Source organism: Streptomyces angustmyceticus (genome assembly GCF_019933235.1).
GTDB classification, from domain to species: Bacteria; Actinomycetota; Actinomycetes; order Streptomycetales; family Streptomycetaceae; genus Streptomyces; species Streptomyces angustmyceticus.
Map to the genome: position 1 here is coordinate 1,933,632 of NZ_CP082945.1, position 115,343 is coordinate 2,048,974.

97 protein-coding genes, 3 rRNA genes and 1 pseudogene (2 of these 101 cut by a window edge) are annotated in these 115,343 nt (G+C 71.1%); 38 read left to right on the forward strand and 63 right to left on the reverse strand.

Going from position 1 to position 115,343, the window contains the following annotated elements; all coding sequences use genetic code 11:
- Positions 1-1,546, forward strand: partial view of a UvrD-helicase domain-containing protein gene (locus tag K7396_RS08860; protein WP_086718611.1) — the 3' portion only. It extends 788 nt beyond the left edge of the window; 1,546 of the gene's 2,334 nt are visible here — the last part of the coding sequence; its start codon lies off the left edge, out of view; it ends in the stop codon at positions 1,544-1,546.
- A 149-nt stretch (positions 1,547-1,695) separates the two neighbouring features.
- On the opposite strand, the gene K7396_RS08865 is transcribed toward K7396_RS08860, so the two are convergent.
- Positions 1,696-2,607 (reverse strand): MerR family DNA-binding transcriptional regulator, encoded by a 912-nt coding sequence (locus K7396_RS08865; RefSeq protein ID WP_158101135.1) that lies wholly within the window; start codon positions 2,605-2,607, stop codon positions 1,696-1,698.
- Positions 2,608-2,740: 133 nt separating this feature from the next.
- Between K7396_RS08865 and K7396_RS08870 the strand changes: the two genes are divergently transcribed.
- The 3 genes from K7396_RS08870 to K7396_RS08880 all read left to right on the forward strand — a co-directional run bounded on the left by K7396_RS08870 (position 2,741) and on the right by K7396_RS08880 (position 4,155).
- A complete protein-coding gene (locus K7396_RS08870; RefSeq protein ID WP_086718613.1) occupies positions 2,741-3,160 on the forward strand; it encodes a peptidase inhibitor family I36 protein in 420 nt (139 codons plus the stop codon).
- 122 nt (positions 3,161-3,282) lie between these two features.
- A complete protein-coding gene (locus tag K7396_RS08875; protein WP_223659793.1) occupies positions 3,283-3,867 on the forward strand; it encodes a hypothetical protein in 585 nt (194 codons plus the stop codon).
- A gap of 9 nt (positions 3,868-3,876) precedes the next feature.
- Positions 3,877-4,155 carry a hypothetical protein gene (locus K7396_RS08880; RefSeq protein WP_223659795.1) on the forward strand — a complete coding sequence of 93 codons (279 nt, stop codon included), beginning with the start codon at positions 3,877-3,879 and terminating at the stop codon, positions 4,153-4,155.
- 179 nt (positions 4,156-4,334) lie between these two features.
- Here K7396_RS08880 and K7396_RS08885 read toward each other — a convergent pair whose 3' ends face one another.
- Both K7396_RS08885 and K7396_RS08890 read right to left on the reverse strand, forming a co-directional pair.
- Positions 4,335-5,135: a VOC family protein gene (locus tag K7396_RS08885; RefSeq protein WP_086718614.1), complete on the reverse strand. Its 801-nt coding sequence runs from the start codon at positions 5,133-5,135 to the stop codon at positions 4,335-4,337.
- A 281-nt stretch (positions 5,136-5,416) separates the two neighbouring features.
- Positions 5,417-6,550 carry an acyl-CoA dehydrogenase family protein gene (locus tag K7396_RS08890; RefSeq protein ID WP_152104281.1) on the reverse strand — a complete coding sequence of 378 codons (1,134 nt, stop codon included), beginning with the start codon at positions 6,548-6,550 and terminating at the stop codon, positions 5,417-5,419.
- A gap of 225 nt (positions 6,551-6,775) precedes the next feature.
- Here K7396_RS08890 and K7396_RS08895 point away from each other — a divergent pair, with 225 nt between their 5' ends.
- Positions 6,776-8,383, forward strand: a complete 1,608-nt coding sequence (locus K7396_RS08895; RefSeq protein WP_152104280.1) for an AMP-binding protein — start codon at positions 6,776-6,778, stop codon at positions 8,381-8,383.
- 4 nt (positions 8,384-8,387) lie between these two features.
- Positions 8,388-9,239, forward strand: coding sequence for a PaaX family transcriptional regulator (locus K7396_RS08900; protein WP_086720184.1), 852 nt, complete (start codon positions 8,388-8,390; stop codon positions 9,237-9,239).
- A gap of 89 nt (positions 9,240-9,328) precedes the next feature.
- Here K7396_RS08900 and K7396_RS08905 read toward each other — a convergent pair whose 3' ends face one another.
- The gene (locus K7396_RS08905; RefSeq protein WP_223659797.1) at positions 9,329-10,063 is read right to left on the reverse strand and encodes an HAD family hydrolase; all 735 of its coding nucleotides are present in this window, start codon (positions 10,061-10,063) and stop codon (positions 9,329-9,331) included.
- Between the two features lie 479 nt (positions 10,064-10,542).
- Between K7396_RS08905 and K7396_RS08910 the strand changes: the two genes are divergently transcribed.
- Positions 10,543-11,178, forward strand: coding sequence for a TetR/AcrR family transcriptional regulator (locus K7396_RS08910; RefSeq protein ID WP_086720186.1), 636 nt, complete (start codon positions 10,543-10,545; stop codon positions 11,176-11,178).
- Positions 11,179-11,225: 47 nt separating this feature from the next.
- On the opposite strand, the gene K7396_RS08915 is transcribed toward K7396_RS08910, so the two are convergent.
- Positions 11,226-12,254 (reverse strand): MDR family NADP-dependent oxidoreductase, encoded by a 1,029-nt coding sequence (locus tag K7396_RS08915; RefSeq protein ID WP_086720187.1) that lies wholly within the window; start codon positions 12,252-12,254, stop codon positions 11,226-11,228.
- Positions 12,255-12,480: 226 nt separating this feature from the next.
- Between K7396_RS08915 and K7396_RS08920 the strand changes: the two genes are divergently transcribed.
- Both K7396_RS08920 and K7396_RS08925 read left to right on the forward strand, forming a co-directional pair.
- Positions 12,481-13,077: a ScbR family autoregulator-binding transcription factor gene (locus tag K7396_RS08920; protein ID WP_223659799.1), complete on the forward strand. Its 597-nt coding sequence runs from the start codon at positions 12,481-12,483 to the stop codon at positions 13,075-13,077.
- Between the two features lie 139 nt (positions 13,078-13,216).
- The gene (locus K7396_RS08925; protein WP_086720189.1) at positions 13,217-14,191 is read left to right on the forward strand and encodes a ScbA/BarX family gamma-butyrolactone biosynthesis protein; all 975 of its coding nucleotides are present in this window, start codon (positions 13,217-13,219) and stop codon (positions 14,189-14,191) included.
- Between the two features lie 216 nt (positions 14,192-14,407).
- Here K7396_RS08925 and K7396_RS08930 read toward each other — a convergent pair whose 3' ends face one another.
- Together K7396_RS08930 and K7396_RS08935 are read right to left on the reverse strand one after the other, a co-directional pair.
- A complete protein-coding gene (locus tag K7396_RS08930; RefSeq protein ID WP_152104279.1) occupies positions 14,408-16,753 on the reverse strand; it encodes an oxidoreductase in 2,346 nt (781 codons plus the stop codon).
- Between the two features lie 2 nt (positions 16,754-16,755).
- Positions 16,756-17,583, reverse strand: a complete 828-nt coding sequence (locus K7396_RS08935) for an enoyl-CoA hydratase family protein (protein WP_086716515.1) — start codon at positions 17,581-17,583, stop codon at positions 16,756-16,758.
- Positions 17,584-18,613: 1,030 nt separating this feature from the next.
- Here K7396_RS08935 and K7396_RS36105 point away from each other — a divergent pair.
- Positions 18,614-18,730: pseudogene (locus K7396_RS36105) on the forward strand (ATP-binding protein); the annotation flags it as partial.
- 18 nt (positions 18,731-18,748) lie between these two features.
- On the opposite strand, the gene argF reads toward K7396_RS36105, so the two are convergent.
- From argF to K7396_RS08990, 9 genes are all read right to left on the reverse strand, one after another.
- Positions 18,749-19,753: an ornithine carbamoyltransferase gene (gene argF / locus K7396_RS08950; RefSeq protein ID WP_086716215.1), complete on the reverse strand. Its 1,005-nt coding sequence runs from the start codon at positions 19,751-19,753 to the stop codon at positions 18,749-18,751.
- A 267-nt stretch (positions 19,754-20,020) separates the two neighbouring features.
- The gene (locus tag K7396_RS08955; RefSeq protein ID WP_086716213.1) at positions 20,021-21,256 is read right to left on the reverse strand and encodes an arginine deiminase; all 1,236 of its coding nucleotides are present in this window, start codon (positions 21,254-21,256) and stop codon (positions 20,021-20,023) included.
- A gap of 123 nt (positions 21,257-21,379) precedes the next feature.
- The gene (locus K7396_RS08960) at positions 21,380-24,445 is read right to left on the reverse strand and encodes a polynucleotide kinase-phosphatase (RefSeq protein WP_223659801.1); all 3,066 of its coding nucleotides are present in this window, start codon (positions 24,443-24,445) and stop codon (positions 21,380-21,382) included.
- Positions 24,442-26,028, reverse strand: coding sequence for a 3' terminal RNA ribose 2'-O-methyltransferase Hen1 (locus tag K7396_RS08965; protein ID WP_086716211.1), 1,587 nt, complete (start codon positions 26,026-26,028; stop codon positions 24,442-24,444). Before K7396_RS08965 ends, K7396_RS08960 begins: the two co-directional genes overlap by 4 nt.
- Positions 26,029-26,244: 216 nt before the next feature.
- Positions 26,245-27,168 carry an LLM class F420-dependent oxidoreductase gene (locus K7396_RS08970; protein WP_086716209.1) on the reverse strand — a complete coding sequence of 308 codons (924 nt, stop codon included), beginning with the start codon at positions 27,166-27,168 and terminating at the stop codon, positions 26,245-26,247.
- Between the two features lie 429 nt (positions 27,169-27,597).
- Entirely contained in the window at positions 27,598-28,053 is a 456-nt protein-coding gene (locus tag K7396_RS08975; protein ID WP_086716207.1) for a DUF6099 family protein, read from the reverse strand.
- A 534-nt stretch (positions 28,054-28,587) separates the two neighbouring features.
- Complete coding sequence (locus K7396_RS08980; protein WP_152104278.1) at positions 28,588-28,947, reverse strand: nucleotide pyrophosphohydrolase; 360 nt, start codon at positions 28,945-28,947, stop codon at positions 28,588-28,590.
- Entirely contained in the window at positions 28,944-30,413 is a 1,470-nt protein-coding gene (locus K7396_RS08985; protein WP_152104277.1) for an AAA family ATPase, read from the reverse strand. The genes K7396_RS08980 and K7396_RS08985 overlap by 4 nt, the downstream gene beginning before the upstream one ends.
- A 58-nt stretch (positions 30,414-30,471) precedes the next feature.
- Entirely contained in the window at positions 30,472-30,858 is a 387-nt protein-coding gene (locus K7396_RS08990; RefSeq protein ID WP_086717831.1) for a cell division protein SepF, read from the reverse strand.
- A gap of 213 nt (positions 30,859-31,071) precedes the next feature.
- Between K7396_RS08990 and K7396_RS08995 the strand changes: the two genes are divergently transcribed.
- The 3 genes from K7396_RS08995 (at position 31,072) to K7396_RS09005 (ending at position 34,184) form a co-directional block, all read left to right on the forward strand.
- A complete protein-coding gene (locus tag K7396_RS08995) occupies positions 31,072-32,229 on the forward strand; it encodes a magnesium and cobalt transport protein CorA (RefSeq protein ID WP_086717833.1) in 1,158 nt (385 codons plus the stop codon).
- 204 nt (positions 32,230-32,433) lie between these two features.
- On the forward strand, positions 32,434-32,598 hold the full coding sequence (locus K7396_RS09000; protein WP_086717836.1) for a hypothetical protein: 165 nt from the start codon (positions 32,434-32,436) through the stop codon (positions 32,596-32,598).
- 89 nt (positions 32,599-32,687) lie between these two features.
- Positions 32,688-34,184, forward strand: coding sequence for an amino acid permease (locus tag K7396_RS09005; RefSeq protein WP_086717837.1), 1,497 nt, complete (start codon positions 32,688-32,690; stop codon positions 34,182-34,184).
- A gap of 208 nt (positions 34,185-34,392) precedes the next feature.
- On the opposite strand, the gene K7396_RS09010 is transcribed toward K7396_RS09005, so the two are convergent.
- Positions 34,393-35,424 (reverse strand): hypothetical protein, encoded by a 1,032-nt coding sequence (locus K7396_RS09010; RefSeq protein ID WP_223659803.1) that lies wholly within the window; start codon positions 35,422-35,424, stop codon positions 34,393-34,395.
- Positions 35,425-35,538: 114 nt separating this feature from the next.
- Positions 35,539-36,426, reverse strand: a complete 888-nt coding sequence (locus tag K7396_RS09015; RefSeq protein WP_086717839.1) for an NmrA family NAD(P)-binding protein — start codon at positions 36,424-36,426, stop codon at positions 35,539-35,541.
- A 271-nt stretch (positions 36,427-36,697) separates the two neighbouring features.
- Here K7396_RS09015 and K7396_RS09020 point away from each other — a divergent pair, with 271 nt between their 5' ends.
- Positions 36,698-37,132, forward strand: coding sequence for a hypothetical protein (locus tag K7396_RS09020; RefSeq protein WP_086717840.1), 435 nt, complete (start codon positions 36,698-36,700; stop codon positions 37,130-37,132).
- 90 nt (positions 37,133-37,222) lie between these two features.
- On the opposite strand, the gene K7396_RS09025 is transcribed toward K7396_RS09020, so the two are convergent.
- The gene (locus K7396_RS09025; protein ID WP_086717842.1) at positions 37,223-37,528 is read right to left on the reverse strand and encodes a hypothetical protein; all 306 of its coding nucleotides are present in this window, start codon (positions 37,526-37,528) and stop codon (positions 37,223-37,225) included.
- A gap of 584 nt (positions 37,529-38,112) precedes the next feature.
- Here K7396_RS09025 and K7396_RS09030 point away from each other — a divergent pair.
- Positions 38,113-38,502 (forward strand): VOC family protein, encoded by a 390-nt coding sequence (locus K7396_RS09030; RefSeq protein WP_086717844.1) that lies wholly within the window; start codon positions 38,113-38,115, stop codon positions 38,500-38,502.
- Positions 38,503-38,522: 20 nt separating this feature from the next.
- Here the strand turns inward: K7396_RS09030 and K7396_RS09035 are convergent, their stop codons facing one another.
- The 5 genes from K7396_RS09035 to K7396_RS09055 form a co-directional block, all read right to left on the reverse strand.
- Positions 38,523-39,953: a DUF2079 domain-containing protein gene (locus tag K7396_RS09035; protein WP_223659805.1), complete on the reverse strand. Its 1,431-nt coding sequence runs from the start codon at positions 39,951-39,953 to the stop codon at positions 38,523-38,525.
- A gap of 348 nt (positions 39,954-40,301) precedes the next feature.
- Positions 40,302-41,165 carry an ABC transporter permease gene (locus tag K7396_RS09040; protein WP_086721868.1) on the reverse strand — a complete coding sequence of 288 codons (864 nt, stop codon included), beginning with the start codon at positions 41,163-41,165 and terminating at the stop codon, positions 40,302-40,304.
- Entirely contained in the window at positions 41,125-42,156 is a 1,032-nt protein-coding gene (locus K7396_RS09045) for an ABC transporter ATP-binding protein (RefSeq protein WP_152104367.1), read from the reverse strand. Before K7396_RS09045 ends, K7396_RS09040 begins: the two co-directional genes overlap by 41 nt.
- A gap of 534 nt (positions 42,157-42,690) precedes the next feature.
- Positions 42,691-44,265, reverse strand: coding sequence for a PTS ascorbate transporter subunit IIC (locus K7396_RS09050; RefSeq protein WP_086716832.1), 1,575 nt, complete (start codon positions 44,263-44,265; stop codon positions 42,691-42,693).
- A gap of 107 nt (positions 44,266-44,372) precedes the next feature.
- Positions 44,373-45,260, reverse strand: a complete 888-nt coding sequence (locus tag K7396_RS09055; RefSeq protein ID WP_086716831.1) for a PTS sugar transporter subunit IIA — start codon at positions 45,258-45,260, stop codon at positions 44,373-44,375.
- Positions 45,261-45,482: 222 nt separating this feature from the next.
- Between K7396_RS09055 and K7396_RS09060 the strand changes: the two genes are divergently transcribed.
- Together K7396_RS09060 and K7396_RS09065 are read left to right on the forward strand one after the other, a co-directional pair.
- Complete coding sequence (locus K7396_RS09060) at positions 45,483-46,601, forward strand: hypothetical protein (RefSeq protein ID WP_086716830.1); 1,119 nt, start codon at positions 45,483-45,485, stop codon at positions 46,599-46,601.
- A gap of 48 nt (positions 46,602-46,649) precedes the next feature.
- The gene (locus K7396_RS09065) at positions 46,650-47,183 is read left to right on the forward strand and encodes a hypothetical protein (protein WP_086716829.1); all 534 of its coding nucleotides are present in this window, start codon (positions 46,650-46,652) and stop codon (positions 47,181-47,183) included.
- A gap of 73 nt (positions 47,184-47,256) precedes the next feature.
- Here K7396_RS09065 and K7396_RS09070 read toward each other — a convergent pair whose 3' ends face one another.
- The 4 genes from K7396_RS09070 to K7396_RS09085 all read right to left on the reverse strand — a co-directional run bounded on the left by K7396_RS09070 (position 47,257) and on the right by K7396_RS09085 (position 50,946).
- On the reverse strand, positions 47,257-48,381 hold the full coding sequence (locus K7396_RS09070; protein WP_223659806.1) for a PP2C family protein-serine/threonine phosphatase: 1,125 nt from the start codon (positions 48,379-48,381) through the stop codon (positions 47,257-47,259).
- Positions 48,382-48,612: 231 nt separating this feature from the next.
- Positions 48,613-49,368 (reverse strand): guanitoxin biosynthesis heme-dependent pre-guanitoxin N-hydroxylase GntA, encoded by a 756-nt coding sequence (gene gntA / locus K7396_RS09075; protein WP_086716827.1) that lies wholly within the window; start codon positions 49,366-49,368, stop codon positions 48,613-48,615.
- 154 nt (positions 49,369-49,522) lie between these two features.
- Positions 49,523-50,161: an HAD family hydrolase gene (locus K7396_RS09080; protein WP_086716826.1), complete on the reverse strand. Its 639-nt coding sequence runs from the start codon at positions 50,159-50,161 to the stop codon at positions 49,523-49,525.
- An 83-nt stretch (positions 50,162-50,244) separates the two neighbouring features.
- Complete coding sequence (locus K7396_RS09085; RefSeq protein ID WP_208629102.1) at positions 50,245-50,946, reverse strand: class I SAM-dependent methyltransferase; 702 nt, start codon at positions 50,944-50,946, stop codon at positions 50,245-50,247.
- 347 nt (positions 50,947-51,293) lie between these two features.
- Between K7396_RS09085 and K7396_RS09090 the strand changes: the two genes are divergently transcribed.
- Complete coding sequence (locus tag K7396_RS09090; RefSeq protein ID WP_223659808.1) at positions 51,294-52,616, forward strand: sensor histidine kinase; 1,323 nt, start codon at positions 51,294-51,296, stop codon at positions 52,614-52,616.
- Positions 52,617-52,671: 55 nt separating this feature from the next.
- On the opposite strand, the gene K7396_RS09095 is transcribed toward K7396_RS09090, so the two are convergent.
- A complete protein-coding gene (locus K7396_RS09095) occupies positions 52,672-52,899 on the reverse strand; it encodes a DUF5133 domain-containing protein (RefSeq protein WP_086720062.1) in 228 nt (75 codons plus the stop codon).
- A 229-nt stretch (positions 52,900-53,128) separates the two neighbouring features.
- Entirely contained in the window at positions 53,129-53,989 is an 861-nt protein-coding gene (locus K7396_RS09100) for an RNA polymerase sigma factor SigF (RefSeq protein ID WP_086720064.1), read from the reverse strand.
- A gap of 315 nt (positions 53,990-54,304) precedes the next feature.
- Between K7396_RS09100 and K7396_RS09105 the strand changes: the two genes are divergently transcribed.
- Positions 54,305-54,478: a CsbD family protein gene (locus K7396_RS09105; RefSeq protein WP_086720066.1), complete on the forward strand. Its 174-nt coding sequence runs from the start codon at positions 54,305-54,307 to the stop codon at positions 54,476-54,478.
- Positions 54,479-54,588: 110 nt separating this feature from the next.
- Here the strand turns inward: K7396_RS09105 and K7396_RS09110 are convergent, their stop codons facing one another.
- Positions 54,589-55,482 (reverse strand): SigB/SigF/SigG family RNA polymerase sigma factor, encoded by an 894-nt coding sequence (locus K7396_RS09110; protein ID WP_086720068.1) that lies wholly within the window; start codon positions 55,480-55,482, stop codon positions 54,589-54,591.
- A 373-nt stretch (positions 55,483-55,855) separates the two neighbouring features.
- On the opposite strand from K7396_RS09110, the gene K7396_RS09115 reads away from it, so the two are divergent.
- Positions 55,856-56,185 (forward strand): STAS domain-containing protein, encoded by a 330-nt coding sequence (locus K7396_RS09115; protein ID WP_223659810.1) that lies wholly within the window; start codon positions 55,856-55,858, stop codon positions 56,183-56,185.
- A gap of 106 nt (positions 56,186-56,291) precedes the next feature.
- On the opposite strand, the gene K7396_RS09120 is transcribed toward K7396_RS09115, so the two are convergent.
- From K7396_RS09120 to K7396_RS09160, 9 genes are all read right to left on the reverse strand, one after another.
- Positions 56,292-56,840 carry a ferritin-like domain-containing protein gene (locus K7396_RS09120; protein ID WP_086720072.1) on the reverse strand — a complete coding sequence of 183 codons (549 nt, stop codon included), beginning with the start codon at positions 56,838-56,840 and terminating at the stop codon, positions 56,292-56,294.
- Positions 56,841-57,185: 345 nt separating this feature from the next.
- Positions 57,186-59,078, reverse strand: a complete 1,893-nt coding sequence (locus K7396_RS09125; RefSeq protein WP_086720074.1) for a glycoside hydrolase family 15 protein — start codon at positions 59,076-59,078, stop codon at positions 57,186-57,188.
- Positions 59,079-59,225: 147 nt separating this feature from the next.
- Positions 59,226-59,453: a DUF6458 family protein gene (locus tag K7396_RS09130; protein WP_086720076.1), complete on the reverse strand. Its 228-nt coding sequence runs from the start codon at positions 59,451-59,453 to the stop codon at positions 59,226-59,228.
- 182 nt (positions 59,454-59,635) lie between these two features.
- Positions 59,636-59,998 carry an STAS domain-containing protein gene (locus tag K7396_RS09135; protein WP_086720077.1) on the reverse strand — a complete coding sequence of 121 codons (363 nt, stop codon included), beginning with the start codon at positions 59,996-59,998 and terminating at the stop codon, positions 59,636-59,638.
- A complete protein-coding gene (locus tag K7396_RS09140) occupies positions 59,995-61,089 on the reverse strand; it encodes a cobalamin B12-binding domain-containing protein (RefSeq protein WP_086720079.1) in 1,095 nt (364 codons plus the stop codon). Before K7396_RS09140 ends, K7396_RS09135 begins: the two co-directional genes overlap by 4 nt.
- The gene (locus K7396_RS09145) at positions 61,086-62,741 is read right to left on the reverse strand and encodes a PP2C family protein-serine/threonine phosphatase (protein WP_086720080.1); all 1,656 of its coding nucleotides are present in this window, start codon (positions 62,739-62,741) and stop codon (positions 61,086-61,088) included. The genes K7396_RS09140 and K7396_RS09145 overlap by 4 nt, the downstream gene beginning before the upstream one ends.
- Before the next feature lie 136 nt (positions 62,742-62,877).
- Entirely contained in the window at positions 62,878-63,237 is a 360-nt protein-coding gene (locus K7396_RS09150; protein WP_086720081.1) for an ATP-binding protein, read from the reverse strand.
- Positions 63,238-63,584: 347 nt separating this feature from the next.
- The gene (locus K7396_RS09155) at positions 63,585-63,977 is read right to left on the reverse strand and encodes an ATP-binding protein (RefSeq protein WP_223659813.1); all 393 of its coding nucleotides are present in this window, start codon (positions 63,975-63,977) and stop codon (positions 63,585-63,587) included.
- Between the two features lie 231 nt (positions 63,978-64,208).
- A complete protein-coding gene (locus tag K7396_RS09160; protein ID WP_086720082.1) occupies positions 64,209-64,562 on the reverse strand; it encodes a PRC domain containing protein in 354 nt (117 codons plus the stop codon).
- A 1,096-nt stretch (positions 64,563-65,658) separates the two neighbouring features.
- Between K7396_RS09160 and K7396_RS09165 the strand changes: the two genes are divergently transcribed.
- From K7396_RS09165 to K7396_RS09220, 12 genes are all read left to right on the forward strand, one after another.
- On the forward strand, positions 65,659-66,501 hold the full coding sequence (locus K7396_RS09165; protein ID WP_223659814.1) for an SAM-dependent methyltransferase: 843 nt from the start codon (positions 65,659-65,661) through the stop codon (positions 66,499-66,501).
- A gap of 234 nt (positions 66,502-66,735) precedes the next feature.
- A complete protein-coding gene (locus K7396_RS09170) occupies positions 66,736-68,274 on the forward strand; it encodes an aldehyde dehydrogenase family protein (RefSeq protein WP_223659819.1) in 1,539 nt (512 codons plus the stop codon).
- Entirely contained in the window at positions 68,271-69,404 is a 1,134-nt protein-coding gene (locus K7396_RS09175; protein ID WP_152104274.1) for an acyl-CoA dehydrogenase family protein, read from the forward strand. The genes K7396_RS09170 and K7396_RS09175 overlap by 4 nt, the downstream gene beginning before the upstream one ends.
- 52 nt (positions 69,405-69,456) lie before the next feature.
- Positions 69,457-70,845: an aspartate aminotransferase family protein gene (locus K7396_RS09180; RefSeq protein WP_152104273.1), complete on the forward strand. Its 1,389-nt coding sequence runs from the start codon at positions 69,457-69,459 to the stop codon at positions 70,843-70,845.
- Positions 70,842-71,300 carry a type II toxin-antitoxin system RatA family toxin gene (locus tag K7396_RS09185; protein ID WP_170314255.1) on the forward strand — a complete coding sequence of 153 codons (459 nt, stop codon included), beginning with the start codon at positions 70,842-70,844 and terminating at the stop codon, positions 71,298-71,300. The genes K7396_RS09180 and K7396_RS09185 overlap by 4 nt, the downstream gene beginning before the upstream one ends.
- 3 nt (positions 71,301-71,303) lie before the next feature.
- A complete protein-coding gene (locus tag K7396_RS09190) occupies positions 71,304-71,855 on the forward strand; it encodes a hypothetical protein (protein WP_223659821.1) in 552 nt (183 codons plus the stop codon).
- Entirely contained in the window at positions 71,852-72,868 is a 1,017-nt protein-coding gene (locus K7396_RS09195; protein ID WP_223659823.1) for a DUF2156 domain-containing protein, read from the forward strand. The genes K7396_RS09190 and K7396_RS09195 overlap by 4 nt, the downstream gene beginning before the upstream one ends.
- A 165-nt stretch (positions 72,869-73,033) precedes the next feature.
- Complete coding sequence (locus K7396_RS09200; protein WP_086717659.1) at positions 73,034-73,996, forward strand: ferritin family protein; 963 nt, start codon at positions 73,034-73,036, stop codon at positions 73,994-73,996.
- Positions 73,993-75,114 (forward strand): acyl-CoA desaturase, encoded by a 1,122-nt coding sequence (locus K7396_RS09205; protein WP_086717661.1) that lies wholly within the window; start codon positions 73,993-73,995, stop codon positions 75,112-75,114. Before K7396_RS09200 ends, K7396_RS09205 begins: the two co-directional genes overlap by 4 nt.
- Before the next feature lie 42 nt (positions 75,115-75,156).
- Positions 75,157-75,675: a flavin reductase family protein gene (locus K7396_RS09210; protein ID WP_086717663.1), complete on the forward strand. Its 519-nt coding sequence runs from the start codon at positions 75,157-75,159 to the stop codon at positions 75,673-75,675.
- A 93-nt stretch (positions 75,676-75,768) separates the two neighbouring features.
- Complete coding sequence (locus K7396_RS09215; RefSeq protein ID WP_086717665.1) at positions 75,769-76,326, forward strand: hypothetical protein; 558 nt, start codon at positions 75,769-75,771, stop codon at positions 76,324-76,326.
- A gap of 250 nt (positions 76,327-76,576) precedes the next feature.
- Positions 76,577-78,088, forward strand: a complete 1,512-nt coding sequence (locus tag K7396_RS09220; protein ID WP_086717668.1) for an ABC1 kinase family protein — start codon at positions 76,577-76,579, stop codon at positions 78,086-78,088.
- 51 nt (positions 78,089-78,139) lie between these two features.
- On the opposite strand, the gene K7396_RS09225 is transcribed toward K7396_RS09220, so the two are convergent.
- The 3 genes from K7396_RS09225 to K7396_RS09235 form a co-directional block, all read right to left on the reverse strand.
- Complete coding sequence (locus K7396_RS09225; protein ID WP_086717669.1) at positions 78,140-78,910, reverse strand: thioesterase II family protein; 771 nt, start codon at positions 78,908-78,910, stop codon at positions 78,140-78,142.
- A 276-nt stretch (positions 78,911-79,186) separates the two neighbouring features.
- Complete coding sequence (locus tag K7396_RS09230) at positions 79,187-80,491, reverse strand: acyltransferase family protein (protein ID WP_223659831.1); 1,305 nt, start codon at positions 80,489-80,491, stop codon at positions 79,187-79,189.
- A gap of 163 nt (positions 80,492-80,654) precedes the next feature.
- Positions 80,655-81,578 (reverse strand): alpha/beta hydrolase, encoded by a 924-nt coding sequence (locus tag K7396_RS09235; protein WP_223659833.1) that lies wholly within the window; start codon positions 81,576-81,578, stop codon positions 80,655-80,657.
- A gap of 645 nt (positions 81,579-82,223) precedes the next feature.
- Here K7396_RS09235 and K7396_RS09240 point away from each other — a divergent pair.
- Together K7396_RS09240 and K7396_RS09245 are read left to right on the forward strand one after the other, a co-directional pair.
- Positions 82,224-82,886 carry a response regulator gene (locus K7396_RS09240; RefSeq protein ID WP_086721009.1) on the forward strand — a complete coding sequence of 221 codons (663 nt, stop codon included), beginning with the start codon at positions 82,224-82,226 and terminating at the stop codon, positions 82,884-82,886.
- 530 nt (positions 82,887-83,416) lie between these two features.
- Positions 83,417-85,285: a DUF2075 domain-containing protein gene (locus K7396_RS09245; protein ID WP_086721010.1), complete on the forward strand. Its 1,869-nt coding sequence runs from the start codon at positions 83,417-83,419 to the stop codon at positions 85,283-85,285.
- A gap of 189 nt (positions 85,286-85,474) precedes the next feature.
- On the opposite strand, the gene rrf is transcribed toward K7396_RS09245, so the two are convergent.
- The 6 genes from rrf to K7396_RS09275 all read right to left on the reverse strand — a co-directional run bounded on the left by rrf (position 85,475) and on the right by K7396_RS09275 (position 97,731).
- A 5S ribosomal RNA gene (gene rrf / locus K7396_RS09250) occupies positions 85,475-85,591 on the reverse strand.
- A gap of 73 nt (positions 85,592-85,664) precedes the next feature.
- A 23S ribosomal RNA gene (locus K7396_RS09255) occupies positions 85,665-88,784 on the reverse strand.
- Between the two features lie 305 nt (positions 88,785-89,089).
- A 16S ribosomal RNA gene (locus K7396_RS09260) occupies positions 89,090-90,618 on the reverse strand.
- Together the 16S, 23S and 5S rRNA genes form the textbook arrangement of a ribosomal RNA operon.
- 985 nt (positions 90,619-91,603) lie before the next feature.
- Positions 91,604-92,932: a class I SAM-dependent RNA methyltransferase gene (locus K7396_RS09265; RefSeq protein WP_152105086.1), complete on the reverse strand. Its 1,329-nt coding sequence runs from the start codon at positions 92,930-92,932 to the stop codon at positions 91,604-91,606.
- A gap of 205 nt (positions 92,933-93,137) precedes the next feature.
- Complete coding sequence (locus tag K7396_RS09270; RefSeq protein ID WP_152105085.1) at positions 93,138-95,189, reverse strand: APC family permease; 2,052 nt, start codon at positions 95,187-95,189, stop codon at positions 93,138-93,140.
- 532 nt (positions 95,190-95,721) lie between these two features.
- Positions 95,722-97,731, reverse strand: a complete 2,010-nt coding sequence (locus K7396_RS09275) for a potassium channel protein (protein ID WP_152105087.1) — start codon at positions 97,729-97,731, stop codon at positions 95,722-95,724.
- Positions 97,732-98,060: 329 nt separating this feature from the next.
- Between K7396_RS09275 and K7396_RS09280 the strand changes: the two genes are divergently transcribed.
- Complete coding sequence (locus tag K7396_RS09280) at positions 98,061-98,729, forward strand: potassium channel family protein (RefSeq protein WP_086721044.1); 669 nt, start codon at positions 98,061-98,063, stop codon at positions 98,727-98,729.
- Positions 98,726-99,397 (forward strand): potassium channel family protein, encoded by a 672-nt coding sequence (locus tag K7396_RS09285; RefSeq protein ID WP_026170356.1) that lies wholly within the window; start codon positions 98,726-98,728, stop codon positions 99,395-99,397. Before K7396_RS09280 ends, K7396_RS09285 begins: the two co-directional genes overlap by 4 nt.
- A 140-nt stretch (positions 99,398-99,537) precedes the next feature.
- Here the strand turns inward: K7396_RS09285 and K7396_RS09290 are convergent, their stop codons facing one another.
- From K7396_RS09290 to K7396_RS09305, 4 genes are all read right to left on the reverse strand, one after another.
- Positions 99,538-100,386 (reverse strand): DUF3159 domain-containing protein, encoded by an 849-nt coding sequence (locus K7396_RS09290; protein ID WP_152105084.1) that lies wholly within the window; start codon positions 100,384-100,386, stop codon positions 99,538-99,540.
- Between the two features lie 3 nt (positions 100,387-100,389).
- A complete protein-coding gene (locus tag K7396_RS09295) occupies positions 100,390-100,788 on the reverse strand; it encodes an OB-fold nucleic acid binding domain-containing protein (protein ID WP_030088861.1) in 399 nt (132 codons plus the stop codon).
- A gap of 117 nt (positions 100,789-100,905) precedes the next feature.
- On the reverse strand, positions 100,906-101,589 hold the full coding sequence (locus K7396_RS09300) for a response regulator (RefSeq protein ID WP_030993540.1): 684 nt from the start codon (positions 101,587-101,589) through the stop codon (positions 100,906-100,908).
- 79 nt (positions 101,590-101,668) lie between these two features.
- On the reverse strand, positions 101,669-104,221 hold the full coding sequence (locus K7396_RS09305; RefSeq protein WP_086718397.1) for a sensor histidine kinase: 2,553 nt from the start codon (positions 104,219-104,221) through the stop codon (positions 101,669-101,671).
- Between the two features lie 269 nt (positions 104,222-104,490).
- On the opposite strand from K7396_RS09305, the gene K7396_RS09310 reads away from it, so the two are divergent.
- Positions 104,491-105,063: a GNAT family N-acetyltransferase gene (locus tag K7396_RS09310; protein WP_373866969.1), complete on the forward strand. Its 573-nt coding sequence runs from the start codon at positions 104,491-104,493 to the stop codon at positions 105,061-105,063.
- Positions 105,064-105,199: 136 nt separating this feature from the next.
- Here the strand turns inward: K7396_RS09310 and kdpC are convergent, their stop codons facing one another.
- The 7 genes from kdpC to K7396_RS09345 form a co-directional block, all read right to left on the reverse strand.
- Positions 105,200-105,868, reverse strand: a complete 669-nt coding sequence (kdpC, locus tag K7396_RS09315; protein ID WP_373866968.1) for a potassium-transporting ATPase subunit KdpC — start codon at positions 105,866-105,868, stop codon at positions 105,200-105,202.
- 5 nt (positions 105,869-105,873) lie between these two features.
- Positions 105,874-107,973 carry a potassium-transporting ATPase subunit KdpB gene (gene kdpB, locus K7396_RS09320; RefSeq protein WP_086718400.1) on the reverse strand — a complete coding sequence of 700 codons (2,100 nt, stop codon included), beginning with the start codon at positions 107,971-107,973 and terminating at the stop codon, positions 105,874-105,876.
- 32 nt (positions 107,974-108,005) lie between these two features.
- A complete protein-coding gene (gene kdpA / locus K7396_RS09325) occupies positions 108,006-109,682 on the reverse strand; it encodes a potassium-transporting ATPase subunit KdpA (protein ID WP_086718401.1) in 1,677 nt (558 codons plus the stop codon).
- A 31-nt stretch (positions 109,683-109,713) separates the two neighbouring features.
- Positions 109,714-109,803 (reverse strand): K(+)-transporting ATPase subunit F, encoded by a 90-nt coding sequence (gene kdpF, locus K7396_RS09330; protein WP_018543380.1) that lies wholly within the window; start codon positions 109,801-109,803, stop codon positions 109,714-109,716.
- 325 nt (positions 109,804-110,128) lie between these two features.
- On the reverse strand, positions 110,129-110,893 hold the full coding sequence (locus tag K7396_RS09335) for a DUF3710 domain-containing protein (RefSeq protein ID WP_086718402.1): 765 nt from the start codon (positions 110,891-110,893) through the stop codon (positions 110,129-110,131).
- Between the two features lies 1 nt (position 110,894).
- The gene (gene dut / locus K7396_RS09340) at positions 110,895-111,416 is read right to left on the reverse strand and encodes a dUTP diphosphatase (protein ID WP_086718403.1); all 522 of its coding nucleotides are present in this window, start codon (positions 111,414-111,416) and stop codon (positions 110,895-110,897) included.
- Positions 111,413-112,006 carry a PaaI family thioesterase gene (locus tag K7396_RS09345; RefSeq protein WP_086718404.1) on the reverse strand — a complete coding sequence of 198 codons (594 nt, stop codon included), beginning with the start codon at positions 112,004-112,006 and terminating at the stop codon, positions 111,413-111,415. The genes dut and K7396_RS09345 overlap by 4 nt, the downstream gene beginning before the upstream one ends.
- Positions 112,007-112,064: 58 nt before the next feature.
- Here K7396_RS09345 and K7396_RS09350 point away from each other — a divergent pair, with 58 nt between their 5' ends.
- Positions 112,065-112,508: a DUF3093 domain-containing protein gene (locus tag K7396_RS09350; protein WP_086718405.1), complete on the forward strand. Its 444-nt coding sequence runs from the start codon at positions 112,065-112,067 to the stop codon at positions 112,506-112,508.
- Between the two features lie 18 nt (positions 112,509-112,526).
- On the opposite strand, the gene K7396_RS09355 is transcribed toward K7396_RS09350, so the two are convergent.
- The 3 genes from K7396_RS09355 to K7396_RS09365 all read right to left on the reverse strand — a co-directional run.
- The gene (locus K7396_RS09355) at positions 112,527-113,372 is read right to left on the reverse strand and encodes a hypothetical protein (RefSeq protein WP_373866967.1); all 846 of its coding nucleotides are present in this window, start codon (positions 113,370-113,372) and stop codon (positions 112,527-112,529) included.
- Between the two features lie 14 nt (positions 113,373-113,386).
- Entirely contained in the window at positions 113,387-113,689 is a 303-nt protein-coding gene (locus K7396_RS09360) for a DUF4193 domain-containing protein (protein ID WP_003982531.1), read from the reverse strand.
- 525 nt (positions 113,690-114,214) lie between these two features.
- Positions 114,215-115,343, reverse strand: the 3' portion of a protein-coding gene (locus tag K7396_RS09365; protein WP_152105083.1) for a sensor histidine kinase. 134 nt of this gene lie beyond the right edge of the window; the window shows 1,129 of its 1,263 coding nt (coding positions 135-1,263); its start codon lies beyond the right edge, outside the window; it ends in the stop codon at positions 114,215-114,217.

A 115,343-nucleotide genomic window follows, 5' to 3' on the forward strand; every position in this document is an offset into this window, starting at 1 on the left:
GGGCGACTTCCGCGCCTGGAAGGTCTACCTCCACCCCACCCAGCGCAGGACCGTCGAACGGAACTACAGCGGCCCCGCCCGGGTCAGCGGCGGCCCCGGCACCGGCAAGACCATCGTCGCCCTGCACCGCGTCGCCCGCCTCGCCACCGCCCTGCCGCCCGGCCACGGCAAGCCGATCCTGCTGACCACGTACACCAAGAACCTCACCGCCGATCTGCGCTCCCGGCTCACCTCGCTCATGGATCCGGCGCTGCTCGGTCGCATCGACATCAAGCACATCGACCAGCTCGCCCAGAACGTCCTGAACGAGAACACCGCGCCCGGCGCGCAGCGCGGCCTGACCAGCGACGACCGGGCACTGGACGTGCTGCGCGAGGTCCTCTTCGAGTACGACGAGCAGCGCTGGGACGCCGAGTTCCTCTTCGACGAATGGGAGCAGATCGTCCTCGGACAGTCCCTCGCCACCCGCCAGGACTACTTCAAGGCCCGCCGTGCCGGTATGGGCCGTGCCCTCAACCGCCCCGAACGCGCCGCGGTCTGGAAGCTGCTCGACCAGTTCACCCTGCGCCTGGGGGGCATGGGCCGTGAGACCTGGGCGCAGGCCGCCGAACGCGCGGCGCGCTACGAGATGGAGCGCGCGCGAAAGATCCATCATCGGGCCGAACACAAGGCCGGGATCGGCGGCGGCGACCTGGCCCACCTCGACGACAACAGCTCCGCGATGCGCTACCTGCGCCACCGCTACCGCCATGTCGTCGTCGACGAGGCCCAGGACCTCAGCCCCGCCCACTGGAAGATGCTGCGCGCCATGGTCGCGTCGGGCCCGAATGACCTGTTCATCGCCAGTGACACGCACCAGCGGATCTACGACCGGCAGGTCACCCTCTCCACCGTCGGCGTCAACATCCGCGGGAGGTCCTCAAAGCTGACGCTCAGCTATCGCACCACGCAGGAGATTCTCGACCAGGCCGCCAGGGTCGTCCGCGGGGCCACCTACGACGACCTCGACGACGGCACCGACACCCTCGACGGCTATCACTCCCTGCTGCGTGGCCCGGCGCCGGAGTACGTCGCCTGTGCCGACTGGACCGACGAGATCACTCAGCTCGCCGAGGCCCTCAAGCAGTGGCGCGAGGACATCGCCCAGCCCGCCGAGGACGGCACTGTTCGCGACCCGAGCGGCACCATGGCCGTATGCGTCACCGACGGAGAGATGGCCGGCCGTGTCGCCACCGACCTGGAGATGAAACACGGCATCACGACGGCGACCCTCAGCAAGGACGGCCCGCAGGGGGGCGGAGAGGTCCACATCGGCACGATGCACCGCTTCAAAGGCCTCGAATACCAGAAGCTTGCGGTCGTCGGCGCGAGCGACGGCATCCTTCCGCGCACCGCCCTCATCGACAAGTACGCGACCACCGACCCCAAGCGCTACGAACGCGAACTCAAGAAGAGCCGCAATCAGCTCTTTGTCGCCGCAACGCGAGCCCGCGACACGCTGCGGATTTCCTGGCACGGCAGGCCCAGCCCCTTCCTGCCCCTGTAGGCCCGATCGAACTCGCCGGCACAGGCCGCGGGAATTCGCGCTTCCGGGGCGGCTCCCTCCCCGGAAGCGCGCGGCCTGCGCCGGGCTCACCGCCCGCGATCCGCCGGGGCCGCGATCTCATCCCGTCGGGGCCCGCAGAAGGGGCGCCGCTATCGCGTCGGCGCCGGCGCGGCCTCCTGTCGCGTGGCGAGGGCTTCGACCAGCCAGCAGTGGGTGATTCCCAGGTTGGGGCGCGGCGCGGCGGTGATCGTGGCGACGTGTTGCCAGTAGCGGCGGAAGAGGGGGATGGTGCTGTGCAGTTGCGCGCCGATGAAGGCGCGGAATCCGGGGGTGTCGTCCTCGCCGCGGGAGCGGGCGCAGGCCCGGGAGAAGTGGTCCAGGGCCTCTCCGGGCTGGGGTGGCAGGCCGTCGGCGACGGTGCCGGCGGCGAGCTCGGAGGTATCGAGGAGTTCTGAGTACAGCGATGCCTTGTCGCGCACGTGGGGGCAGGCCCAGTAGAGGGGGAAGTCCGGGTGCCTGGTGAGGGTGTGCAGTTCGGCGTAGGCCAGGACCACTTCCGCGGTGGGGTTCTCCGGAGGCTCCGGAACGGCCTGGGCGGTGATGGCATCGGCGAGGCGCGCCGTCACGGACGCGGGAATCGTCCGCCTCCATGCCTCTGCGAGCCGGTCCTGGGCTTCGGGCAGCCGCTGCACCCGGGACAGCACTTCCAGGCGGCGGAGCCGTTCCTGTGCGGAGCAGTTGTCCAGTGCCTCCAGGGTGGCCTGGCGCCAGTGGAGTTCGGTTAATCGGCTCCGCACTTGACCCATCTCGTCGGTGATGAGGTCGCCGAGGCTGCGTTCGCCGGAGGCCAGCTGGGTGAGGGTGGAGATCGGGGTGTTCAGCGCGCGCAGCCGCTGGACCAGGAGCAGTTGGTCCAGCGCCTCCGGCCGGTAGCGGCGGTGGCCCCCGGCGCTTCGCTCAGCGACGGGCAGCAGGCCGACGTCGGAGTAGTACCGGACCGTCTTCACCGGCAGCCCGGTGCGGGCCGCCAGCTGCCCAATGGTCCATGTGACCTCACTCACAGCTGCTTGAACCTCCAGCGCACGGGAGCTCTTAGCGTACGAAGTGCCGGTCGAGCACGAGCCACAAGAAACCGGCCAACACGGCTTCCGTCTCGCGTAGTTCACGTGAGAGCCGACCAGAGGGGAACATCTCATGCGTATGCGTCACATCGTCGCTGCCGGTGCCGCCGCGACCGCACTCTCGCTCGGTGCCGCGCTGCCGGCCTTCGCCGGCGACACCCAGCCGTCCGCCGAGCGGTCCCGCACGGCGACCGCCCACGACGCCTCCGACCTCGGGGCGCTCGCGGCCAAGCGAAAGGTCAGGATCTACCAGGACGCCAACTACACGAATCGGAACACGATCTTCACCGAGAACATGCAGAACCTGAAGAAGGACGGCTGGAACGACACCATCAGCTCCGCCCAGAACCTGGGCACGTGCAGGGTCACGTTCTACCAGCACAAGAACTACGTGGGCGCCCGCTTCTCCCTGGAAAAGGGCGAGAAGGAGCCCCACTTCGGCGACCACCCCCACATGAGCGACGCGACGAGCTCCATCAAGTTCCACTGCTGACAGCGGACTGGATCAGCACGGCACCGCTGACGGGCGGGGTGCGGCGAACGGGGGGCGCCGCACCCCGCCCCGCCCTGCCAGCCCCTCCACGCGCACCGCGCGCCGCACGACGAGAGGCCACCATGCCGCCCTCCCGCGCCCGCACCACCACCGTGCTCGCTCTGCTGCTTCTGGCCGCCACCGGCTGCACCGCCGCCGAGCACGAACCCGCGCCCGCCCCGCACTCCCTGCCGGTGTCCCGGCAGGCCCGGCAGCTCCGGCTTCCCCTGGACGCCTACGCCTCGGCCCTGGCCGAGACCCACCTCGTGGAAGACGCCCAGGAGATCCTCATGCGCCGGTGCATGAAAGACCGGGGCATGGAGTGGAAGACCCTGCCGCGGGTGGCGGCCCAGGACACCGAGCCGCCGAACCTCCGGCGATACGGCGCCGACGAGGCGGAGGCCCTCCGCCACGGCTACCACCCGCGTCCCGACCCGCCGTCGGTGGTTCGGCGCAGCCGCGCCTGGGAGGCACGCGAGACGCTCCCGGCCGAGGTGCGGCGCGCGGCCTACGGACCCTCCGGCAAGGGCGGATGCCTGAAGGCCACCGACCGCCAACTCGTCGGCGCCACCGCCCCCCTCGACGACCACGCCTTCAACCAGCTGACCGGCACCGCCCTGGAAACCTCCCGGCGCACCCCCGAAGTACGCGACGCCCTGCGCGACTGACACACCTGCATGGCCAAGGCGGGCTTCGACTACCCGGACCCCTACGCCGCCGCCGGCAGCGAGCGCTGGAAGACGGCCGAGCCCACACCGGCCGAACTCGCCACCGCCCGAGCCGACGTGACCTGCCAGCAGTCCGCGAAGCTGGTGACGGTGTGGGCAGCGGCCGAGACCCGGGTCCAGCACCGCCTGATCCGGCAGAACGCCGACCGCCTGCACGAGGCGAAGGCCCGCAAGGACCGTTGGCTGGCCGCCGCCCGCCGCGTCCTGAAGCGGGCAGCGGGCGGCTGAGGCAGGGAGAAGGCCGCCGGCACGTCAAGGCTCCGCGAGGCGAAGGTCCAGGTCGGTGAACAGCCCGAGTTCAAGGGCGGGTAGGCAGGTACGCGGTCTCGCGGAAGGGCTGCGGCGGGTGGGGTGGTTGGTGCCGGTGGTGGCGGTGGTGCCGGTCCCGCTTGCGTACTCGTCCGCCGTCAGAGCGTGCCCTCCGGGGTGAGGACCACGAATTCGGCGCCGAACGGGTCCGTGCAGACGGCGAGGCGGCCGACGCCCTCGGCGGTTTCCGGGCCCATGGAGAGGGTGCCGCCGTTGCCGGTCACCATGCCGACGGTGGCATCGCAGTCGCGGGAGGCGAACACCGGGTGCCAGTACGGCTTTCCGTCGGGTCCGAGCAGGTCGGCCGGGACTTCCATGAGACCGCCGTGCATCCGTTCCTCGCCGCAGCCGGCGGGGGTGAGCAGGGTGTAGATGCCGCCCCCGCCGGGGAGCGGCATGTCCTGGGTGCTCCAGCCGAAGACCGTCCGGTAGAAGGTCCGGGCGGCGGACGCGTCGGTGGTGTACAGCTCGGTCCAGCACAGGTTTCCCGGACCGTCCGCGGCTTCGACGCCGGGGTAGCGCACCGGCTGCCAGACGGCGAACTCCGCGCCCTGCGGGTCCGTGAGCCGGGCGAACCGGCCGTCGTCCGCGCCGACCAGGGCGGGGGCGGAGCGGACCGCGCCGCCGGCCTGCCGCACCGCCGCGGCCGTCGCGTCCGCGTCGGGGGTGTGGAAGTAGAGCGTCCAGGCCGGGCGGGCGCCGTCCCCGGGGAGCGGGCCGACCGCGCCGACGGCCTTCCCGTCGAGCCGGAAGAGCGTGTATCCACCCGCGCCCTGGTCACCGTACGGTTCGGCCCGCCAGCCGAATACGGCCCGGCAGAAGGCCGCCGCGACCTCGACATCGGGGGAGCCGAGGTCGAGCCAGCACGGGGAGCCGGGGACGAAGTCAGTAGTGATCATGACGACTCCCTTCGCGGGTCCTCTCGCCTCAGCGTGCCATCCGGCACCGATCACCGCCCGTCGGCCGGGATGCGGGCGGCTGCCCCTGGGCCTGCCGCCTTGCCCGCTGGTCCCGGGACCCAGCCGCGAACGCCGCACGCGCACGAAGGACGGCGGACGCAGACGGCAGACGGCAGACGGCAGACGGCAGACGGCACGGCTTACCGGGAGGGGGCGCATCGCCAATCGGCTGCTCGTATGGATATGGGGTGCGCGTGCGCGGCGTCAGGGCCGCGCCCCGCTCAGGACCTCCCCCGGTACAGCTCCTTGGCGATGATCGAGCGCTGTACCTCCGTGGCGCCCTCGTAGATGCGGGGGGCGCGGACCTCGCGGTAGAGGTGTTCCAGCAGGTGGCCGCGCTGGAGTGCGCGGGCGCCGTGGATCTGGACGGCGGCGTCGACGACGTACTGGGCGGTCTCGGTCGCCAGCAGCTTGGCCATCGCCGAGCGGCGGGCGATGTCGGGGGCCCCGGTGTCGTACGCGGAGGCGGCCGCGTAGACCAGGAGGCGGGCCGCCTCGACGCGGGTGGCCATCTCGGCGAGCTGGTGGCCGACGGACTGCAGGTCCTTGAGGGGGCCGCCGAACGCGGTGCGGGCGCCGGCGTGGGTCAGTGCCGCGTCGAGTGCGGCCTGGGCCATGCCGACCGCGAAGGCGCCGACGCTCGGCCGGAAGAGGTTCAGGGTGGCCATCGCGACGGCGAAGCCGCCGTCCACCTTGCCCAGGACATCCGCCCTGGTCACGGGCGTGCCGTCGCACTCCAGCGTCCCGATCGGATGCGGGCTGAGCAGCTCCAGGCGGGTGCCGGTCAGGCCCGGCCGGTCGGCGGGCACGAGGAAGGCCGTCACGCCGCGCGCGCCCGCCCCGTCCGTGGTACGGGCGAAGACGGTGGCGAAGTCCGCCTCGGGGGCGTTGGAGATCCAGCACTTCTCGCCGGTGAGCCGCCAGCCGTCCGGGCCGTCCGGTTCGGCGGCCAGGGACAGCGCGGCGGCGTCCGAGCCCGCGCCCGGCTCGCTCAGCGCGAACGACGCGACCGCGCGCCCCGCGGCCACCTCCGGCAGCCAGCGGGCGCGCTGGGCCTCGGTCCCCGACTGCAGGATCGGATAACTGCCCAGGCCCTGGAGCGCCAGCGCGGTCTCCGCCTCCGTGCACTCCTGGGCGAGGGATTCGCGCAACAGGCACAGATCCAGGGCGCGCAGGGCGCCGCCGTCGGGGAACAGGCGCCGCAGCAGGCCGAGTTCGCCGAGCGCGGCGACCAGCGGGCGGTTGACCCGGCCCTCCGTTCCCTTCTCGGCCAGCGGGCTCAGCCGTTCGGCCGTCAGCGCGCGCAGTTCGGCGCACCATTCCTGCTCGTCCGGCCCCAGTACGCATACGGTCACGAAGCGGCTCCCCTGGTAGCGGTGCTCTATCGCGGTCTGTTGACTGCCGTCACGAACACGTTACGCTGACGGCGGATCCGAACGGCAGTACCCGGCCCGTCGCACGAGCCGCCCACCGCGCCCTCCCGACCGGTCACCGCACCGCCCGCCCCGCCCGGCCGCTCCTCGGCCACCCCCACGCGAGCCCGCCATGATCCGTACATCACGCCCTAGGGGGCATACGCCATGGAGCTACGGCCCTCGGCACACGCCGACACCTTCGCGCGCGACCACCTGCCGCCCCCCGACCAGTGGCCGCACCTCACCGACCTGGACTGTCCCGACCGGCTGAACTGCGGCGCCGAGCTGCTGGACGGCACCATCGCGCGGTTCGGCGCCGACCGGCCCGCCGTCCGCGACGCGAGCGGCCCGGTCTGGACGTACGGGGAGCTGCGGGCGCAGGTCGACGCGATCGCCCACGCGCTCACCGGCCCGCTGGGGGTGGTGCCGGGCAACCGCGTCCTGCTGCGCGGGCCCACCACGCCCTGGCTGGCGGCCTGCTGGCTCGCCGTCATGAAGGCGGGGGCGGTCGCGGTGACCGTGCTGGCCGCGCAGCGCCCCGACGAGCTGGCCACGATCGCGGGGATCGCGCGGGTGCGCCATGCGCTGTGCGACGTCCGCTCGGTCGACGACCTCGTCAAGGCCGAGATCCCGGAGCTGCGGATCACCACGTTCGGCGGGGACGGGCCCGGCGATCTGCGGCAACTGGCCCCGCCGTGCGGCGCGCCGTACCCGGCCGTGGAGACCTCCGCCGACGATGTCGCGCTGATCGCCTTCACCTCCGGCACCACCGGCCGCCCCAAGGGCTGTATGCACTTCCACCGTGATGTGCTGGCCATCGCGGACACCTTCTCGGCGCAGGTGCTGCGCCCGGAGCCGGACGACGTGTTCGCCGGCAGCCCGCCGCTCGGCTTCACCTTCGGTCTCGGCGGGCTGGTGATCTTCCCACTGCGGGCCGGCGCCTCGACCTACCTCGCCGACTGGGGCGGCCCCGAGCAGTTGCTCGGCGACATCGCGGCACACCGCATCTCGGTGCTGTTCACCGCGCCGACCGCCTACCGCGCGATGCTGCCCAAGCTCCCCGGGCACGACGTCTCCTCGCTGCGCCGGTGCGTGTCGGCCGGTGAGAACCTGCCCGCCGCGACCTGGCAGTCCTGGCACGAGGCGACCGGCCTGCGGATCATCAACGGCATCGGTGCCACGGAGCTGCTGCACATCTTCATCTCGGCCGCCGACGACGCCGTCCGCCCCGGTACGACGGGGCTGCCGGTGCCCGGCTTCGAGGCGCGGGTGGTGGGCGCGGACGGCACCCCGCTGCCGGACGGCGAGCCGGGGCTGCTGGCCGTCCGCGGCCCGACCGGCTGCCGCTACCTCGCCGACCCCCGGCAGACGGAGTACGTACGGGACGGGTGGAACCTCACCGGCGACGCCTACGTCCGCGAACCGGACGGCTACTTCCGCTATGTGGCCCGCGCGGACGACATGATCATCTCGGCCGGCTACAACATCGCGGGCCCCGAGGTGGAGGACGCGCTGCTGCGGCATCCCGACGTGTCCGAGGCGGCGGTGGTCGGACGGGCCGACGAGGACCGCGGGCAGGTGGTCGTCGCCCATGTCGTGCTGCGGCCGGGCGTCGCGGGCGGCGAGGACACCGTCGCCGCGCTCCGCGCCTTCACCAAGACCCGGATCGCGCCCTACAAATGCCCGCGTGAGATCGTCTTCCACACCTCTTTGCCACGCACCCCGACCGGGAAGCTGCAGCGCTTCCGGCTGCGGGGACCCCATCTAGAGTGACCCGGTGAACGACCAGCAAACGCAGCGCACCCCACGGTCCCTGATCGTCACGTTCTACGGCGCCTACGGACGCGACGGGACCGGCCCGGCGGGCGGTACCGCGGAGCCGGTGCCGGTCGCCGCCCTGATCCGGCTGCTCGGTGCGCTCGGCGTGGACCCGCCGTCGGTGCGCTCCGCGGTCTCCCGGCTCAAGCGGCGCGGGCTGCTGGTCGCCGCGCGCACCGCCACGGGCGCGGCCGCGTACGGCCTGTCCGACGCGGCCCGCCAGCTCCTGGAGGACGGCGACCGGCGGATCTTCGGCCGCCCGGCGGCCCGGCTGTCCGACGGCTGGGTGCTGGCCGTCTTCTCCGTCCCCGAGGAGGAGCGGCACAAGCGGCACCTGCTGCGCTCCCGGCTGGCGCGGCTCGGCTTCGGCACCGCGGCGCCGGGCGTGTGGATCGCCCCCGCGCAGCTCTACGAGGAGACCCGGCACACCCTGGAGCGGCTGCAACTCGCCCCGTACGTCGACCTGTTCACCGGCGAGCACGCCGGTTTCGCCCCCACGGCCGACGCGGTGGCGCGCTGGTGGGACCTGGACGCCCTCGCCGCGCGGCACCGTGCCTTCCTCGACGAGCAGGAGCCCGTCCTCGCGCGGTGGTCCCGGCGCCGCTCGGTGCCCCCCGAAGCGGCCTACCGCGACTATCTCCTGGCGCTGGACGCCTGGCGTCAGCTGCCCTACGCGGATCCCGGACTGCCCTCTCCCCTCCTGCCGGAGAACTGGCCGGGAGGCCGCGCGGCCGACGTGTTCGGCCGGCTGCACAGCACGCTGCACGCCGCCGGTGCCCGCTACGCGCACGAGGTGACGAGCGGGGCCTAGAAGCCGTCGGACCACCGTCGTCCGCCTGCGGGACGGGCGGCGGTGTGACGACACCGGCCCCCGAGCGCCCTCCTCGCCCCCGCGCCGGCTCAGCGGCGGCGCTGCTGGGCCCCCACCGCGGCGACGCCGGGCCGCGGCCTGGCGGCGGCGATCACGGAGACCACGTCCTTGAACGAGCTGCACATCCGGGTGCCGGCGACCGCGGCGAGTTCGCCGAACGTGCCGACGCCGTAGGTCACCGCGACCGGCTCCATGCGCGCGGTGACCGCCATCCTCATGTCCCCCACCGTGTCCCCCACATACGCGCTCTGCCAGGCCGCGACCCCGAGCCGGCCCGCCGCCCGCAGCACCATCTCCGGGTGCGGCTTGCCCCGCCGGACCATGTCCTGGCCGATGACCGGGCCGACCAGGTCGCGGATGCCCATGACGTCGAGCAGCGCCTCGGCGCTGCGGGTGGTCTTGGACGTGGCGACGGCCAGCTCCACGCCGTGGGCACGCAGCGCGGACAGCCCCGCGGTCACGCCGGGGAAGAGCAGCTGCGGTCCCTGGCACAGGACTTCGTAGGCGAACAGTTCGCGGTAGCGGGAGATGGCCGCCTGCACCCGGCCGTCGTCCTCGGGCCTGCCCAGCAGTCGGCCGAAAGCCGGGCCGGGGGGCTTGCCGATGGCGGCCGCGGCCTGCCGGGCGGTCACCGAACACCCCTGCTCCGAGGCCACCTTGACCAGGAGTTTACTGATCGGGGGGAGCGTGTTGGCGAGGGTGCCGTCCAGATCGAAGACGGCGGCCCTGATCGTCTCGCCGCCGGCCCCCCGCACACCTCTCACGGGACGTTCGACTTCCGTTGCTACGCGCATGGGTGGAGACCTTTCCGGATTCCGATGGGGGTGCAGGGGCTCGGGTGGCGATGCTGGCTCGGCTGGTGGGGCGGCCTGCGGTCGAGGACTGGTGAGGGCAGAGGCGGTCTCGCCATGGCGCACGGCTGTCCCGGGCGGTACGCGACCGTCAAGACGGCTGCAACGGAAGGGACCTTCCCGTTTACCGCCTTCGGAGATTTAAAAACCGTCTGCGCTGTTTGTCAATGGACCTTTGGGCCCTCTGACGGGTCGACAACACCCTTGCCCACGGGCCAAACTGGGGGGACAGCGCTCCAGAAGCCCCCGGGGCCCTCCCGGCGGCCGGGCGCCGTCTTCGCGTCAGGGCGCGCCAGTTCCGGCCATTCCCTCGAAGCATACAGAACCGCATGGTTGGTTTTCTATGTAGACTGCAGTGAGCTCGCAGCCGTACTAGAGACGGGACGGACACCGTGCCCACCCAGCATCGCGCCATCCAGAGCCGCCAGGCACTCATCCGCTCGGCCGCAGAGACCTTCCTGGAGAAGGGGGTACCCGCAGCGGGCATGGTCGAGATCAGCCGAAGGGCCCGGCTGAGCAAAGGGGCCCTCTATTTCCACTTCACGTCCAAGGACGACCTCACGCTCGCGGTACGCGACGCCGCGCTGGCGACCCTCAAGGAGATCGAGGACGCCTTCACCCGCTCCCCGGAGCCGCTGACCACCGCCGTCCGGGACTTCACCGTCGAGCTGTTCGACCGGGTCGCGTCGGACGCCGTGCTGCGCGCCGGACTGCGGCTGCGCCCGGAGACCGCGCCGGGGCTCGGCATCTACGCCCTGGAGCAGCGCTGGTACGCCCTCTTCCTCGACAAGGCGGTGACGTGCGGGACCGGCGGACCGGCCGGGCCGCACACCCCGGACGCCGAACCGCGGCGCACGGCCCAGCTGTTGACCTCGCTCGTGGTGGGCCTGCTCCATCTGGGCGGCGAGGACCGGACGTGGTGGGACAGGGAGGCCGTCGTCGGACTCTGGGAGCTGCTGCCGGCCGCGGCCGGACAGGTCTGCGCCGTCGGCATCCCGGCGCCGACGCAGCTCCCGGCGGCGGGCTGACCGCGCCGGCGCGCGCGGCCTCCCCTCCGCTCCCTACGGGTGCGGCCTCACAACTCGACCAGTACGGCCCCGATATGACGCCCCTGCGTGAGTTCGCACAGCGCCCGCGGCGCCTGCTCGATGCCCTTCAGCAGGGCATGCGGGAAGACCAGGGAGCCCTCCCGCAGGCCCTGCCCGAACTCCTTGGTCCACTCCTGCGGCAGATCCGGGTGCGCAGGGAGGCCGAAGCCGCGCAGGGCCACCCGCCGCGTGATGACCAGCGCCGTGTCCAGCTCCACCGGGGCGCCGCTGACACCGCTCCCGCCCAGCTGGCTGGAGAGCGCGCCGACCAGCGCGAACCGCGCGTCGGGCCGGGCCAGCGCGAGCGCCGCCGTGAGCTGCTCGCCGCCCACGGTGTCCAGCAGCACGTCGACGCCGCCCGGCGCCGCCCGGCGCAGCTGGCGTTCGATCGGCCCGGCGCCGCGCACGATCGTGTCGTCGTACCCCAACTCCGCGCGCAGCCGGGCCGCCTTGCGCTCCGAGCCGGTGCTGCCGACGACCCGGCCGGCGCCCAGCCGCCGCGCCAGCTGCCCGGCCAGGCTGCCCACTCCGCCCGCCGCCCCCGTGACGAAGACGGTGTCCCCGGGCCGGATCTCGGCGGCCAGGCGCAGCGCCCCCCAGGCCGTCGCCCCCTGCGACAGATGCGCGGCGAGGCTCGGCAGCTCCTCGGGGTCCAGGCGACGCAGGCGCGACTCCTCGACGGCCGCGAACTCCCGCCAGCCATAGGGGTGATGGACCAGTTCACCGGGCGTGAAGCCGCCGTCCGGGGCCGCCACCACCTCGCCGACCGCGGAGCCCCACAGCGCCTCGCCCGCGACGAATGAGGCCATCGGCAGGCGCATTCCCGCCATCTGCGTCCGCATCGCCGCGGTCACCGCCATCACGCGGGTACGCACCAGCACCTGTCCCGGCCCCGGTTCCGGCACCGGTACCTCGGCAATGATGAAATGACCTTCCGTCAGTTCGCCGTCGCCCCGGCGGGCGAGCCGGACTTCGCGATGGAGGGCGGGTATGGCGGGGACGACGGTGGGGGGCATCGGACAGCTCCTCGCGCTCGTAGTGCTCGCCGGCACCGCACCGGTTCACGGCGCCGGGTCGTGCCGATCGGGCTCTCCACCGGGGCCCACGCACTCCAATACCGCACGGTTGGCTTCTTTATGATGCGGAAATAGACTGCGCGGCCACGTGCGGCGGGTCGCACCCAGGCACAACAACTCCAAGAGAGCATACGGAGGATGATCGGTGGTCAAGCAGGAACGCGCAGTGCGCACCCGACGCGCCGTCCTCGAAGCAGCGGCTCACGTCATCGGCACCCGCGGGTACCAGGCCGCCACGATGGCCGAGATCATCCAGCGTGCCGGGGTCACCAAGGGAGCCGTGTACTTCCATTTCACGTCCAAGGACGCGCTGGCCCGCGCGGTGATATCGGAGCAGACGGATCCGTTCGTTCCACAGGTCAGCGAGTCCCGGCTGCAGGACGCGATCGACTTCACCCACCAGGTGGCGCTGGCCCTGCGCAGCGACCCGTTGCTGCAGGCCGGCACCCGGATCGCGGTCGAGACGACGTTCAGTGAGGAACCGCTGGTGCCGTACCAGGCCTGGACCGACATCATCACCACGATGTTCACCGAGGCCCGGGACAACGGCGAGCTGCTGGCCGGTGTGGCACCGGAGCGGGCGGCCGAGTTCTTCGTCGCCGCTTACATGGGTGTGCAGTTGTTCTCGCGGGCGGCGACCAATCGCGCCGACCTCCCCGAGCGCGTCACGACCCTGTGGAAGCACACCCTCCCGGGCCTCGCGGCGCCCGGCGCGCTGGGTCATCTGGACCCGCAGGGCCGTTCCGTGAAGATCCCGGTCTGACCCTTCCCTCCCCTCTCCCGGCAGGGCCCCGGCCCGCCCAGCACCGGAAAACAAACCAGACAGTCCGTATGTTTACGCACCGCCAGCGAGGCTCGACCCGCAAGGGCCCCGGGAGCCGCATCACAGAGAGGAAGCACCTATGGCCGGCGCCACGCTCACGCCGTACTCGCGCGCTGAGCGCCCCGACCTCGGAGGCCGGTTCGCCGACACCCATCGACCGTCCGAGCTCACCACGACCGTGCCGCGGGAGTACGTCCACCGTCTCGCCCTGTCCGAGGTCTTCCTGACCAACTGGCGGCGCGGCGACGACGGCTGGGTGGTCAGCGCCCAGTGGCCGCGCGCCCACACGTTCTACGGCCCCCGCCACGGGCTGCACGACCCGGTGCTGGTGATAGAGACCATCCGGCAGGCCGGGATATTACTCAGCCATGTCGCGCACGGTGTGCCGCTCGACCACCCGATCATCTGGCAGCACGTCCGTTACGACCTCGCGCCGCAGGCGCTGCGCGTCACGGAACGGCCGGCCGAGGTCGTCCTGGAGGTCACCGACCACGACGTGATGTATCGGGGCACCCGGCTGGTCAGCATCCGCCAGGAGTTCCGGATCCTGTGCGACGGCGCCGACCTGGCCTCCGCGGCGCTCGTCTACTCCTGTCACAGCCCGGCCGTGTACCGCAGGCTGCGCGGCGACTACTGCGACGTGGTCCTCGCCAACTCCCGCAGGGTTCCGCTGCCCGGGGCCGTCGCCCCGCAACTGGTCGCCCGCGAACGCGACCACGATGTGGTGCTCTCCCCCACCGACCGCGCCGACCGCTGGCAGCTGCGGGTGGACACCTCGCACCCGGTGCTCTTCGACCACCCCGTGGATCACACGCCCGGCATGCTGATGGTCGAGGCCGCCCGCCAGGCCGCCCAGGCGACGACGCCCGGTTTCACCGTGCCGGCGTCGATGGACTGTTCCTTCGAGCGCTACGCCGAATTCGACGCGCCGTCCTGGGTGCAGGCGCGGACCTCGGGCCGTACCGACGGCGACCGCCGGCAGGTCGAGGTCACCGTCGAGCAGCACGGCAAGCCGGTGGTCATCGCCCGGCTCGCCTGCGTACCGGCCTCCTGACCGGTCTCGTCACCGGCCCCTCCCCCGCCCGCCGGCTCCCCGGCCGCCGGCCCGCCGCACCGGACCCGCACCACGGACTCCCGCACCACGGACTCCCGGACCGCCGCCTCCCCGCACGGTTCCGCCCCACCCCTGGCGGACCGCCTCGCCGTCCCGCCCCCCACCACTCGCCGGACGGCCCCGTATCGGCCCCGCCCCGCTGCCCGTGCCTCCCCCTCACCGCAGCGTGAGGCGGGGCTTCGGTGCATCGGTGCGTCCGGTCGGCGGGGTGCGGCTGCCCGCCTGATAGGGCAGCGGCCAGGGAGCGCCGGGGCCCGCGTACCCCTGATCGGCCGCGGCGTGCAGCGTCCAGTGCGGGTCGTACAGATGCGGTCGGGCCAGCGCGCACAGGTCCGCGCGCCCCGCGAGCACCAGGGAGTTGACGTCGTCCCAGGAGGAGATGGCGCCGACCGCGATGACCGGCACGCCGAGGGTGTTGCGGATGCGGTCGGCGAACGGGGTCTGGTACGAGCGGCCGAAGTCGGGGCGTTCGTCGGGGACGACCTGTCCGGTGGACACATCGATGGCATCGGCGCCGTGCTCGGCGAAGGCCCGCGCGATCGCGACCGCGTCGTCCGCGGTGGTGCCGCCCTCCGCCCAGTCGGTCGCGGAGATCCGGACCGTCATCGGGCGCCCGGCCGGCCACACGGCGCGGACCGCGTCGAAGACCTCCAGCGGGAACCGCAGCCGGGCCGTGAGGTCGCCGCCGTAGGCGTCGGTGCGGTGGTTGGTGAGCGGCGAGAGGAAGCCGGAGAGCAGGTAGCCGTGGGCGCAGTGGAGTTCGAGGAGGTCGAAGCCCGCGCGGGCAGCGGACTCGGCGGAGCGGACGAACTGCTCGCGGACGGTGTCCAGTTCGTCCCCGGTCAGCGCATGCGGGACCTGGTTGACGCCGGCGCGGTAGGGGAGTTCGGAGGGGGCCACGAGCGGCCAGTTGCCGTCCTGGAGCGGCTGGTCGATGCCCTCCCACATCAGCCGGGTCGAGCCCTTGCGGCCGGAGTGGCCGAGCTGGACGCCGATGGCCGTGCCGGGCGCGGAGGTGTGGACGAAGTCGGTAACCCGGCGCCAGGCCGTCTCGTGTTCCGGCGCGTAGAGCCCCGTACAGCCCGGGGTGATCCGGCCCTCGGGGCTGACGCACACCATCTCCGTCATCACCAGCCCGGCGCCGCCCAGCGCGCGGGCGCCGAGGTGGACGAGGTGGAAGTCGCCCGGTGTGCCGTCGCCGTCCCCGGCGGAGTACATGTCCATCGGGGAGACCACGACCCGGTTGCGCAGCGTCAGTTCCCCCAGCCGGAACGGCGTGAACATGGGGGGCGTGGCCTCCGGGGTGCCCGCCTCGTGCTCGACGGCGGCGACGAATCCGGCGTCGCGCAGCCGCAGGTTGTCGTGGGTGACGCGGCGGCTGCGGGTGAGGAGGTTGAAGGCGAACTGGTGGGGCGGCTGGTCCAGGTAGGTGCCCAGCTCCTCGAACCAGGCGAGGCTGGCGCGGGCGGCGCGCTGGGTGGAGGCGACGACCGGACGGCGCTCCTCCTCGTACGCGGCCAGGGCCGTGGCGGTGTCGGGCTGCTCCTGGAGGCAGGCCGCCAGCGCGAGGGCGTCCTCGACGGCGAGCTTGGTGCCGGAGCCGATGGAGAAGTGCGCGGTGTGCGCGGCGTCGCCGAGCAGCACCGTGTTGCCGTGCGACCAGCGGTCGTTGACGACCGTGCGGAAGGCGATCCAGCTGGAGTTGTTGGAGCGCAGCGACCGGCCGCGCAGGGCGTCGGTGAAGATCTTGGCGCACCACTCCGCCGACTCGCGCTCGTCGCAGCGGTCGAGTCCGGCGGCCCGCCAGACCTCCTCGCGCATCTCGACGATGACCGTGCTGGCCCCGAGCGTGCCCTCGTCCGTCCCGGAGACGGACGCCCCGGTGGAGCGCGCCTCGGGGTGCGGGGCGGGCGACGGACCAGCGAAGGGGTAGGCGTGGAGCTGTACGACGCCGTGCTCGGTCTCGGCGATCTCGAAGCGGAAGGCGTCGAAGGCGAAGTCGGCGGCGAGCCAGATGTAGCGGCAGCGGTGGGTGGTCAGCTGCGGGCGGAAGGCGTCGGCGTGGGCGGTGCGGGTCGCGCTGTGCACCCCGTCGGCGGCGATCACCAGGTCGTACTCGCGGGCCAGTTCGGCGGCGGGCGGGGCCTCGGTACGGAAGCGCAGGTCGACGCCGAGGTCGCGGCAGCGCCGGTGGAGCACCGCCAGCAGCCGGCGCCGCCCCAGCGCCGCGAAGCCGTGGCCGCCGGAGGTCAGGGTGCGGCCGCGGCGCACGATGTCGATGTCGTCCCAGCGGACGAACTCCGCCTGGAGGGCGCGGTAGACCTCCGGGTCGGCGTGCTCGATGCCGCCGAGGGTCTCGTCGGAGAGCACCACACCGAAACCGAAGGTGTCGTCGGGCGCGTTGCGCTCCCAGACGGTGATCTCGCGGGTGGGGTCGAGGCGCTTGAGGAGGACCGCGGCGTACAGCCCGCCCGGTCCCCCGCCGATGACGGCGACCCGCATGCTTATTTCCCCTGCCACTTGGGCGTCCGCTTCTCGGTGAAAGCGGCGTGGAACTCGGCGTAGTCCGCGCTGTTCATCAGCAGCGCCTGGGTGGCGGCGTCCATCTCGACGGCGGCGGCCAGCGGCATGTCGAGCTCCGCGGTGAGCAGCGCCTTGGTCTGGGCGTGCGCCAGCGCGGGCCCCTCGGCGAGCCGTCGGGCGAGCGCCGCGGCCGCCTCGTCGACCCGGCCCTCGTCGGCCAGTTCGCTGATCAGGCCGAGCCGTTCGGCCTCCGGCGCCCGGACGGCGTCGCCGAGCATCAGCAGCCGGGTGGCGTGGCCGAGGCCGATCACCCGCGGCAGCAGGTAGGCCGCGCCCATGTCCCCGCCGGAGAGGCCGACCTTGGTGAACAGGAAGGCGAAGCGGGCGGACGGGTCGGCGACGCGGAAGTCCGCGGCCAGCGCGAGCACCGCGCCCGCTCCGGCGGCGACCCCGTGCACCGCCGCGATCACCGGGAACGGGCACTCCCGCACGGCCCTGACGACCTGCCCGGTCATCCGGTTGAAGTCCAGGAGCTGCCCGGTGTCCATGTCCAGGGTGGCGCCGATGATCTCCTCGACGTCCCCGCCGGAGCAGAAGCCGCGCCCCTCCCCCGCGAGCACCAGGGCCCGCACCGAGCGCTCCCTGGACAGCTCCGCGAGCAGGTCACGGAGGTCGGCGTAGGCCTCGAAGGTGAGCGCATTGAGTTTGTCCGGGCGCGCCAGCGTGACGGTGACGATCCCGTCCTTCCTGGTCACGCGGATGTGCTGCCAGGTGTCGGTGCTGCGGGCTGATCCTGCGAACGGGCTCATCGGGCTGCCTGCCCCCTTTGGCCGACCGGCCGGGTGGATGGTGTTCCGGATGCCCTGCCGAAGTTATCACCGATTCATGACTGTCGTCACGAGGACGCGATAGTGGCGTGGTGGGGGGTGAGGGGTGCGGCGAGCGTGGGTCGGGGGTGGGGTCGGGAGTCGGGGGCTGGGGCTGGGACTGGGGCCGGGACTGGTCGAAGGTCCCGGCCGTCGCATGACGGAGGTCATGCGCATTCCGGCCGCATGCCCCTGATTCAGCGGGGTCGGCGCTTCCTACCGTGGACGTGTCCCGCCGGCCTCAGGAATCCGACCTGGTCTTCTGTGAACGGAACGCACAGGCATGCTGGAACCGCCCGCCACCCCGACCTGGCGCATCACGCTCCCCCGCAGCTCCACCGCCGTCCCCATCGCCCGTGCGATGGTCAGGACCGCGATGCAGGACCTCCGGGCGACGGCCGACCGCACGACCGCTCAGCTGCTGACCGCCGAACTGGTCACCAACGCCCTCCGGCACACCCGCGACACCGACCCCATCGAGCTGGTGGTGGAGCTGCGCCCGGCCGGCTGCCGCATCGAGGTCCACGACGGCGATTCCTACCTCGTCCGGGGACTCGGCAGCCCGCCTTCCCCGGAGGGCGGCGCGGGGGATGGCCATGGCTACGGGGACGACGCGGCGGATGGTCGCGGTTCGGAGGGCGGAGCGGCAGGCGGTCGCTCCACCGGCGACGGCCGCCTTCCGACACAGCGCGGGGAGGACGGCGGGCAGGCCGGGGACGGTGACGGGGTGGAGGTCGCCGGGCGGGAGGACGCCGGGCGGGAGGACGCGCGCGACGGAGACGGTCACGGACACAGTGACGGTGACTATGACGGTGACGGTGACGGTGACGGTGACGGCAGGGAGGATGCCGGGCGCGACGGGACGGGCGTCGGCGGCGGGGACGTGGACGACGACGCGGATGCCGATGCCGACGCCGATGCCGACGCCGACGGACCCCCCGGCACGTCGCGCATCGACAGCACCACGCCGAGCTGCCGCGGCCTGCTGCTGGTCCGGTCGCTCAGTCGTGCCTCCGGCTGCCGCCCCACGCCGCGCGGCAAGGCCGTCTGGTTCACCCTGCCCGAGCGGCAGCGCTCGCGCCGCCGCTGAGGCCGAGGTCCGGGGGCCCTACCGGGCGAGCGTCGCGACCAGCACCGCCTTGATCGTGTGCATCCGGTTCTCCGCCTCGTCGAAGACGACGGAGTGCGCGGACTCGAAGACCTCGTCGGTGACCTCCAGCGACGACAGTCCGTGCCGGGCGTGGATCTCCCGGCCGACCGCGGTGCCGAGGTCGTGGTACGCGGGCAGGCAGTGCAGGAACTTCACCTCCGGCTTGCCGGTCGCGCGCAGCACGTCCATCGTGACCGCGTACGGGGCGAGCAGCGCGATCCGCTCGTCCCACACCTCCTTGGGCTCGCCCATGGAGACCCAGACATCGGTCGTCACGAAGTCCGCGCCGCGCACGCCCTCGGCGACGTCCTCGGTGAGGGTGATACGGGCGCCACTGCTCTCGGCGAGCGTCGTCGCCTGCGCGACCACCGTCTCCTCGGGCCAGAGCTGCCGGGGCGCGACGATCCGTACGTCCATGCCGAGCAGGGCGCCGGTGACGAGGTAGGAGTTGCCCATGTTGTTGCGGGCGTCGCCGAGGTAGGCGAAGGCGGTCTCGGTCAGCGGGCGGCCCCCGCCGTGCTCGACCATGGTCAGCACGTCCGCGAGCATCTGGGTCGGGTGCCAGTCGTCGGTCAGCCCGTTGAAGACGGGCACTCCGGCGTGGGCCGCCAGCTCCTCCACGTCGGACTGCCGGCTCCCGCGGAACTCGATACCGTCGAACATCCGGCCGAGGACCCGAGCGGTGTCCTTCACCGACTCCTTGTGCCCGATCTGCGAGCCGGACGGGTCCAGGTACGTGGTCGAGGCACCCTGGTCCGCGGCCGCGACCTCGAAGGAGCAGCGGGTCCGGGTCGAGGTCTTCTCGAAGATCAGGGCGATGTTCCTGCCCCGGAGACGGGGAACCTCGGTGCCGGCGCGCTTGGCCGCTTTGAGCTCGGCCGCCAGGTCGATCAGTCGGCGGAATTCCTCGGCGCTGAAGTCCAGCTCCTTGAGGAAGTGGCGGCCCGTGAGGTCTATCGCCATGGGGTGGGCTCCTGAGGTTCGCGGCAGTCGGGACGGACTCGGACTCCGGAAGTGTATACGCACTCCCGTATCTCTATACGGAGCCACCGGTCCCGCACGGTCCGGTACCTCCCCGGAACGGAACCAGGCCGGCGGACCGGCGCGCCCCTGCTCGGAACCGGGTCCCGGCCCCCGTAAACGGAACCAGGCCCCGCTTCCACGGACGGAACCGGGTCCCGTCCCGGGAAGGGTTACCCCGTCACGCCCCGGACGGATCCGGGCTCACGCTCAGGCTGCCCCGGGTACCGCGTCCCTCGCCACCGGGCAGCTCATACAGCGCGGCCCGCCGCGCCCGCGTCCCAGCTCACTCCCCGGAATGGTGATCACCTCGATGCCGCGTTTGCGGAGGAAGGTGTTCGTGGTGACGTTGCGCTCGTACGCCACCACCACGCCCGGCTCCACCGCCAGCACGTTGCAGCCGTCGTCCCACTGCTCACGCTCGGCCGAGTGCACGTCCTGGGTCGCGGTCAGCACCCGGATGTCGGACAGGCCCAGCGCGGCCGCTATGGCGCGGTGCATATGCTCCGGCGGATGATCGGTGACCTTCAGGTCCTGGTCGCCCGAGCCCGGCTCGATGGTGTACGAGCGGAGCATCCCCAGCCCCTCGTACTGGGTGAAGGTATCGCCGTCGATCATGGTCATGACGGTATCGAGATGCATGAAGGCCCGGCGCTTGGGCATGTCGAGCGCCACGATCGTGCGTGCGGAACCCGCCGCGAACAGCCCCCGCGCCAGCAGCTCCACGGCCTGCGGCGTGGTGCGTTCGCTCATCCCGATCAGCACCGCGCCACTGCCCATCACCAGGACGTCGCCGCCCTCGATGGTCGAGGGGAAGTCCGCCTGCCCCTCGGACCAGACGTGGAAGTCCTGGTCGCGGAAGAGCGGGTGGTGGCGGTAGATCGCCTCGTAGTGCACGGTCTCACGCTGCCGGGCGGGCCAGCGCATCGAGTTGATCGAGACGCCGTCGTAGATCCAGGCGGAGGTGTCACGGGTGAAGAGGTGGTTGGGCAGCGGGCCCAGCAGGAAGTCGTCGAGATCCATCACATGGAAGCGGACCGAGGTCGGTTCGGCATGCCGCTCCAGGAACTCACGCTTGGTCATGCCGCCGACCAGCGCTTCCACCAGCTCCGGCACCGGCAGTTCGTCGAAGGCCGACCGCAGGTGATCGGTGGCCAGCGGCCCGTATTCCTTCTCGTCGAAGACCCGGTCGAGGATCAGCGTCCGCGCTGCGGGGATCTGCAGGCTCTCGGCCAGCAGGTCCCCGAAGAGGTGCACCTCCACCCCCCGGTCGCGCAGCACGTCCGCGAACCCGTCGTGCTCGGCCCGCGCCCGGCGCACCCACAGCACGTCGTCGAAGAGCAAGGCGTCCTTGTTCGAGGGCGTGAGCCGCTTCAGCTCCAGATCGGGGCGGTGCAGGATGACCCGGCGCAGCCGCCCGGCCTCGGAGTCGACTTGGAATCCCATCCACCCATCTTGGCCGCTCGGACGCCTCGACGGAGGGAGTCGGGGGATGTCGGGTCGCCCGGGGCGGCGGCGGGACGGGCCGGGGGCGCTCCTCCTCCAGGCCCGTACGCCGCTTCGGCCCGTCTACAACCGCGGGTCCACCGGCTCCGACTCCAGCGCGAGCACCGCGAAGACCGCCTCGTGCACCCGCCACAGCGGTTCGCCCTCCGCCAGCCGGTCCAGCGCCTCCAGGCCCAGTGCGTACTCGCGCAGGGCCAGCGAGCGCTTGTGGCCCAGATGCCTGCTCCGCAGGCGTGCCAGGTTCTCCGGGCGGGTGTACTCCGGCCCGTAGACGATCCGCAGGTACTCGCGGCCACGGCACTTGACGCCCGGCTGGACGAGCCGACCGTCGCCCTGGCGTATCAGCGCCCGGACCGGTTTGACGACCATGCCCTCGCCGCCGTCGGCGGTCAGCTCCAGCCACCAGGCGGTGCCCGCCGCGACCGACGACGGGTCCTCGGTGTCGACGATGATCCGCCGCGTCGTGGCGAGCAGGCCGGGCCGGTCCGGGCCGCCGCCGGCCCCCGCGCCGCCCCGGGCCGTCACCGCGCCCTCCGCCGCGACGAGCCGGTCGATCAGGGCCAGCTGGTCGGTGTGCGCCAGCCCGGCGAGGCTGCGGCCCTGCACCGCGAGAATCTGGAACGGCGCGAGCCGGACGCCTTCCAGGTCAGCGAGGCCGTCCGCCGCGGCGTGCCGGGCGTCCGCGGGATGCGGGGTGTCCGCCGCGTGCGGAGCATCTGCCGCGTACGGAGCATCTGCCGCGTGCGGGTCATCCGCCGTGCGCGATGCATCCGCCGCCCCCACGCGCCAGCAGTAGCGCCGGTACGCCTCCGTGAAGGCGGCGGCGTCCGCGGCCCGGTCCCGCTGCCGGGCGAGCAGCGGCGACACCTCGACCCCACGGGCGGCCGTCGCCTCCAGCGCACCGAGCACACCCGGGAACGCCGCACCGGCCGCCGCGCCCACGGCCGCGTACTGCCGGCGCAGCAGCCCCGTCGCCTTCAGCGACCACGGCATCAACTCGGCGTCCAACAGCAGCCAGCCGGTGTCCAGCTCGGCCCACAGACCGGCCTCCTCCGCGCAGTCCCGCACCCGCCGCAGGATGCGCTCGGTCGTCCCCGGGTCGTCGAAGAACGGCCGGCCGGTGCGGGTGTACAGGGCGCCCGAAGCCCCCTTCGGCACCCCGAAGGGGGTGCCTGCCGTGCCGTGCGTGCGAGGGCAGAGCTCCTCGGCCACCCTCTCGTCACGGCACACCAGGACCACGGCACGCGACCCCATGTGCTTCTCCTCGCACACCACTTCCCGTACGCCGTCCGCCCGGTACCCGGCGAACGCCTCCGCCGGGTGCTCCAGGTAGCCGTCCTCCGCCGAGGTCGCGCACGGCGCCATCGTCGGCGGAAGGTACGGCAGCAGCCGCGGGTCGATCGCGAAGCGGCTCATCACCTCCAGCGCGGCCGCGGCGTTCTCCTCCTTGACCGCGAGCCGGCCCATGTACCGGGTCTCCACGACCCGCCGCCCGGCCACATCGTCCAGATCGAGCGGACGGCCGTCCGCCCCGCCGGGCGCCTCCGCGGCGAGCGGCCGCGCGGGCTCGTACCAGACCTGCTCCGCCGCCACGTCCACCAGCTCGCGTTCCGGCCAGCGCAGCGCTGTCATCGCTCCGCCGAAGACGCAGCCGGTGTCCAGGCAAAGGGTGTTGTTGAGCCAGTTGGCGCGCGGGGTGGGGGTGTGGCCGTAGACGACGGCGGCGCGGCCGCGGTAGTCCTCGGCCCACGGGTAGCGCACCGGCAGGCCGAACTCGTCGGTCTCGCCGGTCGTGTCGCCGTACAGTGCGAAGGACCGCACCCGGCCGGACGTCCGGCCGTGGTACTTCTCCGGCAGGCCGGCGTGGCAGACCACGAGTCCGCCGCCGTCCAGGACGTAGTGGCTGACCAGGCCGTGGACGAACGCCCCGGCCTCCGCGCGGAAGGCGGCGTCCTCCTTCTCCAGCTGCTCGATGGTCTCGGCGAGCCCGTGGGTGTGCTGGACCTTGCGGCCCTTGAGGTAGCGGCCGAGCTTGTTCTCGTGGTTGCCCGCCACGCACAGCGCATGTCCGGCTCCGACCATGCCCATCACCAGCCGCAGCACTCCGGGGCTGTCCGGCCCGCGGTCCACCAGGTCGCCGACGAAGACCGCGGTACGGCCCTCGGGGTGCGCCGCGTCCACCGGCCGGCCCAGCGCGTCGCGCACCAGCGCATAGCCCAGCCTGCCGAGCAGGGTCTCCAGCTCGGCACGGCAGCCGTGGATGTCGCCGATGATGTCGAACGGGCCGGTGAGATGCCGCAGATCGTTGAACCGCCGCTCCCTGACGACCTCGGCCGACTCCACCTCCGCCACGCCGTGCAGGAGGTGCACCTTGCGGAAGCCCTCCCGCTCCAAGTGCCGCAGGGAACGGCGCAGTTCGCGCTGGTGGCGCTGGATGACCCGGCGGGGCAGCCCGGCTCGGTCGGCGCGCCCCGCGTTACGGGCGGCGCAGACCTGCTCGGGCACGTCCAGGACGATCGCCACGGGCAGCACGTCATGCTCCCGGGCCAGCCGCACCAGCTGGGCACGCGCCTCGGCCTGCACATTGGTCGCGTCCACGACCGTCAGCCGCCCGGCGGCCAGCCGCTTGGCCGCGATGAAGTGCAGCACCGAGAACGCGTCGCCGCTGGCACTCTGGTCGTTCTCGTCATCGCTGACCAGCCCCCGGCAGACGTCGGAGGAAAGCACCTCGGTCGGCCGGAAGTGCCGAGCGGCAAAGGTGGACTTGCCGGACCCGGTGGCCCCGATCAGCACCACCAGCGAGAGGTCGGGCACGGCGAGAGCCCGCCGCTCCGACTCGGTCTGGGACTGCGACTCGGGCCGGGACTGCGGCTGGGGCTGCGGCTCGGGCCGGAGCTGCGGCTCGGGCCGGAGCTGCGGCTCGGGCCGGAGCTGCGGCTCGGGCCGGAGCTGCGGCTCAGGCTCCGGCCGGGGCTGCGGCTCGGGGGCACGCTCCTGCGGAGTGCTGCCCTCCGGCCGGCCTTCGTGCCCCTGCCGGCTCTCGCTCCCCTTCGGGTTTTCGCTCCCCTCGGGGCTTTCGTCCCCATGCCTGCTCTCGTCCCCGTACCCGGTACGGCTCTCATCCGTCATGCCGCGACCTCCTTCCCGGCCGTCGCATCGCCGCCGCCCGCACGGCGATGGTTGTCCTCACCCTCACCACTGCCTTCACTCTGCCTGCCGCCTTCACTGTGCCTACCGCCTGCACGATGGCTGCGGCCTTCGCCCTGGCCCCCGCCCCTCTCCGCCATACGGAAGTGCGCCAGCTGGGTGGGCGGGCCGACCTCGGGATCGTCCGGGCCCACCCGGGCGAAGGTCACCTCGTAACCGTGTCGCCCGGCGACCTCCCGCGCCCAGTGCCGGAACTCCTCCCGCGTCCACTCGAAGCGGTGATCCGCATGCCGTACCTGGCCGGCGGGCAGCGACTCCCAGCGCACGTTGTACTCGACGTTCGGCGTCGTCACCACGACGGTCCGCGGCCTGGCCGACCCGAACACCGCGTACTCCAGCGCCGGCAGCCTCGGCGGATCGACATGCTCGACGACCTCACTCAGCACCGCCGCGTCATACCCCTTCAGCCTGCTGTCGGTGTACACCAGCGACCCCTGCATCAGGCGCACGCGCTCCGACTGCCGCTCGGGCATACGGTCCAGCCGCAGCCGGCGTCGCGCCTCGTGCAGCGCGCGCATCGACACATCCACCCCGACGACCTCGGTGAACCGCGCTTCCTTCAGCAGCGCACCGACCAGCTGGCCCTGCCCGCAGCCCAGGTCGAGCACCCGCGCCGCCCCGGCCGAACGCAGCACGCCGAGGATCGCCTCCCTCCGCTGGACGGCGAGCGGCACCGGCTTCTCGTCGGTGTCCGCCTCCTCGTCCACCGCGTTGTCGAGTTCCTCGGCGGCCGCGTCGTCCGACTCGGCCAGCCGCTCCAGCTCCAGCCGCTCCATGGCCCGGCGCGCGAGCGACCAGCGCCGCGCGAGGTAGCGGCCGACGATCACCCGCTGCTCCGGGTGGTCCTCCAGCCAGCCCTCGCCGGCCCGCAGCAGCTTGTCGACCTCGTCCGGGGCGACCCAGTAGTGCTTGGCGTCGTCCAGTACCGGCAACAGCACATACAGATGCCGCAGTGCCTCGGCGAGACGGCACTCCCCTTCCAGGACGAGCCGTACGTAGCGCGAGTCCCCCCACTCCGGGAACGTCCCGTCCAGCGGCAACGGCTCGGCGAGCACCGTCCAGCCCAGCGGTTCGAACAGCTTGCGCACCAGCACCGCGCCGCCCCGCGCCGGCAGCACCGGTACCTCGATCCGCAGCGGCATCGTCCGGGCCGCCAGTTCGGGCCGGGCCGTGCACTGTCTCATCGCGCTGGCGAACACGCTCCTCAACGCCACCGCCAGCAGCGACGAAGCCGCATACGGCCGGTCGTTCACGTACTGCCCCAGCGCCGAATCCGGAGCGCCGCCCCGCCCCTTGCCCCGGCCCCGGCGCACCAGGGCGATGGGATCGACCTCCAACAGCAGCGCGGCCGTGCACCGCTGAGCGTCGGCCTCGGGATAGAAGATGTGCGCGGTGCCGTGCGACGTCGAGAACTGCTGCACCTTGTCAGGGTGCTTGTGCAACAGGAACCCGAGGTCGGTCGCGGGACGGTCGGCGCTGCCGGTGGTGGCTATCGTCAGGAACACCCGTCCGAGTATTGCCGTGGTACGCCCCGATCCCCACCGGATTTCCCGCAGCACCGCCCGCCATCGGGTCGGACATCAGCTCATCTCATCTCAGCTCACCGCATCCCTCCCCGCTCGGCTCAGCTCGTCTCTGCTCACGCTGCTCCTCTCTGCTCACCTCTGCTCCTCTCTGCCCCTTCTCCGACTCGGCTCTGCCCCTCTCCGACGCAGCTCAGCTCAACTCAGCTGCGACTGCACCTGCGCGGAGATCAGCTCAAGGTGATCGAGATCGTCCAGGTCCAGCATCTGCAGATAGACACGGGACGCACCGATGGCGGCGTAGCGCCCGATCTTGTCGACGACCTCGGCGGGTGAGCCGGCAAGGCCGTTGGCCTTCAGCTCGTCCACGTTCCGCCCTATGGCCGCGGCCCGTCGCGCCACCTCGGCATCGTCCCTGCCGACGCAGGCGACGAGTGCGTTGGAGTACACCAGCTCATCGCCCTTGCGCCCGGCGGCTTCAGCGGCCGCCCGCACCCGCCCGAACTGGCGCTCGCTGTCTTCGAGCGAGGCAAAGGGGATGTTGAACTCGTCGGCGTACTGCGCCGCCAGCCGCGGTGTACGCGTCGCACCATGGCCGCCGACCAGTACCGGCACCTTTGCCTGAGCGGGCTTGGGCAGCGCGGGCGAATTCTCCAGGCGGTAGTGGGTCCCGTCGTAGCTGAACTCCTGTCCTGTCTCGGTGGCCCACAGGCCGGTGACGATCGCCAACTGCTCCTCGAGCCGTGCGAACTTCTCTTTGGGGAACGGAATGCCGTAGGCCCTGTGCTCCTCCTCGAACCAGCCGGCCCCGAGGCCGAGTTCGACGCGGCCGCCGGACATCTGGTCGACCTGAGCCACCTGGACGGCCAGCACACCCGGCAGCCGGAAGGTGCCTGCCGTCATGAGCGTCCCGAGGCGGATGCGCCGGGTCTCGCGCGCCAGGCCCGCCAGGGTGATCCAGGCGTCGGTCGGTCCGGGCAGCCCGTCGACATTGCCCATCCGCAGATAGTGGTCAGATCGGAAGAACGCGTCGAAGCCGAGATCCTCGGTGGCTTTGGCGACTTTCAGCAGCGTGTCGTAGGAAGCCCCTTGCTGGGGCTCGGTGAAGATGCGTAGCTCCATACCTCCATCCTGCGCTCCGAGCGGCGAACCAACCGTCGGAGGCGTGTCGAGCACCGGGTCGGGTCAAGCCGGAACAGATCTGCTCAGGTCAGGGCAGATCGGGTAGACCAGGCCAGCGAGGACGGTATGGCCTGGTCAGGCGGGGTCGCTCCGTGCCTGCGCGGGCCACGACGGCACGGAGGGGGGAGAAGCGACGGCGAAGTCGATGGGACGACGGGCGACGAGACGGGCGTGGGCGCGCGTCGAGGTGGCAAGTGCGGGGCCGGATGCAGGCTCCGGGGCCGGGTGCAGGTCCGGGGCCAGATGCGGGTGCCATGGCGGGGATGCGTGCGTCGGGCGTCAGTCGCCAGCCTTCCCCAACCCTCGGTCGGTGGGCACCGCTCGGGGCGTACGGACCGCGCGAACGCGGAGGGTTCCGCGCTGGTCACTTCAGGCAGGGTTCCGGTCGCGCACCTCCAGCTTCTCCAGTATCCCGGCCACCCGGTCCCTCGCCTCGTCGACCGTGTCCATGGCCTCGACGCAGGTCCAGTACATCCCCTCCTCGTCGGCGAGCAGCACCACGCTCACCAGCGCCTCACACACTTCCCTCAGCAGTCGGCACAGGCCGGTTAAAGCCTCCTTGACGTCGCGCACCTCGGACAGCTGAGCCGCCCGCAGCCCGCCGGTGACCGATGCCGGGCACAGCAGTCCCCCGCTGAACCGCCCGCCCGCGTCGCCCAGCCCTCGCGCCCTGGACCGCACTTCGTACGGCCCGAATATCGCGAGATGGCTGCCGATCGCCTCCGCCAAGGCCTGCGCCTGCCACGCCTCGGCGATCACTCCCTGCACCGTGTTCGCCTCGGCAAGACCGCGCCGGCTTGCCGCGATGATCCGCACCGCGTCCATCCGCCCCCTCCTCCCCTCGCCATTCGCATGCATCCTGCACTCTTTCCACTACCCAGAGTGAGGGTGAACACCCAAAAAAAGCCAGAGGAATTCGCAAATCTGTGGACAACCAAGGCGATGTGGAAAGATCCATGACTCCGAAGAGTGACGACGTACGACGCCGGTCGCGCTCCCACCACTTGCGCCCCACCGCACCCGCCTTTCACACGCCCTGCATATGTCACGCGAAACACCCGATGGGAGAACCGCGGGAGACCTCACCGACGGAAAAGACGCCGGATGGCGGGCCGGGAAGCAGATCGCGAAGGCGGGCCGGGAACCGGACCATGAAGGCGGCCCGGGAGAGGCGGCGGAACGATGGGACAACGGACGGACATCCCGGAAGCTCCCAGCCCGGAAGCCCCCGAGGGGAGACAGCCGCCACACGACGACGAAACGGAGGCCAACGCCCCCGCCCCGCCAATCCCCGCCAACCCCCGCCGGCCGCGCCCTCGCGCCTCCGCCCCTTCAGCCCGGCCCCCACTCGCCCACCCGCTACTCCTCCCCCTCCCGCGGGCGGTCCGGGCGGGCCGAGCGGACCGCCGGGAAGCGCGACTCATTGCGCTCGATCTTCGCGGCGAGCGCCGCCAGCGCGTCGATCCCCAGCGCCTCGCAGAACTGCAGCAGATACGCCAGCACGTCCGCGACCTCGTCCTCGACCCGGCCGGCCTTCCGCGGATCCGACATCACCTTCGCCGACTCGTCCGGCGTCAACCACTGGAAGATCTCGACGAGTTCGGCCGCCTCCACGCTCAGCGCCGCGGCCAGGTTCTTGGGCGTGTGGTACTGCTGCCAGTCCCGCGCCGCCGCGAACTCGGCCAGGCGTCGCTGCAGCGCATGAAGATCCTCACTCATGCCTCCAGGTGTAGCACCTGTACGCCGGGCAGCCCGTCGGCGACCGAGGGGTCCCGTACCGTCCCCAGCAGCCGCACATGCCCGCGCTCGGTCATCCGCACGGCCAGCGACACCAGCTCACGCGCCTGCCGGTGGTCCAGGCAGCGGTCCATGCCGTCCGCCATCACCGTCATCTGCTGATGGGCCGACGGGACCTCCCCGACCGGGTCCATGGCCAGCACGTCCGGCCCGGTGAGCAGCACCAGCGCCAGTGCGAGGAACCGCAGCTCACCGTCGCCGAGCTGCTCGACGGGCAGCTCGCCCAGTTCGCCCCGGTCGAGGACGGCGCGCACACCTGCCGCGCCACCGGCCCCGGGCACGCCGCGCGTCCCCTCCGCCCCAGCGCGCCCCACCGGCGCAGACGTATCGGTGGCCCCGTCTCCCGCCCCGCCCGACTGCCGCAGGACCGCACGCAGCCCCTCGACGGGACCGGCGCACGCCTCCCGTACCGCCGCGACCAGCACGGCATGCCGCCGCGCGCACTCCCGGCTCGTACGGTGCAGCACCGTGGGCAGGTTGTCGCAGGCGGACCGCAGCCGCCCCTCGTCGCGCGACTCCCCCGCCTCGCGAACCCAGCCGCCCGCCTCACCACCGCCCGTCCTGCGGCCCCGCGCGCCCCAGGCCACGCCGGCCCCCGCGGCCACGCCCGCCCCGCCGGAGCCCCGCGACGCTCCGGAGCCACTCGCCGATTTCCCGCGCCCGGCCCCTGGTCCGCCGCCACGGCCGCCTCCGCGTGCCCCGGCGGCACGCCCCGCGCCGCTCCCGCCGTCACCGGCCGCGCCCGTGCCGCGCACCCCCACGCCCCGCATGACCTCCGGCCGCGGATCGCACACGAACGCCGACCGCAGGGCGACCACCACCTGTTCCGCCGCGGCCAGCACCAGCCGCTGCCCCGCCGTCTTGCCCGCGACCCGCAACGGCAGCAGCGAGGTGCCGAGCCGGTCGTCGGGCAGCGGGGCGCGGGTCACGGGGGACGTGCCGGCGGTGTGCCAGGCAGCCTGGACCGCGGGCCGGGTGGGGTCGGTGAGGGCGGTGGTCAGCAGCGTCTCGCCGCAACCGGTCAACCGCTCCCCGACGATACGGAGTTCGGGCTCGGCCTGGACGGCGAGATCGAGGCCGACGGGGCCGACCGGGCCGTCGACCGTGCAGCCGATGCGGAATCCGCGCCGCCCCTGTTCATCGGGGCGCGCCCCGGCCGGCACACAGGCCGCCGGGCTGCCCGCCACCTCCCCCACCGCCCGCGCCAGCGACTCCCCGCTGCCCAGCCGGGCCAGGATCTCGTACGCCTGCAGCGCACTGGACTTGCCGCTTCCGCTTCCGCCGCTCAGCAGGGTCAGCGGGCCGAGCGGCAGGGTGACGCCGCGATGGGACTTGAAGGCGGACAGCCGTAACTCGGTGACCGCCGGCCGCACACTGTCGGAATTCATGCAGGGACGCTATGCAGCGCCCCGGGCGGAGAACCGTTACGCCCAACAGCTCTTCCTACTAACGGGGGACAGTTCCTGCCGCCTCCTCCGCGACCTCGAAGCCCAGGGGCGCCAACAGGAACACGTTGGTGTCGACGCGGTGCATGCCGCTGCCGAGCCCGAAGACGACTCCGCTGGAGAAGTCCAGGATGCGCTTGGCGACATCGCCGTCGGCGCTGCTGAGGTCCAGCAGGACCGGGATCTGCGCCATCAGGTATTCGGCGACCTCGCGGGCGTCCGCGAAGGTCTGGACGCGGATGACGATGAACCGCCGCGCCTCCTGTGCCGGCTCCTCCTCCGGGAGGGCACGGTGGTCGGGCCAGGAAGGCCATTCACTGCTCCCACGGAGCGGGACGACCTCGGCCAGCCCTTCCCACTGCTCGTCGGTGGCATCGGGGCCGTTCACCGAATCACCTCACCCGGGAGAGCGCTGGCTGTCTGCGGTATCTGCATCGCACAATTCTAGGGATAAACATACAAACCTCGGCGGACGTGACACACGCCGCGCCCCGTTCCATCCTGCACCATGCCCGCTGGCCTGTTCCGACATCCGCGGCAGATATCCTCCGTCGAGATTCTGTGTGCCTGTTCATCCCCAGTGACGGAGGTGGGTGCTGTCGTGGGCTCTGAGCCTCCCGGCCGGCGGCCGCGCGGTCTGCGCGGCCTGCGCAAGCCCGCCAAGAAGCGGCCCGCCGGGCCGACGCCCGCCGAGACCCCGGACGAGGCCGAAGCGGCGGAGCGGCCGGCCGAGACCGCCAGCAGCGTCATCAACGCGGTCCTCTACCGCGACGGACGCCGGGTCAGCACCCATGACACGCTCGCCGAAGCGTTCCGGCAGCAGCGCGCCACCTCCGGCACCCTCGCCTGGATCGGCCTGCACCGCCCCAGCCGCGACGAACTCCTCACCCTGGCCTCGGAGTTCGACCTCCACCCGCTCTCCGTCGAGGACGCCCTGGAGGCCCATCAGCGCCCCAAGCTGGAGCGTTACGGAGGCACCCTCTTCGTCGTCCTGCGCGCCGCGCGCTACCTCGACGACCCCGAGGAGGTCGACTTCGGGGAGCTGCACGTCTTCGTCGGCCGCGACTTCGTGCTCACCGTGCGACACGGCGGCGCCCCCGACCTGTCGGCCGTACGCGCCCGCATGGAGGACGCTCCCGAGCTCCTCAAACGCGGCCCCGAGGCCGTTCTCTACGCCATCCTCGACGCCGTCGTCGACGGCTACGCGCCCGTCGTCGCCGGGGTCCAGAACGACATCGACGAGATCGAGACCGAGGTCTTCGGCGGCGACCCCCGGGTCTCCCGGCGCATCTACGAGCTCTCCCGCGAAGTGGTGGAGTTCCAGCGCGCCACCCGCCCGCTGAACGGCATGCTGGAGAGCCTGACCGCGGGCTTCGAGAAGTACGCCATCGACGAGGAGCTGCGCCGCTATCTGCGCGATGTGGCCGACCACGCGCTGCACACCACCGACCGCGTGGACGGCTTCCGGCAGGCCCTGCAGGACATCCTCGCCGTCAACGCGACCCTGGTGAACCAGCAGCAGAACGCCGAGATGCGGGCCCTGGCCGAGGCCGGCTTCGAGCAGAACGAGGAGATCAAGAAGATCTCCTCCTGGGCGGCGATCCTCTTCGCCCCGACCCTGGTCGGCACCATCTACGGCATGAACTTCGATCACATGCCGGAGCTGCACTGGGTGTTCGGGTACCCCTTCGCGATCGTGCTGATGGCTATCGTCTGCACCAGCCTGTACGTCATCTTCAAACGGCGGGACTGGCTCTGAGCATCGGCGCGCGAGCGGGAGAAGCTGCTCTCGCTCCGCAACGACCTGGGCCTGATCACCGAGGGCCGGGACCCCAAGGCCAAGCCGCAGGTGGGCGACTTCCCGCAGGCGTTCGGCCATGTTGCCCCGGTTGACGCTGCGCTCCGGCTCGAAGCCCTTTCGCCGGAGCCGGCGGTGACATGACTGCCAGGAGGGCACCGCACCGTGGCACTTCACCTTTCCCGGGTCGTTGATTTGACCGTGATCGTGTGTCTGCTCGTCCGCAAGGGCGGGCTCGATATCGGCCACGCCGTGGCAGCCGTCTTGCTGGGCTTCTATCTTCAAGGCACTTCGCTCGCTCCCAGCATCAGCCAGTTCACCAGGTCGTGATCACGGCGGTCAGCCGCCTCCGCCTCCAGGCCGACCGCCCCGGACGTATTGCGTCGGCCGTCACTCAGCGTCCACCTTTGCGAGGACTCATGACTGCTCGTGTCCGTTCCGACGATGCCTACCTGCGTGAACTCGGCTACGAACCGGTTCTGACGCGCCGGATGGGGGCCTTCGGCAACTTCGCCATCAGCTTCTCCGTGATCTCCGTGCTGTCCGGGTGCATGACCCTGTACGGCTTCGGCCTGACCACCGGCGGCCCGGCCGTCATGATGTGGGGCTGGCTCGCGGTCGGCGTCATGGTGATGTCCGTCGGTGCCGGTCTCGCGGAAGTGACCTCCGCCTACCCGACATCCGGCGCGCTGTACTTCCAGGCCGAGCAGCTCGGCGGCCGCACATACGGCTGGTACACCGGCTGGCTCAACCTCCTCGGCCTGCTGGGCGCCATCGCCGGCATCGACTACGGGGCCGCGCTGTTCACCGGCGCCTTCTTGAACCTCCAGTTCGGCTTCGAGCCGACCGAGGGCAAGACCATGGTGATCTACCTGGTCATCCTCGCCCTGCACGCCGGGCTGAACCTGTTCGGCGTGCGCCTGGTCAGCATCCTCAACAGCATCAGCGTCTGGTGGCACCTCGCCGGAGTCACCGTGATCGTCGGCGCCCTGGCCCTCGTACCGGCGCACCACCAGTCCCCGGGCTTCGTCTTCGGCGAGTTCGTCAACCGCACCGGCTGGTCGTCGTCGCCGTACGTCGTGCTGGTCGGCCTGCTACTGGCCCAGTACACCTTCAGCGGCTACGACGCCTCCGCGCACCTGTCGGAGGAGACCACCAACGCCCAGGTGTCCGCGTCCCGCGGCATCATCCGGGCGATCGGCTGGTCGTGGGTGGCCGGCTTCGTCCTGCTGGCCGGGCTGACCTTCGCCATCCAGGACTACGCGGCAACGCGGGGTACGGCGACCGGGGTCCCGCCCGCGCAGATCTTCCTGGACGCGCTCGGGCCGGCCGGGGCCAAGGTGCTGCTGCTGGTGGTCATCGTCGCCCAGCTCTTCTGCGGCAACGCCGAGACGGCCGCGGCGTCCCGGATGGTGTTCGCCTTCAGCCGGGACGGCGCGCTGCCCGGGTCGGGCCTGTGGCGGCGGGTGCACTCGCGCACGGGCACCCCGCGGAACGCCGTCCGGCTGGCCGTCGGCGTGGCCGCTCTGCTCGCTGTGCCGAGCCTGTACAGCCCGACGGCGTACGCGGCGATCACCAGCATCAACGTCATCGGCATCACCCCCGCCTACGCGATCCCCATCTACCTGCGGATCAAGCACCGCAACCGTTTCGCGGCCGGGCCGTGGAACCTGGGCCGGTGGGGTGTGCCGGTCGGCTGTGTCGCCGTCGCGTGGGTGGCGTTCGTGACCGTGCTGTTCTGCCTGCCTCAGGCGGCCCCGGTAACCGTCGAGTCCTTCAACTACGCCCCGGTCGCACTGATCGCGGTGCTGTCGCTGGCCTGGCTCTGGTGGCGGGTCGCGGGAGAACGCACCTACGACGTCCCGGCCCACCACGTCGGCCGCTCCACGGACCGCTTCGACCAGGAGATCGTATGACCCCGCCCGCCCCTGCCGACTCCGGCGACCGATCCGGTTCACTGCCCACGCCCGCTGTGCGACGGGAGAGCGATCGGCCCGCCGGCCGGCTCACGCTCAACCAGCCGCGCGAGCACGTCGCCGCGGGGCGGGCCGCCATCGGCAGCGGTCGTCGTGCGCCCGCCGGCGATGGTGGCAACACCCCTCAGGCCCCAGGGGACGGGCGGCTCTAGCGTGCCGCCGGCTGGTGGAGCCAGGGCGAGCTGGTGGCCCAGAAGATGGCGTCGGCGCCGAGGGTGTTCGTGCCGAAGTCGGTGAACTCCTGCCGGGTGTACGGCTTTCCCGTCTTGGGGCTCTTGTACTGGAAATCGGGCTCCTGCACCGCCATGGCCACCATGGGGAGCTGCCCCCGGTACTTCTTGAAGAAGGGGTACGAGTTCTGCATCTGCGCCGGGCGGTCGGGGAGGATGTCCGGTCCGCCCAGGCCGATTCCGTGCGCCTTGGCGAACTCGAAGGTGCGCTTCATGTAGTTGCGGCTGTTGTTCCACTCCCCCGGCCAGAAGTTGACGTACTGGATGAACGGCGTCTTGTGGAAGACCTTCTTGCCGTAGGCCATGTTGTCGAGTTCGGCCTTGAAGTAGGCGTCGTCGCTGTATCCCGTACGGTCCTTCCCGGTGTCCACCTCGGTGGCGGTCTCCGGAAGGTTCACCCCTGCGAGGCGGCCGTCGAACTTCTGCGACATCGCCTTCAGCAGCTGCTGGAATCGGCCCCGCACCTGCGGATTCCACTGCGCCGCGACCGCACCGGGCTCACCGGGGCCGAGGCCGTTCTCGTTCTTCGTCGGTGCCGCGCCGCCCTTGTACTCCGGGTCCTGCAGCAGATAGTCAGGGAGCCTGGTCGGCGGCGCGAAGAACCGGTCCTGGACCTGGATGAACAGCTTCTTGTGGCGGTCTCGCACATACTTCAGCGCCCGGTCGATCTCCGAGAAGTCGTACTGGTCCTTCTTCCGCTCCAGCGCCTTCCACGGCACCACCAGCTGCACGCCGGCGACGTCCGGGCGATCGATCAGCGGCTTGACCTGGGCGTCGAAATCGCCGATGGAGGAGTAGAGGTAGTTCGTCGCCGTCTTCTTGCCGGACGCCGGAGCGGCGGAGGCCGTTTTGGAGGTCGTAGCGGGCGCACCGGAGGCCACCGCGGCCACGCCCGTCAGGCTCATGGCCACGAGAATTCCGGCACCGACAGCAAGGCGTTTGGTCTTCATGCCCCCACCGTGCCGCGCAGTTCTCAGAAGAATGTAAGAAGGCCGCGACCAGTCTCCTGGCTGGACCTGCGCCGCAGTCGAAAGCTCTCGGGACCCTCGCAGCCAGCCGCCGGATCACGATGACGACGTGTCGACGATCTGGTGCCGGAGATGGTCGTAGGCCCAGGCTGCGAGGGTGGTCGGGGTGGTGGTCCGCAGGGTGCGGCGCTGTTCGGGCACGAAGTTCTCGCGCAGACCGGCCGACATGCCGAGCACGGCCTCGATCGCCCCGTCGGCCATCCCGGCCCGGCGGAGTTGGGCGCGCATGGCATCGTCGGAGATCTGTTCCACGCTGATGTGCCGACCCGTGGCGGCGCTGAGGATGGTGGCGACCTGTCGCCACGTGAGGTCGGCGGCCCCGTGAACTGCTTGCACGCAGCGCCCGGACCAGGCGGGAGAGAGCAGACGGGTGGCGGCGACCTCGGCGATGTCGCGAGGTGCCACCCAGGCCATGGGCTGGTCGGGCGGAACGATCACCTGGAGGCGGCCGGCTCGCAGCGCGTCGAGTTGAAGTTCAAGATTGGTGAAGAAGTACCCGCAGCGGAGGTGGGTGACGTCGACGCCGAGGTCGTCCAAAGCCGTTTCGGTGTGGGCCAGGCCGTCGATCTCGCCGGCGCCGTGACGCTTCTCGGCGCCGACGCTGCTCTGGAAGACGACGCGGCCGATCCGGCTGTCGGTGACGGCGCGGACCAGGCTGCTGGCGGCGCGGACGTAGCCGGCGAGAGGGTCGTCGCCGGCGGAGGGCGGGTCCACCCAGAACAGGGTGTCAACGCCTTCGGTGGCGGCCACCACCGTGTCGGCGACGTACTGGTCGACCCGCACGGCATCCACTTCGTCATGTACCTCGGGAGCCAGCCGGGCGGGATCGCGCAGCAGGACGCGCGGCCGGATCCCGGCACGGATCAGCGTGGCGACGACGTGGCGGCCGACGTTGCCCGTCGGGGTGGTGACAGCGATCTGCATGGCTTCCTCTCCTTCGATGACCCCGAATGAGAGGTTAGGAGCAGATGCGGCCTGAATCGGCGACATTCACCTGGAGTTGAGGAACGGTCCTGGGCGCGGGCGGATGCCGTTCCCAGCGTGATGACCAATGCCTCGCCATGTCACATTCCGGCCGCCCACGTGCCCGCCGATGACCGGTTCTCGCCTGGTCGGGAACGGCCACCACTGCGAAGCTCAGGGCCTCGCAGAAGGCCCATGCCGCATAAATCATCCTTTTGGGAAAGGAATCCGCATGCGCGTCAGACTCATCACGGCCGCCGTGACTCTGTCCGTTGCACTGGGCGGTACCGTCCTCGCCGCGCCCGCCGCTCAGGCCGCGGCACACCGAGCCCCCGTGGCAACGGTGGCCAAGGCGGCCGCCCCCGGCTTCAACGTCGGTGGAATCTGGACCCTCTACCAGAGCAATGCGTGGAACGCCACGCTCTCCGTGACCCAGGACGCCCAGGGGAACCTCACCGGCATCGCCAGGACGGGAAGCGCGACGACGGGCACCATCGAGCAGGGGTTCGTGGACGGTTCCTATGTCTCCTTCGTCATCGCCTGGAACAACGGCACGAAGGGCCGCTACATAGGCTCCCGCGGCGCCGACGGCCGCCTCAGCGGAGTCGCCTCCCAGGTGGGAAGCCCCTCCAACCAGGCGACGTGGTACACCACCTGGACGTTCTGACGGCCCCTTTCCCTCCTGTGTGGCCCCGGCGCAGGCACGCCGGGGCCACACCGCGTCAGCGACCTCGTGCCGGCGGGCGCGGTGCCGGTGTCAGGCGTCCTCCGCGCCGGAGGCGAGACGCCGGGCCAGGCGGCGGCCCTCGTAGCGCTCCTTGCGGTTGCTGGTCCGGGCCATCTCCTGCCGTTCCTTCACACAGCCGCGGGCGTGGCAGCCGGCGCAGCACGTACCGCCGAACAGCAGGGCGCCGGGGTCCTCCCAGTGGCAGCGGGTGCCGGTGGCCTCCCGCGTCGGGTGGGGCGGCAGGTCACAGCCGCCGTGGCGATGGTCGTGGACCTGCCGGGGGTTGTGCTCGGCGTGGCGCACCCACAGCGGCTTGGTCCGGTCCGTACGGGACATCTCGTTCCTTCCGGAACCGCCGCCCGTGCTCCCGGACCGTCCGGGCGGGCGGCCAGGTTCGCCACTTCACGGCGACCACGCACTGCCTCCTGCTCATGGCGGCACGCTCCTTCCTGCGTCCACGAGGGGACGCGAAGCCGGGGACACACCCCTGGAAGGGGCACCTTCCACGGATGCGGAAAGCCTTCCAGGCTATGGGGAGGCATGCGGTGGCACAAGAACTCTCTTGGTACGCAGGTGAATTGGCCGACGGGGCGATGAGCCGGCTGTGGGGCTCGGGAGGGGCCACGCGGGCGGGTCCGCCACGAACGCGGCCCGGGAGACGTAGTCCTACGACGACAGTGGTCCCGCGACGGCAGTGGTCCCGCGATGGCAGTGGTCCTGCGCCGGGAGTGGTCCTGCGGCTGCGACGAGCGGGGAAGGGGCCCGGCGACGTCGAAGGCAGCAGACGGCCGCCACGGCCCAGTGACCGTACGGCACTGGCAGCGAGCATCCGCGGCGATTAGGGTCTGCGGTGGCATCGCGTGTCGGTCACCGGCTGGGTGAGGCATGGAGGTGCCGGGAGATGCCCTCGGAGGCATTCCTTGTCAGTCGAGTTCAACCACACGATCATCCATGCCCGGGACAACCGGGAGTCCGCGGAGTTCTTCGCCGGTCTGCTCGGTCTGGAGATCACGGCCGAGTGGGGCCCGTTCATCGCCGTCGGCCTGAGCAACGGCGTCACCCTGGACTTCGCCACGATTCCGGCGGAGCGGATCACCCCGCAGCACTACGCCTTCCTGGTCTCCGAGGCGGAGTTCGACGCGGCGTACGCGCAGATCGTGCGGCGCGGCATCGAGCACTGGGCCGACCCCCACCAGCAACAGCCCGGCACGATCAACCACAACGACGACGGCCGCGGCGTCTACTTCCTGGACCCGGCGGGCCACGCCATGGAACTGATCACCGTGCCGTACGGCGGCTGGACCTCGTAGGGAACGCGCTGAGGCGGGCGTCACCCCCTCCGTAGCACGGTGATGCCGTCCTGCTCGGCGACCTGGGTGTAGCCGTGGGCGCGGTAGAGGCGGAGCATGCGGTGGGTCTGGGCCACGGGGCAGGGGGTTTTGACGGTCGGGTCGTGTTGGTCGGAGACGACCCAGTCGGGCGGGGTGGCGGGGAGGGCGGTGGGGGCGGCGGGGTCGGGGCCGGTGCCGAAGCAGACGAGGCTGACGGTGGTGCGGCCGGTCAGCATCGGGGCCAGTCGGTTCGAGGAGGCGACGGTGGCGCCGTCGGGGATGCGCGCCAACAGCCGCTCTGCCGTGCGGACATGGGCGGGGGTCCGCCAGGCCGAGGGGAGGACCAGGTCGTGGAGCGGATAGACCGCGACGGTGATGGCGGTGAAGGTGGCGGAGAAGGCGAGGGCCTTGCGGCGTCGGAGGGGTGGCGCGATATCGGGCCGTCGGTGGAGCACGTCGACGAGGCCGGCGAAGACGAGGGGCATCAGGATGGCGTTGTAGTGGAAATTCGGCTGCCAGTAATGCTCGTTGCCGGCCAGGAGTCGCCAGGCGAGAGTGGGGACGCACAGCAGCGTCAGTGGGGAGCGCAGGCCGAGGAATGCGGTGGGTGCGGCCAGCATGAACAGCAGCAGCCATTTCATCGGCGGCCAGAAAAGGTGCAGTCCGAGGGACAGGAGGCCGGCGAGGCTGTCGGGGGAGGGTCCCTGGTCCGGCATCTGTTGCCAGTAGTCGAAGCCGCCACGGGGATTCATGGCGGGGAGGAGGACGAGTATTTCCACCGCCGTGCCGACCGCTCCGATCAGGGCGAGGGTGGCGCCGAGGAGGAGGGGAGAGCGTCGCTTTGCTGGTGGTGGTGTGTGGCGCTCGCGTAGGGCCTGCCAGGCGATGTAGCCGCCGATCGCGGCGAGGGTGAGGCCGAGGTCCTCTTTCACCAGGAGCAGGGGGAGCGACCATGCCGCGGCCGCCCACCAGCGACGTTGCCCGAGTGCGGTGACGCTGAAGGCGAGGAGCGGGACCGCGAAGCAGATTTCGTGGAAGTCCTTGGTGACTCCCGCGACAAGCCCCCAAGAGGCGCCCAGTCCGCAGCCGACCGCCAAGCCGGTGGCCGGGCCGACGGCGCGGTGGGCCCAGCGGGTGAGCGGAAAGCAGGCCAGTGCCATCAGTGCGGCCTGCACCACGAGAAGGGTGACGGCGCTGGGGAAGAGGCGGTAAACGGGGGCGACGAGCGCCAGAATGGGGTGGAAATGGTCGCCGAGGAGATTGAATCCCGGCCCCTTGAGTTCCACGACGGGCGCCTTGCCGTGCGCATAGGCGCGGATTGCCTGCTCGAATATCCCCAGGTCGTAGCCGGCGTTGAGCATACGGTCGTTCCGGAGGACCGATACCACGGTGTACACCGCGAAGAACACCGCGGTGACGGTCCAGCCCATGGCCCGCGGGCCGGGCAGACGCCGTCGCCAGGTGGTTCCGGGGCCAGGGAATCGGCGGTCCGAGGGTATTCGGGTGAACCACGCTCCCCTGGTCCGCTCGGCCGTTTCCACCATCGCACCCACCGTCGTCGACTCGGCAAAAGGAACACGGTGCACTGCCCCGGCGGAGAGTGGGAGGGCGGGCGTGGTGGCAGGCACGCCCTGTCGGCGGCCCGGTGGGTCCCGTCCCTGCCCGGCCGGACGGCGGTACGACCGCGGAAAGGCATTCCGCGTGAGTGTAACGCCGGGCGCGCGGGGCGAGTTCGGGCCACCGGGGGACGGCTACGACGGGACCGTAATGACGCCGTGTCAGCGGGCCAGGCGGCCGAGGAGCGCGGCGGCAGCGGCGATGCCCGCCGCGGCGGCGGCCACCAGCACCGTGTAGTCCAGGGCCAGATGGGCGTGGCTGCCCAGGAGGAGGCCGCGCAGGGCGTCGACCTGGTAGCTCAGGGGGTTGATGCGGCTGACCGTCTGGAGCCAGCCCGGCATGATCGCCACCGGGTAGAGGGCGTTGGAGGCGAAGAAGAGCGGCATGGTGATGGCCTGGCCGATGCCCATCAGGCGGTCGCGGGTGAGCACGATCCCGGCGATCGTCATGGACAGGCACGAGAAGAAGGCCGAGCCGAGCACCACCGCGACGGCGACGCCGAGGAGCCGTAGCGGGTTCCCGGTCATGGCCACGCCGAGCAGCGCGGCGATGACGATCACCACGACGGCCTGGATCAGCGCCTTCACCCCGGCGGCGAAGGCCTTTCCGGCGATCAGGGCGGCGCGCGGGGTGGGTGTGACCAGCAGTTTGGTGAGGATGCCGGCGTCCCGTTCCCAGATGATCATGATGCCGTAGAAGATCGCGATGAACATCGCGGACTGGGCGATGATCCCGGGCGCCAGATAGTCGATGTACGGGACGCCGCCTGTCGGGATGGCCTTGATGCGGGTGAAGGTCTCGCCGAAGACCAGCAGCCACAGGGCGGGCTGGACGGCACGGGTGTAGAGCTCGGTCCGGTCGTGGCGCAGCTTCTGCAGTTCGACCACGCACATCGCGAGGACCCTGGCGGGCACCACCCGCCAGCCGGTACGGGCCCGCGGCGGGACCAGCAGGAGGTCCAGGTTGCCGGGGCCGGCGGCCGGTTCAGCCGACTCGGTGTGCGGTGCGGCGGGTGCTCCGGACATCGCGGAAGTCTCCTGACTGCTCGTCGAGGCCGCTGCCGGCGACGTCCCGGAAGACGTCCTCCAGGGTCGGGACGGCGTCGGACGAGCGCGAGGGGGCCGACGAGGAAGAGGAGGCGGCAGCGGCCGCCGGGGCGGACGGGGCCGGTGCGGGGGTGGCGGCCGGTGCGGGGGTGGCGGTGGCCGAGGGGTTCGGGGCCGTGCCGGTGGTGGGCGAGGCCGCGGCCGCGCGACGGCGGGCGTGCAGGGCGGACCGGAGCTCGTCGGGGGTGCCGAGGGCGCGGATGCGGCCGCGGTGCATCAGGGCGAGACGGTCGCAGTACTGGTCGGCCTCGTCCATGTAGTGCGTGGTCACCAGGACGGTCATGCCGGTGGCGGCCCGTACGGCGTTGATGTGCTCCCAGACGCTGGTGCGGGCGATCGGGTCGAGGCCGATGGTCGGCTCGTCGAGCATCAGCAGACGCGGCGCGCTGACCAGGGCCTGGGCGAGTTCGAGACGGCGGACCATGCCGCCGGAGTACGTCTTGGCCAGCCGGTCGGCCGCGTCCGTGAGGCCGACGGCCTCCAGTGCCTGGGCGACGCGTGCGGCGCGCTCACGGCGGGAGACGTCGAAGACCCGGGCGAACAGCGCGACGTTCTCGCGGCCGGTCAGCCCGGCGTCCGCGGACAGCTGCTGCGGTACGTACCCCAGCAGCCGGCGCACCGCCATCCGCTCCTTCGCCGCGTCGTGCCCGAAGACCCGCACCATGCCGGCCGGGACGGGCAGGAGGGTGGTGATACAGCGGATCGCCGTGGTCTTGCCCGCCCCGTTGGGGCCGAGCAGACCGAAGACCTCTCCGGGGCGGACGGACAGGTCGACGCCGTCCACCGCCTTGGTCTCTCCGAAGGCGTAGCGCAGGGCCCGGCAGGTCACGGCGTCGGGGGCGGTCGCTTCGGGGCCGTCGGCGGACGCGTCGGGGGCGCCGGCGGTCGCGTCGGGGGCGTCGGCCGTCATGGTCGGGCCGGGGGTGGTCACATCGGGGCCGGGGGCGGTCTTATCGGGGCCGGGGGCGGTCACGTCCGGGCCGCCGTCGGTCGCCGTCGGTCCCGCGGGCGCGGGCGTGTGCGGCGCGCCGGGCGGTACGGCAGGGCCGGGCGTCCGCCCCGGCCTCTCTTCGTCGTCGCAGGTCATATGCGCTCCGCTTCGTCGTGCCGGCGGTGGGCGCGCCCGTACGGGGCCGGCCGGCACGTCGTCCGGCGAGCCGGGGGGACTCCCCCGCAGCCATGCTCCGGATTTTATCTCCGCGCACGGGGACACGGCCGGACGCGCGCGGCGCGGATATCGAACGGCCCAGCGGGGAGCTTGGAGCCGGTCCGCGCCCGGGAGCCCGCTCGCACCGGAATCCGGCATCCGGCATCCGGTGGGCGACGGGCGGCGGGCGGCAGACGGCAGACGGCAGACGGCATCCTGCCCGGTACGGACCGACGGACGGGCCGACCAGTGGTCGGGCAGATGGGCGGACCGGCACCGGCCCCCACGAGAACCCGCTCAGCCGCCCTTGGGTGCCGATGCCGGCGGCGGTGGCGGCGTCGGTGCCCCCGCCGGCGGCGCGATCTTCGCGTGGGCCCGGTCCGGCGCCGTGGCCGTGCCGGACGCCGCGGGGGCCGGGCGCGGCAGGACGGCGTCGCGGCGGGCGCCCGGGTCCCAGCCGGTGTCGACGACCCGCTTCTGGAAGAGGATCGCCGCGCCCAGGAGTGCCGCGCCGAGAGCCAGCGCCAAGACGGTGCCGCCGGTGGCGCCCGCCTTGGCGGCGTTGCCGAGCAGGGTGCCGAACCAGCCGAAGTCGGCATCGCCGAAGGTGGTGTTCTCCTTGCCGAACGCCCCGAGCACCTTGAGCAGCAGCGCGGGCAGGAACGTGATCAGCACGCCGTTCAGGAAGGCGCCGACGACCGCACCGCGGCGGCCACCGGTGGCATTGCCGTAGACACCGGCCGCGCCTCCGGTGAAGAAGTGCGGTACGAGCCCCGGCAGGACCAGCGCGAGGCCGAGCGCCGGGTGACCCACCCAGGTCAGCAGGGCGAGGCTGACCAGGCCGCCGGCGAAGCTGGCGAGAAAGCCGATGAGCACCGCGTTCTGCGCGTACGGGAAGACGATCGGGGCGTCGAGGGACGGCACCGCGCCCGGCACCAGCTTGCCCGCGATGCCCTGGAACGCCGGGACCAGTTCGCCCAGGATCGTCCGGACACCGAAGAGGATCACCGCGACCGCGATCCCGAACTGCAGGCCCTGCATGACGGACTGCATGACGTAGTTGCCGAGGTCGCCGGCCGCGCTGCCGCCGCCCGCCGCGAACGCCTTGAACGCCGTCGCCCGGCCCACGCGCGCCAGGTAGACCAGCGCCATGACGACGTAGATCAGCACCATGGACAGTGCCGTGGCGACCATCGAGTCCCGCAGGAAGCGCAGCCCTTCGGGCAGTTTCATGTCCTCCGTGCTGCGGCTGCGCCTGCCGACGAGTTGCCCGGCGGCGCCCGCGACGACGTAGCCGGCGGTGCCGAAGTGGCCGATGGCGATGCTGTTGTTGCCGGTGACGCGCTTGGTCCAGGGGTGCGCGAAGGCCGGCATCGCCACCAGCAGGATGCCCAGCAGCAGGCCGCCGACGACGACCACGCTCACCGAGGAGCGTCCCGAGGTCGCCAGGACCATGGTCAGCAGGGTGGCCATGAACAGCATGTGATGGCCGGTCAGGAACACGTACCGCAGCGGGGTGAAGCGGGCCAGCAGCAGGGCGACCGCGAAGCCCAGGATCATCAGCCAGGCGACGCGCGCGCCGAACTGCGCCTGGGCGATGCCGACGATCGCCTCGTTGGTCGGGATCACGCCGTGCGCCCCGGTCGCGCCCTGGATCATGCCGCCCAGCGGGCCGAGGGAGCTGACCACCAGCTGCGCCCCGGCGCCGATCAGCAGAAAGCCGAGCGTCGCCTTGATGGCGCCGCCGGCCACCTGGCCCGCGGTCTTCCGCAGCGCGAGCAGACCGGCCGCCGTGATCAGGCCGATCAGATACGCGGGTTGGCTGAGGATCTCGTTCACGAGAAACGTGGCGAGGGATATGAGCCGGTCCATGGTGGCCGTCCGTCCTCCCGGCTGGTGGGCGAGGGGTTTCCTGTGTCGGGTGTCAGGCGTCGGGTGTCAGGCGTACGGGGCGGGCGCCGCCGGTCGGGCCCGAGTGCTCACACGTCGTAGATGTCGCGGAGGACGCGGTCGACCTCGGGGCCGCTGGTGAAGTCCTCGACGGCCTGCACCGGGATGCCGGCCTCGCCCAGCGTCCTGGCGATCTCCCGGGAGGTGAGGATCGCGACGGCCCCGGACGCCTTGCCCTTGGCCGAGATGGTGTCGGTCGCCTCCACCGTCACATGGCGGGACCAGCCCCAGCGGTCGAGCACCTGCTCCAGCGTGTTCTTCAGGAAGAGGCTGGTGCCCACGCCGTTGCCGCACACGGTCAGGATCGTGTGGTGCGCCTGCGCGCCGCCGGTTTGCTCGGGTGCGGCCGGGGCGGATGCGGCCGGGGACTGGTCACCTGCCGCCGCGGGCCGGCCGGTTGTGGCCCGGCCCGTTGCGGTCCGCTCGCGCTCGGCGGCCTCGTCCCGCGGCCGGTCACCGCGCTCCCCCTGCGTCCCGGCGAGCACCGCGCGCAGTGCGTCCGGATCGGCCGCGTCCTGCAGGGCCCGCGCCCTCTCCGGGTCGGCGAGCAGTCGGGCGAGCGCGGCCATCGCCGCCGTGTGCGCGCCGGAGTCCTCGGCGGCCAGCCCCACGACCAGGTGCACCGGGTCGTTCGTCTCATGGCCGAACTCCACCGGCTCGTCCAGCCGGACCCAGCACATCCCGGTCCGGAGGACGGCGGGCGAGGGGCGGGCGTGGACGAAGGCGAAGCCGGGAGCGATGACGAGGTAGGGCCCGTTCTCCTCGACGTTGCGGATCATCTCCGCGGTGTAGGTGTCGGTGGCGGCGCCCGTCTCCACCAGCAGCCCGCCCGCCGTGCGTATCGCTTCCCGCCAGTCCGCCACCCGGACGCCGAGGCGTACGGCCGTCGCGGGGAGAAGATCGTTGAGCGCTGCCATGGCAGGGGACTCTACCTACGCCCAGGTGGCCCGCACACCCGTCCGGAAGCAGGAATTCCGCGGGTTTTCCGCGGAACTGCCGCGGCGGCCAACGGCCTTGACAGCCGCTTGTGGGCGCAGAAGCCTGGTTCTTCCGGCAGTTGCCGGATGTCGGGTGATACCGGGGGAATCGGGGGACTCATGGTGAGGTACACCTCTGCGCGCGCGGCGAACGGGAGAGCGGTGGCGGGCACGGACACGCCCACGCGCACCGACGCGGAAGCGGACACGCACACGGCCCCGGATACGCACTCCCCCACGGACGCGGACGCGTGCTCCCCCACCGACGCGGCACGGCCGGACGGGAGGCGCCGCGCCGCCGCCACCCGCCCGGCGCGCCCGCCCCGGCGCCCGCGCGGCAGCAGCCGGGCCGCCGGCCTCTGCGCGGCGGCCCTCGCCCTCGCCCTCCCCCTGGCGGCCTGTTCCGCGGACGGGGGAGGCGACGGCCGGGCGGGCGGTTCCCGCAGCCCGGCGGCCGGTCCGGCGCCGTCCCCGAGCGCGACCCCGACCGTCGATCCCGCCGCCTACCGCCGTGCCCTGACCGGCGCTCTCGGGCCGCTCGACGGTGCCCTGCGTGCGGTGGACGACGCCCACGACGGCGGGCCGCTCGGCAAGGCGCTCGACCGGGCGGCGGCCAGGGCGGACACCGCCGCCGACACCCTGCAGTCGGCCGCCGCGCCCGACGCCGCCCTCGCCGGGAACGGCCGGCTCGTCACCGCCCTGCGCGCGTTGGGGCAGGACCTGCGCAGCGCCCGTGGCAGCGGCGGCCGCTGTGCCACCTCGCCCCGCGTCGAACTCCGCACGGCCCGCAGCCCGCAGAGCATCAAGGAGGCCGGCCGCGCCCTCGCCGCCGTGGGCTACGACGTCACCCTGCGCCTGCCGCGCACGGAGCGGGCCGAGCACCGGCGGCTCGCGAACGGCGCCCTGGTCCGCGACGGCAGCCGGGTCGGCCTGGGGCGGCTGACCGTCAGGAACGGCACCGCGGGCGATGCGGTGGTGACACTGACCCGCGGCGGCCGGACGGCGTTCTCCCTGTACGTGCGCAAGGGCTCCGAGGCGACCGTGGGCAACGTCAACAGCGGTTCGTACGCGGTGTACTTCACGACCGGCGAGGACTGGAACGGCGCCAAGAGGTCCTTCACCCGCGGGTGCAGCTTCGAGAAGTTCGACGACAGCGCCACGTTCCGTACGGTGCGGGTGGCGGGCGGGACGCGGTACACGGTGCTGACCTTCACCCTGAACAAGGTGATCGGCGGCAATGCCCGCACGAGCACGGTGCCTCCCGACGAGTTCCCGTCGTAGCGGCGGCCGGGGCGGGGCGCGCCGCGGCGGCTCGGTAGGGTGCGCCGGATGGGCGACAGTACGTGGTGGACTCTGGCGATCGCGGCGGTGACCGGCGGCACGGCGGTGCTCTCCAGCTGGGTCACCAGCCGGGGCAGTGCCCGCGCCGCCAGGCTCCAGGCCGAGATCGGCGCGCGCTCGCAGCGCGCCGAGCGGCTGCGGGAGAGCCGGCGCACCGCCTACCTGGACCTGATCGAACAGGCCCACCGGATGGGCGAGTTGTTCTGGGAGATCTCCGCGACGCTCCGGACGCCGGACTCCGCGTCCCGCAGCGCCGCGCTCGACGAGCTGCGGGACCGCGAGGTCGCCGAGTACGCGAGGATCCGTCGCTGCGCACGGGTCGTCGAACTGGAGGGGCCGTCCTCGGCGGCCGCGGCGGCGCTCGCCCTCCAGAAGGCGACCGGCCCCTTCTACGAGGCCCTCGCGGGCGATCCGCCCGGCGACAGCGGTCCCCGCGAGAGCTTCGACGCCGCCTACCGTCCCTTCTGGGCGCGGCTGGAGGACTTCGTGGACGCGGCGCGCGCGGCCCATCAGACGGACTGAGCCGCCCGAGCGGGACCCGCGCCCATGCCGCCGCGGCCGCCGGAGGGGACCGGGGCCCCGGGCGTCGGACTGCTTACGGCTCGTCGTCCCCGCAGGGTGCGAGGGCGAGGAGGGCGACGTCGTCGTGGAAGAGGCGGGTGTGGCGGGGCAGGTCGGTGTTGAGGAAGTTGATGACGTCGTCGGGAGCGGGGGCGGGTGCACCGGTGAAGCGGTGCCGGAGGCGGTCGAGGAGCGGATAGAAGGCGCCGGTGTGATCGCGGGCCTCGATGAGGCCGTCGGTGCAGAGCAGCAGGACGTCGCCCCGGTGGAAGCGGTGGGTGTAGGCGACGGGGTCCTCGCCGGCCAGGGCGCCGAGGCCGAGCGGGAGGGCGGGCGGACCGGTGAGGGCCGTCACCTCGCCGCCGGAGATCAGGACCGGCTCGATGTGCCCCTGGTTGACGATCGTGACGCGCCGGGCCGGGGCGTCGTACTCGACCAGCACGGCGGTGACGAACAGCTCGTCGTCGGGGAGCTCTTCGGCCTCGCGTCGCAGGCGCCGTTCCATCCGGGCGGCCACGGCCGGCAGGTCCCCGGGGTCGTGGACGGCCTCGCGGAAGCTGCCGAGGATGTCGGCGACCGTGCGGACGGCCTGGAGTCCCTTGCCCCGGACGTCACCGATGATGGCGCGCTCGCCCCACTGTGTGGCACGGATGTCGTAGAGGTCGCCGCCGACCATGGTGCCGACCTCGCCGGAGCGGTGGAGACCGGCGGCGAGCACCCGTCCGACCCGGTGCGGCACCGGGCGCAGCAGGGTCCGCATCAGGGCCTCGGCCACCGAGTTGGCCCGCACCAGGTGCTGTTCCTGGCGCCGGCGGTGGGCCGCCAGCGCCACCCCGAGGAAGCCGACGAGGCCGGTGGCGATATAGGCGGCGACGTGGTGGGTCTCCCACTGCTCGTGGAGGTTGTGGCCGGTGCAGCAGGGGGTGCCGGCCACCACCCCTTCCAGCACGATGCCGACCACCGTGTACGCCGCGACGCCGAGCGGGCCGAGGGCGTACGCGGCGATCACCGGCAGGGCGATGAGCAGGAAGCTCACGGCCCACGGGGTGGGGCTGGCGGTCTCCAGCAGCATGACGAACGCGATGTAGCCGGCCGGCAGCCAGCGCATCCAGGCCGGGGGCCGGGGCACCGCGAGGCCGCTGTGGTCCGCGATCTCCACGCGGCGCCGGCCCCGGCGTCCTGCGCCCGGCGGGCGGTCCGGTCCGCTGCCGTCCCCACGACCGTTCCGCTGAAAGATCCGCTCACCCCACCTGTCCACCCGGGCTCCCGACGCGGCCGCGATCAAGACAGCACAGCCTGACGCGGCTGGCGGGCCCGGCCCGGCCATTACGCCGTCGGCGGCATGTCCCGGGCGGCGGTGACGGGATGGGAGACGGGAAGGGGCGCGGGCTCACCGCTTGTGCGGGAGAAGGCCCTGGGTGTAGTCCTCGGTGGCCGGTGGGTGCCGCGAGGTGTAAGGGCACTTCCAGTCCTCTTCGGTGAACCGCCCCGAGTAGTGCCGGGCGGGCTGTTCGTACTCGTACTCCGTGAAACTCGGATTGACGGAACCGTTGTTCTTGGCCTCGCGCCGACGGATCGCGTCCTGCATCGAGTAGAAGTTCTCGCCGAGGAGCGTGAACTGGGTGAGGGAGTTGAAGGCGATGGCCGCCGTCGTGAAGCGGCGGCTCGCCCGGGACGAGCCGGGGTGCATCCCGACGACGAAGAAGGCGTGCCCGCCCGCGTGGAATCCGAAATGGGCCTGCTCGGGGTCGGAGGATGCTCCCGCGTCCAGGCCGAAGGTGCGGCTGTCGAGGTCGTGCATGTGCTGCAGATGCCGCCAGAGGAGTTCCTCGTAGGCGTGCTCGTCGACCGTGCCGGGCTCTTCGAACGTCGCGACGAAGGTGCGGAAGCTCTGGTCGGACAGCAGGGGACGGACGGCGTCGACATACGCCACGAGGTCGCGGTGGTTCTCTTCCGCCGACGCCTCGTCGCCCAGTCTTCGGTAGTGCCGGTGGGTGAGACCACGGCGTTTCAGTGCGGCGCGGGCACCCAGGCAGCTGAACTCCCGGGTCTGGATGAAGCGTTCCAGTTCGGCGCGCAGCGCGTCGGTGCGTACGCCGTCCGCGCGCAGGGGGTCGGTGGATATCGCGGTGCTGTGTTCATTCATCGTGAGACCTTGGCCGGATCCGGTGGTTGACCCCATGACAGTGCGGGGCGCCGGGACCATCGGCAAGGCATTAACCGGACGAAGAGCGACAAGTCAAGCCGTGTCCCCCTTCGGGGAAACGGGGGCGCGAGGGAGGTCCAAGGTCTCCCCGTACTCAGCCCTGCGGCCCACTGGGCCCCCCGCGCCGGGCGAAGGCGAGGATGTCGGGGACCGCTTCGCGCAGGCTCGTGAAGTGGCGGTGGACGCCGTCCACGGCAGTCGCGCTGTTGACGCCCCAGACCGTCATGCCGGCCCGCAGGCCCGCTTCGACTCCGGAGGGGGCGTCCTCCACGACCAGGCAGTCCTCGGGCCGGGCACCGAGCCGCTCGGCGGCCCGCAGGTACGGCACGGGCGAGGGCTTGCCCTCTTCCACCGCGGCCGCGTCCACGATGATCTCCGGGACCGGCAGACCGGTGCGGGCGAATCGCCCGCGCACCCGGTGCTCGTAGTTGGAGGTCACCAGCGCCCACGCCCCCGAGGGCAGAGCACCCAGCAGCTCCGAGGCGCCGTCGAAGGCCCCGTAGACGCCGGACCGGACGTCCTCGTCCTCCAATGCGTGCAGCGCCGCCAGGCACTCCTGCGGGTCCTGGTCCGGGACCACTCTCGCGAAGGTCTCCCACGGCCGCGTCCGCAGCGCCACCCGGTGCACCTCGTCCGCGTCCACGCCGTATCGCCCCGCCCACGTCGCCCAGACCCGGCGCTGGTTGTCCACGGCGTCGATCAATGTGCCGTCGACGTCGAAGAGCACACACATCCTGGGTTCGGGCCGCACTCGTTCACCGGTCACGCCGCGATCATGCCAGGTGGACCCTGGAATCGCTTTCGGTCCACCGCCCCTCAGGGCAGCGTGAAGAAGATCATCGGGTTGTGGTCGCTGTCCCTGACCGGCTCGTCGAGGCCCACGTCCTTCTTCACGAGGGCGAGTTGCTCGGTCACCTGGGGCGCCTTGGCGGTGGACGGGGTGAGGAAGTCGATGTTCCGGTCGGCCAGCCACTTCACGATGACCGACCCTTCGCTGAACGGCTTGGGGCGCCGGCCGTGGAAGACGTCGTGGACGCTGGCGGGCGTCCGCGGCGGGACGGCGGGGAACAGGTTCTCGATGTACCAGCGGGCGAATCGCGCGCCGTGGTCCGCGTCGACGAAGAGGTAGTCGGTCTTCTCGGCGGGGATCTTCTCCGGGTGCTGCTGGATGTCGCCCTGGGTGAACGTCCAGCGGTCGGCGGCGAGTTCGCGCGGCACATTGCGCACCACGTTGTCGACGATGTCGAAGGAGTGCAGGTGCCCGGCCCCGTTGTCGCGGAGCGCGCTGAGGATCCACATCGTCGACCAGCCGTGGAACGTGCCGATCTCCACGACGACCTCGGGGCGCAGGTCACGGAGGAGGAGATAGGTCATCTCCGCTTCGTAGTCGTCGAGTTGTGCCTTCATCGTCCTGCCCCGGTCCCGGAGAAACGTGCGCTGGGCGTCCCGCACCGCCCGCAGGTCGTCCTGGTACTTCACGTACAGGGTGCCGATGTGGTCGACGGTTATGGATTCCACTTTTCCTCCACCGGGTGGGGCGTTCTTGATGCGGACGGGCGCGTGTTCTCGGGGGAACGGCGCGCACACGCGGACAGGGGCTCCCCGTGGCATGCGCGCATGCCCCTCCCCCGCCTTCGCCGCGTGCGCGGCCGCCGTTCCCCCGTCCCCCGTTCCTCCCCCGACAGGCCACAACGTTAGATTTCGGCGGCGGCAGCGACATCCCGCTCAAGAGCCAACTGGCGGGTAGCTCCGGGGTATTCGGCGGTAGCTCTCAGGTATCACCGATCATGCGGGCCCCGGCCGTACGTGGCCGTTGTCCGGTTCGCCGCGGCCGCCGCGCCACGGTGCCTCCGTACGATGGCCGGGTGACTCCGGACAACCTCACCGCCCCGGCGCGGTCGGGGCGGCACGCGTTCGGCGCGCGACCGCTCCTGGCCGCCGCGCAGGCACTGGGCCGCGACCTCTCACCGTTCCGTCCCGGCGCGCCGGCTCCCGCGGCCCGGCCCGAGGGGCGCGTGCGGCGGTATCTGCCGCTGGTCCTCGCCGCCCTGGCCGCGGTGGATCTGGGCATCTCGGGCACCCTGATCACCGAAGGGCAGCCCGGCCCGGTGCGGGCGCTGTCGGCGCTCACCGCCTGGGCCCAGGCCCCGGCCCTCGTACTGGCCCTGTACCGGCCGGCGGCCGCCTGGTGGCTGTCGCTGACAGCGGCGCTGCCGTACGCGATCGGCGCCGCCCACCTGGGTGCCGCCGCCCTGGACGGCGCGGGGCCGTGGCCGTGGACGGCGCCGGGCCTGATGGCGCACCTCGTCGTCAGCCTGATCGTCGCCGGCCGGGTCCGGCCGCGGGTGTACGTCGCGCAGTGGGCCCTCACCCTGCTCGTGGGCGGGGCGCTGACCGTCGTGCTGTCGCCCCGGGTCGAGTTGAACGGCCTGCTGCCGTGGGCGCTGCTGTCGGCGTTCGGGCTGGTGGTCGTCACGGCCGTCCGCGGGTGGCTGGACAGCCGGCGGGAGCTGCGGAAGCAGGAGGCGCTGACCGAGTTCGAACGCTCCCGCCGGGCCCTGCTGGAGGAGCGCACCCGCATCGCCCGCGAGCTGCACGACGTGGTCGCCCATCACATGTCCGTGGTCGCCGTGCAGGCGGAGGCCGCGCCCTACCGGGTGGCCGAGCCTCCCCAGGAGCTGAGCGACAGCTTCGGCAGCATCCGGGAGAACGCGCTGGCGGCCCTGACCGAGCTGCGGCACATCCTGGGCATGCTGCGGTCGGAGGAAGAGATTCCGGACAACCGCTACACGCCCCAGCCCACCCTCGACAACGTCGGGGAACTGGTGGCCAACGTCCTCGGGGCGGGCCTGCGGATCGACTGGTCCGTGGACGGCACCCCCAGGCCGGTGCCCCAGCGCGTCGAGCTGTCGGCCTACCGGATCGTGCAGGAGGCTCTGAGCAACGCGTTGCGGCACGCACCGGGCTGCCGGGTCGAGTTGGAGATCGCGCACGGCCCGTCCGACCTCGGCATACGCGTCGCCAACAGCCCGGTGGTCACGGAGGCGCGGCGCGGGCCGGGCACGGGCCACGGGCTGCTGGGGATGCGGGAACGGGCGTCCTCGCTGGGCGGCAGCGTCCAGGCCGGGCCGCGCGCGGACGGCTGGTACGAGGTGCGTGCCTCGCTGCCCACCCGCCTGCCGGACTGAGCGCCTTCCGGGGCAGCAGGCGCCCGCATCACACTCCCCCGGGGCGAGCGGGCGGTCAGCCCGCGAGGAGCGAGTCGTCCCGCACCCCGGCACCCGGCAGCCGATGGCGGGCGGCGGCCAGCGCCGCGTCCACCTCGCGGGTGCCGGTGGAGACGCACAGGGTGTAGGCGACGTCCTCCATCCTCCGGCGCACCTCGGCCTTGCCCTGGCGGGCGTGCAGCAGCTCCAACGCCTCGTACTCCTCGACGAGTTCCAGCAGCACCGCAGGGTGGGCCATCAGCATCGTCCGGTTCCTTTCCGCAGGTGAAGCGATTCAACGCTGCGGATGCCCGCCCGCTGCCGCCCTACACACCGATGGCGTGAAATCGCCCCATGGGCGGCGGGGAACGGTCCGGACAGCCGAACGCCGGTGCCGTCACCAGCGAAAACTGCTGGTGACGGCACCGGCGGGAGAAGTGCGGGGCCGCTGACGACTGCCGCGGCGCCGTCCGGCACCGCGGCGGGCGGCGGTCTCAGCGGTCGGTGAGCATGCCGGCCCGGAGCTTGGACAGCGTGCGGGTCAGCAGCCGGGAGACGTGCATCTGGGAGACGCCGAGTTCGGCACCGATCTGCGACTGGGTCATCTCCTGGCCGAACCGCAGCTCGATCAGGCGGCGTTCGCGCGCGTCGAGCGTGTCCAGCAGCGGAGCCAGCACATGCAGGTCCTCGACGGCCTCCAGCGCCGGGTCGTTCTCGCCCAGGACGTCGACGAGGGTGCGCCGCTGCTCCGAGGGGTCCGGGTCGGCGGGGGTGTCCAGCGAGCCGGCGGTGTAGCCGTTGGCGGCGACGATGCCCTCGATGACCTCCTCCTCCGACAGGTTCAGGTGCGCGGCCAGTTCCCGGACGGTGGGGTCGCGGTCGAGGGAGGCGGCGAGGTGCTCCTTGGCCTTGGCCAGGTCGCTGCGCAGCTCCTGGAGGCGGCGGGGCACATGGACGGCCCAGCCGGTGTCACGGAAGAACCGCTTGATCTCCCCCAGGATGTACGGGACGGCGAAGGTGGAGAACTCCACCTCGCGCGAGAGCTCGAACCGGTCGATGGCCTTGATCAGACCGATCGTGCCCACCTGGATGACGTCTTCCATGTCGTCGCCGCGGTTGCGGTAGCGGCGGGCGACATAGCGCACCATCGACATGTTCATCTCGATGAGGGTGTTGCGCGCGTACTGGTACTCGTGCGTGCCCTCTTCGAGGACCTGGAGCCGCTCGAAGAACTGCTTCGACAGCTCCTTCGCGTCGCGCGGGGCCACCTTCTGCGGCTGCGTCACCTCCGGCAGTACGGAGTCCGTGTCGGCGTACCCCTGCTCGGTCGTGGTCTCGCTCACGATGGTGATCATCTCGCCTTCCCGCGCGCCCGGCACCCGCGGACGCTGCAGCGGCCGCCTACCCCGATCCCACACCACCATGCCTACGAACCGGAAACGAATCTGAAGCCGTCGGCGAAGCGGCCCGCGGACGGGGGCCGGGGCATCAGCGGCGCGTCCAGGGGCACACGTCGAGCACGGTCCGGGGCGCGTGCCGCCCCGCAAGGGGACTCACCTCCAGCGCGGTGCGCGCTCCGGGCCGCCGCCGCTCCTCCCCCGTATTCCGCCGTCGTTTGAGGGCGCGACGCGGGGGCACCCGAAATGTGCCGCCAACGGAAGGACCACACCATGAGTGCCAGCGAAAAGGCCAAGGCCGTCGCCGAGCAGGCCGGCGGAAAGGTCAAGAAGGAAGCGGGCCGCGCGGTCGGAAACGAGAGCGCCGCCGCCGAAGGTGCCGCAAAGGAGTCCAAGGGAGATCTCCGCGGTGCCAAGGAGAAGGCCAAGGACGCTTTCAAGCACTGACCGGCACACCCATGCGGGAGGGGCCACGGCATGAGAGCCGTGGCCCCTCCCGCGTGTTCCGGCGTCGCTCTCCTTCCGCGGCGCCGGATCGAAAGCGGCCCGCGCCGAGGTCACTTCTGGCTGAGCATGCCGTTGCGCAGTTGCGTGATGATGCGGGCGAGCAGGCGTGAGACATGCATCTGGGACACCCCGAGCACCGCCCCGATCTGCGCCTGGGTCAGCTCCTGGCCGAAGCGCAGCTGGATGATGAGGCGGTCGCGGTCGCTGAGCAGCTTCAGCAGCGAGGCCAGGGTGCACCGGTCCTCGACGCGCTCGGTGGCGGGGTCGGCGGCGGCGAGGACGTCGGCGAAGGTCGGCCCGTCGCCCGGCGCCGCGTCGCTGTCGCACGTCACGTTCAAGGAGACGGCCGAGTAGCCGTTGGCGGCCACGAGGCCCTCGATGACCTCCTCCTCGGTGAGCTGCATGTGCTCGGCGAGCTCTTTGACGGTGGGCTGGCGGTCCAGCAGCATGGACAGCTGTTCCGTGGCCAGGGCCAGGTCGGCGCGGAGTTCCTGCAGTCGACGGGGGACGTGGACCGCCCAGCTGGTGTCGCGGAAGAACCGCTTGATCTCCCCCAGGATGTGGGGGATGGCGAAGGCGGCGAACTCCGTCCGGCGGGATCGGTCGAACCGGTCGATGGCCTTGATCAGACCGATCGTGCCCACCTGGACGATGTCCTCCATCTGGTCACCGTGGCTTCGGTACCGGGAGGCCACGTAGCGCACCAGGGACAGGTTCATCTCGATGAGCGTGTTGCGCGCGTACTGATACTCGGCGGTGCCTTCGTCGAGTTCCCCGAGCCGCTCGAAGAACAGCGGCGACAGGGCCTTGGCGTCATGGGGAGCGACGCTCCCGGCATCCTCGATCCGAGGAAGCGTGGTGGAAGATTCTCCGGCGCGCGGTGACAGCCCGTCGTGAGCCCCTTGCAGTTTTGCGTCCGATACGTCCTCGAAAACCGCGTTCATGGTTCACCTCCGGAATTCAGGTCGTGTGAGCACGCCCATTGCCCGGCTCCGTGGCGGTTATGCGGAATGGTGCAGGAATCACCCCGCCGAGTGGCGCAGGCGGTGTACCGGAGGAAGCCATCCGCGCACTTCCGGATCATTTTCGCCGGTGGCTGACCGGCACCGCGCCGGACGCTTCGCGGGAGAGTTCCGGCGTTGTGCCGGGAGGGGTTCCGACGGCGGCGTCGCGCCCCGTTCGGAGGAGACTCCGGGTGCCCTGTGACGGGTCTTCGGCGGCCTTCGGGGTCCCTCGATCGGCCGAAGCGGAGACTGCCTAGAACCTGTGCCCGAAACTCATGGCATGCTGGCGGACATGTACGTTCATACACCGGCTGTGGTGACTCACGCTGTCGAGGACGAGGTCTTCGTCGTCCGTGTCAGCGGGTCCCTCGATCACGACAGCGCGCCTCTCCTGGAAGAGGCCTGCGCGCTGGCGAAGGACTCCGGCGCTCCGCGTACCGTCATCGACCTGTCGCTCGCCGACTTCGCCGACTCCACCGTGCTGCATGTACTGCTCGCCGCCCAGCGGGACCACCACCGGCAGGACCGCAAGCTGATCGTCGCCGGGCCGTTCCACGAGGTCGTCCGCCGGCTCTTCGAAGTCACCGGCACCGCCGGATACTTCACGCTCGCCGACAACGTGCCGCGCGCCCTGGAGGGCTGAACGCCCCCGCCACCGCGCCCGCACCGGCCGACGGCGGTCGGCGGCTCCCCTGGTCCCGGGGTGCCGCCACCGACCGCCGTCATCAGGCCGACTGCCGTGGCCCGCGTCAACCGCGCTTCTTCTCGTGCGGAATGCGTTCCAGCAGTCCTCGCAGGTCGTCCGCGTGTTCCTCCTCCTGCGCCAGGAGTTCCTCGAAGACGCGCCGGGTGGTCGGATCGCCGTCGCCCAGCCACTTGGCGATCTCGGTGTACGAGGCGATGGCCACGCGTTCGGCGACCAGATCTTCCTTGATCATGTCGATGAGATCGGGGCTGGCGTCGTATTCGGCGTGCGCACGCGAGGTGAGCGTGTCCGGGTTGAAGTCGGGCTTGCCGCCGAGCTGGACGATGCGCTGCGCCAGTTTGTCGGCGTGCTGCTGCTCCTCCGCGGCGTGCTCCAGGAACTCCGCGGCGACCGGTTCCGAATAGAGACCGGAGGCGGTGTAGTAGTGCCGCTTGTACCGCAGGGTGCACACGATTTCCGTGGCCAGCGCCTCGTTGAGCACCTGCAGGACGCGGGTCACATCGGCCCCGTACGCCTCGGTGATCGGCCCCTTGTCCATCTCGCGGCGTGCGCGCTCGCGGAGCGTTTTGAGGTCGGTGAGAAATTCAGCCACAGTCTTCCTGCCCTTCGGTTCTCGTCGGCTGGACAGCGCTTCACTCGGGGATGCCGGGAAATTCCGAGCTGTTATGGAGTGACACATCAAGACCGGGAAAGGCTCCCGAGGCGACGACTGCAAGTATGCCCATCCCCGGGCCGGCGGTCGGCATTGTTCCGCCGGCAGCGAGGCGTTTCCTGTCCCGGTTTCCTGTCCCGGCGCCGTATCCTGTTCCTTCGTCACACAGCGCGTGCCCTGGATTCCGACGGGCATTCCCGGCGGATCACGGTCGACGACGAGGGGCATTCCCACTGCGGCACCCCGCCCGGAATGCGGTGACGGGAACGGGCGGCGAAGGGCCGCTCAGCCCAGGAAACCGTCCAGGCCGGTGGCCGCGCTGATCAGTGCGAGGTGGGTGAATGCCTGCGGGAAATTCCCCAGATGCTCGCCCGTCATCCCTATCTGCTCGGCATACAGGCCGAGATGGTTGGCGTAGGTGAACATCTTCTCCAAGGCCACCCTGGCCTCGTCGGTCCGCCCGGTGCGCGCGAGTGCCTCGACCCACCAGAACGAGCAGATCGAGAAGGTCCCCTCGGTACCGTCCAGACCGTCGGGAGACACCTTCGGGTCGTAGCGGAACACCAGGCTGTCCGTGACGAGACCTTCGCCGATCGCCCGCACGGTGGAGCGGAATCGCGGGTCCTTGGGCGACAGGAACTTCACCATCGGCAGCACCAGGAGCGAGGCGTCCAGAATGCTCTCCGGCGGCTGCTCCGGGTCGCCGCTGAGGCGCTGGACAAAGGTCTGGTCCTTCTCGCTCCAGCCCTGCTCCATGATCTGGTGGTAGATCTTGTCGCGTTCCGCCGTCCAGCGCCCCAGATCACCCGGCAGGCCGCGCTGCCGGGCCATTCTGATCATGCGCTCCACCGCCACCCAGCACATCACCCGCGAATAGGTGTGGCGCTGCCGGCCGGCCCGGGTCTCCCAGATGCCCGCGTCGGGGCCGTCCCAGTGCTCCAGGAGCCAGTCGAGGAGGGAGCACAGGTCCGTCCAGCTCTCGTGCGAGATGCCGTCGCCGTGCTTGTTGAACAGGTAGACGGCGTCGAACAGTTCACCGTAGATGTCCAGCTGGAGCTGGCCGGCGGCGCCGTTCCCCACCCGGACGGGGGCCGAGCCCCGGTAGCCCTCCCAGTGGTCGAGGAGCTGCTCGGGCAGCTCCGCGTCGCCGTCGATGGAGTACAGCACGCGCAGCGGCACCTGGCCGTCGTCGCGGGCTCCGCGCAGGCAGCGGGTCAGCCAGCCGATGAATGCCTCGGCCTCGCGGGTGAAGCCCAGGCGCAGCAGGGCGTGGAGGGAGAAGGCGGCGTCACGTATCCAGACGTAGCGGTAGTCCCAGTTCCGTTCGCCGCCGACCTGTTCGGGGAGCCCGAGGGTCGGTGCGGCGACGATGGCGCCGGTGGGCTCGTGGGTGAGGAGTTTGAGGGTCAGCGCGGAGCGGTGCACCATCTCGCGCCAGCGGCCGGTGTAGGTGGACCGGCTCAGCCACTGGCGCCAGAACCGTACGGTGGAGCGGAACAGCTCCTCGGCGGCCTGCGCGTCGACCAGGTCGACGGCCGGCTCGGCGTGGGTGGGCGCGGTGGACTCCAGGACGAAGAGCGCCGACTGGCCTTCCGCCAGGTCGAATTCACCGACCGCGTCCTGGTCCTCGGTGTGCAGGGTCACGCTCGCCTGGAGCGAGACGTCCAGCGCCTCGCTCGTGAAGCGCACACCGTGCGGCTGGGATTCGGCCTTGTGCGGGTCGCGGCCGTAGTTCATCCGCGGCGCGACGACCGTACGCATGCGGGCGCTTCCCCGGACGGCGACCACCCGGCGCACCAGACGCTGCCGGTGGCCCTGGTCCCCCTCCGCCCGCAGGGGCATGAAGTCCTGGATCTCGACGATGCCGTCGCCGGTCAGCATCCGCGTCATCAGGATGTTGGTGTCGGGGAAGTAGTACTGCTGCCGTTTGGCGACCTCGCCCACGGGGCCGAGGTGCCAGTGTCCGCCGTCGCGGGCGTCGAGCAGCGAGCCGAAGATGCTGGGCGAGTCGAAGCGCGGGGCGCAGAACCAGTTGATCCGGCCGTCGGTCCCGACCAGCGCGGCCGTGCGCAGGTCGCCGATCAGGCCGTGTTCGGCGATGGGGAGGTAGTCCCCGCCCGCCGTGCCGCTCGCTCCTCCCGGGACGGAAGCCGCTTCCGCCGTGCGGTGGTCTGTCATCAACTGCCTCTCCCGGCAATGCGGCTGTCGCCCGCTGCGCTGTCCGTCGGCCCCGTCAGGGATCACCACGGGGCCGGAGGTGCCGGCGGCGCGGGAGCGGCGGGATGTGTTCCCGGGGCGCCCGGCCCGTACCCACCGGCCCGTCCGTCACCGGTAGGTACGCGTCTCCTCGACGTCGACCACCGGAGCCCCGGGAGACGGCGGCTGGACGCGGCGCCGCTTGAGGATGCTCACATAGGCCGCCAGGCCGATCACGCCCACGGCCATCATGATGAGCCCGACCAGGTCGAGGTTGACGCTGGACAGGTGCCAGTCCACGGCGAACGTCAGAATGGCACCCACTGCGATCAGACCGATGCATCCGCCGATGCCCATGATGGTCTCTCCCTCCGGTAGGCAAACACTGCTGACCTCGCGTATGCCCCGGGGACGCCCGTTCAAAGGCCCCGCGGCACAAACGCCAGAGGGCGGGCGTCCGTTGCAGGGGTCTGCCCCGCCCTCCGTGACGGAGGAACAGCCCCTGCCGCATCAGCCCGTGGTGACGGTGCCCGGCTCCGTCAGCCCGCCGGGACGGTGCCCTGCTCCCCCGGCGGGGAGGTGAGGTGCGTGAGGGTGCCGGTGACGGTCAGGAGGCGGTCCATGGCGGGTGGGCGGGCGTCGAGGTGGAGGTGGATGCCGGCGGCACTGGTGCGGCGGTGCAGGGCCAGCAGGAGGGAGAGGCCCATCGGGTCGCAGGCCCGGACGTGCGCGCAGTCGAGGTGGAGGTCGCGCAGGTGCGGCTGGGCGGCGATCTGCTGGAGGGCGGCGGCGAGCAACTCCTCCGCGGTGGTGTGGTCGAGCTCCCCGGAGAGGTGGAGGTGCGCGGTGCGGCGGTCCGGGGTGGTGACGGTGAGGCCGTCGCCGGGCGGGTGAGCGGTCATGCGGAGGATCCGGAGTCGGGGCCGTGGTCGAGGGCCCGGCGGGCGTGGGCCAGGATGCGCCGGGCGCGTGGGAAGTCCTTGAGCTGTTCGCCGAGGGCGTCCAGCGCCGGGTACAGGGAGTGGGCGGGGACCCCGCGGGTGGTGAGGATCGAACCGGTCCACACCAGGAATCCGCTGAACAGCTCGTCGTCATCGGTGTAGAGGGCGGTGGCGAGGAACTCGGTGATGTGCGCGAGGTCTTCCGCGGTGTGCTGCCGCTGCTGGACGGAGTAGTCGCGCATCGCGGGGAAGCGCTCTTCCAGCCGCACCAGGGTCTCCTTGACCAACTGGGGCCCGGTCCGTGCCACCAGGGAGTACTCCTGGTCGGACAGGTGCGGCAGGTCGTCGACCGGCTGGTGGCCGAGTGCCGGGGGCGTGGTGGCCGGCATCCCCTCGGCGAGGAAGTCGGCGGCGGTGCGGGCGTCGGGGGCCCAGGCGTCGGCGCCGAGGAGGCGGGCGTAGCGGCCGTCGGGCCCGAACGCGGCGCCGCCGACCAGGACGGGGACTCCCACGGCCTGGCAGGCGGTGATCGCCGCGTGGGCGGTGGGCAGCCGGGTGGCGATCGAGCTGGACAGGGCGACCGCCTGCGGCCCGGTCCGGTGCAGATGGGCGATCAGGTGCGGGGCGGGGACCTGCGCGCCGAGGAAGTCGACCTGCCAGCCGCGCAGCCGCAGCACCTCGGCGAGGAGACGCGCGGGCAGCGCATGCCACTCGCCGTCGACGCAGGCCACCGTGATCCGCCCGCGCCGCGCGGACTCCTCGGCCGGCCGGTGGTGGGCGAGGGCCGCGACGACCCGGTCGTTGATGGCCGTCGCGGCGTGCTCCTGCGCCACGGTCATCCGGTTCGCCGCCCAGTGCTCGCCGACCCGGTGCTGGACGGGGGCGATGACGTCGAGCAGCACCTGCTCCGGCGGGATGCCGGCATCGACCGCGTCGAGCGCCTGGCGCACGGCCGCGTACTCGTCCACGGACACGACGGCGTCCCACAGGGCGTCGACGTAGGAGGTCAGGCGGTGCGCCGGGGACAACGGCGCGGCGGGCGAGGGCGTCATGACGCACACCTGCCCCGGGTGGCGCCGTCCACCGCGCCGGGGTGCGCATGGCGGGGTGCGGTGATGGCGACCACGGCCATGTCGTCGTGCCGCCCGTTGCCCACCCACTGGGCGGCGAGCATCCGGATCCGCTCCACGACGGCCTCGGCCGGCATCCCCGCGCACTCGCTCAGCGCCGACCGCAGCCGTTCGTCTCCGAAGAGTTCGTCGCCCAGGGGCCCGCCGGAGGCTTCGGTGATCCCGTCGGTGAACAGCAGGCACGACTCCCCGGGAGCGAGGTCGAAGGCGGCGGTCCGGGACGTCACCTCCGGCAGCGCGCCGACGAGGGACCCGCGGGTGTCGGCCTCCTCCACCCGGCCGTCCGCCCGGACGACGAGCGGGGCGGGGTGCCCTGCGCTGGTCACCCGCAGGCGGACGGTGTTGCCGCGCCGGGCCACCGAGGCGAGGACCAGGGTCGCGAAGCGGGTGTGGTGGGAGTCGAGCAGCGCGCCGTTGAGGAGGTGCAGCACCCGCTGGTGATCGGTGGCCAGCGGCAGCAGGGCGTGCAGCGTGTTGCGGATCTTCCCGGTCTGTACGGCGGCCTCCAGGCCCTTGCCGCACACGTCCCCGAGGACGACCAGCGACTCCTCCTCGGGTCCGGCGCCGGCGTGCACGTCGTAGAAGTCGCCCCCCACGCGGTCGGTGTCGTTCGAGGCCCGGTAGCCGCCGGCGAACTCCACCCCGCTCACCTGCTGCAGCCGGGGCGGCAGCAGGTCGCGCATCAGCGTGCGGGTGATCGTGGCCTGTTCCGCGTACAGCCGCGCGGCGGACATCGCCGCGCCGGCGCGCGCGGCGAACAGCCGGGCGAAGGTCTCCTCGCGCTCGTGGAACGCGGCCTGGTCGGAGCGCCGCAGCAGGATCAGCGCGCCGGCCGCCACGCCGTGGCCGGGGAGCGGGGTGACGGCGACCGAGCCGATGGCGCCGAGCGAGGACGGCCGCACCCACTCCGGCACCGCCGCGGGATCTATCCAGCGCGACGGGACGGGCGGAAACCCCTGCAGGGCTTCGGCCAGCCCCGGCACGGAGGCGGGATCCGCGAGGACCTTCTCGCGCACCACCTCCCCGTCCGGCCCGCAGAAGCTCACGGACAGCCGCCGTCCGGAGGGCGGCGCGATCACGACGGCCGCGTCGGCCAGATGCTGGGCAGCGAGCCGGGCGGTGACCTCCGTGCACCGGTCGGCGTTCAGGGAGGCGAGGAGTTCCGTCGACGCCTGGGCGAGAAACGCGGTGCGCTCGCGCTCCGCCCGCAGGGCGTCCTCGGCCGAGCGGCGGGCGGTGTCGTCGACCAGCCACCACACCACGTCGCCGTGCTCCGTGCGGCTCGGCCGGGCCTCGATGCTGCGGTCGCCGGCGGGTCCGCGGGCGGGCCCGGCGTCGCCGGGCCGCAGCGGGTCGGTGAAGCGCCGGTGAGCCTCGGCGAGCCAGCGGGGCAGGACGTCGTCGAGCGCGGCGCCGGGCGCGGCGCCCGGGAACAGCAGCGCGGCGGCGTCGTTGACGGCGCGCACGACGCCGGACGGGCCGGTGACCAGGACGGGGTGGGGTGCGGAGCGCCACGCGGCATCGATGCCGGGGAACGGCGCGGTCGAAGGGGGCGTGTCGGAACTTTTCACCATGCGGGGCTCACCACGTCCACCCCATCACCTCACAGAACCGGCAGGGGCCCTTCCCCTTCGGCAACCATCCCTCACGGACACCGCGCGGGGCAATCGTCTTCCGGGGGCCGCGAGGAGATCGCGCCGCCCGGTGGCCTCACAGCGGCAGTGTCACACGGATGGTCTTGCCGGTCGCGGTCAGGGCGATGTCGACGGTGCGGGCCAGCCGCTGTATCAGGGGCCAGCCGTATCCGCCCGTGGTGCCGGGACGGCGGGGCGCGGGGGCGGTGGGGCAGTGCTCACTGCCGTCCTCGACCGCCAGCTCCAGGTACCCGTCGACGATCCGCGCGGTGAATCCGGTGAGCCCGCCCGCGTGCCGCTGGGCATTGGTGACCAGCTCGGTGGTCACCAGGAGGGCGTCGACAAGGGCCAGGTCGTCGACCGGGCTCGCTGTCCTGTGCAGCAGGTCGTGCACGAAGTTGCGCGCTTCGGCCGCTCTGGCAGGTACTCCCCGCATCACACTTCCACCTCAATACGCCCGCGCCGTCCCGGTGGCGCCGTATCCCTTGTCCGCCCGCCCGCCCGGCGGGCGCGGCCGCCGGGGCACTGCTCGCGCGAGGGCACCGCTCTCGGGCGGGGCGCCGCCCTCGCCCGGGGCACTGTCTCGCACGGCAGGACGGCAATACTCTCAGGCCGCTTCGCCGGTGCCACGGCGGGGAGCGGGGTGAGGCGGACACGGGGCACGGGGCGGCGGGCGCCCGGCGGGCCGCGGCGGTATCGCCGCAGCGGCGTCACGGCGACGACGACATGACAGCGACGCCATCACAGCGATGGCGTCACAGCGATGGCGTCACAGCGACGGCATCAGCCGGATGCGCCGTCGAAGGCGAGCGGAATGGTCACGGTGATGGCTTTACCACCCGGGGTGGGAATGATGACGACGCAGGTGGTGAGTTGCTGAATCATCGGCCAGCCATATCCACCGACCGCGTATTTCTCGCGACCGGCGGCGGTGGCGGGTTGCCGGCGGCTGCGATCGGCGACGGTCACTTCCAGGCGGTCGGCCACGATCCGGGCGGAGAAATCGGAAAGGCCGTCGCCATGACGCTGGGCGTTGGTGACCAATTCCGAGGTGACCAGCAGGGCGTCGATGACGGAGAGTTCATCGATCCGCGGGCGGTGGGCGCTCAGCAGCTCGTGAACACGGGCGCGCGCCTCAGCCGCTTTGTTCACCGGGGTCCGCTGCGCACCCGTCACGCTCTCACCTCATGCCTGGTCCATCTCCACGTCCTGGAGCTCCGCCGCCGCCCGTCCACGGGGCCGCACAGAAGGCTACTTCGACGAGAAGGCTCTTTGACGGCTTCCCCGGACCCGGTGCGCACGCACCACCGACGGCGCCGCACGGGTGAACGCCCCGGGCAGGCCGGCGAGCCGGGCGGCGGCCGGTTCCTCCGGCGCCGGACCCGCCCCGGACGGCCGGGGTTCGCTTCACACCAGGGGAAATCCCCCGAAATATACCCCGACCTGATGGAGGTAGTCGGCGCTGCCCGCGTGCTCGTCCCCTTCGAAGGAGGGCGCGTCCTTGATTTCCTGCCGGGTGCGGCCGACGTAGACCTTCTCCTCCTCACGGTCGATACCGGTCACGGTGCCGGCCGGCAGCACGACGCGCCGTCCGAGGATCCACGGACCGGTGTCGACGACGAGGTGCGCGGAATCCACCTCGTCGGAATGCTTGTCGACCTTGCCGATGCTTCCGTCGAGGGCTTCGACGCTGTATCCCTCGAGGACCGTGCCCGCCCGGTACCCGGAATCGGGAAGGTAACCCCAGACAGTGGAACTCATGCAAATCCCTTCAACGCGATGCGCTTGCGGGCTCCATGCCCCCGCCGTTCACCCTTGCTCACACCCCCTGAACAAAGGGATACGGCGGGCCGGCCCTTTTTGAACATGCCGGTCATCCCGACAGTGCTCTGTTGCCCCGGGACCGGTTTCCGAAACAGCGGGTGAAGAGGGCTCGCGGCCCACTCTTCGCTTTCCGCGGATACGGGAACGTGCCGGTTCATCGGATACGAGAACGCGCCGAGCGGGCTGAGAAGGAGTCAGACGGGTCGGACCTGGCCGGGCCGGGCCGGGTCGGGTCGGGTCGGGTCGGGCAGGACCATCGCGGACGAGCTACGACTGCGGACGTATCCCTGCATGTGCGCCGCCGGCCCCGGATACCGCCTCAACGGGCAGCCCCAGTAGGGCAGTTGACACCCGCCGGATGCCGAGGGCACCCGCACAGCCACAGGACCGGACACCGACACCGCCCACCCGGAGCGCGAGCCTGACACTTGCCCAGCCCACTCAACTCGCCCCCCACCCAACACCGTTGCCGCCTCTCCCCGCGAAACATCGATGGCGCGCACACCGAAGTCCGACGGCGGAGATCCGGCCTTCGACGGCTGCTTTCTTGCCGACATGGGACTGCCGGGCGCGTCGTCGAGGCCACGGCACCGGGGGCGGCCGGCCACCACGGTGTCCGGTACCCGACCCCCAGGGATGCGGGGGCGTCCGGCATCCGCCCCTGCGCCCCGGGGAACGGCGGCCGGATCGCGCGGGCAACCCCGTACGGGAAACACCGGGGAAACATCAGGGAAAAGGAAAGCAGTGGCCAAAACCGGTGGCCGGAAACGGGTGGCCGGAAATCATCGACCGAGTTTAACGGCAAGCGGTCGTACTATTCATCCGTCCGTGTCCTTCAATCAGACCGGTCTTGCAAGTGCACGGATCACGCGCCGTAGGATCCTTTCTCGTTGGACCGTTTGGCGTACGGCGTCGACATGCCGTGTGCCGCATGAAAGGATGCCTTCTTGGATTGGTCGACACGGACCATTAAGGGCTCTTCACCGATGGTCTTCGCCGACAGGCCGCGTTTCCGCGGCGAGGGGGATTTCCGGTGACTCAGAACGACGAAATCTCTTTGGCCGGCGTCTCCGAAACCGCCCTGTGGACCGCGCAGATGCGGGCCGGTGAATCCCGTAAGCCGCACGCATTGTTCAGCGACCCCTGGGCCGGTCGATTCGTGGCGGCCGCGGGGGGATTTCATGGCCCGCCCGGAGCGGGGGCGTTCCAGGTTCTGCTGCCCGAATGGCTGGCGGTGCGCACCCGCTTCTTCGACGACCACCTCATGGCCCGCGCCGGCGCGGGCTGCCGGCAGGTGGTGCTGCTCGGGGCGGGCCTCGACACCCGGGCCCTGCGGCTCGACTGGCCCGCGGGGACCCGGCTGTACGAAGTGGACCTGCCGGCGGTGCACGCCTTCAAGGAGGCGGTGCTCGCGGACAGCGCTCCCGCGGCGGCCGAGCGCGTCGCCGTCCGGGCCGACCTGCAAGGCCCCTGGTCAGAGGCTCTGATCGCGGCCGGTTTCGATCCGGCCGAACCGACGGCGTGGCTGTGCGAAGGGCTGCTCTACTACCTCGAACCCGAGGTGGTGGCCGAGCTCGTGGCCACCGCGTCCGGGCTGTCGGCTCCGGGCAGCAGCCTGGGCGCCGAATGCCTCAACGCCGAGACCGCCCAGTCCTCGTTCATGCGGCCGTGGCTGGAGGACATGGCCGCGGCGGGGACGCCATGGCCGTGGCGGCTGCGGGATCCGGAGAACTGGTGGGGCCGCCACGGCTGGTCCGCCGACGTGACGGATCTGTGGAGCCTGCCGTATGTGGTGGAGCGGATGGGGGCTTTTCGCAATCTTCTCCAGGGGGGCGAGGAACTCAGCATGCTCCTGGTCACCGGAATGCGGAAGTAACGCACTGCTCGCCCTGCCGGAAGGCCGGAAAGGAGTTCTCTCGGAATGGATGATCTCCAGGTGGAAGGTTCGGTCAAGGAATCCTTCTGCGCCGATTTCCCGCACCACGGGAACGATGAATTCGCCTCTGTCGCACCAACGGTACGGAAATCGGCACCGCGCGCGTACCACTCTTTTGTCGGCGGAGCCGATGTCCCCTCCGACAACAGCGTCTACTGCATGAGCGCGCGGGCCATGCTGAATGATGTCTTCGCGACGCTGCGGGCGAAAAGAGCGCTGGAACGCGGCACCGGGGACCCGGGAAATCCGAATGTGCTCGCCCGCTGTTCGGTCGCCGACGGCGAGACCGCGCAGGCGGCGGTGAAAGCGGCTGCCGGCGCATTCCCGCAGTGGGCGGCCGCGCCCGCGGAGAGAAGGATCTTCGCCCTCGGGCGGGCCGTGCGCCGCCGTCTGGAGGCGCACCGGTCGGAGATCATCGAGGTGCTGATCCAGGAACAGCACCCGCGCGTCCTCGCGGAGTGGCAGTTCGCGGGGCTCCTCGGCGGATACTCCGAGGAGAACCTCCGGTTCTACGCAGGCCAGTTGCACCAGGAGTACTCCCGCGGGCCCCGCAGGATGCTCGTCCGCCGCCAGCCCGACGGCGTCGTCTGCGCCAACCCCCCGCAGAACGCACCGCTGTCGAGCGTGCTGCTGGCGGCCACCGCGATGCTCGCCGGCAACACTCTGGTGGTCCGGGTCCCGCGCAGCGCGCCCCTGGGCGCGATGTACGTCCTGCGGGAGATCCTGGTGCCGGCGCTCGACGAGGCCGGCGCGCCGCCCGGGACGCTGAACTTCTTCTGCGCCGCGCCCCAGGAGGTGCTGGATTCCTGGCTGAACGACCCGGCGGTAGCCGACATCTTCTACATCGGCCCCTCCGACGTCGGGCTGCGCCTGGAAGCGAAGTGCGTCGCCCGGGGCAAGAAGCCGATCCTCGAACTCGCCGGCAACGACGGCGTCGCCATCTGGCGGGACGCCGACGTCGGCCGCGCCGTACAGGCACTGACGGAGTGCTTCTTCGGCTCCGGCCAGATCTGCATGGTCCCCAACTACGCCGTGGTGCACCCGGATATCGCGGACGAGCTGCTGGACCGGCTCGGCGAGGCCGTGGACGCGCTGCGGCCCGGCTACCCCGACGACCCGGAGACGCTGCTCTCCCCCGTGGTGCGCAGCGAGAAGTTCTTCGCCTTCCTCGACCAGGCGACCGGCGCGGGCGCCCAGGTGCTGCGGGGCGGGCACCGTATGGAGATCGACGGCACCGTCAGTGCCAACGGCCCCTTCCTGCAGCCGACCGTGCTGCGGGTGGACGGCCTGGCCGGCGCGCGCCTCGTCGATGCCGTGCGCGAGGAGACCTTCTTCCCGCTCCTCCCGGTGGTCGTGGCCGAACCCGGCGACGACGCCCTCGTACTGGACCGGATGGTGGCCTTCCTCAACGAGAACGCGTACGGGCTGCGGAACTCGGTGTGGGCGCGGGAGGACCGGGTCGTCGACCGGTTCGTCCGCGACGTCCGCAACGGGGGCCTGCTCAAGGTCAACGACTCCCACGTCGGCTTCCTCCCCACGCTGCCCACCCATGGGGGCACCGGCCTGACCGGCGGGGTGTACGGGGAGGCCAACTATCCGCCGCTGCGCACGTCCCGGCTGCAGGGCGTGAGCGTCGCCCACGGCGTACAGCCGCGCGAGGCCGTCTTCGGCTCCGCCGCGGGCACCGACCACACCAACAGGAGCGCGTCATGAGGATGCTGGACGAGGCACGGTCCCACTGCGACCGGCTGCTGCCGGGGCTGTGCCCCGCGCTGTCGGACATCCCGCTGGCGGAACTGGAGCGCCCGGGCAGCCCCGGCATCGGGCTGTTCCGGAAGTACGGCGGCGCCGGGCTGCTGATCCCCACCGCGCACGGCGGGGCGGGCGCCGGCGCCCGGGACGCGGTGCGGGCGATGACCGCCCTCTCGTCGTACTCCCCCTCGCTCGGCGCCGCGGTGGCGATGCACGGCTTCTCCGTCGCCACCCTGCGGGGGGTCCCGGAGAGCGTGAACCCCCTGGTGCCCGTGCTGCTCGGGGCGGTGGCCGGCGAACGGCTGCTGGTGGCCTCGGCGTTCGCGGAGGGGACGTCCGGGCAGGGCGTGCTGGCGCCGACGATGACGGCACGCCCGGACGGGGACGGCCGCTACCGGCTGACCGGGTCGAAGAAGCCGTGCAGCCTGTCCCGGTCCATGGACCTGATCACCGCGAGCGTGCGGCTGACGGCGGAGGACGGCCGGGCGCCCGAGACCGCCATCGTGCTGGTCCCCGCGGCGGCCGAGGGCATCAGCGTGCACCCCTTCTGGGACACCCTCGCCCTGGCCGGGGCGGAGAGCGACGAGGTGCGCTTCGACGAGGTCCCGTGCGGCCCGGAGGAGCTGCTGCGGCTGGGCGACGACCCCGCCGACGCCGAGCGGCTCACCAGCACCGGGCTGATCTGGTTCCAGCTGATCATCTCCAGCGTCTACGCGGGCCTGGCGGCCGCGCTGGTCGAGGAGGTCTTCCGGCGGTCCCGGGGCAGCGCCCCGGACCGCGCCGCCCTCGGGTCCCGGCTGCGCTCGGCCCTGCTCCAGCTCGACGCCGTCGCGCTGCGGCTGGAGGACGGCGAGGCCCATACGGGTGCGCTCGCCGACGCGCTGACGGTGCGCTACGCCGTCCAGGACGCGGTCGCCGACCTGTCGGGCAGCTCCGCCGAACTCCTCGGCGGGATGGCCTTCATCCACTCCTCCGACGTCGCCTACCGGCTGGCAGCGGGACGGGCCCTGGCCTTCCACCCGCCCTCGCGCACCAGCACGGCGGCCCCTCTGGACGCCTACTTCGCCGGTGCACCGTTCGTCATGCCCTGAGCCCCGGACCGCCGGCTCCGGCCGGCACCGTTCCCCTCCTCCTGGAGCCCCTATGACCTCGCCCCCCGCCCGGACCCGCGGGCACACCACACCCCCGGCCCCCGCAGCCGAACACCGCCCCGCACCACCCGGCGGCGCCGCGCACGACAGGTCCCCAGAGGAGACGAAGGCCGCGGTGACCGCCCGCTACCGCGCCCATCTCAGCCCCGCCCGCGCGACGCTCGGCGAGCTCTTCGGCGGGCTGGTGGAGAGCGGTTCCTCGGGCGCCTGGGTGTTCACCACGGACGGGCGCGCCCTGCTCAACTGCGGTGGCTACGGCGTCCTGTTGATGGGCGCCCGGCATCCGCGGGTGGTGCGGGCGGTCACGGAGCAGATCGCGACCCACCCCGTGGCCACCCGGATGCTGCTGGAGCCCCGCGCGGGCGCCGCCGCCGAGGCGCTCGCCGCCGTCACCCCGCCCGGCCTGGACCACGTCCACTTCGCCGGGTCCGGCGCGGAGGCCGTCGAGGCCGCGCTGAAGCTGGCGCGCTGTCACGGCAGGACCACGGTGGTGGCCGCGCACGGCGGGTACCACGGGAAGACGATGGGCGCGCTGTCGGCCACCGGCAACCCGATGTACCGCGGCCCGTTCCTCCCGTTGCTGCCCGGGGTCCGTCACCTCCCCTACGGGGACGCCGCCGCGCTCGAACAGGAGCTGGCGCAGGCCCCGGCCGACACCGCGTGTGTGATCGTGGAGCCGGTGCAGGCGGAGGCCGGGGTGCTCCTCCCGCCGCCGGGCTACCTCTCGGAGGTCGCGGCCTCCTGCCGGGCCCACGGCGCGCTGCTGGTGCTCGACGAGGTGCAGACCGGGCTCGGCCGGCTCGGCAGCTGGTGGGGAGCCGACCGCGAGGGCGTCGTCCCCGACATCCTGCTGGTCGGCAAGGCACTGTCCGGCGGCGTCATCCCCGTCTCCGCCATGGTGGCGAGCCGGGAGGTCTTCCAGCCGTTCGGCAGCGACCCCTTCGTGCACACCTCCACCTTCTCCGCGGCGCCGGTGGCGATGGCCGCGGCCGAGGCCGCCATCGCCTGCATCAGGGAGGAGGACCTGGTCTCCCGGGCGAAGGCGCTGGGCAGCCATCTGCTGCCCCGTATCCGGCAGATCGCGGCGGAGCGCCTGGGAGATCTGCTGGTGGAGGTGCGGGGCGCCGGGCTGCTGATCGGGGTCGAGCTGGCCGAACCGGGCCTGACCGCCGAACTCCTGCTGGAGCTGCTCTCCCGCGGAGTGCTCGCCAACCACTCGCTGAACTCGCACGCGGTGCTCAGGTTCACCCCGCCCGCCGTCCTCACCGACCGGGACGTGGACATCCTGCTCACCACCTTCGAACACGCCTGCACGGCACTCGCCGAGAGCCGTCGAAACGCCTGGAAAGAAGAGAACCGCCCATGCGCTGTGCCGAGTTGACCCTGCTCGTAGACGAGTCGCCCGCCGAGGTGCTCGACGCCCTGGCCGGCCTGTCCGGCTTCGCCGCCCACGCCCCCGACGTACGGTCGGTGGCCGTCACCCCGGACCCTCGGCACCCGGGCGAGTCCGTGAGCCGCTGGGAGGTCCACTTCCGCAGCGGCACGCTCCGCTGGAGCGAGCGCGACCGCGTCGACCGGGACAACCTGCGGATCGACTTCGTGCAGGAGGACGGCGACTTCCAGCACTTCGAGGGCAGTTGGCGCCTACGGGAGATTCCCTCGGGGTGCGAGATCCGCTTCACCGCCCGCTTCGACTTCGGGGTGGCCAGCCTCGCCCAGCTCCTCGACCCGGCGGCGGAGCGGGTGCTCAAGGACAACGTGGCGCGGGCGCTGGCGGGCTGGTTCACCGGTACCCGGCGGGCCGGCGCGGTCCCGGCGGCAGCGGGCCGGAGCTGAGGCATGGACACCCACAACCTGTGCCAGACGCCCACCACCTACCGGCTGCTGAGGCTGGAGTACCTCCTCGGGCTCGCCGTGGCGGCCGGGTTCTTCGTGACCCACCTCGGCGCGGTCCGCTGGTGGGTGGCGGTGGTCCTCTTCGCGTACATCGACGTGATCGGCTACCTGCCCGGGGCCGTGGCCTTCCGGCGCAGCCGTGACGGGCGGATCCACCGGGCCTACTACGTGCTCTACAACCTGATGCACAGCCTCGCCTTCCAGGGGCTGGTCGTCGCGGGCTGGATCTGGGCCGCGGGACCCGAGTGGGCACTGCTCGTGATCCCCATCCATCTGTGCGGGGACCGGGGCCTCTTCGGCAACTTCGTGAAGTCCTTCACCGTCTCCTTCGAGCCCGCCGCGCACCCGGCGGTGGGCGCCGCGCTCCGGACCTTCGCGACCGTGCCCTGGTACGCGCTGCCGCCGTCCGACGCGGCGCCGTCCGACGCGGGGCCGGAGAAGCCGCCGGGGCCGCGCCGGAGCAGCGGGCGGCGGCCGAGCGAGGCGGTGCGGTGAGCGCCCCGGCCGCTCTCGGCGACGACGAGGCGGTGGACGTGCTGCGCCGCCACGGCCGGCACAGCAGCGCCTTCCTCACCATGAACACCGGTATCCGCCGGCTGTCCCTGGCGGGCCTGGACGGGTTCGCCGCCTACCGGGAGAGCGGCAGCCGGCACCTGTTCGAACTGTGCGGCCCGGTCTGCGCGTACGACGACCGCGAGCGCGTCCTCGCGGCGCTGCTGGAGCGGGCACGCGGCGAGCGCCGGCGGGTGGGCGCGGTCCAGCTCTCCTACGACGACGCCCTGCTCCACGCCGGCCACGGATTCGTCGTCAACCAGCTCGGCGCCTCCTTCAGCATCGCGCTGGACGGCTACAGCCTCCGGGGCCAGCGCATGGTCAAGGTCCGCAACATGGTGAACCGGGCACGGCGCGAGGGCGTGAGCGTCCGGGAGCGCCCGCCGGGCGAGGCCGACGATCCGGACCGGGCCGCCGCCCTCGACCGGGTGGACGCCGCGTGGCTGCGGGCCAAGGGCCGGCACGTCAAGGAGCTGGACTTCCTCATCGGGGAACGGGGCGGCCCCGGCAGGCCCTACCGGCGGCTCTTCACCGCCGCCCACCAGGGGCGCACGGTGGGCTACGTCTCCTACTCACCGGTCTTCGGCGAACGCGCGGGCTGGCTGTACGACCTGACGCGCCGGTTGCCCGAGGCCCCTCCCGGCACCGTCGACCTCCTCTTCGCCAGCGCCCTGAAGCAGTTCCAGGAGGAGGGCTGCGGCTGGCTGCACCTGGGCTTCACCCCGTTCGTCCGGCTCGGCGACCCCGCCGAAGGCCCCGGGCCGTCCAGCCCGTTCCTGCGGCGCGTGCTGGAGCTGCTCGCCCGCAGAGGGCAGGCGCTCTACCCCGCGGCGGCCCAGGAGTCCTTCAAGCTCAAATGGCGGCCGCAGCACATCGAGCCCGAGTACCTGGCCTTCCAGAACGGCGTGAGCGCCGCCGCCGTGTGGAACCTGCTGCGCCTGACCAGGACGGTCTGACCGGGGCGCCCCGCTCTCGTCCCCGTCCTTCCGCGCCGGCCCGCCCGTTCCGCCTGCCGCCCCTCCCCCACGTGTTCCCCGGCCCGTCGGCCTCCTCCGCCCCTCGACTCCGCCGCCCCGCCGACCAGCCCGTCGACCACCGACACCACTGAAAGAGGAACTGAGATGTTGAGCGTGGCACCCGACGCCGTCCCCCGCGAAGCGGATCCCGAGCAGGCTCCGGATCTGCTGGACGGCGCACTCACCACCGAGCTGACCCCCGAAGGCTGCGACCTCGCCTACTGGCTGCGCGCGGTGCCCCAGGGCACCCTGCGCGGCGACCCGATGGGCCGCTCCCGCGACGTCGCCGTACCGGACCACATGCTCCTCGACGGCCCGCTGCGCGAGGCGGTCATGCAGGAGATGGCGTTCCGTTCGATGGCGGAGGAGAAGGCGGCCCGGTCCCTCTCCTTCCTCGTCGCCCAGGCCCCCGACCTCGCGGAGCTGGACTTCTTCACCACCCAGCTGATGGACGAGGCGCGGCACGCCTACGCCTTCCGCGGTCACCTGCGCGAACTCGGCGTACCGCAGGACGAGTTGGCCGACACGATGGAGAAGCTCGCCGGGGCCGACCGGGAAGCGGTCCTGGACCCGCTGGAGCGCTTCGGGCGGTCCGTCCTGGAGGACGACCACGACTACATCGGCGGAGTCGTCACCCTCACCGTGCTGGTCGAGGGGGTCCTCGCCCCCACCGCGGAACTGAGCGAACGCAAGTGGCGGCCGCTCGACGCCCCGGCCGCCGAGATCGAACGGGCGGCGGGCATCGACGAGATCCGGCACCTCTCGGTGGGCTCCACCATCGTCCGGCGGCATCTGCGGCGCCGCCCCGAGGACAAGGCGCGCATCGGCGCACTGCTGGAGAGGGGGGAGCGACTGTGGGCCGGGCTGCCGGTCCAGGAGGTGACCCACCGGCGCGAGGAACTCTTCCAGCAGGGGCTGGAGCAGCACCGCGCCCTGGTCGGCGACTACGAGGTGTGGCCCGGTCGCCGGCTCGTCGACACCACCGCCGAGGAGCGGATGCGCACCGCCCTGGAGTGGTCCCGCCGCACCCAGCGGACCCGGCTCGCGTACATGGGGCTGGGCGGATGAGCACGACGGCAGGGCGGGGTGTGCCGGCCCCGCCCCCGGCCGAGGACGGCGCGGCACGGCGGATCAACGGGGTCGCCCAGGACGACGGCGCGGCGCGGGGCCAGGAGGCGGACCGGGACGAGGACTTCCGCGAACTGTCCCGGCGCGTCCACGAGGCGGGTCTGATGGCGCCCCGCCGGGCCCGATACGCCGGCCGGATCACGCTGATCTGGCTGCTGAACGGGCTGGGCTGGGCGGCCCTGGTGTGCGGTGACCGCACGTGGTGGCAGGTCGTCCTCGTCGCGGGCTGGCTCGCCGTGTGGTGCGAACAGCTGGCCTTCGTGGTGCACGACGCCGGGCACCGGCAGATCTCCCGGCACCGCCGGACCATCCAGGTGCTGGGCCTGCTGCACGGCAACCTCGCGCTGGGCGTCTCCTTCGGCTGGTGGGTGCAGCACCACAACCGGCACCACAACCACCCCAACCACCTGGAGCTGGACCCGGACATCCTGCGCCGGGTGGCGGTGTTCGCCCCCGAACAGGCCGGACAGCGCTCCGGAGCGGCCCGCTTCCTCGCCCGCAACCAGCGCTACCTCTTCTTCCCCCTGCTGGGTCTGGAGGCGGTGGTCCTGCGGATCGCCGGCCCGATCGCACTGCGGCGCCGGGCGATCCGCCGCCCATGGCTGGAGGGCGGTCTGCTGCTGGCGCATGTCACGCTCTACCTGGGGGCCGTCCTCGCCCTGCTGCCGCTGCCGGCCGCGGCGCTCTTCCTCGCCGTCCACCAGGGGCTGCTGGGCTACCTCCTCGGCCTGGGCTTCGCCGTGAACCACAAGGGGCTGCCCACCCGCACCGGCAGGGAGTGGAGCTGGCTGGAGCGGCAGGTGCTCACCGCCCGCACGCTGCCGACCGGCCTGCTCGGCGACTTCTTCCACGGCGGGCTGAACTACCAGATCGAGCACCACCTGTTCCCCGGCATGCCGCGCTCCGCACTGCGCCGGGCCTACCCCCTCGTCAGGGACTTCTGCCGCGAGCGGGACATCGCCTACACCGAGACCGGGGTCTGGGAGTCCTACCGCGACCTGGCGGGCCACCTGGACTCCGCGAGCCGGGTCCTGCGCGAGAAGACCGCCACCGGTTGAGGGGCGCCCGCGCACCCCGCGCCGCCAAGGAGGAGGAAACCTGTGACAGCACCCCCTGACACCGCCCGGCAGCAGGCCCCGCCGGCGGACGTCTACCGCGCGGCGATGGCCCAGGTGCCGTCGTGTGTGTCCGTGGTGACGACGAACACCCCCGTGGGCCCCGTCGGGGTCACGGTCAGCGCACTGCTCTCGCTGTCCCTCAGCCCGCCCGCGCTGGTGGTCTCCCTCACCTCGTCGGGCCAGACCCTGCCGTGGATCCGCCGCAGCGGCGCCTTCGGGGTCAGCGTGCTGGGCTGGGAACAGCGCCACCTCGTCGAGCGGTTCGCCACCGGGCCTCCCCAGCGGCGCTTCGACGGTGTCTCCCACGCCTTCCACCTGGGCCAGCCGCTGCTCGCCTCGGCGCCGGTGCGGATCGTCTGCGCGCTGGAGGCGGCCCGGGAGGAGTGGGACCACACCCTGCTGACCGGCCGGGTCCTCTGGTGCGGCCACCGCCCCGAAGCGGCCGGGCTGCTGCTGCACGGACGCGGCCGGCACCCCGTCCCGCACCACGCCGCCGGCTGAGCCCGGCGGCGTCACGAAAGCTGCCGCACCCGCGGCACCAGCGGGCCCCCGCTCGGGGTGCCCGTCCCCTCGAAGTCCAAGGAGACTGCGCTCATGGGCACCAGTGACACGTTCAAGGACTTCATCGGTGACATCGCCGATGACACGAAGAAGGCGTTCGACGAGCTCCTGGATCGTGACGACGACGACAAGGACACGGACCTCGGCCTGGCCAACCTGCCGCTGCAGGCCCTCGCCGGCCTGCCGGCGGAGACGCTCCGCTCCCTGAGCACCCTCGCCGCGGTGCAGGGCCTCGCGGGCAAGAGCGGCAAGAAGAACAGCGGCGGGACCAACCCGCTCGCGGCACTGGCCCTCGCCGGCAACCCCCTCGCGGCCCTCGGCGCGGCCGGCAACCCGGCCGCCGCCCTGGGCCTGCTGGCCGGCGGCGGGCTGCCGAACCCCGTCGCGGGCCTCGGCCAGGCGGCCGGCCTCAACCCGGTGGCCGCGGCCGGCCAGGTCGCCCAGATGGCCGGCGGCGCGGCGGACATGGCCGGCCACCTCGCGCAACTTCCGCAGCAGATTGCCCAGTTGAGCGAGTTGATCAGCACCTTGACCGGGGTCCTGGAGGGCGTCCAGGGCCTGATCCCGAAGATGCCGAAGGCACGGGCGTAGGGCCCCGGCCGACGGATGCGCCTCCCCCTGTCCGGTCGTCGTCCGGCCGTCGCCGGCCCGGCCGGACAGGGGCAGACGGGCGGGCCAGACGGGCTGGGGCGCAGGAAACGGGGCGTACGGGCTGGCGCGTACGGACCGGCGCGTAACGCACTGACGCGTACGGACGGGCGCACACGGACCGGGCAGGGCCTACGGCCGGGACAGGACCGTAGGGACATCACGGCGAGGAAGGAAGGCAGGTACCCGGCGAGTGGCGCGGAAGGTCGGCGATCGCGTACGTGTGGTGGCCAAGGTGCTGGGGCAGTTGGTGGCCGACGAGACCCGCCGGTCCGCGCGGCACTCCGGCGGCGCGGACCCCGAACAGCGGCGGGCCCGGGCCGTCCGCGGCGCGCTGGAGAGCCTCGGCCCCTTCTACGTGAAGATCGGGCAGATCCTCTCCACCCGGCCCGACATGGTCCCGCCCTCCATGATCGCCGAACTGCAGAACCTCCACGACGAGGTGGCGGTGCAGCCCTTCTGCGTCTTCGAGCCCGTCCTGGAACGCGACCTGGGACCGGACTGGAAACTCCGCTTCGACGACATCGACACCGAACGCCCCCTGGGTGCCGCGTCCTTGGCGCAGGTCCACCGGGTGACGCTGGCCGGCGGGCGGCCGGGCGTCATCAAACTGCAGCGGCCCGGCATCCGGGACGACGTGCTGACGGACATGGCGATGCTGCGCCGCGCCGCCCGGATGGTCACCCGCGGGGCGCCGCGCTTCAGCTCCGTCGTGGACGTGGAGTCCATGCTCGGCATCGTCTTCGACGCCATGGAACCCGAGCTGGACTTCACCGGTGAGGCGGACAACATGGACCGGGCGCGCGAGTCGATCCGCTCCTACCGCTCGCTGGCCGTCCCCAAGGTGATCGTCGCCAAGCCGCGCGTCCTGGTGCAGGCCATGGCGCCGGGCACCTCGGTACGCCGTATCGACCAGGCGGACTTCTCCGACCGCGAGCGCGCGGAGATGGGCCGCGAACTGCTCGCCTTCATGTACCGCGGGTACTTCATCGACCGGTTCTTCCACGCCGACCCGCACCCGGGCAACGTCTTCGCCGTACCGGGCGGGCCCGCCACCCTCATCGACTGGGGCATGGTCGGCCGCATCGACCAGCGCACCAGCATGAGCCTCCTGCTGGTCCTGATGTGCGTCGCGCAGAACGACGGACACGGCCTGGCCACCGCGTGGACCGAGATGGGACGCGCGACCCCCTGGTCGGACATCCCCGGCTTCCGTTCCGACATGGCCGCCCTGGTCCCCAAGATCGCCTCCGCGTCCCTGGAGGACCTCGACTTCGGCGTGACACTCACCTCCGTCCTGCAGAAGGCGAGCCGGCGCGGCATCGCCTCCAGCCCGGCGGTGTCGATCCTCGGCAAGTCCTTCGCGAACCTGGAGGGTTCGGTGCGCTGCCTGGCGCCGGAACTGGCACTGGCCAAGGTCTTCCAGAAGGAGGTGCCCGGCATCATGGTCCGGCTCCTGGGCGAAGCCGCCTCCTGGCAACAGGGCGCCCGGACCACCCTGGAAACTCTCCTGGGCTCCGCCTCCGCCGGCATGCAACTGCGCGCCTTGGGCGACGATGTGTCCAACCGTCAGCTGTCCCTCCAGACGAGCCGCACCCAGCGGACCGCCGCCCAGGGAGGCGAACGGCACGGCCTGCCCCGCGGCCTGCTGGCCCTGGGGGCACTGGCCCTCTATCTGGACCACCGCCGGAGGGGGCGGCGATGAGGAGTGCCCCGGCCCCGGGCAGCCCCACCGCCGCAGACGCCGCGCGGCGCCTCACCCGAGGGCGACGAGCCGCTCCCTGATGTCACCGACCAACTCCGCCTCATGCGGGACGAGGTAGAAGTGCCCCCCGGGAAACGCACGCGCCGCACAGCGGTCCGAGGTCAGTTCCGCCCACGCCCGGACGTCGTCGGGGACCGGGTCGGGGTCGTCCGTCCCGTAGTAGGCGACGAGGGGAATGTCGACGGCAGGGGCCTTGGACTCCTCCGCATACGCTTCGACCAGCCGGTAGTCCGCGCGGATCGGCGGCAGGAACAGCTCGCGCAGCTCGGGGTCCTGCAGGAACTCCGTCCCCGGCCCGCCGAGCCCGCCGACCCTGGCGAGCAGCTCCTCATCGGTGAGGCCATCGTCCCCGCTGCCGAGGCGCCGCAGACGATGGGGAGCGGCCCGGCCCGAGACGAGCAGCACCGCCGGCCCCGCCACCCCGCGCCCGGCGAGCAGCGCCGCGACCTCATGTGCCACGGACGCCCCCATGCTGTGGCCGAAGAAGACGGTGCGGGAGGTCATGCGCGGTGCCAGCTCGTCGGCGATCCGGCCGGCGAGCTCCGCCATGCTCGTGATCGCGGGTTCGGCCATCCGCGTCTCACGGCCCGGGTAACACACCGCGCTCACCTCCCAGTCGGCCGGAAGGTGCTGGGGCCAGGACCGGAAGAAGCTCGCCGAGCCGCCGGCATGCGGAAAACAGACGATCCGCATCCGGGGCGCGGCCACCGGCCGGTAGGTACGCAGCCACTGCCCGGAGTGCGGGCCAGAAGAGAGAGCCATACCGGGAAGCTTAGGGCCCCGACCTGGGGAAGCACCGGTCACTCACGGGCTGAGGGCTCGGTGGTGGTCCGGCCTTGCCGCGGCTTCTCCGGAGCGTCCGGTGGCCGGCTCGTCGACGCCTCGTACCACCGCCACGGATCGCCGCCTCCGGTTACCGCCTCGGACCACCACCTCGGATCGCCTCCTGCGGCTACGATCTCGGATCGCCTCCTCCGACCGCCACCGCGGATCACTTCCTCCGACCACCGCCTCGAATCACCGTCTCGGATCAACACCTCACCCAGTCCGCTCCGCTCGTGAGTCTCCCTCCACATGCTGGAAGGCCCTGCACAGCGCCACCAGCACCAGCACGAACACCGGCAGCCACAGGAGCCGGGCGAAGACCCAACTCGGCCCGTCGGGCACGGTATGGAGGCCGGCGTGCGGACCGGTGAGCGCGAGAGTCACCGCGGTGACCGAGAGCATCGCGGTCTGGTGCCAGAGGAAGATCGTGATCACGGAAAGGTTCATCAGCGCCACGACCGCCCAGGCGAACTGCCCAGACGTAGCGGTGCGTTGCTCGTCGGACCCCTGCCGCTGACCGGTCGCGGCGGACCGCGGCTGTCCGACGAGGCGGCGCAGCGGCCCACACAGCAGGAGGGCGGCCCCGCACTGCGCCAGGCCGAACGTGACGGCTGCGAGCGAGACCGGGTTGAGGTTCGACATGGCCGCACCCGGCACCCCGACCATGCTGGCGGGATAGCCACCCCACACGATCAGCGCGGCGGTCACCAGGACTCCGCTGACCAGCATGCCGACCGCATACCGGCGCCGGGCGAAGCCGCCGGCCGCCCACACCGCGCCCAGGCAGTACGGCACCAGCCACCCGGCCAGGACGTTCACGTTGCGGACCGCCTCGACCCACGCGACACCGCCACCGGCGAAATGCGCCACGTCCAGCACGGCCACCACGGCACACGCCACGACGGCGATCCGCCCCGGCGCCCGCCGGACGAGGGGCGTGGCCGCCGTCAGCACGAGGAACACCAGCAGGAACCACAGGGGTGAGACCACCAGACCCAGCAGCGTGCTGATCGTCTCGTGCGCGACACCCGCGACGGCCAGACCGGACACCACCAGCAGCCACAGGAACAGCAACGTGCCCACCGGCCGCAACAGCCGGCGCATCCGCCGAACCAGCCAGGGCCTGTATGCCATAGGGGCGGGCCCCACGGAGGCGCAGCCCCGGGCCGCGACCCGCCCCCCGACGAAGAAGAACACCGCCAGCGGCTGCAGCACCCACGACACCGGCGCCAGAGCGGGCATATGGCGCAGCGGACTGTCCCCCATGAGGTGACCGCCGGCGCGAAGCGTCACGGCGGTCACCAACCAGTGGCCGAACACGACACCGAGGACGGACAGGGCCCGCAACACATCGACCGCCCGGTCCCGGTCACCCGGGGTCGCCGCATCGATCCGGAGCACCAGCGCGTGCAGCCGACCGAACCGCGGCGACGGACCGAAGGACTTGCCGCCGCCGGGCATCGACGGCCTGGGGGCCGGGGCCGCGGGGCGCAGACGTACGGCAGAACGGCGTCGCACGGCGGGACGGGCAGGTACAGCGGGACAGGGACGTACGGCAGGGTCGGTGCGCGCAACAGGGCACGGACGCACAGCGGGATCGGCGTGCGCAGCAGGATCGCTGTACACAGCGGAGTCGGTGCGCGCAGCAGGGTCCATGTGCACCGCACGACGCGGACGTACATCAGCCACGGGAGACCTCCGACGTCCGCCCCGCGGCGATCAGCGCGAGGTTGTGCAACGGGAGGCTGCCGGGCGCGAGATAGTCACTGTGCCCGCCGGTGCCGGCGTCGAAGAGCCTCGCACCGAAGGACCGGGACACCGGGTCCGCGCCGAAACCGACCATCCCGCCGAAGGCAGGCAGACTGACATGCGGAGCCCCGGCGATCCAGTCGCCCGCCCCCCGGCCCGCCCACACCCGTATGCCATGGAGCGCGGCCACGGACCCCACCCCCATACCGGGACTGCCGAAGACCGCGACTCCGTCGAGGGATGCCGGCACCACGCGGCCCGTGCCGCCGAGGGCACTGCCACAAACCACCGAGCCGTACGAATGACACAGGAGCGTGACCCGCGCCGCGGGGTTCACGGACCGCAACTCCTCCAGCAGCCGCCGCAACCGGCCACCACCCTCGGTGGCGCGCGCGGAACTCAGCACATCCCGGCTCATGGTCCGCGGCGCCCGGTAGCCGTACCAGGCCACCACGGCCACCGGTCCCCGAGCGACCCGGCGCATCTCGTCATGGAGCGCACGGGCACCACCCCCGAGCGAGGCGCGCCGCGACCCGAGGTAGTCGAAGGTGTCGACCGTGGTGTCCGACCCCGGCACCAGAACAGCGATCCGCCCCGCGGCAGCGAGGTCACCGAGCACCTCCACCGCCTGCCCGTCCCCCGCCGCCCGAAAGTCCAGGACGTGCCGCTCCTGGGCTGCCAGTTGACGCAGATGGCGTTCCCGCTCCCCATCCCCCATCCGATGCGCGGCATGCTCGGCCGCGACGATGGCCGCCCGGTTCACGGCGTACCGTGCGGCCAGCGTCCCGGCCGCGACCGCGGGAAGCCGCGGCGGCGAGGGAGTACCGGGGACCGGGGACCGCGCAGCGGCACTCACCGACACCACCATCACTGCCGCAACGGCCGCCACCAGCCCACGTCTCCCCCACCCACGCAAGCGCATCGGCAGCCCTTCCCCCAGTGATTCCATCAACTGACGAAGAGGCTAAAAATTCACACCCGAGAAATCGTCACACTCAAGCGCCAACTGCATCCGTAGCTCTGAGGTATGACCCCACCTCACCCCTCAACAAAAAGAGCTACGGGCACCCCTGATCCTTGAACCCTTAGGTCCCTGATCCCCCACAGAGCCGCGACGCCGAACAATTCCCGCAGAACCGGGCCGCCCAGCACACCACCCGGCCAACCACCACACCCCTGCCCCGGCCGACCGCAGCCGCCCCCGGTCCCCCGCGCTCCACACCACCCCACACCACAACTACCAGCCCAGGAGTTCGAGTTATCCTACGGCGGACTGGCCTCCGCAAACGCGTTTCCCACAGCCCGGCAACCGGTGCGCGACGCCAGACGGGGAGGGGCACAACGTGTTGAGCATCAAGGAACGGGCTTCCACTCGGGGCAGCACCCCGAAGGCCGGACCACGACAAGAAGACGACCACCGCGCCCGCTGGCATGCCGCCATGACGTCCCAGCCCATGCCCACACCTGAGACCGCGGCTACCGGGAAGGTCGAGGGCACCGTATGACGACCATCATCCGCGTACTGGTCGCCGACGACCAGACCCTGATCCGGGAGAGCTTCGGCATCCTGCTCAACGCACAGCCGGACATCGACGTGGTGGGCGAGGCCGTGAACGGCGAGGACGCGGTCCGCCAGGTCGGTGAACTCAGCCCGGACGTCGTCCTGATGGACATCCGGATGCCGGTCCTCGACGGCCTGGAAGCCACCCTGAGGATCACCGAGCACAACCCGGACGTCAAAATCATCATCCTCACCACCTTCGACTCGGACGAATACGTCTACGAGGCCCTGCGCGTCGGCGCGAGCGGCTTCCTCCTCAAGGACACCTCGGCCCACCAACTCGCCGACGCGGTCCGCACCATCACCCACGGCGGAGCCCTCCTCGCCCCCACCGTCACCAAGCGCCTCATCGAGGAGTTCTCCCGCCTGCACACCCCTCGCCGCCGCAACGAACGCATCGCCGACCTCAGCGAACGCGAAACCGAAGTCCTCCGCCTGATAGCCCAGGGCCTCTCCAACTCCGAACTGGCCACCCGCCTGGTAATCGCCGAACAAACCGTGAAAACCCACGTCAGCCGCATCCTGGTAAAACTCGGCCTACGAGACCGCACCCAGGCCGCCGTCTTCGCCTACGAGGCCGGATTGGTCGTGGCGGGCCAGTAACCCCGGGCCTCGCATGGCCAGTCTGAGTCGGCCCACTACAGCCTGGCCGGGATGCCCCAAGCCACAGTCGGACGCCCCAAAGCAGCAGAGGTCCATGAACAACCTCTGCCGTGAGAACACAGCCCCTGAGCGGCGACGGGAGCCCGACAGGGGACGTGGCTCAGTCCAATCCCGAAGCCCCACGGGACAGCCGCACTTTCACGTCAGCCGCGGCGCGCTCCGGTCGCCTCTTCCCTGGCCGCCGTACGCCGGGCACGTCCTCGGACGCCGCTTCCACCCGCACGTTCGGCGGCCGGCAGCACAACACCGGACTCTCCGGGCGGTACCCGCGAGGCTGTGCGAGTTCCACGGCCCGTCACACCTCTCCGGCCTCGGCCGCCTTCCGTGCACTCCGGTCCTGTGATCCGCCGCTGTTCTAGGATGGCCGGGAACATCTTTGCGGCCCGACGGGCTTCCGCTCCGCTTGCGCGCGGACCAGAGGACACGCCCCCACCCGCACGAGTCACTTCGTGCTGCCTGGGGGCATTTTCTTGCTGTTCCGTGAGTCCGCGGCATCGTTGGCCGACCGCACCCGCCTCGAAGGACGGCTGGCGGATCTCCTGTCCGAGAACTTCCTGCACAAGCACCGCCATCGCCCCCATCAGGCGGAAGTCCGCTCCTGGGAGCGCAGCATCCCCGCACTGACCAACGCGCTGGTGGAAGCCGGACTCGGCGAGGTCGAGGTGCTGCTGGAGTACGGGCTGCCGCTGACCAGCAAGCGCGCGGACGTGATACTCGCCGGCGTGCATCCCACCACCGGTGCGCCGTCGTACGTGGTCGTCGAACTCAAGCAGTGGAGCGAGGCCCACCCGGAGGACGACGACCCGCTGCGCTGCCGCATCCCCGCCTACCCGGCGCCGGTCCTGAACCCGATCGAGCAGGTACGCGGCTACTGCGACTACCTGGTGTCGTTCAACGGGGCGTTGGAGAGGATCCCGGAGTCGGTCGCGGGGGTGGCCTACCTGCACAATGCGACCGAGTTCGGGGTGGCGGGACTGCGCGCCGTCACCGAAGACCATCGGGGCCGGATGTTCACCGGCGATCAGCGCGGCGCCTTCCTCGGCTATCTGCGTTCGATGCTGGCGGCGAAGCCGGGCGCCGACGCGGCCGACGCCCTGCTCCAGGGCAAGGTCCGACCGTCCAAGCAGCTCATGACCGTTGCCGCCGAAGAGGTCCGCAATCGGGAGCAGTTCGTGCTCCTGGACGAGCAACGGCTCGCCTACGAGACGGTGATGTCCGCGGTAAGGCAGGCGCGGCGGTCCAACCACAAGCAGGTCGTCGTGGTGGCCGGCGGTCCGGGCTCCGGCAAGAGCGTGATCGCCCTGTCCCTCCTCGGCGAGCTCTACCGGCGCGGGGTTCCGGCCCTGCACGCCACCGGGTCCCAGTCGTTCACCAAGACGATGCGCAAGGTCGCGGGCGCGCGGAAACCCGAGGTCCAGAAGCTCTTCCGCTATTTCAACAGCTTCATGGAAGCCGAACCCAATGATCTCGACGTGTTGGTCTGCGACGAGGCACACCGCCTCCGCAAGACGTCAGCCAACCGCTACACCAAGGCCGCACTGCGCACCGGCCGCCCGCAGGTGGCCGAGCTGATCGACGCCGCCCGGGTTCCGGTGTTCCTGCTGGACCAGCACCAAGTGGTGCGTCCCGGCGAGATGGGGACGGTGGAACAGATCCGGCAGGCAGCGGACGAGCAAGGGCTGGGATGCACGGTCGTGGAACTGGACAGCCAGTTCCGGTGCGGTGGCAGCGACGCGTACCTGCGCTGGGTGACCGGCCTGCTGGGTTTGGAAGGCGACGGGCCCGCTGTCTGGGAGCCGGACGACAAGGTGCTCCTGCGGACCGCCGACAGCCCGAAGGAATTGGAAGACTTCCTGGAGGCCCGACGGGTCGAGGACTACGGCGCCCGTATGTCGGCGGGCTACTGCTGGAAGTGGACAACGAAGATCACTCCCGGGATGACCGCACTGCCCGCCGACGTGACCATCGGCGACTGGGAAAAGCCGTGGAACCTCTACGGCGACCGCGCCCTCCTCGGCGCACCCCCGGCGCCGCTCTGGGCCACCGACCCCGCGGGGTTCGGACAGGTCGGGTGTGTGTACACGGCGCAGGGCTTCGAGTACGACTGGTCGGGCGTGATCATGGGTCCGGACCTCGTCTGGCGGACCGACCGCTGGGTCGTCGACCGCACCGCGTCCAAGGACCCGTCCTTCACCAAGGCCACCCCGGACGAGGACGTCAACCGGCTGGTCCGCAACACCTACAAGGTCCTGCTGACCCGAGGCATGGTCGGAACCATCATCTACTCGACGGACCCGGAAACCCGCGAGAAGCTCCGCTCCCTGATCCCGCCCGTCTGAGCGGAACCCTGTGCCGCGGTCGTGCAGCGGCGATGCATATCCGGCCTGGCCCGCTGAGTGTTCCGGTTGCGGGCAATCCGCCGCGATCGGCATAAACAACGGAGAGCCGGCGCAAGCGACCGCGGGCAAATTGGGCCCGGAACGCAGAAAGGCCCCGCATCATACGGTGCGGGGCCTCCCACAATGATTGTTCGGCGGCGTCCTACTCTCCCACAGGGTCCCCCCTGCAGTACCATCGGCGCTGAAAGGCTTAGCTTCCGGGTTCGGAATGTAACCGGGCGTTTCCCTAACGCAATGACCACCGAAACACTATGAAGATATCAACCCGGACATGACACAGGTCGTTACTTCAGAACCTACACAGTGGACGCGAGCAACTGAGGACAAGCCCTCGGCCTATTAGTACCAGTCAACTCCACCCGTTACCGGGCTTCCATATCTGGCCTATCAACCCAGTCGTCTACTGGGAGCCTTAACCCCTCAAGGGGGTGGGAGCCCTCATCTCGAAGCAGGCTTCCCGCTTAGATGCTTTCAGCGGTTATCCTTTCCGAACGTAGCCAACCAGCCATGCCCTTGGCAGGACAACTGGCACACCAGAGGTTCGTCCGTCCCGGTCCTCTCGTACTAGGGACAGCCCTTCTCAAGACTCCTACGCGCACAGCGGATAGGGACCGAACTGTCTCACGACGTTCTAAACCCAGCTCGCGTACCGCTTTAATGGGCGAACAGCCCAACCCTTGGGACCGACTCCAGCCCCAGGATGCGACGAGCCGACATCGAGGTGCCAAACCATCCCGTCGATATGGACTCTTGGGGAAGATCAGCCTGTTATCCCCGGGGTACCTTTTATCCGTTGAGCGACGGCGCTTCCACAAGCCACCGCCGGATCACTAGTCCCTACTTTCGTACCTGCTCGACCCGTCAGTCTCACAGTCAAGCTCCCTTGTGCACTTACACTCAACACCTGATTGCCAACCAGGCTGAGGGAACCTTTGGGCGCCTCCGTTACCCTTTAGGAGGCAACCGCCCCAGTTAAACTACCCACCAGACACTGTCCCTGATCCGGATCACGGACCCAGGTTAGACATCCAGCACGACCAGAGTGGTATTTCAACAATGACTCCACAACCACTGGCGTGATTGCTTCAAAGTCTCCCACCTATCCTACACAAGCCGAACCGAACACCAATATCAAGCTATAGTAAAGGTCCCGGGGTCTTTCCGTCCTGCTGCGCGAAACGAGCATCTTTACTCGTAATGCAATTTCACCGGGCCTATGGTTGAGACAGTCGAGAAGTCGTTACGCCATTCGTGCAGGTCGGAACTTACCCGACAAGGAATTTCGCTACCTTAGGATGGTTATAGTTACCACCGCCGTTTACTGGCGCTTAAGTTCTCAGCTTCGCCGACCCGAAGGTCGACTAACCGGTCCCCTTAACGTTCCAGCACCGGGCAGGCGTCAGTCCGTATACATCGCCTTACGGCTTCGCACGGACCTGTGTTTTTAGTAAACAGTCGCTTCTCGCTGGTCTCTGCGGCCACCACCAGCTCAGAGTGCAAGACTCATCACCAGCAATGGCCCCCCTTCTCCCGAAGTTACGGGGGCATTTTGCCGAGTTCCTTAACCATAGTTCACCCGAACGCCTCGGTATTCTCTACCTGACCACCTGAGTCGGTTTAGGGTACGGGCCGCCATGAAACTCGCTAGAGGCTTTTCTCGACAGCATAGGATCATCCACTTCACCACAATCGGCTCGGCATCAGGTCTCAGGCTTCAAGCTGTCCGGATTTGCCTAGACAGCGCCCTACACCCTTACCCCGGGACAACCACCGCCCGGGCTGGACTACCTTCCTGCGTCACCCCATCGCTTACCTACTACCACCTTGGATCGGCGGCTCCACCACGTCCCTTCGTCCGAAGACTCCAGGCCGGCTTCACGGCCTTAGCATTAATGGATTCGATATTGGGCGTTTCAAAGCGGGTACCGGAATATCAACCGGTTGTCCATCGACTACGCCTGTCGGCCTCGCCTTAGGTCCCGACTTACCCTGGGCAGATCAGCTTGACCCAGGAACCCTTAGTCAATCGGCGCACACGTTTCCCACGTGTGTATCGCTACTCATGCCTGCATTCTCACTCGTGAACCGTCCACAACTCGTTTCCACGGCTGCTTCACCCGGCACACGACGCTCCCCTACCCAACACAGCCTCCGTTAGGAGTATTACTGCATTGACACGACTTCGGCGGTGTGCTTGAGCCCCGCTACATTGTCGGCGCGGAATCACTTGACCAGTGAGCTATTACGCACTCTTTCAAGGGTGGCTGCTTCTAAGCCAACCTCCTGGTTGTCTCTGCGACTCCACATCCTTTCCCACTTAGCACACGCTTAGGGGCCTTAGTCGATGCTCTGGGCTGTTTCCCTCTCGACCATGGAGCTTATCCCCCACAGTCTCACTGCCGCGCTCTCACTTACCGGCATTCGGAGTTTGGCTAAGGTCAGTAACCCGGTAGGGCCCATCGCCTATCCAGTGCTCTACCTCCGGCAAGAAACACACGACGCTGCACCTAAATGCATTTCGGGGAGAACCAGCTATCACGGAGTTTGATTGGCCTTTCACCCCTAACCACAGGTCATCCCCCAGGTTTTCAACCCTGGTGGGTTCGGTCCTCCACGAAGTCTTACCTCCGCTTCAACCTGCCCATGGCTAGATCACTCCGCTTCGGGTCTTGGGCACGCTACTCAACGCCCTCTTCGGACTCGCTTTCGCTACGGCTTCCCCACACGGGTTAACCTCGCAACATACCGCAAACTCGCAGGCTCATTCTTCAAAAGGCACGCAGTCACGACACAAGGACAAGTCCTTGTGCGACGCTCCCACGGCTTGTAGGCACACGGTTTCAGGTACTATTTCACTCCGCTCCCGCGGTACTTTTCACCATTCCCTCACGGTACTATCCGCTATCGGTCACCAGGGAATATTTAGGCTTAACGGGTGGTCCCGCCAGATTCACACGGGATTTCTCGGGCCCCGTGCTACTTGGGTGTCTCTTAAACGAGCCGTTGATGTTTCAGCTACGGGGGTCTTACCCTCTACGCCGGACCTTTCGCATGTCCTTCGCCTACACCAACGGTTTCTGACTCGTCCCACAGCCGGCAGACTGCAGAAAAGAGATCCCACAACCCCAGCCACGCAACCCCTGCCGGGTATCACACGTAACTGGTTTGGCCTCATCCGGTTTCGCTCGCCACTACTCCCGGAATCACGGTTGTTTTCTCTTCCTGCGGGTACTGAGATGTTTCACTTCCCCGCGTTCCCTCCACACTGCCTATGTGTTCAGCAGCGGGTGACAGCCCATGACGACTGCCGGGTTTCCCCATTCGGACACCCCCGGATCAAAGCTCGGTTGACAGCTCCCCGGGGCCTATCGCGGCCTCCCACGTCCTTCATCGGTTCCTGGTGCCAAGGCATCCACCGTGCGCCCTTAAAAACTTGGCCACAGATGCTCGCGTCCACTGTGCAGTTCTCAAGCAACGACCAGCCACCCACCACCCCAACCCGAAGGCTGAGTTCACTGGGGCCGGCATCGCGAAGGTCCAGACTCAACAGTCCGTACCCTCAGATACCCAACAACGTGCCCGGCCCACTCGACCTCCCGGATGCGTTCCACGCCGAAGCAGTACTAACTTCCAGAGAATCAAGTGTGCCGAATAGTCAACGTTCCACCCATGAGCTATCCACCGTCGGACGTTTGCCGACGTAGTGGCTCTGGACAACCTTGCGGCCGTCTAGATGCTCCTTAGAAAGGAGGTGATCCAGCCGCACCTTCCGGTACGGCTACCTTGTTACGACTTCGTCCCAATCGCCAGTCCCACCTTCGACGATTCCCTCCCACAAGGGGTTGGGCCACCGGCTTCGGGTGTTACCGACTTTCGTGACGTGACGGGCGGTGTGTACAAGGCCCGGGAACGTATTCACCGCAGCAATGCTGATCTGCGATTACTAGCAACTCCGACTTCATGGGGTCGAGTTGCAGACCCCAATCCGAACTGAGACCGGCTTTTTGAGATTCGCTCCACCTCGCGGTATCGCAGCTCATTGTACCGGCCATTGTAGCACGTGTGCAGCCCAAGACATAAGGGGCATGATGACTTGACGTCGTCCCCACCTTCCTCCGAGTTGACCCCGGCAGTCTCCTGTGAGTCCCCATCACCCCGAAGGGCATGCTGGCAACACAGAACAAGGGTTGCGCTCGTTGCGGGACTTAACCCAACATCTCACGACACGAGCTGACGACAGCCATGCACCACCTGTACACCGACCACAAGGGGGACCCTGTCTCCAGGGTTTTCCGGTGTATGTCAAGCCTTGGTAAGGTTCTTCGCGTTGCGTCGAATTAAGCCACATGCTCCGCTGCTTGTGCGGGCCCCCGTCAATTCCTTTGAGTTTTAGCCTTGCGGCCGTACTCCCCAGGCGGGGAACTTAATGCGTTAGCTGCGGCACGGACGACGTGGAATGTCGCCCACACCTAGTTCCCAACGTTTACGGCGTGGACTACCAGGGTATCTAATCCTGTTCGCTCCCCACGCTTTCGCTCCTCAGCGTCAGTATCGGCCCAGAGATCCGCCTTCGCCACCGGTGTTCCTCCTGATATCTGCGCATTTCACCGCTACACCAGGAATTCCGATCTCCCCTACCGAACTCTAGCCTGCCCGTATCGAATGCAGACCCGGGGTTAAGCCCCGGGCTTTCACATCCGACGTGACAAGCCGCCTACGAGCTCTTTACGCCCAATAATTCCGGACAACGCTTGCGCCCTACGTATTACCGCGGCTGCTGGCACGTAGTTAGCCGGCGCTTCTTCTGCAGGTACCGTCACTCTCGCTTCTTCCCTGCTGAAAGAGGTTTACAACCCGAAGGCCGTCATCCCTCACGCGGCGTCGCTGCATCAGGCTTTCGCCCATTGTGCAATATTCCCCACTGCTGCCTCCCGTAGGAGTCTGGGCCGTGTCTCAGTCCCAGTGTGGCCGGTCGCCCTCTCAGGCCGGCTACCCGTCGTCGCCTTGGTAGGCCATCACCCCACCAACAAGCTGATAGGCCGCGGGCTCATCCTTCACCGCCGGAGCTTTCCACCACCAGACCATGCGGTCGGAGGTCGTATCCGGTATTAGACCCCGTTTCCAGGGCTTGTCCCAGAGTGAAGGGCAGATTGCCCACGTGTTACTCACCCGTTCGCCACTAATCCCCTCCCGAAGGAGGTTCATCGTTCGACTTGCATGTGTTAAGCACGCCGCCAGCGTTCGTCCTGAGCCAGGATCAAACTCTCCGTGAATGTTTACCCGTAATCGGGTCAACACACACGAGAGCGGAACAACCAGACGGAATAGGTCCGGTCGTTCACAGCGTCCTCGCTGTGTGTGCCACCCCGACCCATGGGGCCGTGGTGGGCTTTTCAAAGGAACCTCATCCACCGAAGTGGACGGGGTATCAACATATCTGGCGTTGACTTTTGGCACGCTGTTGAGTTCTCAAGGAACGGACGCTTCCTTTGCGCCTGTTTCACCAGGCTCTCCGGGCGCTTCCCTTCGGTCTTGCGTTTCCGACTCTATCAGATCCTCGCGGTCCTGATTTTCGCCGGTGCGTTTCCGCCTTTCGGCTTCTTCGCGTTTCCAACCTTACCAGATCCGTTTCCGTCTCCGGCGCCCTGTTGGAGCGGGCCAGGCCGTCCGGCTTTCGCTTTCCGGCCTTTCCGACTCTATCAGATCCGTTTCGTTCCGTTGCCGGTCCGAATTCGTTTCCGAATCCCCGTCGGAGGGGGTCCGCCGTGGTGCGGCCTATTTGCTCGGCCGCGCCTTTCGGCGTGATCACTACGTTAGCGGAATTCCTCGTTGACGCATAATCACGTCACGGTCGAATTTCGGCATGCCGAAATTGGTCCCGGTGAGGGGCCGTGCAGTAGTGGTGTGCCGCGAAGCGGCGGATGGCTGCCGTGGGGCTGATGACTCCGTGGCAACTCGTAGAACTTACACGATCCTATGCCTGCGCACGACTCGGGGGGTGCCCGGTGGTTCCAGCCGTCCCGGAGCTGAGCCCGGAGGAGCAGAGGCCCCCGAGCCCGCGTACGTCACATCCGGGCTGTCCGCCTGTCGCACTGTCCGACGCGCGCGATCTGCACGGTCAGCAAGGGCAGTGGGACGCACCGTCGTCGGACCAGCGGGGCGGGCGGGAGATGAGCGTCCCGAGCGTCAGTGCAGTGTCGGGACTCGGCCCGTAACGCCCACGCCGCTCATCATGCGCACCCGTAGAGCAGCGGCAGGTCAGGCGCTCTTGGCCGACCGCTCCAGCACCACGACGCACTCCACGTGGTGCGTCATCGGAAACAGGTCGAAGGCCCGCATCCGTCGTGGCGCGTAGCCCGCCTCGGCGAAGTACTTGAGGTCGCGGGCCAGGGCTGCCGGGTCGCAGGCGACGTAGGCGATGCGGCGGGGGGTGAGGGAGGCGAGGTGGGTGACGGTCTGCTTGCCGGCGCCGGCGCGGGGCGGGTCGAGGACGACGAGGTCGACGTCGGTGATGCCGGTGCGGGGCAGGACGGCCTCGACCTTGCCGTGTTCGATGCGGACGCGGTCGAGGTCCTGGAGGTTGTGGCGGGCGTCCTCGACGGCGCGCTTGCCGGATTCGATGCCGAGGACCGCGCCCTTGTCGCCGACGCGTTCGGCGAGGGCGCCGGCGAAGAGGCCGACGCCGCAGTACAGGTCGAGGGCCATGTCGCCCTTCTTGGGCATCAGGCCCTGCATGACGGCTTCGACGAGGAGGTCGGCGGCCTTCGGGTGGACCTGCCAGAAGCCGCCGTTGCCGACCCGCCAGGTGCGGTCGGCGGCGCGTTCGCGGACGAAGGGGCGGCCGTGGACGCGGTGGATGCCGCCGTCCTTCTCGCCGACGCGCAGTACGGAGACCGGCTTGTCGAGTTCGACGATGGGGAGGCGGCCGCCGGGGCGCGGGGTGAGGATGACCTGGCGGTCGTGGGAGCCGGTGGCCGCGATCGCCTCGACGGTGGCCATCTGCGGCCACTCGCGCTTCTCGATGCCGAGTTCGGAGACTCCCGGGGCGGCGATCATGCAGTGGGTGACCGGCTCGATGTCGTGGGAGCGGTGCTTGCGGAGCCCGGCGTGGCCGTCGGCGTCGACGGCGTACTGGACGCGGGTGCGCCAGGCGGGGACCTCGCCCTTGGCGACCTTGTCGCCCGGGGCGGGCTCGACGGTGCCGTCCCAGTGGGCCTCGTCCGGCGACAGTCCGGCCAGGCGCTCCAGCTGTTCGGCGATGACCACGGCCTTCAGGCGGCGCTGGGCGCCGGGGGCGGCGTGCTGCCAGTCGCAGCCGCCGCACTTGCCGGGGCCGGAGAAGGGGCAGGGGGCCTCGACCCGGTCCTTGGAGGGGGTGAGGATCTGCACGGCGTCGGTGCGCAGGAAGCGGGCGCCCTCCTCGCCGTCGGTGACGCGGGCGATCACCCGCTCGCCGGGCAGGGCGTGCCGGACGAAGAGGACCTGGCCCTCGTCGGTGCGGGCGATGCAGTGGCCGCCGTGTGCGACCGGGCCGACCTCGACCTCGTACTCCTCGCCGACCAGCGATTTCTTCGGTTCTGCCTGCATGGCGGGAGGGCTCCTGTGGTGGGTGGTGCGGGGCGAGACGGGTGAGTCCGGGCACGCGGTGCGGCCGGGCGGGCGGCGGGACGCCGACCGTCAAGTCTACGTCCCGACGTGTCGTGCCCCGGTGCCCGTCCTGCCGTCCCCGGTCGCCCCGCCCCGTGCCCTACGGCACCCGCGCGACCACCCCCGCGCCGGGCGGGCGGCCGTTCTACTTCTTGGGAGCCGCCTTCTCCTTCTTCGGCTGGGTGACCGGGCCGCGGCGGACCGCACCCGGGGCGTTCCACTCCGCGCGCTTGCGGGCGCGCAGCTTGGCGGCCTCGGAGGAGTCCAGCTGCCAGGGCACGGAGGTGACCATGACGCCGGGGGTGAAGAGGAGGCGGCCCTTGAGGCGCAGTGCGGACTGGTTGTGGAGGAGGTGCTCGTACCAGTGGCCGACGACGTACTCCGGGATGTAGACGGAGACCGCGTCGCGCGGGCTCTCCCGGCGCAGCGACTTGACGTAGTCGATGATCGGCCGGGTGATCTCGCGGTACGGGGAGGCCAGCACCTTCAGCGGCACCTCGATGCCGCGGCGCTCCCACTCCTCCCGCAGGGCCTTGGTGTCGGCCTGGTCGACGTCCACGCTGACCGCTTCGAGGCTGTCGGAGCGCATCAGCTTGGCGTAGTTCAGGGCACGCAGGGTGGGCTTGTGCACCTTGGAGACCAAGACGAGGGAGTGCACCCGGGAGGGGCGGACCACGTCGTCGTCGGGGGTCTCCTCGGCGGCGATCTCGTCGGCGACCCGGTCGTAGTGGCGGCGGATCGCGGACATCGTCACAAAGAAGATGACCATGCCGAGGAGCGCGACCCAGGCGCCGTGGGTGAACTTCGTCAGGAGGACGACGACCAGGACCAGGCCCGTGAAGAAGGCACCGAAGGCGTTGATGGCGCGGGAGCGGTGCATCCGGCGGCGCTTGGCCGGGTCGGTCTCGCCGAGCAGGTGGCGGTTCCAGTGACGGACCATGCCGGTCTGGCTGAGCGTGAACGAGACGAAGACGCCGACGATGTAGAGCTGGATGAGGCGCGTGGAGTCCGCGCCGTAGAGGTAGACGAGGATCGCGGCGGCGCCGGCCAGCAGGACGATGCCGTTGGAGAACGCCAGGCGGTCGCCGCGGGTGTGCAGCTGGCGCGGCAGGTAGCGGTCCTGGGCGAGGATCGAGCCGAGCAGCGGGAAGCCGTTGTAGGCGGTGTTGGCGGCGAGGAACAGCACCAGTGCGGTGGCGGCGGCCAGGATGACGAACAGGAAGCTGCCCTTGCCGAAGACCGCCTCGGCCACCTGCGAGATGACCGGGTTCTGGGTGTAGCCGGAGCCGATCGGCTTGCCGTTCTGGAGCAGGTCGGTGGCCGGATTCTCGGCCATCCGCACGTGGGTGGCCATGGCCAGGCCGATGATGCCGCAGAACATGGTGACGGCCAGCCCGCCCATGAGGGCCAGGGTGGTCGCAGCGTTCTTGGACTTCGGCTTGCGGAAGGCCGGGACGCCGTTGGAGATCGCCTCGACGCCGGTGAGCGCGGCACAGCCGGAGGAGAAGGCGCGCAGCATGAGGAAGACGAGGGCGAAGCCGGCCAGGCCGCCCTGTTCCGCGTGGATGGTGAAGTCCGCGGTGGGGGCCTTCATCGTGTCGCCCAGGACGACGCCGCGGATCACTCCCCAGGCGATCATGATGAAGACGCCGGCCACGAAGACGTAGGTCGGGATCGCGAAGAGCTTGCCCGATTCCTTGACGCCGCGCAGGTTCATCAGCGTCAGCAGCACGATGATGGCGATCGCGCACAGGGTCTTGTGCTGGACGACGAACGGGATCGCGGAGCCCAGGTTCTCCACGCCGGAGGCGATGGAGACCGCGACGGTCAGCACATAGTCGACGAGCAGGGCGCTGGCGACGGTGAGACCGGCCTTGGGGCCGAGGTTGGTGTTGGCGACCTCGTAGTCACCGCCACCGCTCGGGTAGGCGTGCACGTTCTGCCGGTACGACGCGACGACGGTGAACATCAGCACCACGACCGCGACCGCGATCCAGGGGCTGAAGTTGTACGCAGACACACCCGCGACGGACAGGACGAGCAGCACCTCGCCCGGCGCATAGGCCACGGAGGAGAGCGGGTCGGAGGCGAAGACGGGTAGTGCGATGCGCTTGGGAAGCAGGGTCTCCCCGAGCTTGTCGCTGCGCAGTGCGCGCCCGATCAAGATCCGTTTGGGCACGTCGGTCAGTTTGGACACGCAGAGGATGCTAAGCCTTCGTCAAGGTCTGCGCCCACCCGCTACCGGATCGGGTGGCTTCGGCGCGGAGCGCGGCGCGCCCAGCGGGGCACGTCTGCCCTGCTGAGGGGCGCATCGCGGCCCCTCGCCTCCACAGGATTCGCACGTCACGCGCACGGTACGGCCCGGGCGGGCGGCATTCGTGGCGTTCGTCACGGATGCTGACGCGCCCCGTCACGGGGATGACACAAGCTGTCACGAGGGCAATGAGAACTGTCACGGGGCGAGGTGAACAGTCACGCGGAGGACTGTGCCCGCCACGATGTGGCGCCGGCCGTCACGGACGCAAGGTGCAAGTCACCCTCTGGTGCCGGCAGGTCACCTCCACGTGCCTGGCAGGTCACCCTCGCGTGCCGGCAGGTCACCCTCGCGTGCCGGTAGCTCACCCCCACATGCCGGCAAGTCACCCGTCAGAGGGTCAACACAGGCACCGGAAACTCACCCCCAGGGCCGCTAGGTCACCCGCCGTCGGGTCACCCCGCGTGCCCGTGATTCACCCCTGCCGGGCTCCCCCGGCCCCGGTATCGGCCCCAGTCGCGCCCCCGGAGCCGGCATCGGCCCCGGCCCCTGCTCCCCCGTGGCGCCGGCCGTGCAGATCGCCCAGTCCTTGCCGGGTGGCGACCAGCAGGACCCGGTCCTGGGGGCGGAGGACGTAGCCGTCGCCGAGCTCGTGCACCAGGTGGGCCGGCTCGCGTTCCGTGTCCGGTGGCGACGCGGCGGCCGTGCCGTCCGGGTCCGGGTCGTCCGGTGCGGAGGTGTCGACCGCCAGCACCCGCAGCCGGCCCGGCCGGAGCACCTCGGCGACCGTACGGCCCTCCAGCGCCACATGGCCGCGCGCCTCTACCCGGGCGACCAGCAGCACCCGGCGCTCGACGGGAATGGCGCCCAGGATCTGGCGGCCCATCATCGCGCCGGCGAAGGCGGGCGCCGCCAGGTAGCTGACGCTGCGGCTGCGGGTCAGCGCCCGCGGGTGCGCGGCGCGCAGGGTGCGGTAGACGGCGGTGGCGAACCGGTCGTCGAACAGCCGCAGGGTCACCCGCAGCCGCGGCTGGACCGAGCGGGCGTAGAGGGCGGCCTCCAGGTTGGTGGTGTCCTCGCTGGTCAGGGCGAGGAGGGTGGCCGCGCGCTCGATCATCGCGGCTTCCAGGACACCTTCGTGGGTGACGTCGCCCAGAACGGTCGGCACCCGCAGCCGGCGGGCCAGTGCGATGCCCCGCGCCTCCGGGTCCCCTTCGATACACACCACGGGGATGCCCATCTCGTGCAGCCGCGCCAGCACCCTGGTGCCGACCTTGCCGAGGCCGAGGAGGACCACATGTCCCGCGAGGCCGCGTGGCGGGCGGCGCAGGGCCGAGGCGCTGCGGAAGGTACCGAGCCCCTCCAGCGCCGCCGCGACGAGCACCGGCAGCAGCAACAGGCCGGTCAGTCCGGACAGCAGTTGCAGCACCTTGCGGGGCGTCGGGTCGTGGGTCGCCGGGTCGTTGATCGCGAAGAGGTCCAGCAGCGAGAGGTAGGCGGCGTGCACCGGGTCCTCGCCGGTGGACAGGGAGCCGGCGACGGCCAGCGCCAGCACCGCGCCGACGACCGCGGCCAGGGACCAGCGCAGCCGCCGGGAGAAGAGGGAGGCGAGCGGGGCGCCCCGGCCGCGGAGCCGGCGGCGGCGCACCGGCCGCCCCGTGTAGGAAACGGTCTCCAGCACGACGGTTCCGCAGCCGACGGCGTCCGCGGCCGTGGCGTCGTCCGGCAGCAGGACGGGGCCCTCGTCGCCGGCCGCCGAACTCGGTGCCTCCTCGGGGTCGTTGGCGGAGGCGGAGAGCAGCGCCAGCGTGCACAGCCCCGGACCGCCGGGCCGGCCCGGTGGCACCGGCGTACGCTCCACGGCGCGCAGCAGCAGCCCGTCCGCCTCGATGACCTTGCTGGTCCCGGCGACCGCGGCGGCCGCCAGCGCGGGGGCCACGGTGTCGGCGTCGGACAGGACGGTCGTCGAGGCGTCCACGGCCTCCGCGTCCCCGTCGTCGTCGGATTCCAGGGCGGCGACCGCGGCCGCCTGGTCGAGCAACTCCTCCAGATGCTGGCCGAGTTTGCGGTTGTAGAGCCGGATGACCAGCCGCAGCCGGGGGTTGAGCCTGCGGGCCCGCAGCGCGGCGTGGATGTTGAGCTCATCGTCGTCGTAGACCAGCGCCAGGGCGTCCGCCCCGGCGACGCCGGCCGCGGCCAGTGCGGCGTCGTCCGGCTGCGCCGCCTCCAGGACCCGTACGGTCTCCTCCCGCGCCTCCGCGCCGTCGTCGGGGTCTTCGGGCGGCAGCGGGGTCGTCCGCGTCATCGCCGCCGACATCCGGCCCAGCAGCGCGGTGGCCCGGTCGAGCGCGCGGGCCGGCGGCGGGATCCGGGGGCTGTGCGGCTCCCGGGCGGACGGGACGACGAGCGTCACCCGTTCGCCGTAGACGTCCCGGAGCTCGGCGGCGAGCCGGCGCGCCAGCGCATCGTCGCCGCAGACCACCATGTGCGGGGTGCAGTAGCCCTGTTGGGGCTGGAGAGGCAGGTTGGGCACACCTCGTAGCGTGCCTCACGGGTGCCGGGCGGCGCAGCCCGGCGCGGGACGCCGTCGCGCGGACGGCGCGGATCCGCATCCGACCACGGCCCACCGCGCCCCCTACCGGGAGCGCCATTACGGCTACGGTTGTACCGGACCACGGTGCGCCCAGCGCCCCCGCTGTCGCGCCCGGTCCTGTCGCGAGCCGTGGCTCCGTGTCGCCGGTACTGGGAGAAGAAAGTAGTGAGCAGGGTGTTTGTGCAGGTCAGCGCGCTAGTACAGGGCACGGGGTAATCAGCATGCACATCGTCATCATGGGGTGCGGGCGCGTGGGCTCCGCGCTGGCGCAGACCCTGGAGAGCCAGGGTCACACCATCGCCGTGGTGGACCAGGACCCGACGGCGTTCCGTCGCCTGGGTTCGTCCTTCGGCGGCCGCCGGGTGACCGGCGTCGGCTTCGACCAGGACACCCTGCGCGAGGCCGGCATCGAGGAGGCGGGCGCCTTCGCGGCCGTCTCCAGCGGTGACAACTCCAACATCATCGCCGCCCGGGTGGCCCGTGAGATGTTCGGTGTCGAGAATGTCGCGGCCCGTATCTACGACCCCCGCCGCGCCGAGGTCTACCAGCGCCTGGGCATCCCGACCGTCGCCACCGTCCGCTGGACCGCCGACCAGATGCTGCGCCGGCTGCTGCCCTCGGGTGCCGAACCGCTGTGGCGGGACCCGAGCGGCGGCGTCCAGCTCGCGGAGGTGCACACCTCCCCCTCCTGGGTCGGCCACAAGATCAGCACTCTCCAGGAGGAGACCGGCGTCCGCGTCGCCTTCCTCACCCGGCTGGGCGAGGCGATCCTGCCGACCTCCCAGACCGTGTTGCAGGAAGGCGATCTGGTGCACGTCATGATGCGCACCGACGAGGTCGAGAAGGTCGAAGCGGCATTCGCCACGGGTCCTGAGGGGGCGCACGCATGAGGGTCGCGATCGCAGGCGCCGGCGCGGTGGGCCGTTCCATCGCGGGCGAGCTGTTGGAGAACGGGCACGAGATCCTGCTCATCGACAAGGCGCCGACCGCCATCTCGGTCGAGCGGGTGCCGCTGGCGGAGTGGCTGCTGGCGGACGCCTGCGAGATCACCTCGCTGGACGAGGCGGCGCTGCAGCGCTGCAACGTCGTCATCGCGGCGACCGGCGACGACAAGGTCAACCTCGTCGTCTCGCTGCTCGCCAAGACCGAGTACGGCGTGCCGCGGGTGGTCGCCCGGGTCAACAACCCGAAGAACGAGTGGCTGTTCAACGAGTCGTGGGGCGTGGATGTCGCGGTCTCCACGCCGCGTCTGATGTCGGCCCTGGTCGAGGAGGCGGTGAGCGTGGGCGATCTCGTCCGGCTGCTGCGCTTCAGCCACGGCGACGCCAACCTCGTCGAGCTGACGCTGCCCCCGGAGGCCGCGCTGGCCGGTACCCGGGTCGGCGATGTGGAGTGGCCCGAGGACACCTCCCTGGTGACGATCATCCGCGGTACGCGGGTGCTCACGCCCAACAAGGAGGACGCGCTGGAGGCCGGCGACGAGCTGCTGTTCGTGGCGGCCCAGTCGCGCGAGGAGCAGCTGGAGGACCTGCTCTCGATGCGGCGCGAGGACGCGTAGCGCCGACCGGACCGGCGGTCCACCCGGGGCGCGCCATGGCTGCCGCACGCGGCCATGGCGTCCCCACCGGCCATGAGCAACGCCCGGGGCCCGGGAACCGACTGGTTCCCGGGCCCCGGGCGCAGGTGTGTGCCGTCGCGTCAGCGGCGGTGGCGGGCCCGTCGCGGCTGCTCGTCGGTGCCCTCCGCCCCGGCCTCGGACGCCAGGTCCGGGTACTCGCCCCGGCGCCGCTCCTCCGCCTCCTTCTCGGCCTGCTCCTTCGCCTCCATCTCGGCGAAGACGTCGATCGGCGCCGGAGCCTTCGCCAGGAAGACCCACGTGAGGTAGACCGCGAGCAGGAAGGGCGGGATCTTCAGCGCGATCAGCACCCAGCCGAGCTGCGTGGTGTCGGCCCACCAGTACAGCGGGAAGAGGATCGCGCACTTCGCGAAGAGGATCAGTCCCCAGGCCCAGCTGGCCTTGGCGTACGCCTTCTTCCGTCCCGGGTTGCGGGTGCGCCAGGAGAGGTTCTCCTTGAACACCGGGCCCAGGATCAGCCCGATCAGCGGGACCCCCGCGACCGTGGTGATCATGTACGCGAGGGCCAGTCCGAGGGTGTAGAGCATCCCCGGCAGATAGAAGTCCTTGGCGTTGCCGGTCATCATCGCGAAGACCACGCCGAAGGCCACCCCGAAGACGCCGCCGAAGGCGTGCTTGACGGTGTCCCTGCGGATCAGGCGGGCCGCGGCCAGCACCAGCGAGACCGCCAGCGCGGCGATCGCCGCGAGGTGCAGATCCTTGTTGATCGTGAAGATGGTGACGAACAGCAGGCCGGGGGCGACGGTCTCCACCATGCCGCGTACGCCGCCGAACGCCTCGAACAGCGCCGCCTCGGTCACCTGCCGGTCGGCGGCCCCTGGTTCGTCCGTCCCTGGCGGGGCGGTCGAAGGGCCTGCGGAGGCATCGAGGTCGGCATCCGCGTCAGTGGTCGGTCGGTCGTGAGACGTCACCGGCTACTCCTGTCCGAGCGGTCGGAGTTCGTACTTCGGATTGAAGAGCACCCGGCGTCCGTGGCTCAGGGAGACCCGGCCCGAGGCGATGAGCTTACGGCCCGGCTCGATGCCGACGATGGAGCGGCGGCCGAGCCACACCACGTCGAGCGCCGCGGAACCGTCGAACAGCTCCGCCTCCAGCGCGGGCACACCGGCGCGCGGCCGCAGCGTCACATGCCGCAGGGTGCCGGTGACCTTCACTATCTGCCGGTCGTCACAGTCGCAGATACGGGTGCACCCCGCGTCCTGCGCATCCTGCTGCAGCTCGGCGGACTGCAGCTCCTCCTCGGAGGAGGACAGCCTGTCGAGCAGCCGGCGGAAACGACCTGCCGGCTTCTCGGAACGGGTCCCAGCACTCATGGCCCCAGCGTACCGGTGGCCAGGTCTCCCGATCACGGCCCGCACGCGGACTTCGCACCCGCCTCACAAAGCCGCGGCCCGCCGCGGGCGGCGGTGCTACGGGTCTGCGCCGCCGCCTCACTGCTCGAAGCGGTAGCCCATCCCCGGCTCCGTGATGAAGTGCTTCGGGTGCGAGGGGTCGCTCTCCAGCTTGCGGCGGAGCTGGGCCATGTAGACCCGCAGGTAGTTGGTCTCGGTGCCGTACGAGGGTCCCCAGACCTCCTGGAGCAGCTGTTTCTGGCTGACCAGCCGGCCCGCGTTGCGGACCAGGACCTCCAGCAGATGCCATTCGGTGGGGGTGAGCCGGATGTCCCGGCCGCCTCGGTTGACCTTCTTCGCGGCGAGGTCGACGGAGAAACCTTCCGTCTCCACGATCACCTCGGCGTCGGCGGGCCCGGTCGGCTCGGCCCTGCGCACCGCCGCCCGCAGCCGGGCCAGCAGCTCGTCCATGCCGAACGGCTTGGTGACGTAGTCGTCCGCGCCCGCGTCCAGCGCCTCCACCTTCTCGTCGGAGGTCTGCCGGGCGGAGAGCACCAGGATCGGCACCCGGGTCCAGCCCCGCAGCCCCTTGATCACCTCGACGCCGTCCATGTCCGGCAGCCCGAGGTCGAGGACGATCACATCGGGGTGGCGGGCGGCCGCGAGCTTGAGCGCGGTGGCTCCGTCGGGGGCCGCGTCGACCTCGTATTTGCGCGCCTTCAGGTTGATCACGAGGGCGCGGACGATCTGCGGCTCGTCATCGACCACAAGCACCCGGTTCACTGGCGTTCTCCTCGTGGTGTCGTCGGCCGGCGGGGCGGGCCCGCCGGGGGTGGGGTGAGGGTGGTCCGTGCGGCCCGGCTCATGTCGTGGCCCGGGCGGGAAGATCGGGCCTGGCCGGCGGGCGGCCGGCCGCGGCCCGGAGCGTGAGGACCATCGTCATCCCGCCGCCGGGGGTGTCCTCGGCGGCGAGCGTGCCGCCCATCGCCTCCGCGAAGCCGCGCGCCACCGCGAGCCCGAGGCCCACCCCGGCGCCGCGCGGGACGTCGCCGTAGCGCTGGAAGGGCTCGAAGATCCGGTCCTTGGCGCTGTCCGGCACCCCGGGGCCGCGGTCGGCGATCCGCAGCTCCACCCGGTCGCCGAGCGCGCTGGCCGAGACCAGCACCTGCGTCCCGTCCGGGCTGTACTTCACGGCGTTCTCCACCAGGTTGGCGACCGAGCGTTCCAGCAGCCCCGGGTCGACGGCGACGATCGGCAGCTCCTCGGGGATGTCGAGACTGACGCTGCCCTCCGGGACGCCGCCGAGCGCCATCGGCACCACCTCGTCGAGGTCGATCTCGCGGATCAGCGGGGTGACCGTGCCGGTCTGCAGCCGGGACATGTCCAGGAGGTTGCCGACCAGGTGGTCCAGCCGGTCGGCGCCCGCCTCGATGCCCGCCAGCAGCTCCGCCTCGTCCTCCTCGGACCAGGCGACGTCGTCGGAGCGCAGGGACGTCACGGACGCCTTGATGCTCGCCAGCGGGGTCCGCAGATCGTGGCTGACCGCGGCCAGCAGCGCCGTCCTGATGCGGTTGCCCTCGGCCAGCTCCCGGGCGCGCTCCGCCTCGCCCACCAGCCGCTGCCGGTCCAGGACGACGGCGGCCTGGGCGGCGAACGCGGCCAGCACCCGGCGGTCCTCCGCCGGCAGCACCCGGCCGGTCAGCGCCAGCGCCATGTGGTCGCCCACGGGCATGTCGACATCGGCGTCCTCGGGGCGCAGGAGCGGCTTGCCGTGGTCGCCGCCGGCCCGGCCCGCGCAGGTCCACGGCTCGACGTCGCCGGCCCGCTCCAGCAGGGCCACCGTCTCCATGCCGAAGGTCTCCCGCACCCGCTCCAGCAGGGCGTCCAGGGTCGTCTCCCCGCGCAGCACGCTGCCCGCGAGGAAGGAGAGGATCTCCGACTCGGCGCGCAGCCTGGCCGCCTGATGGGTGCGGCGGGCGGCGAGGTCCACCACGGAGGCGACCGAGACGGCCACCGCGAAGAAGATGACGATGGCGACGATGTTCTTGGGGTCGTCGACCGTGAGGGTGTGGGTGGGGGGCGTGAAGTAGAAGTTCAGCAGCAGCGAGCCGACCGCGGCGGACGCCAGCGCCGGCAGCTGCCCGCCGAGCAGCGCGGCGACGACCGTCAGGAAGAGGAAGAGCAGCACGTCGTTGGCGAGCCCGGGGCCGTTCACCATGCCGGTCAGCAGCAGCGAGAGCAGGACCGGGCCCGCGACGCCGACGAGCCAGCCGGCGATGATCCGGGTCCGGCCCAGCCGCGCGCCGCGGGCCACCGGCAGCCCCCGGCCCTTGGCGACCTCGTCGTGGGTGACGATGTGCACATCGAGGTCGGGCCCGGACTCACGGGCGACGGTGGCCCCCACGCCCGGCCCGAAGACGTACTGCCAGGTCTTGCGGCGACTGGAGCCCAGCACGATCTGGGTCGCGTTGACCCCGCGCGCGAACTCCAGCAGCGCGCTGGGGATGTCGTCCCCGATGACGTGATGGAACGTGCCGCCCAGGTCCTCCACCAGGGTCCGCTGAAGGGCGAGTTCCTTGGGCGAGGCCGAGGTCAGCCCGTCGCTGCGGGCGATGTAGACGGCGAGCACCTCGCTGCCCGAACCCTTGGCCGCCATCCTCGCCGCGCGGCGGATCAGGGTACGGCCCTCCGGCCCGCCGGTCAGTCCGACGACGATGCGCTCGCGCGCCTGCCAGGTGGAGCGGATCGAATGCTCCGCCCGGTACTCCTGCAGGTACTCGTCCACCCGGTCGGCGACCCACAGCAGCGCCAGCTCGCGCAGCGCCGTGAGGTTGCCCGGCCGGAAGTAGTTGGACAGGGCGGCGTCCACCTTGTCGGGCTGGTAGATGTTGCCGTGCGCCATACGGCGGCGGATCGCCTGGGGCGACATGTCGACAAGCTCGATCTGATCGGCCCTGCGGACGACCTCGTCGGGCACGGTCTCGCGCTGCCGCACCCCCGTTATCGACTCGACGACATCCCCGAGTGACTCCAGGTGCTGGATGTTGACGGTCGAGATCACATCGATCCCCGCTTCCAGCAGCTCCTCGATGTCCTGCCAGCGCTTGCCGTTGCGCGAACCGGGGACGTTGGTGTGCGCCAGCTCGTCGACCAGCGCCACGGCCGGATCGCGTTCCAGGACCGCGTCCACGTCCATTTCGGTGAACACGGTGTCGCGGTACGCCAGCTCCCGGCGCCGGATCTGCTCCAGCCCGTGCAGCATGACCTCCGTACGGGGCCTGCCGTGGTGCTCGACGAACGCCACGACCACGTCCGTGCCCCGCTCCACGCGCCGGTGCGCCTCGGACAGCATCGCGTACGTCTTTCCGACGCCCGGTGCCGCGCCGAGGTATATCCGTAGCTTGCCGCGTGCCATGGCCCCATTGTCTTACGTGAAAGCCGCCCCCACCGGGCTGAACCTGCTGCGACCCTACCGACCGGACAACTGGACAAAAGGGGCAGTCGCCCAGTTGGCGGCCGGTCTTGACGCGACTCTGATACGGGCGGGCGGCAGCGGCTGAGGACCGGACCGCCGAGGCGGGCAGGGCCGGGCCGCCGAGGCGGGGAGGATCGGGCGGACGGCCGACGGAACGAGGCGCCATGGCCGGAAAAATGCCCTCGCCGGGGCTCCGGCCGGCTGCGACGATGCCTCTCATGACCGAGGCACATCCGACGACGCCCCGCACGCCCGAGGTGCGCATCGTCCACACCTCCGACCTGGACGCCGGCACCTTCGAGGCGGCCCGCGCGCTCCTCCACGACGTCTTCGACGACATGACCGCGGAGGACTGGGAGCACGCGCTCGGCGGCCTGCACGCCCTCGTCCATGAGGGCGGCGAGCTGGTCGGGCACGCGGCCGTGGTCCAGCGGCGTCTGCTGCACGGCGGCCGGGCCCTGCGCTGCGGCTACGTGGAGGGCGTGGGCGTCCGCGCGGACCGCCGCGGCCGCGGACACGGCGCCGCCCTGATGGAGGCTCTGGAGCGGATCGTGCGCAGCGGCTACGACCTCGGCGCGCTCGGCGCCGCCGACGAGGCCGCGGCCTTCTACGCCGCCCGCGGCTGGCAGCTGTGGCGCGGCCCCTCCTGGGCCCTCACCCCTCACGGCATCCGGCGCACCGCCGATGAGGACGGCTGCCTCTACGTCCTCCCGACCGTGTCCGCCCCGCTCGACCTCGACACCGACCTCACCTGCGACTGGCGCGACGGCGACGTCTGGTGACGCGGGAAGAGCGGCCGGGCGAGAGTTCGTCACCCGGCCGCCGCCTGGACCGGCACCGCATCAGGACGGGCGGTCCCCTTGGAGGAGAGAACCGCACGCTCCTCCAAGGGGGCCGCCTCCGTACACCCCTGTGCGCTCAGCCCTTGGCCCGGCCCGCGGCGAGGTCCTTCAGTGCGATGTTCAACTCCAGTACGTTGACCCGCGGTTCACCCAGGAAGCCGAGGACGCGGGCGTCGGTGTGGCGCTCGACCAGCCGGCGCACCGTGCCGACGGGCAGGTGGTTCTCCCTGGCGACCCGGCCGGCCTGCAGCGCGGCGTAGGCGGGCGAGACGTCCGGGTCGAGTCCGGAGCCCGACGAGGTGACCGCGTCCGCCGGGACCTCCGACTCCGGCACGCCGTAGGTGTCGGCCACCCACTTCTTGCGCTCCTTCACCGCCTTGACGAGGTCGGCGTTGGTGGCGCCCAGGTTGGAAGCACCGGAGACCTGGAGGTCGTACCGGGTGTTGACGCCGTTGGCCCGGTTGCTGCCCAGGCCCGCGGAGGGCCGCGGCTGGAAGAACTTCAGGTCCGGAATCGGGTTGCCGGCCTTGTCCGTGCCTTTGTCGTAGCGCTGTCCGATGAGCGACGAGCCGACGACCCTGCCGTGGGAACTCACCTCGGACCCGTTGGCCTTGCCCGGGAACGCCGCCTGTGCCACTCCGGTGACCACCAGCGGATAGACGACCCCGCAGAGCACGGTCAGGACGAGCAGGGCGCGCAGGCCCGCCCCGATCAACCGGGCGGTGTTGCGGACGGAGTTGTTCACGGCGGTCACCCGATTCCGGGGAGGAGAGTGAGGAGCAGGTCGATGAGCTTGATGCCGATGAACGGTGCGATCAGGCCGCCCAGCCCGTAGACGGCGAGGTTGCGGCGCAGCATCCGGTCGGCGCTGACCGGCCGGTACCGCACGCCCCGGAGGGCGAGCGGCACCAGCGCGACGATGATCAGCGCGTTGAAGATGATCGCCGAGAGGATCGCGGAGTGCGGGCTGGACAGCCGCATGATGTTGAGGGTGTCCAGGCCGGGGTAGGCCACCGCGAACATCGCCGGGATGATGGCGAAGTACTTCGCGACGTCGTTGGCGATCGAGAAGGTCGTCAGGGCTCCGCGGGTGATCAGCAGCTGTTTGCCGATCTCGACGATCTCGATGAGCTTGGTCGGGTTGGAGTCCAGGTCCACCATGTTCCCGGCTTCCTTGGCGGCCGAGGTGCCGGTGTTCATGGCCACGCCGACGTCCGCCTGCGCCAGGGCGGGGGCGTCGTTGGTGCCGTCGCCCGTCATGGCGACCAGCTTGCCGCCGGCCTGCTCCCGTTTGATGAGCGCCATCTTGTCCTCGGGCGTGGCCTCCGCGAGGAAGTCGTCCACCCCCGCCTCGTCGGCGATGGCCTTGGCCGTCAGCGGGTTGTCGCCCGTGATCATGACGGTCTTGATGCCCATCTTGCGCAGTTCGGCGAAGCGTTCGCGCATCCCGTCCTTGACGACGTCCTTGAGGTGGATGACTCCCAGGACGCGGGGGCCGCTCGCGTCCTCCAGGGCGACCAGCAGCGGGGTGCCGCCGGCCTGCGAGATGGCGTCGGTGAGCTGCTGGGCGTCCTCGGCGACGGCGCCGCCGCGCTCCCGCACCCAGGCGATGACCGAACCGGACGCCCCCTTACGGACCTTGCGTCCGTCGACGTCCACACCGGACATCCGGGTCTGGGCGGTGAACGGGATCCACTCCGCGTGCGTCAACTCACCCTGGTGGCGCTCGCGCAGGCCGTACTTCCCCTTGGCGAGCACGACGATCGAGCGTCCCTCGGGCGTCTCGTCGGCCAGCGAGGACAGCTGGGCGGCGTCCGCGACCTCGGCCTCGGTGGTGCCGCGTACGGGCACGAACTCGGCGGCCTGGCGGTTGCCGAGGGTGATGGTGCCGGTCTTGTCGAGCAGCAATGTCGATACATCGCCCGCGGCTTCGACGGCGCGTCCTGACATGGCCAGGACGTTGCGCTGCACCAAGCGGTCCATTCCGGCGATGCCGATGGCCGAGAGCAGGGCGCCGATCGTCGTCGGGATGAGGCAGACCAGCAGCGCCAGCAGGACGATCATGGTCTGCTCGGCGCCCGCGTAGATCGCGAAGGGCTGGAGGGTGACGACGGCCAGCAGGAAGACGATGGTCAGCGAGGCGAGCAGGATGTTGAGCGCGATCTCGTTGGGGGTCTTCTGCCGCGCGGCGCCCTCGACGAGGTTGATCATCCGGTCGATGAAGGTCTCGCCGGGCTTCGTGGTGATCTTGATGACGATGCGGTCGGAGAGCACCTTCGTCCCGCCGGTCACCGCGCAGCGGTCGCCGCCCGACTCACGGATGACCGGAGCCGACTCCCCCGTGATGGCCGACTCGTCGACGGAGGCCACGCCCTCGACGACATCGCCGTCACCGGGAATGACGTCACCGGCCTCGCACACGACGAGGTCCCCGACGCGCAGTCCGGTGCCCGGCACCGGCTCCTCGCCGCTGTCGCTCAGCCGGCGCGCCACGGTGTCCGTCTTGGCCTTGCGCAGGGTGTCGGCCTGCGCCTTGCCCCGGCCCTCGGCGACCGCCTCGGCCAGATTGGCGAAAATTACGGTCAGCCACAGCCAGGCGGCGATCGCCCAGCCGAACCAGTCGGACGGGTCGGTGCAGGCGAAGACCGTGGTCAGCACGGAACCGATCTCGACCACGAACATCACGGGGGACTTGACCATCACCCGCGGGTCGAGTTTGCGCAGCGCGTCCGGCACGGACGTGATCAGCTGCCCGGGGTCGAAGAGACCGCCCCCCACGCGGCCGTCGCCGGGCTGGTGGCCACCGGGGACGTCCTGGTGCGGGGCACGGGTCGGAGTGGCGGTGGACATGGGGCCGGACTCCTCCGGTTTCACAGGGACGGTCATGACAGGCCCTCCGCCAGCGGCCCGAGGGCCAGCGCCGGGAAGTAGGTCAGACCGGTGATGATCAGGATCGTGCCGACGAGCAGCCCGGCGAAGAGCGGCTTCTCGGTACGGAGGGTGCCCGCGGTCACCGGGACCGGTTTCTGCTCGGCGAGCGAACCGGCCAGGGCGAGCACGAATACCATCGGCAGGAAGCGGCCGAGCAGCATCGCCAGACCGATCGTGGTGTTGTACCAGGGGGTGTTGGCGTTGAGGCCGGCGAACGCGGAGCCGTTGTTGTTGGCGCCGGAGGTGAAGGCGTACAGCACCTCGGAGAAGCCGTGCGGACCCGCGCCCAGCGCCTTGGTGTTGAGCATCGAGCCCAGCGCGTCCGGCAGCACCATCGAGGCGGCGGTGAAGCCGAGCACCAGCGTCGGGGTGATGAGGAGGTAGCAGGCGGCGAGCTTGATCTCGCGGGTGCCGATCTTCTTGCCCAGGTATTCGGGCGTCCGGCCCACCATCAGACCGGCGATGAACACCGCGATGACCGCCATCACGAGCATCCCGTAGAGCCCGGATCCCACGCCGCCGGGGGCGATCTCGCCCAGCATCATGCCGAGCAGCTGGATGCCGCCGCCGAAGGCCGTGAACGAGGAGTGGAAGGAGTCGACCGCGCCGGTGGAGGTGAGGGTGGTGGCCACCGAGAAGATCGAGGAGCCGCCGATGCCGAAGCGGGTCTCCTTGCCCTCCATGGCGGCGCCCGCGGCCTGCAGTGCCGGGCCGCCGTGGGCGAACTCGGTCCACATCATCAGGGTCGTGAAGCCCAGCCAGATGACGCCCATCGTGGCGAGGATCGCGTAGCCCTGCCGCACGTTCCCGACCAGCTTGCCGAAGGTCCGGGTGAGCGCGAACGGGATGACGAGGATCAGGAAGACCTCGAAGAGGTTGGTGAAGGCACCGGGGTTCTCGAAGGGGTGGGCGGAGTTGGCGTTGAAGTAACCGCCCCCGTTGGTGCCCAGTTCCTTGATGACCTCCTGGGAGGCGACCGCGCCACCGTTGGTCTGCTGGGAGCCGCCCATGAACTGGCCGACCTCGTGGATGCCGGCGAAGTTCTGGACGGCACCACAGGCGACCAGGACGAGCGCGCCGACGACCGCGATCGGGATCAGCACCCGTACGGTGCCGCGGACCAGGTCGGCCCAGAAGTTCCCGAGGTCACCGGTGCGCGCGCCGGCGAAGCCGCGTACCAGGGCGATGGCGACGGCCATGCCGGTGGCGGCGGAGACGAAGTTCTGCACCGCGAGCCCGGCGGTCTGCACGACGTGGCCCATGGCCTGCTCGCCGCTGTAGGACTGCCAGTTGGTGTTGGCGACGAACGAGGCCGCCGTGTTGAACGCCTGGTCCGGGCTGATCGACGCGAGGCCGAGGGACAGCGGCATACCGCCCTGGACGCGCTGCAGCAGGTAGAGGAAGAGCACCCCCACCGCGGAGAACGCCAGGACGCCGCGCAGATAGGCCGGCCAGCGCATCCGGGCGTCCGCGTGGGCGCCGATGCAGCGGTAGACGACCTTCTCGATGCGCAGGTGCCTGGGAGAGCTGTAGACGGCGGCCATGTAGTCGCCGAGGGGGCGGTACGCCAGGGCGAGCGCCGCGGTGAGCGCCGTCAGCTGGAGCACGCCTGCGAGAACGGGGCTCATCTGGCCCGCCGCGGCAGCAGCAGTCGACACCTCAGAACCTCTCCGGGAAGACGAGGGCGAGGACCAGGTAGCCGAGCAGGGCGACGGCCACGACCAGGCCGACGATGTTCTCCACGGTCACAGCTTCGCCACCCCCTTGGCGACGAGAGCCACCAGCGCGAAGACCGCGATCGTGACGACGACGAAGGCCACGTCGGCCATCGTGTGCTCCTAGGGGGACGGGGCGGATCGGACCCCTAGAGCAAAGCGCCGTTCCGGCCGCATGTGACCGCCGTTGACGGGTCCCTTACGGCCATTGGCGCTCCCTTGACGACTTCCCTACGCGTCGCGACCTGACCTGCACAAACACCGCGGGCCCGCACCCCCCTGAGGGAGTACGGGCCCGTATGACCGTCACGATCCGGCCGTCACCGGGGCGCCTGCGCGCCGCCCGGCCGCCGGATGTGTCAGCGGATCTCGGTGATCTCCGGTCCACGCTCCAGGCGCTCGACGCCACCGCCGAAGCGCGACTGCTCGACCTGGTCCTGCTGGACGCCGTCCGGCACCATCTGGGCGTCGTCCGGCAGCTTCAGGACGATCGGGTCCCGGGGGGCCATCGGGCCCTCGCCGCGGACGATGACGGTGTCCCGGAAGATGTGCTCCAGCACGCCCGCGGCCTGCGGCTGCACCGCGCCCTGGCCGGAGATCACACCGCGCAGGAACCACCGCGGGCCGTCGACGCCGATGAAGCGCACGACCTGCACGCCGTTCGTGCCGTCCGGCAGCTGCACGGGGACCTGGGCGCGCAGCTCCCAGCCCAGCGGGCCCTCGACCTCGTCGATGACCCCGCCCTGCTGGGTGATGCCCGCGGCGATCTCCTCGCGGACCTCGCCCCAGATGCCCTCGTTCTTGGGGGCGGCGAAGGCCTGCAGCTGGACGGCGCTGTCCTGCAGCACCACGGTCGCGGCGACGATGGCGTCACCGGCGACCTCCACCCGGAGCTCCATGCCGTCGACACCCGGCACGAACATCCCGCCGAGGTCCACCCGGCCCTCGCCGGGCTCGGAGACCTCCGAGGCGTCCCAGGGGCCGTCGGGGCGCGGCGCGGGCGGAAGATTGAGCCGCTGGTGCGGCGCCTCGTCCTCATCGGCGTCGCTCACCGCGTGCTCGTCGAGCGTGGTGTCCTCGACCGACTCTTCAGGAGCCTCGTTCTTCTTGCGACGTCCGAACACGTCACTGTCCTTCCCGGTCGGCACCGACCGATGCGTATTCATTCCCGCCCGTGGAGCCGCCCACCGCCGCATGACCGCCGGTGGAACCGAATCCCCCCTCGGCCCGCGCCGAGCCGGGAAGTTCCGCCACCTCGTGGAAGCGCACCTTCTCGACCTGCTGGACGACCAGTTGGGCGATCCGGTCGAACCTCTCGAACCGCACGCTCTCGCGCGGGTCCAGATTGACCACGATCACCTTGATCTCTCCACGGTACCCGGCATCCACCGTCCCGGGGGCATTCACCAGCGCGAGACCGCACCGCGCGGCCAGTCCGGACCGCGGGTGCACAAATGCCGCATATCCGTCGGGAAGCGCGATCGACACCCCGGTGGGCAGCACCGTGCGCTCCCCCGGCGCCAGCTCGGCGGCCTCGGTGGTCACCAGGTCCACGCCCGCGTCGCCGGGATGCCCGTACGACGGAACGGGAACCTCCGGGTCCAGCCGTCGCAGGAGCACATCCACCGGATTCCGTACCTGACTCACGGGTTCACCTCGAAGGCACGCGCGCGCTTGACCTGGTCCGGGTCGGACATCGCCGCCTGGATCTCCTCGGTCCTTCCGTTGTCGATGAAGTGGTCGACCTTCACCTCGATGAAGACGGCCTCGGCGCGCACCGCGACCGGACCGTCGGGGCCGTCTATGCGCCCCACGGCCATCGAGTAGATCTTGCGCCCGTGCACCGCGGTGACCCGCGCGTCCAGGTGCAGCACCGTGCCCAGCGGCACCGGCCGCACGAAGTCGGTCTCCAGCCGGCCGGTCACCGCGATCACCCGCAGCAGCCAGTTCAGCGAGCCGAGCGTCTCGTCCAGCGCGGTGGCCAGCACCCCGCCGTGCGCCAGCCCCGGCGCACCCTGGTGGGCCTCCTTGACGGTGAACTCGGCGGTCACGCTCACGCCGTCGCCGGCCCGCGCCTCCAGGTGCAGGCCGTGCGGCTGGCCCGTGCCGCAGCCGAAGCACCTGTCGTAGTGCGCGCCGAGGAGTTCTCCGGGTGCCGGCGCGTCGGCATGCCGGACCGGGGCGACAGCGTCCGCCGGTGGCGTCAGCCGCGCCCTGGGTTCGTCAGTTCCACTCACGAGTGCAGACCCTACCCGCGCGCATCGGGGAGCCGCGCCGCCGTGCCAAGCTGGAGCCATGCAGTCGTACGAAGAACGCCTCACCGCGCCCCGGTCCTGGTGGGTGATCGCCGCGCTGATCGGCGTCGCCTGCGCCCTGATGCTGCTCCCCCTGGGGACACTGTGGATGCTCGGCGGACTGATCGGCGGCGCGGCGCTGTCCTCGGTGGCGGTGAGCACGTACGGCTCGGCACGGATCCGCGTGGTGGGCGGCGCACTGATCGCCGGCGAGGCGAAGATCCCGGTGACGGCGCTGGGCGAGGCGCGGGCGCTGGACGCGGACGAGGCGCTGGCGTGGCGTACGCACAAGGCCGACGCCCGTGCGTTCATGCTGCTGCGCGGCTACATCCGTACCGCGGTGCGGGTGGAGATCACCGATCCGCAGGATCCGACGCCGTACGCGTACCTCTCGACGCGGGCTCCGGAGCGTCTGGTGGCGGCGCTGGCGGCCGGGCGGTCCTGACCGGCGGCGCCGGGCGGGTCAGCCGCCCGGTGGCGGGAGGGGCCCCTGCTCGGGGCGCGCCGGGGCCGAGTCGGGAAGGGCGTCCCAGGGAACCTGCTTCCTGCGCAGGTCCTTACGGATCTTCTCCGCGAGCTTTCGGGTGTCCCTGCGGTTCATGAACGCTCCGACGGACGCGCCGATCATGAACGGGGTGAGGTTGGGGAGGTTGCGCAGCGTGCGCTTCATGATCTGCTGGCGCAGCTCGCGCCTCATCTGCACGCCGAGGGCGACGTTCAGCGAGGCCGGTTTGGTGATCTCGATGCCCCGCTCCTCCGTCCAGGAGGCCAGATAGGCCATGCCGCGCTGCCGGAAGTTCCCGGCGGGCCGCAGGCCGTAGACCTCGTGGAGTTCGGCGATCAGTTTGATCTCGACCGAGGCGACGCCGGTGACCTCGGCGGCCAGCTCGGCCGGCATGGCGGGCGGTACGGGCAGCATCGCTGCCGCGCCGACGCCCGCTCCGACGGCGGCGGTGCCCTTGCAGGCACCCGCGACCAGCTTGTCGGCCAGGTCCTCGGGGGTCAGTCCGGGGAACTGGGCGCGCAGGGTGGCGAGGTCGCGGACCGGGATCCGCGGGGCGGTCTCCATGATCCGGTCGGCGATCACGGCGACCATGGCCCGCACCCTGCCGCCGGCGCCGGCACCACGGCCGATCTTGGACGCGAGCGAGGCCGTACGGCCTCGCTCCTCCGGTGCACCGGTGGTCCGCTCCGCGGGAAGGGCGGCCGGGTCGGCGGGCACGGGCGCGGTTTCCTCGCGTGATCGTGCGCCGGCCGCCGAGCCTTCGACGCCCTTGGGACCCTTGCGGAACGGGTTCACGCCCGCCACGGCGCGGACCGGACTCAGGCCGCGCAGTCGCGGCAGATCGGCTGCCCGTTCTTGTCCTCCGCGGCGAGCTGGCTGCGGTGGTGGACCAGGAAGCAGCTCATGCACGTGAACTCGTCCTGCTGCTTGGGCAGCACGCGCACGGCCAGCTCTTCGTTGGACAGGTCCGCGCCGGGCAGCTCCAGGCCCTCGGCCTGCTCGAACTCGTCGACGTCGACGGCCGAGGCGGACTTGTCGTTCCGCCGCGACTTCAGCTCTTCGATGCTGTCCTCGTTGAGGTCGTCGTCGGTCTTGCGTGGGGTGTCGTAATCCGTAGCCATTTTCGCTCTCCCCCTCTGGGTGTCTGCGGTGTCTCAGCGCTCGTAACGCGTGAGAGGCCGGACTTGTGCCCGACCTGAGGCGGAGATTTTGCCTCACATCAAGGTCTGTTACTCAATCGACACCCAACCGCACCCCTGAAGAGGTGATCGGTTTGGATGGCGATCAGGACCGTACACGGTCCGAATGTCGCACCTCGCGCAGCCCACCACCTCTACTTCCCGTGATCTCACCCCCCGGAAACCCGGACTTCCCCGGCATTCCGACGGGGATTTTGATCACGGAGCGTAGATGGCCGGAATTTCGCGCCTGTGAGGCATCACACACGCACAGGCCGACGGGCGGACCGGTTCAATTCCGCGCAAAGCGAACTCGGCGAAGGATCCACGCCGACCCCCCTTCGCGTCAAACCGGCAGGCGAGGCGGTGTGCGGCCCGGAGACGGGCGATCGTACGCACAGATGTCCGATGCCGCCCGCCGGGGCGCTCAGCGGCTCCAGCGGGCGCACAACGGCCCTGTGGCCTGCGTCAGAGCGGCAGGACGACCCGCATGTCGAGGCCGCCGCCCTCCCGCGGCACCGCCGTGATCGTCCCGTCGTGCGCCCGCACCACCGACCGCACGATCGACAACCCCAGCCCCACACCCTTGTCACTGCCGGTCCGCTCCGTCCGCAACCGACGGAACGGCTCGAAGAGGTTCTCCACCTCATACGCCGGAACCACCGGCCCCGTATTCGACACCACCAACACCGCACACCCCGGCCGCGCCCGCGTCGACACCTCCACCCACCCCCCGTCCGCCACGTTGTACCGCACCGCGTTCTGCACCAGATTCAACGCGATCCGCTCCAACAACACCCCACTGCCCTGCACCACCACCGGCTCCCGCACACCCCGCAACTCCACCCCCGCCGCCAGCGCCTCCGCCCGCGTCTGATCCACCGCCTGCGACGCCACCTCCGCCAGATCCACCGGCCGACGATCCACCACCTTGTTCTCACTGCGCGCCAGCAACAACAGCCCCTCCACCAACTGCTCACTGCGCTCATTCGTCGCCAGCAACGTCCGACCCAACTGCACCAACTCCGCCGACGCCCCCGGATCCGCCAGCTGCACCTCCAACAACGTCCGATTGATCGCCAACGGCGTCCGCAACTCGTGCGACGCATTCGACACAAACCGCCGCTGCGACTCGAACGCCCGGTCCAACCGGTCCAACATCTCGTCGAACGTGTCCGCAAGCTCCTTCAACTCATCATCCGGACCACCCAACTCGATCCGACGATGCAGATCCGACCCCGCCACCCGCTGCGCCGTCCGCGTAATACGGCCCAACGGCGACAACACCCGCCCCGCCATCGCATAACCGAACGCGAACGCCACCACCGTCAACCCCAACAACGCCAGCAACGAACGATTGAGAAGGCTGTTGAGGGCCAGCGCGCGCTGGTGCTGCAGGCACTGCTCGACGGCCTGCTGGAGCATCTGCCCGGAGGTCTCGGTGGGCAGGTCGCAGATGTCGCTGGTCGACTGGAACTTCCCGCCGAGGATCTTCAGCGGCAGGGCGCTGCCGTCGTGCAGGGCGTCCGCGGCCAGCATGTAGATGATCGTCAGCAGCACGATCCCGGCCATCAGGAACATGCCGCCGTACAGCAGC

What these genes read in the sequence shown, in the direction of transcription:
- K7396_RS08870 (WP_086718613.1), top strand. Translation starts at nt 2,741, where the DNA reads ATGCGTATGCGTCACATCGTCGCTGCCGGTGCCGCCGCGACCGCACTC.
- K7396_RS08875 (WP_223659793.1), top strand. Translation starts at nt 3,283, where the DNA reads ATGCCGCCCTCCCGCGCCCGCACCACCACCGTGCTCGCTCTGCTGCTT.
- K7396_RS08880 (WP_223659795.1), top strand. Translation starts at nt 3,877, where the DNA reads ATGGCCAAGGCGGGCTTCGACTACCCGGACCCCTACGCCGCCGCCGGC.
- K7396_RS08885 (WP_086718614.1), bottom strand. Translation starts at nt 5,135, where the DNA reads ATGATCACTACTGACTTCGTCCCCGGCTCCCCGTGCTGGCTCGACCTC.
- K7396_RS08895 (WP_152104280.1), top strand. Translation starts at nt 6,776, where the DNA reads ATGGAGCTACGGCCCTCGGCACACGCCGACACCTTCGCGCGCGACCAC.
- K7396_RS08915 (WP_086720187.1), bottom strand. Translation starts at nt 12,254, where the DNA reads ATGCCCCCCACCGTCGTCCCCGCCATACCCGCCCTCCATCGCGAAGTC.
- K7396_RS08925 (WP_086720189.1), top strand. Translation starts at nt 13,217, where the DNA reads ATGGCCGGCGCCACGCTCACGCCGTACTCGCGCGCTGAGCGCCCCGAC.
- K7396_RS08930 (WP_152104279.1), bottom strand. Translation starts at nt 16,753, where the DNA reads ATGCGGGTCGCCGTCATCGGCGGGGGACCGGGCGGGCTGTACGCCGCG.
- K7396_RS08935 (WP_086716515.1), bottom strand. Translation starts at nt 17,583, where the DNA reads ATGAGCCCGTTCGCAGGATCAGCCCGCAGCACCGACACCTGGCAGCAC.
- argF (WP_086716215.1), bottom strand. Translation starts at nt 19,753, where the DNA reads ATGGCGATAGACCTCACGGGCCGCCACTTCCTCAAGGAGCTGGACTTC.
- K7396_RS08955 (WP_086716213.1), bottom strand. Translation starts at nt 21,256, where the DNA reads ATGGGATTCCAAGTCGACTCCGAGGCCGGGCGGCTGCGCCGGGTCATC.
- K7396_RS08960 (WP_223659801.1), bottom strand. Translation starts at nt 24,445, where the DNA reads ATGACGGATGAGAGCCGTACCGGGTACGGGGACGAGAGCAGGCATGGG.
- K7396_RS08970 (WP_086716209.1), bottom strand. Translation starts at nt 27,168, where the DNA reads ATGGAGCTACGCATCTTCACCGAGCCCCAGCAAGGGGCTTCCTACGAC.
- K7396_RS08975 (WP_086716207.1), bottom strand. Translation starts at nt 28,053, where the DNA reads ATGGACGCGGTGCGGATCATCGCGGCAAGCCGGCGCGGTCTTGCCGAG.
- K7396_RS08980 (WP_152104278.1), bottom strand. Translation starts at nt 28,947, where the DNA reads ATGAGTGAGGATCTTCATGCGCTGCAGCGACGCCTGGCCGAGTTCGCG.
- K7396_RS08985 (WP_152104277.1), bottom strand. Translation starts at nt 30,413, where the DNA reads ATGAATTCCGACAGTGTGCGGCCGGCGGTCACCGAGTTACGGCTGTCC.
- K7396_RS09005 (WP_086717837.1), top strand. Translation starts at nt 32,688, where the DNA reads ATGACTGCTCGTGTCCGTTCCGACGATGCCTACCTGCGTGAACTCGGC.
- K7396_RS09010 (WP_223659803.1), bottom strand. Translation starts at nt 35,424, where the DNA reads ATGAAGACCAAACGCCTTGCTGTCGGTGCCGGAATTCTCGTGGCCATG.
- K7396_RS09015 (WP_086717839.1), bottom strand. Translation starts at nt 36,426, where the DNA reads ATGCAGATCGCTGTCACCACCCCGACGGGCAACGTCGGCCGCCACGTC.
- K7396_RS09020 (WP_086717840.1), top strand. Translation starts at nt 36,698, where the DNA reads ATGCGCGTCAGACTCATCACGGCCGCCGTGACTCTGTCCGTTGCACTG.
- K7396_RS09025 (WP_086717842.1), bottom strand. Translation starts at nt 37,528, where the DNA reads ATGTCCCGTACGGACCGGACCAAGCCGCTGTGGGTGCGCCACGCCGAG.
- K7396_RS09035 (WP_223659805.1), bottom strand. Translation starts at nt 39,953, where the DNA reads ATGGGCTGGACCGTCACCGCGGTGTTCTTCGCGGTGTACACCGTGGTA.
- K7396_RS09040 (WP_086721868.1), bottom strand. Translation starts at nt 41,165, where the DNA reads ATGTCCGGAGCACCCGCCGCACCGCACACCGAGTCGGCTGAACCGGCC.
- K7396_RS09045 (WP_152104367.1), bottom strand. Translation starts at nt 42,156, where the DNA reads ATGACGGCCGACGCCCCCGACGCGACCGCCGGCGCCCCCGACGCGTCC.
- K7396_RS09050 (WP_086716832.1), bottom strand. Translation starts at nt 44,265, where the DNA reads ATGGACCGGCTCATATCCCTCGCCACGTTTCTCGTGAACGAGATCCTC.
- K7396_RS09055 (WP_086716831.1), bottom strand. Translation starts at nt 45,260, where the DNA reads ATGGCAGCGCTCAACGATCTTCTCCCCGCGACGGCCGTACGCCTCGGC.
- K7396_RS09065 (WP_086716829.1), top strand. Translation starts at nt 46,650, where the DNA reads ATGGGCGACAGTACGTGGTGGACTCTGGCGATCGCGGCGGTGACCGGC.
- gntA (WP_086716827.1), bottom strand. Translation starts at nt 49,368, where the DNA reads ATGAATGAACACAGCACCGCGATATCCACCGACCCCCTGCGCGCGGAC.
- K7396_RS09080 (WP_086716826.1), bottom strand. Translation starts at nt 50,161, where the DNA reads ATGTGTGTGCTCTTCGACGTCGACGGCACATTGATCGACGCCGTGGAC.
- K7396_RS09095 (WP_086720062.1), bottom strand. Translation starts at nt 52,899, where the DNA reads ATGCTGATGGCCCACCCTGCGGTGCTGCTGGAACTCGTCGAGGAGTAC.
- K7396_RS09100 (WP_086720064.1), bottom strand. Translation starts at nt 53,989, where the DNA reads ATGATCACCATCGTGAGCGAGACCACGACCGAGCAGGGGTACGCCGAC.
- K7396_RS09105 (WP_086720066.1), top strand. Translation starts at nt 54,305, where the DNA reads ATGAGTGCCAGCGAAAAGGCCAAGGCCGTCGCCGAGCAGGCCGGCGGA.
- K7396_RS09110 (WP_086720068.1), bottom strand. Translation starts at nt 55,482, where the DNA reads ATGAACGCGGTTTTCGAGGACGTATCGGACGCAAAACTGCAAGGGGCT.
- K7396_RS09125 (WP_086720074.1), bottom strand. Translation starts at nt 59,078, where the DNA reads ATGACAGACCACCGCACGGCGGAAGCGGCTTCCGTCCCGGGAGGAGCG.
- K7396_RS09130 (WP_086720076.1), bottom strand. Translation starts at nt 59,453, where the DNA reads ATGGGCATCGGCGGATGCATCGGTCTGATCGCAGTGGGTGCCATTCTG.
- K7396_RS09135 (WP_086720077.1), bottom strand. Translation starts at nt 59,998, where the DNA reads ATGACCGCTCACCCGCCCGGCGACGGCCTCACCGTCACCACCCCGGAC.
- K7396_RS09140 (WP_086720079.1), bottom strand. Translation starts at nt 61,089, where the DNA reads ATGACGCCCTCGCCCGCCGCGCCGTTGTCCCCGGCGCACCGCCTGACC.
- K7396_RS09145 (WP_086720080.1), bottom strand. Translation starts at nt 62,741, where the DNA reads ATGGTGAAAAGTTCCGACACGCCCCCTTCGACCGCGCCGTTCCCCGGC.
- K7396_RS09150 (WP_086720081.1), bottom strand. Translation starts at nt 63,237, where the DNA reads ATGCGGGGAGTACCTGCCAGAGCGGCCGAAGCGCGCAACTTCGTGCAC.
- K7396_RS09160 (WP_086720082.1), bottom strand. Translation starts at nt 64,562, where the DNA reads ATGAGTTCCACTGTCTGGGGTTACCTTCCCGATTCCGGGTACCGGGCG.
- K7396_RS09170 (WP_223659819.1), top strand. Translation starts at nt 66,736, where the DNA reads ATGCTGAATGATGTCTTCGCGACGCTGCGGGCGAAAAGAGCGCTGGAA.
- K7396_RS09175 (WP_152104274.1), top strand. Translation starts at nt 68,271, where the DNA reads ATGAGGATGCTGGACGAGGCACGGTCCCACTGCGACCGGCTGCTGCCG.
- K7396_RS09180 (WP_152104273.1), top strand. Translation starts at nt 69,457, where the DNA reads ATGACCTCGCCCCCCGCCCGGACCCGCGGGCACACCACACCCCCGGCC.
- K7396_RS09190 (WP_223659821.1), top strand. Translation starts at nt 71,304, where the DNA reads ATGGACACCCACAACCTGTGCCAGACGCCCACCACCTACCGGCTGCTG.
- K7396_RS09200 (WP_086717659.1), top strand. Translation starts at nt 73,034, where the DNA reads ATGTTGAGCGTGGCACCCGACGCCGTCCCCCGCGAAGCGGATCCCGAG.
- K7396_RS09205 (WP_086717661.1), top strand. Translation starts at nt 73,993, where the DNA reads ATGAGCACGACGGCAGGGCGGGGTGTGCCGGCCCCGCCCCCGGCCGAG.
- K7396_RS09215 (WP_086717665.1), top strand. Translation starts at nt 75,769, where the DNA reads ATGGGCACCAGTGACACGTTCAAGGACTTCATCGGTGACATCGCCGAT.
- K7396_RS09225 (WP_086717669.1), bottom strand. Translation starts at nt 78,910, where the DNA reads ATGGCTCTCTCTTCTGGCCCGCACTCCGGGCAGTGGCTGCGTACCTAC.
- K7396_RS09240 (WP_086721009.1), top strand. Translation starts at nt 82,224, where the DNA reads ATGACGACCATCATCCGCGTACTGGTCGCCGACGACCAGACCCTGATC.
- K7396_RS09265 (WP_152105086.1), bottom strand. Translation starts at nt 92,932, where the DNA reads ATGCAGGCAGAACCGAAGAAATCGCTGGTCGGCGAGGAGTACGAGGTC.
- K7396_RS09275 (WP_152105087.1), bottom strand. Translation starts at nt 97,731, where the DNA reads ATGGTGGTCTGCGGCGACGATGCGCTGGCGCGCCGGCTCGCCGCCGAG.
- K7396_RS09280 (WP_086721044.1), top strand. Translation starts at nt 98,061, where the DNA reads ATGCACATCGTCATCATGGGGTGCGGGCGCGTGGGCTCCGCGCTGGCG.
- K7396_RS09285 (WP_026170356.1), top strand. Translation starts at nt 98,726, where the DNA reads ATGAGGGTCGCGATCGCAGGCGCCGGCGCGGTGGGCCGTTCCATCGCG.
- K7396_RS09295 (WP_030088861.1), bottom strand. Translation starts at nt 100,788, where the DNA reads ATGAGTGCTGGGACCCGTTCCGAGAAGCCGGCAGGTCGTTTCCGCCGG.
- K7396_RS09305 (WP_086718397.1), bottom strand. Translation starts at nt 104,221, where the DNA reads ATGGCACGCGGCAAGCTACGGATATACCTCGGCGCGGCACCGGGCGTC.
- K7396_RS09310 (WP_373866969.1), top strand. Translation starts at nt 104,491, where the DNA reads ATGCCTCTCATGACCGAGGCACATCCGACGACGCCCCGCACGCCCGAG.
- kdpB (WP_086718400.1), bottom strand. Translation starts at nt 107,973, where the DNA reads ATGTCCACCGCCACTCCGACCCGTGCCCCGCACCAGGACGTCCCCGGT.
- kdpA (WP_086718401.1), bottom strand. Translation starts at nt 109,682, where the DNA reads ATGAGCCCCGTTCTCGCAGGCGTGCTCCAGCTGACGGCGCTCACCGCG.
- K7396_RS09350 (WP_086718405.1), top strand. Translation starts at nt 112,065, where the DNA reads ATGCAGTCGTACGAAGAACGCCTCACCGCGCCCCGGTCCTGGTGGGTG.
- K7396_RS09360 (WP_003982531.1), bottom strand. Translation starts at nt 113,689, where the DNA reads ATGGCTACGGATTACGACACCCCACGCAAGACCGACGACGACCTCAAC.